This window comes from Enterobacter cloacae complex sp. P42RS (assembly GCF_014930595.1).
Classification (GTDB): domain Bacteria; phylum Pseudomonadota; class Gammaproteobacteria; order Enterobacterales; family Enterobacteriaceae; genus Enterobacter; species Enterobacter bugandensis.
Genome location: NZ_JADBRK010000001.1, coordinates 573,192 through 688,534 on the forward strand (window position 1 = coordinate 573,192; position 115,343 = coordinate 688,534).

Sequence of the window (115,343 nt, forward strand, 5' to 3'; positions counted from 1 at the left end):
TATCCTCCAACAATGTTGATAACGAATCACTAAATCATTTGCTTATTTCGCCCGTTCTCTGACGGGCTTTTTTTATTTCCGGCTATTAAGCAAAATCAGGGTTTTCGTCCGTCAGTCACCATGTTGGTGTAGCACCGCTCTGCTCCAGTCATAAAAGGCGCGTACCGAAGGCGGGAGATAGCGGTTTTGTGGATAGACAAGCGAAAGCGGTAAATCGAAAGAGACGTCCTCCATACAGCGAACCAACGCCCCGCTCTTCAGATACGGCTCAGCCAGATAGCTGGCCACGCGAATTAATCCGAGCCCTTGAATTCCGGCCTGGATATAGGCGTCGGTGTCATCAACGATCAGCGTCTCTTTCATGCGGATTGCACAATCGCCGTCATCACGCGTAAAAAACCAGTCAATGGTACGCCCGGTGCGGTGGTTCAGGTAGCCGACTGCGTAATGCTTTTCCAGTTGGTCGAGATTTTCCGGCTTACCACAGGCGGCTATATAGCCCGGAGAAGCCAGAACAACCCATCTGAAGTTCGCCAGAGGGCGCGCGACCAGCGTCGTTGAATCTTCTATCCTCCCGGTGCGGATCACGCAGTCATACCCTTCCTGAATAATGTCCTCCACGTTATCGCTGGAACAGAGTATCAGCTCCAGCTCGGGATACTGGCGGAGAAATTCAGGGAGACTGGGAAGAATGCAATGTCGGGCGAGAGACTGCGGCATCCCGACTTTAAAACGGCCTCTTGGCTGCGCGGATCTGCCGGGAAAGGAAGACTCCATTGTCGCAATATCCGTCAGCAGCCGTTTGCTCTCGTCATAGTAGCGTCGGCCTTCTGCGGTCACGCTGAGTTTCCGGGTGGTGCGCTGTAAAAGCTGAATGCCCAGGTATGTCTCCAGCTCCTTAACGACCCGCGATACGGTTGAGCGCGGTAGCCCCAGCACTTCTGCCGCCCTGGCGAAGCTGTGGGTCTCGACCACACAAACGTATACCCGCATTGATTCCAGTTTATCCATATTCCCACCGCGCCTGAAAAGATCGATTATCCCATTTTTACGAACAGTTTAACTTATGCTTGTCGTCTTATCGAATGCAGCCATCTGACATAACCTTGCTTAAGTTGAAGTAATCAAGCGATTTAACAAAGAGAGGCTCAGTATGAAAGAACGTGATATCAAGACAGGCGAAAAAGCATTAGTGCTTGGTGCAGGACAATTGGGCGCTGCCGTGCTGGAGTATCTGGTTCCGGCAGTCACGCAGCGCGACGGCGCTGTCTCCGTTATCGTATCGCCCGGCTCCTGGGACAGCCGGGGTAAGCTTCAGTCCGAAACGCATCAAAAACTGGCTGATGCAGGGGCCAAATTTATCTCTGTCGATGTCGCTGCCAGCACTATTGACGCGTTAAAAAACCACTTCGCGGATTTTGATACTGTTATCAACTGCATGGGGTTTGTCGCTGGCGCGGGAACACAGATAAAGATTACTCGCGCGGTACTGGAGGCTCGCGTTAAACGCTATTTTCCCTGGCAGTTTGGCGTGAATTACGATGTGGTAGGCAAAGGGAGCGGTCAGCCCGTCTGGGACGAGCAGTATGATGTCAGGACGCTTTTGCGGGAACAGAACGCGACGGAATGGGTGATTGTTTCAACCGGTATGTTTACCAGTTTTCTCTTCGAACCGGCATTTGATGTGGTGAATTTATCCGAAAAAACCATTAATGCGCTCGGAGGATGGGACACACAGGTCACCGTGACATCACCTGCGGATATTGGCCGACTCACCACCGAAATTTATTTGCATCAGCCGCGGATCGTAAATGAAGTGATATTTGTCGCAGGTGAAACAACCTCATACGGAAAACTGGCAGAAACCGTTGAACGTGTGACCGGCCAAACGTTCACTAAAGACGTATTACCCCTCTCTGCGCTACTGGATGAGCTGCGTTTGAAACCGGATGATACGATGACAGGCTATCGCACGGCCTTCGCCAGGGGAGACGGTGTATGGTGGCCGATGAAAGATACCTGGAATGTACAGAATAACCTGCCGACCCAGGATATAGCGTCATGGCTAAAGACCGTCATTTGAGGACATATCCTTTCAGGACGCTAATGAAAACTGGCGCTGTCAGCTGCGCCAGCTTTTGGTTTAGCCGTGGTTACCTTGCGTTAACAGGCAACCGGTACTGATTAGTGCTTTTCAATATACATCGTCCGGCTATATGCCACGTCTTCCGGGTTATTGATGGGGTAGCCCTTCACCCAGGGCTTAATCAGGCGACCGTTAGTGTACTGATAAATTGGCGCGATGGGCGCCTTCTCCATAAGGATTTTCTCCGCCATGTTGTAGTCCGCATTGCGCGCCTTCGCGGTGGTTTCCCGCGTCGCCTGCTGGACGATCTTATCGTAGGCAGGGTCATTAAAGCGGGAGATATTGCCGCTGTGAGTGGAGGTCAACAATGACAGGAACGTTGATGGCTCGTTGTAGTCGCCCACCCATGAAGCGCGGATCACATCAAAGTTGCCGGTGTTACGGCTATCAATGTAGGTTTTCCACTCCTGGTTTTGCAGTTTGACATCCACACCGAGATTTTTCTTCCACATGGAGGCCACCGCAATCGCGATTTTCTGGTGGTTTTCCGAAGTGTTATACAGCAGGTTCAGCTTTAGCGGGCGCTGAGGACCGTATCCTGCAGCCTGCAGCAAGGTTTTGGCCTGGGCGTTCAGCTCCTGCTGCGACATCTGCTCAAACGGCGAGGCGTCCGGGGTAAACCCTGCCGTCACGTCAGGCGTAAAGTGCCAGGCGGGTTTCTCTCCCGTGCCTAACACCTTTTCCGCCATAATGCGACGGTCGATAGTCATGCTCAGCGCAAGACGGACGCGGGCATCGGCAGTTGGGCCCTTTTGCGTGTTAAACGCATAGTAATACGTTCCCAACTGAGGCGGCGTATAAACCTGCCCCGGAATGTCCTTCATGAGCTTCTGATACATGTTTTTTGGGAACGATTCGGTAATATCAATATCCCCTGCCAGGTAGCGTTTGGTCGCCGACGATTCCTGATTAATCGGCACGAAGGTCACCTTCTGCAGTACCGTTTTGGCATTGTCCCAGTAGTGCGTATTGGGCACCACAACCAGTTTTTCATTCACCACGCGATCCTTCAGAACGTAAGCCCCGTTCCCCACCAGCGCGCCCGGCCGCGTCCACTCTTTACCGCTTTCGACGTTAGCTTTTTGTACTGGATAAAAAGCAAAGTTCGCCGTCAGGTTGCTGAACCACGGCAGCGGTTTGTCCAGCTGAACGCGTAACGTTCTGGCGTCCACCGCCGTCACACCCAGCGTATCGGGCGCGGCTTTACCGTCAATAATGGCCTGAGCGTTATTAATTCCCGCCAGCGCGGCAAACCAGGCAAACGGAGAGGTGGTTTTCGGGTCAACCAGACGCTGCCAGCTGTAGACAAAATCCTGGGCGGTGACAGGGGAGCCGTCGGACCATTTCGCGTCATCGCGTAAGGTAAACATCCAGACACGGTTATCGTTGCTCTGCCAGCGTGTCGCCACGCCCGGCGTCAGCTCCCCTTTCTCATTCTGATTAACCAGGCCTTCAAAGAGATCGCGAATCACCTGAATCTCTGGCAACCCCACGGCTTTCGCCGGGTCCAGCGAAGCCGGCTCGTCTTTAATATGCCTGACCAGCTCTTGTTTTTGCGCCAGCGCAGTGCCCTGCGGCACGTCAGCTGCGAAAGAAAGTGAAGAGAGCCCGCACAGGCACAGTGCGGCAAAAAGACGCGAAACAGGATGCTTCATAAGATCCCCTTTAATGAATTCAGGTATTAAGCAGATGCGTAATTATTTGTTTCGACAAAGAGAAATGCAAATAACTTACGCCTGAATAGTGATTTAAGGCAATTCTTTGCCATTACGGAAACTATTTGATTAACAGCGGGTTTTGCACAACACTGCCAGTAGTGACTTCTTTATCAGGATTTCGTATGGCAACCACCCGACCGAGAGCGGAACGCGGCGCCTTTCCGCCGGGCGCTGAGCAATATGGCCGCTCCTTTTTAGGCGCATCGCTGATCTGGTTCCCCGCCCCCGACGCAGACCGCGAAAGCGGCTTGATTCTTGCCGGCACGCACGGGGATGAAAACTCCTCCATCGTGACGCTTTCCTGCGCGTTGCGGACGCTGACGGCTTCATTGCGACGTCATCACGTGATTCTGGCGGTTAACCCGGACGGCTGCCAGCTGGGTCTTCGCGCCAATGCGCGAGGCGTTGACTTAAACCGTAATTTTCCGGCAGCAAACTGGCGCGCAGGGGAAACGGTGTATCGCTGGAACAGCTCCGCCGAGGAGCGTGATGTGGTTCTGCTAACGGGAGATAAGCCGGGCTCAGAGCCGGAAACCCAGGCGCTGTGCCAGCTAATCCATAAGATCCATCCCGCGTGGGTGGTCTCCTTCCACGATCCGCTGGCCTGTATTGAAGATCCGCGTCACTCCGAGCTTGGCGCGTGGCTGGCAGACGCTTTCGCCCTGCCGCTCGTGACCAGCGTGGGCTATGAAACGCCAGGCTCCTTCGGTAGCTGGTGCGCCGATTTGAGCCTGCCCTGCATAACCGCTGAATTCCCGCCGATCTCCTCCGACGAGGCCAGCGAAAAATACTTAAAAGCCATGGTGGATCTTTTACGCTGGCAGCCTCAGAGATGAAGCACGCCGCTGGTAAAATGGAGCGCGGGAGAGACGTCAACCGCCAGCCACGTCGGGCCGTCCAGATCGGCGAAACGGACCTGATTGACCAGCGGTAGCGCCGCGCCGATTGCCCGGGACGTACAGAGCATACAGCCCAGCATCAGTGAAAAACCTTGCGCCCGGGCTTCTGCCGCCAGGGACAGCGCCTCTGTCAGCCCGCCGGTCTTGTCGAGCTTAATATTAATCATCTCGTAGCGGCCCTGCAGCTCGCTCAAGCTCGCGCGGGTATGACAGCTTTCATCCGCACAAACGGGCAACGGATGGATAAAGTTCTTCAGCGCCGCGTCATCTTTTGCTGGCAGAGGCTGCTCCAGCATGGCCACCCCCAGGTCGGCCAGCAGCTGACAGCGGGCGGCCAGCCCTTCTGGATGCCATGATTCATTTGCATCAACAATCAGCGTGGCTGAGGGTACCGCCGCGCGAATGGCGACCATCCGCTCGCTAATCAGACGATCGTCGAGCTTCACCTTCAGCAGCCGGGCCCCGGCGTCAAAAAGCGCTTTGGCGCTGGCGGCCATCTGTTCCGGCTCGCCAATCACTACCGTTTGCGCGGTAGCGACCGATTCCGGCAGCGCCACGCCCAGCAATGCTGTCAGGGGTTGCTGCTGTTTCGCCGCCTCCAGACTCCAGAGCGCACTATCAATGGCGTTACGTGCGGCCCCGGCGGGCAAACGATGCTGTAATGCCTCGCGCGTGAGCCCGGTTTGCAGGTCTGGCACCAGCGTCATGATATGCGCCATCACTGACGCGAGGCTTTCACCATAGCGCGGGTAAGGCGTACACTCCCCTACGCCTTTAAAACCGTCCTCTTCGATTTCAACGACCACCACGCTGGCTTCGCTTCGGCTGCCGCGGGAGATCACAAACGGGGTATGCAATGGCCAGGCTTCTTCATAGACCTTAACGCTTCTCATCACTGACTCCTTGCAGCCCGGAAAGGCGAAAAAATTTGGTTTGCCGTGTTATCCGCGGATGGCATACACTAGCCCCGACGTTAACTATATGTAAACAGGAAGATATCTATGTCACAACTCGTTCATTTCCAGGGCAACCCGGTTGCTGTTGCAGGTTCCATTCCGCAGGCTGGCAGCAAAGCGCAGGCTTTTACTCTGGTGGCTAAAGATCTGTCTGACGTCACACTGGCTCAGTTTGCGGGCAAACGCAAAGTGCTGAACATTTTCCCGAGCATTGATACCGGTGTTTGCGCCGCATCCGTGCGTAAGTTCAACCAGCTGGCAACTGAAATGGACAACACCGTTGTGCTGTGCATTTCTGCTGACCTGCCGTTCGCCCAGTCTCGCTTCTGCGGTGCTGAAGGCCTGAGCAACGTTATCACCCTCTCCACCCTGCGCAGCCCGGATTTCCTCGAAAACTACGGCGTCAGCATCGCTGAAGGCCCTCTGAAAGGCCTGGCAGCACGCGCGGTACTGGTTCTTGATGAAAACGACACTGTCATCTTCAGCGAACTGGTTAATGAAATCACTACCGAGCCGGATTACACCGCCGCGCTGGAAAAGCTGAAAGCATAATCATTACTTAGCATTCTATACCGCTTTTTCAAAACCTCGCTATGGCGGGGTTTTTTATTAATTCCTAGCTGAATCGTTAAATCAATAATGAGCTTGCGTCGCAAAATTAACGCAATTCAGTTTCAAGAATTCAGCAAAATAGCGATCAGACCCGCATATTGATCGTTAAACAACCCTGAATTTACCCTCAGTGAAGCGCATCACATTTCCCTTATCGCCAAAACATTAGATTTGCTTACGAAGTTAAATAATCGTTTCAGCAAAAAGGGATAAATATGAAAATAAAACTGGCTTTAACGCTCCTTTCGGTACTGGTTTCGGGCCATGCCGCAGCAAAAACCTGGGTGCTGACAAGCGCTGAAAGCAGCGTGGAAAAAGGAAACTGGAAGATTTCCAGCGATGAGCTGAAAATTAACGATCGAACGTTCAGCATTGAGCAAAAAGTGTTGCACGGCGGCAAGCAGGAAGGCAGTAAAATGATCGTTATTAGCAGTAAAAACGGCCTGACCATCACCTTAAGCCCGACGCGCGGGATGAACCTTCTGCATGTAGAGGGCTTTGGCACCAGGCTGGGCTGGAACTCCCCCGTTAAAGAGGTCGTTAACCCGGCGTATATTAATCTGGAAAGCCGAAACGGACTTGGCTGGCTGGAAGGTTTCAACGAGATGATGGTCCGCTGTGGCTACGAATGGACGGGGCACCCGGTCACCGCTGACGGCCAGATTTACACCCTGCATGGCAAGGCGGGGAATACACCGGCATCCCAGGTGGAGGTTGAAATTGCGGATGCTGCCCCGCATGAAATTCGTATTCGCGGTCTCATCAAAGAAAGCACCTTTAAAAAAGCGGATCTGCAAACCATGACCGAACTGCGTTACGTTCCAGGAACCAACCAGTTCAGCCTGCATGACGTTCTGACGAACCATGCCGATTACCCTCATGACTATCAGATCATCTACCACAGCAACTTCGGGGCGCCTGTCCTCGAAGAAGGCGCGCGCTTCCTTGCCCCGGCGGCAAGCGTGAGCCCGTTCAATGATTACGCGAAAGCGGGCGTTAACGACTGGCAAACCTACGCCGGGCCGACAAAAGGCTTTGATGAGATGGTCTTTAACATCAAACCGCTTGCGGACAGCAACCATGAAACCCTCGCGGCGGTGGTGAATAAAGCCGGTGACAAAGGCGCGTCAATTCAGTTTGATACCCGCCAGCTGCCCGTGCTGACCCTGTGGAAAAATACCGATACGCCAAAACAGGGCTATGTCACGGGGATTGAGCCAGGCACCAGCTACGCCTACCCCGTCACCATTGAACGCAAGCAGAAGCGGGTTAAGCAGCTGCAACCAGGCGCCAGCGCTCAATTTGACCTGACCTATACCCTGCTACACAGCGCGCAGCAGGTGAAGGACGTCGAAAGCAGGATTGCGTCGATTCAGGGCGAGACAAAAACAGAGATCGTGACCACGCCGCTGGCGAAGGAATAAGCATAAAAAAGCCTCTTTACAGAGGCTTTTTGTTATTCGTCACCTTTCTTATGATTCAATCCATACTCACGTAACTTATTCGCAATCGCGGTATGCGAGACGCCAAGCCGTTTTGCAAGTTTGCGGGTGCTGGGGTAGCTGCGGTACAGCTGCGTCAGCACGGAGCGCTCGAAGCGGCTGGTGATATCATCCAGCGACCCTTCCATCGCCTCTTCGCCTACCGATACCGTTCCGGCGTCGTAATCCGGCAATAGAATGTCCTGAGGGCGCAGTTCATACCCTTCCAGCTGGGTCAGCGCGCGATAAACAGCGTTTTTGAGCTGACGAATATTGCCCGGCCAGCCGTAGCGCATTAACACCGTGCCGAGATCTGCCGACAGTTTCGGACGTGGAACGCCCTGCTCGTCGGCAAAGCGGGCCACAAACAGCTCCGTGAGCGGCATGATGTCCTGCGGACAATCGCGCAGCGGTGGAATGTTCAGCGTCAGGACGTTGAGGCGGTAATAGAGATCTTCGCGGAAAATCCCCTTTTGCACCAGCTCCACCAGGTTCTTCTGGGTGGCGCAAATGACGCGCACGTCCACATGCACTTCGTGATCCTCACCGACGCGGCGGAAGGTACCGTCGTTCAGGAAACGCAGCAGTTTAGCCTGCATACGCGGCGACATTTCGCCGATCTCGTCCAGCAGCACGGAGCCGCCGTTGGCCTGCTCGAAGAACCCTTTCTTGCCTTCCGGCGCGTGTCCAAACAGCTCGCTTTCGACGGCATCTTCTGGAATAGAGGCACAGTTAAGCGCCAGATATGGTTTAGCCGCACGCGGGCTTGCCAGGTGCACGGCGTGCGCCAGCAGATCTTTCCCGGTACCGGTATCGCCGGTAATCAGCAGCGGCGCGGTAAGGCTGGCAAGCTTGCGCGCCTGGTCAACCACGTGGCGCATTTTCGGGCTGACGGCAATAATCTGGCTGAATGCGCCAACGTCCTGGCTGGAGAGGTTTTGCAGCTGGCGCCCCATGCGTAGCGTCGAGCGCAGCATGATCACCGCCCCGGTCAATACGCGACTATTTCCTTCTCCTTTCAGATAGACCGGTGTGATCTCCATCAGGAAATTCTGCCCGTTAATCACCACATGCTCGCTGTGTGTATTCTGCGGGTTGCTGTCCAGCCAGCGCTGGAAGTTAAAACCGGGGATCAGCTGCGCGGCGTGGTGGCTGCTGAGCTTCTCCTGGCTCTGCGCGAAAAGCTGGCAGCTCGCGTGGTTAACGCGCTCGACTTTACTTTTCAGATCCAAAGAGAGGAACGGCTCGGGCATCGCTTCAAGCAGCGCGCTCAGGGCGAGGTGCTCACGTTCGGAGGGCATCCAGGGGATGGTGCGTACATCCGTAACGCCAGCGATACGGCGGATTTCCGCCATCAGGCTGCTGAAGGTGTTAAATTCAATTTCGGCAAAATTGAGGTAAATTCGCCCGACAGGATCGATCTCAATGCCACGTAAATCAATGCTACGTAAAACAAGAAGATCGAGTAATTCGCGGGTAAGACCGAGACGGTCTTCACAGAAGACTTCAAGACGCATGGGAAATTCACCGTTTTAAGCCAATAACGTTAAAATGATATGTCAGAACTCGGTGAACCGGAAGATGGCTGTCAACAAATATTGACAGCCAGCACGATTAGTGAACAAAGCCTTAAGGAGACGGTTTTTTATTGAGCGTTTCTTTCAGCTGACCGATCAGTTCACGCCTGAAATCCCCCAGCCGCGGCTTATCGCCATCAATCCACGGCAGCGGACGGCACACCTCCATCGCTTTGATACCCAAACGCGCCGTCAGCAAGCCCGCGCCAATGCCCTGGGCTGCACGGGCTGAAAGACGCGCCGCCAGATCCTGCGACATCCAGTCCATTCCCACTTCGCGCACCAGCTCGCTCGCGCCCGCAAAGGCGATATTGAGCAGGACCAGTTTGAACAGCCTGAGCCGGCTGTAGTAACCCAGCTCTATGCCGTAAAGGTTCGCGATACGGTTGATGAGGCGCAGGTTACGCCAGGCGATAAAGGCCATATCCACCAGCGCCAGCGGGCTGACGGCAATCATCAGCGTGGATTCCGCCGCCGAGCGGCTAATCTCACGCCGCGCCTGGGCATCCAGCACCGGCTGAACCATATGGGAATAGAGCGTGACCACCTCCCGGTCGTTCTGGGTTTCATGGATGGCGGCGTACCAGCGCTGGAGCGCCGGATGCGACTGATCGATACCGGCCTGGCTGGCCAGTTTTTCACAGAAGGCGCGGCCTTTGCCAGTGCCGTGGCTGTGGAGGAGATCCCGCGCTTCATCGCGCTCGTGCGCACGCTGTCGCAAACGCCAGAGGCGGCGCCACTCGGTGGCAACCGACCCGACGCCCGCCCCCACGATGAGCGCGCCCGCGGCACATCCTCCCAGCGCAACCCAGTCCTGGGTTTGCCAGGCGTTCATCGCCCACTGCACGCCCTGCCCGACCACGCTGACGCCAAACAGCGCCAGACCGGCGGTGACCATCTTGCGCCACAGGCTGCGTTTAGGACGCAGAGCGGCTTCCACGGCCGCCTCCGCCGGACCGTCTTCGACGGCGGGATCGTCCGGCAGCGCCGGGGCAAAGTTCTCCGCCTGCGCGCCGCTGAACGTCTGCGCCGTTTTAAAGGCGTCCTGACGCTCGGGCTCAAGCGTTCCGGTAAAGTCTATGCGCGGTTTTAACGGTTCCGTCATCGCAATTTATCTCCAATCAAAAACTCCAGCGCCGCATCCAGACGGATGTGCGGTAACGGCCGATCGACGCTCATGTTCTGAGGGCGGAAGGCTTCAAACTGGAAGCCCTGGCTCTGCCAGAAGGCCTGGCCCGGCAGCCGCGCGGGCACTTCGCCGGGATAGACGGTAAGCGGCTCGCCATCACTGAGTCGATTCCCGCGTAATGCTGGTATTTTCTCTCCGTTAAGGTCAATCAGGCCGCTTTGGGTCGCCTGCACCGATGCGAGCCCAAGACAATCCATACTGATGCCTTCAAACGCGGCGTTTTGCCAGGCGTCCTGCACCAGCTGCTGCAGCAGAGAAACCATGTTGGCGTGCTGATCGACCGTAACGTGATCGGCTTTTGTGGCCGCAAACAGTAGCTTGTCGATCACCGGTGAGAACAGACGACGAAACAGCGTCCGCTGCCCGTAGTGGAAACTCTGCATCAGCTGCGTCAGCGCGAGGCGCATATCGTTAAATGCCTGCGGCCCGCTGTTGAGCGGCTGCAGGCAATCCACCAGCACAATCTGGCGGTCGAAACGTAAAAAGTGGTTTTTATAAAAACCTTTGACCACCTTTTCGCAGTAGTAATTGTAACGCTCGCGCAGCATGCCGGCATTCGTGTGTTTGTCGGCCTGTGCCAGCTTCGACTCGCCTGCGCCGTCCACATCCGGCCACGGGAAGAACTGCAGCGCGGGCGCGCCTGCTAAATCACCCGGCAAGACAAAACGGCCCGGCTGGATGAAGTGCAGCCCTTCCTGTTTGCACTGATGCAGATAGTCCGTCCAGGCTTCAGCAATGGTCGCCAGACGGTTATCATCCGCAGGCGCCAGCGGATCAAGGCCCTCGCACAGCTGTCGCCATTTCGTTGACCACTCTGCGCGTTGCCCTTGCAACAAGCCCGTCATCTGGCGGGACCAGCTGAGGTAGTCCTGCGCCAGCATCGGCAGGTCGAGCAGCCATTCGCCGGGATAATCGACGATTTCCAGATACAGGGTTGAGGTATCCTTAAAGTGACGTATCAGCGATTCATTAGAACGAAAGCGCAGCGCAAGGCGAATTTCACTGACGCCTCGCGTTGGCGTCGGCCACGCGGGCGGATCGCCGTAAAGCTGCGTCAGCCCTTCGTCGTAGGTAAAACGCGGTATGCCAAAATCACGCTGAGGGACGCGCTTAACGCCCAGCAGACGCTCTTCGCGCACGGCGCTGAGCAACGGCAGCCGCGCGCCGGCGTGCAGGTTCAGCAACTGGTTTACCATCGCGGTGATGAACGCCGTCTTACCGCTGCGGCTCAGGCCGGTAACGGCCAGACGCAGATGTCGATCAACGCCGCGGTTCACCAGTGAATTGAGTTCGTTCTTAAATCGCTTCATCGCCATCCTTCATTGCCCGGAAGCCAGGAATGTATGGCTTCAGAATACAATAAATGGGGGCAGATCGTTGATTATCAATTCTTATTTATTGCTATTGCCGTTTTCTCTCCAGTAAGATGAACGACATTGCTGTCAGTCCGGAGTGAGTAAGGTGTATGTCACCCACCATCTATGATATCGCACGGGTTGCGGGCGTATCGAAATCAACCGTTTCCCGCGTTCTGAATAAACAAACGAATATTTCCCCTGAAGCGCGAGACAAAGTGCTTAAGGCGATAGACGAATTAAATTATCAGCCCAACAAACTGGCCCGCGCCCTGACCTCTTCTGGCTTTGATGCCATTATGGTTATTTCGACCCGCTCGACCAAAACTACTGCCGGTAACCCTTTTTTCTCCGATGTTCTTCACGCCATTACGGCAAAAGCGGAAGACGAAGGGTTTGACGTTATTTTACAAACCTCGAAAAGCAGTGAGGACGATCTGCAGAAGTGCGTGGGAAAAATAAAGCAGAAGATGATCAAAGGGATCATCATGCTCAGTTCACCCGCAAACGAATCTTTTTTCACCACGCTGGACGAATACGGTGTGCCCGTGGTGGTTATTGGAAAAGTAGAAGGAAAGTTCCAGAATATTTATTCTGTTGATACGGACAATTTTCACGACAGCGCTATTCTGGTCGATTCGTTTATTAAACATGGGCGAACAAAAATTGCCTGTCTGCATGCCCCGCTCGATTATCACGTTTCTATCGATCGCCTTGCGGGTTATAAATCCAGCCTTGAGAAGCAGGGTATCGCCATTAACCCGGACTGGGTTATTGATGGCGGATATACCCATGAAAGCGCGCTCCAGGCAGCCTGCAAATTACTCTCGTCTGACAACCCGCCCAATGCCGTTTTTGCTACTGACAGTATGAAATTGTTGGGTCTATATCGTGCAGCGGATGAGTTAAATCTGATGGTTCCCGAGCAGGTTGTTATGGCAGGCTACAGCGATCCGATGCTGTCTCTCGTTTTAACCCCTGCGCCAGGCGGGTTTGATATTCCGACAAGAAAGCTCGGCGAAGAGAGCTGCAACGTGTTGTTCAAGCGTATTGCGGGTAAACCTGCGCCGCATAAGATTTTGGTTGATACGCATTTTTCGGATGCGGCGTCCTTGCGCTAAAAACCAGGGGCAATCGCCCCTGGTAAATCATGATCAGAACGCGTAGTTCACGCCGACACCCGCGTAGTGGAAGCGATCGCTCTCACCTTCGTCATGGTTTTCCCATTCGTAGGCATATTCCAGCGTCATGGATAAACCGTTGTTAAAATCATAGGCGTACAGCATACCCAGACGGTTGAAATCATGTCCTTCACGCTCAGGATCGTCCTGCCAGTCCCAGTTTGACCAGCGATCGAGTCCCAGACGGGTATAAGGCGTTAACGTCGTCTGGCCTAACGAAATCGGCAGGTAGGCACGAATTTCCTGGGTAGAAAACTCGCCGTTATTACGTGAGCTGTCCATATTGAAGCCGCGCTCTAAATAATAATTTACTTTCGCAGAGAACGTTTCGTTGATGGTCCAGGTAAAGCCCGTTTCGGTCTCGACGCGGCTGTCAGAATAACCGGTTTTATCGAGATCGTTGGCAAACTGATACATGGCAAACCAGCCGCCAAAGCGCCAGTCGTCGGTTAATTTAATATCCCAGTCAGGCTGAATTTTGTAGCGCTGCATGTTAGCGCTACCGTCTTTGGCGCCGTGTTCATCTTTAAAGTGATAACCATAATTGCGGAAGCCACCGGTCAGACCGAACGTAAAATCATCGGTGCCGATAAAGCGATAGCGCAATTCAAATTCAGGGCGATCGAAATAGGTGCCACGCGTCATACTGCTATAATCAACCGGTCCTTCCTGATACATTGCCAGAGAGATTGTCCAGGCATCCCATGTTGCATTAAACCATACGGAGGGTTCATATAATCCATCTTTATCGTCGCCCTGACCTTCGACGTTTTCAATTTCATACATTGCCCCGATATTAAACGCCCACTGCTTTGCGGGTTCTGTTGCTTGCGCGCAGCTAACCCCTGCGCACAGAACGAGCGCAGCACTTCTTAGTAGAGTACTCATTAAATATTCCCTTTATAATTAACAAACAAAAAAACCGGAAATTTGCATTTCCGGCAAACACCTTTCTTATCTAATAGCCGCTTCGGTATCGGCGTCGAAGAAATGGCACTTATTCATATCGAACTGAATGCCGATAGTATCTCCGGCTACGTAGTCATTGGCCGCGCCTGCGCGGACAACCAGTTCATGTCCGCCCACGGTGACATAAAGCATAAATTCGGCACCGGTAAGCTCAGCGACGCTGACTTTCGCCGCGATATCTTCTCCGCTGCTCTGCAGGGTAAGAATGTCTTCCGGACGGATCCCGAAGACGACCGCTTTACGCTGGTAACCTTGCGCATTCAACTCGGCCAGCTTGTCCTCAGGGACCTCCAGACGCAGCGTTTCCGTTACGAAATAGCGATCGTCGATAGCGCCACGAATGAAGTTCATTGCCGGAGAGCCAATGAACCCTGCGACAAAGATATTGGCCGGCTCGTTGTAGACCTGCTTCGGCGCACCCACCTGCTGAATGATGCCGTCTTTCAGGATCACGATGCGGGTCGCCATCGTCATGGCTTCCGTCTGGTCGTGCGTAACATAGATCATGGTGGTGTTAAGCTTCTGGTGCAGCTTGCTGATTTCAGCACGCATCTGCACGCGAAGCTTGGCATCGAGGTTGGATAACGGCTCATCCATCAGGAAGACGCCCGCTTCGCGCACGATCGCCCTGCCCAGCGCCACGCGCTGGCGCTGACCACCCGATAAAGCGCCAGGTTTACGCTTCAGGTATTCGCGTAACCCTAAAATCTGCGCCGCCCAGTTCACGCGTTCTTCAATCACCGCGGGCGCTATTTTTTGCATTTTCAGGCCAAACGCCATGTTGTCGTAGACCGTCATATGCGGATAAAGCGCATAGTTCTGGAATACCATCGCGATATCACGCGACTTGGCAGGCACGTCATTCATGCACACGCCGTCGATAATCAGTTCACCCGCGCTGATCTCCTCAAGACCGGCAATCATTCGCAGCGTCGTGGATTTACCGCAGCCCGACGGACCGACGAAAACAATAAACTCTTTATCTTCAATTTCGAGGTTGAAATCCTTAACCACGTGGACCTGGTTATCATAGATTTTCTGAATATGTTTCAGAGAAAGTTGAGCCATAATTTATTCCTTATCAATACGCCCGGGACGCCCAGAATTCTGTCAGGCATTTCCAGGTCAGTTCCCGCGTTGAATGAAGTTGTAATCCCGCATGGTTAAGGCCAGGCCCAATCCCGACCGACAGCATTCCTGCGGCGTTGATTGCTTCAACACCCGCAGCGGCATCTTCAATGCCAATCGCCTCTGCAGGACGCACGTTCAGCCCCGCACAGGCCGCAAGGAAGATCTCCGGGTCCGGCTTTGAACGGCAAATGCGGGAAGCATCAGCGCAAAAATCGAAGGCCTGATGAATGCCCAGCGCGTGCAAAATCCCTGGGGCATTGAGCGATACGGATGCCAGCCCAATCTTGACCTTCGCGGCACGGATCTCCGCCAGCACGTCGCGGATCCCCGGCAGCAGAGAATCCTGCGTCAGTGATGCCAGCGACTGGACGTAAAGCGCATTTTTTTTCGTCGCAAGCGCCAGGCATTGCTCCTCGCTAAATATCCCCTCTTTTCCGCCGTGCTTCAGAATGCGCTGGAGGGAATCCATGCGGCTTATCCCCTTCAGCTGTTCGTTAAAAACTTCATCAAAGGTGATGCCAATCTCTTCCGCCACGGCACGCCAGGCCAGAAAGTGGAGATGCGCGGTATCGGTGATCACACCGTCCAGATCGAATACAACAGCCTTAAGCGTCATGGCGCCCCTCCGTGGTAGCGGTCCCAGATGCGGATGCAGAAAAGTCCTTCCAGAAGCAAACTTTTCGCTCCGATACATGCAGCGTTTTGCCCCACAGCGTCAGCGTGGCAGGCGCCGTGGTTTCAATGGTTAACACTTCGTTTTCATACGTGAAGTGCATTGCTGCGTTCCGCCACCGCAGCGGAAAAGCGAGTTTCTGCCAGTGAGCAGGCAGTTTTGGCGCGAGATGCAGTTCCCCTTCAATGATTTGCAGGCCAGCAAATCCCTGAATTGCGCCAGACCAGATCGCACCGGTTGCCGCGGCATGAATGCCCTCATCGCTGCTGTGCGGATCCTCGCCCAAATCAATGGCGATGCCATCGCGCCAGAAGGCATAGGCCCCCTGCGTGTCACCGCAGCGCGCGAGCACAATCCCGTGAATGGCCTTGCTCAGGGACGAATCATGGATCGTGCGTGGCTCATAGAACGCCAGATTGGCGGCGCATTGCCGTGGCGTAAACCGTTCTGGCAGCAGGTAGTTAAGCATCACCACATCGGCCTGCTTAAGGATCTGCATCTCGTTCACTTCCGCGCGGGAATAATCGAGCAGAATCGTCTGTTTACCCGCTTTGGCTTTGTAGCGGCTCAGATCGATGGCAGGTTTTGACATGAAGGAATCATCCTGCGGGATCACACCGTCTGCATCGGCCTCCGGTAGCCATAAGCGCGCCAGGAACTGCGCGGCATTCTCCGTAAAACGCTCATCCTCACGCCCGAACATCGCCATAAACTGGCGCGCACAGGCAACGTTGTGCCAGGCCAGATAATTGGTGTAAGCGTTGTTGTTCACGTGCTCGGTGTATTCGTCCGGTCCGATCACATCATGGATTTCCAGACGACCATTGACATCCGTTGCGCGTCCCATCCAGAACAAAGCCGTTTCCATCAGCAGCGTCAGGCCTTCGTTACGCATAAAGGCGTCATCATGCGTCGCCTGCCAGTACGCAACGACGGCCCAGGCAATATCAGCCACGATGTGATGCTCAGCAAGTGCGGAAGCCACCTTCTGGCGTACCCCGGTGCGGATGTTGATTGCCGCGAACTCCGGCGTCTCTTCCTCACCGCTTGCGGCGCTTTCCCATGGGAACAACGCGCCAGGCCAGCCGTTACGACGGGCTTTTTCCCGTGCGCCAGCCAGATTAAGCCAGCGATAGCGCAGCAGGCTGCGGGCAACCTGCGGGCGGGTAAACAGATGGAAAGGCAGCAGGAAAATTTCGGTATCCCAGAAGACGTGGCCTTTATACCCCTCTCCCGTCAGCCCCTTCGCAGCGATACTGCTTCGCTCATCATGGGCAGGCGTCATCGTGGTCAGATGCCAGACCGCATAATCCAGCGCCATCTGATCCTGTTGCTCTGCGGAAGTCACTTCCACCCGGGCATCACGCCAGACCTCTTTCCAGGCATACGCTGAGCTTTCAAGCAATGCGTCGTAACCTCTTGCGGCAGAAACTTTGAGATCGGCCAGCGCGTTGCGCGCAAAAGACTCCTGTGACAGCGCTTTATCGCTGCGATGTGTCACCCAGACGATCTTTTCAAGCGTGACAGTGTCACCCTGAGCAATGGTCAGTGAATGATGTACGCTGAGACGCCGATTTTTGGCGGTGAAACAGCTGTCGCTCTTCGCGGAGAGCTGACAAAACGCCGAAACAACAACCTCCGACGCCCGATCCTGCGTTTCATACACCCCCTGCATATAGTGCTGATCAAAGACCCTGACCGAGATTTCATCCAGATGCTGTCTGCCGCTGTTCGTTTGCGTTGCGTCGATGCCGGTTTTAAGCATTGCCTGCGTGGCGCCATCAAGGGGCGTGATCGCGAGCTGCATAGCCACTAATGGCAACTGGTCCAGCGACACAAAACGACGACTCTCCAGCCGATAGCGTTTCCCGTCGGGCGAACGCCAGACAACGTTACGATGCAGTTCGCCGTTAGCGAAGGCCAGCTCGCGCTGCCACTCAAGAATTTCCCCAGCCAGGAGGGTGAAATTGACGCCGTCCAGCTCTACATCAATACCGGTGATATCCGGCAGATTGACCAGCTCGGTGGTCTCGTTGCGCCCCGCGCGATGATACAGCCCAGCGAGATACATGCCTCTGGTCTGCTGGGTGTACTCTTCTTCATGCGCAGCGCGAATGCCCATGTAGCCATTGCCGCATGCCATGATGGAGGCGTATTTATTCAGGCTGTGTGGACAAAAGCCCGGATCGGTTAATACAGAGACGTTCAGCATAGTGTTACGCTTTCCCCTGTTTCTGCGGATTCATAAAGCGCGCCAACAAGCTGCTGAATTACCAGTCCCTGTTCTGCATCGGCAATCATCACGGGCTCTCCCAGCACGTGACGTACGAAGGCATCCATGCTGCGCAGATGGCGCTGATCGTCCGCCTCTTCGCGCTGGGTAAGGCTTTCTAAAACACCGGCTTCGTCGTTGTAGATGTGCGCCGGGAACAGCGTTGCACCCGCCTTTTCACCGCAGAAAGAGACGTTCATGATCGACTGCTCGCGAATGTTAAGCGCAAAGGAGGTGTCCAGACGCAAAATGCCGCCGTTGCAGAATTCAATCGTGCCAAACAGCGCATCTTCCACGGTAAATTGCGCAGGATCCCACTCGCCAAACTGACCGGTGCTTTTACGGTTTGCCAGCCTCTGGAAGCTGTGCGCAGTCACCCGTTTTACCGCCGGGAAACCCAGGACATACATTGCGGCGTCGAGCATATGAATGCCGATATCAATCAGCGGTCCACCGCCCTGTAGCGATTTGTTGGTAAAAACGCCCCACCCCGGTACACCGCAGCGACGCAGCGCCTGCGCTGAGGTAAAGTAAACTTCACCGAGCGTTCCGTTCATTACCGCATCGCGCAGCAGTTGGGTATCCAGGGCAAAGCGATGGTGAAAATCATAGGCCAGAACTTTTCCTGCCTTGCGCGCCGCGATGCGCATCTCATCAGCCTGCTGCGGCGTCATCGCCGGGGGCTTTTCACACATCACATGGCAACCCGCCTCGAGCGCCGCCATCACATGTTCAAAATGGAACCGGTTGGGCGAACAGACGCTCACCACATCCGGTTTTACTGCCTGCAACATCTCGTGAGCGTCCTGCCATGCCGATGGAATAGCATAACGTTCCGCGAACGCCTGTGCCTGCTCAAGGCGGCTGTCCATGACAGCCACCATTTGAACATCACTGCGCGTGGCGTAATACGAGGCATGCACTTTGTCCGCGACCTGCCCGGCGCCAATAATGGCGACGCGCAGAGGCGAAGGTGTAGAAGCACTCATCACGCTCGTCATCCTTAGCATTCACGCAAATAAGTGAGAGAGTCCTGATAAGCCTTAGCCGGATCCTCGGCGCGAACACGGCATTCATACACCACGTATCCCTGATAGTTATCGGCACGCAGCTGATCGAACAGGCTGGCGAAATCGAGGCTGCCGCTGCCCGGCTGATAGCGGTGGTTATCTGCAATGTGAACATGACCCAGCAGATCGCGGTTCTGATGCAGCGCGTCCGTTAGCGAGTCTTCTTCAATGTTCATGTGATAGAAATCACCGATGATCTGCACGTGCTTCAGGCCGTTCTCTTCGATATAACGACGCGCGTCTGCCAGGGTGTTGAGCATATGATCCTGGTAGCGGTTCAGCGGCTCCAGGTAGACGGTGGTGCCGGTGCGCGCGGCCACCTCATCCAGCCAGCGCAGCGAGGCGCTTACGGCTTTGCGGTCACCGTCCAGGCTGCGTGGAGAGGTCATTGGCGGCAGACGGAAGGTAAACATGCCCCAGGCAGCAGGCACGATAATGCCCTTTCCGCCGACTTCCGCCAGCGCTTCCAGAATGCGTTCGATCTGCTGTAATCCGTTCAGACGGCGTTCTTCGATGAAATCACCGATCCAGCCATCGTACCCGCCACATGCTGTCGTCACCGGCAGGCCCGTGGCTTTGATAGCGGCTTTCACTTCGTCGAGATTTTCCACCAGCAGACGTCCGTCAATTTCGTAGCCATCAAAACCCATCGCTTTGATGTACTCGAATTTTTCCATGATGTTGGTCGGGAAAAAGGCCTGGTTTTGTGTTGCGATCTTCATGATTTGCTGTCCTTAGCTTAAAAAGTGACGCCCATTTTGATACTGAGTTCCGGATGCTGATCGACATACTTCATATAGCTTTCCGGGCTGGTGGTGAAGGTCACGACCGGGTCGATCAGATCTTCACAGTTCAGATAACCGTTCATCAGCAATTCCCAGCAGGTCTCTTCGATACGCTTGCGGCTCCAGCGCGGATAGTCCGGGTTCGGTTCACTGCAGGCGCGGGAGAAGACAATCTTCGCGTTGTTGAAGTGCGCTTCGCGCCCCAGGTTGAAGCCTGCCGCAAACGGTTTGGCGAAGGCCACGTAGGAGATGGTGCCGCCGTAGGCGAGACCGCGCAGCGCGGACTGCAGCGCATCCGCAAAGCCGCTGGTTTCGATGATCACGTCCGCGCCCTGCTTCCCGGTCAGCTTTTTGATTTCCAGACCGACATCGGTACCGATTGGATTCAGGCAGTGGTCCGCGCCGTGACGGCGAGCGATCTCACAGCGGTGTTCAATCGGATCAACGCCGATAACCACTGACGCACCGGCTTTTTTCGCCAGCTGAATCGCAATCTGTCCGATGGCTCCCAGACCGACCACGACAACAAAGTCACCCACACGGACATTGGCATCACGCACGCCGCTCATGGCGAACTGCGCCGGATCGTAGCAAACGGCATTCTTCCAGGACGCGCCCTGCGGCATTTTACGCAGCTTATAGTTGTTCACCGCGTTAACGATGACCGTTTCCTGCAGCGGGCCGTAGCAGCAGACGCTGTCGCCGATCTGGTATTCCGTTACGTCTGCACCGCATTCAATAATGTCGCCAACGATCATGTTGCCCAGCTGGAACTTACCGAATTCGATACCGCGCGCAGCGCCCTCTTCACGCGGCGTGAACATCTGCCACTCTGCGTTGAACTCTTCATCAATAAACGGGCTTGCCGCGCGGAAATCCACGACTTCCGTTCCGTGCTTCGGGGCGCCAAAGCGGGCGCGAATTTTCACTTCATGTGCTTCCACAGCACGGTCTTCATACTCCACCAGCGCCGCCACGCGTGGCGCTGTCGCAACTAACTTTTTCATGACTGACTCCTGATAAAAAATTGGCCGCCTCAGCCCTTCACGCCACCGGCGGTCAAACCACTTTTAATAAAACGTTCAGACAGCGCGTACATGATGACCACAGGCAGTGCCGTGACCAGCGATGCCGCCATCATGCGACCCCAGATGTAATCTGGCGTGCTAAACAGGGTGTTGAGTCCTACCGGCAGGGTGAAATTGCTGGCGCTGGACAGGAAAATGGAAGCAAACAAATAGTCGTTCCACGCCACCATGAAGCAGTAGACAAACACCGACACCAGACCAGAAATCGCCAGCGGCACGGTGATGCGAAAGATGATTTGCAGACGGTTAAGGCCGTCCATCATCGCGGCTTCTTCTATTTCGTCCGGAATGGTGTCGAAGTAACTGCGCAGCATGAATACCGCCGTCGGCAACGTCTGGGTCACCATGGTGATAATCAGCGCCAGTTCGGTATCGTAGATCCCGAGTGCGGTGATGATTTTGAACAGCGGCACCACCAATAAAATCCCGGAGAACATGTAGACGGTGTAAAAACTCGCATTGATCGTCGTGCGTCCTTTGAACCGCAGTTTGGACAAGGCGTAGGCACCTAATGTACCGAGAAACACCGCAATCACTGATGAGGTCAGCGACACCACCATGCTGTTGCGGAAGTAATCCACAAACGGGAAAATCAGTGGGTTAAAAATGTCGATGTAATGCTGTAACGTCCACTCCTGCGGCAGAATCGTCGGATGCAGCGAGATCGCCTCTTTTGCGCTTTTAAACGACGTCATCAGCATCACGAAGAACGGGAACAGCGTGATGATGAGAAACACCGCCAGCCCCAGATAAAAACCAATACGGCCCAGCACGCGTTTATTTGTTGCCATTGAGGTTTACCCTTTTTCTGGTCAGCAGAATGACGGCGAAGATGATCACGAACAGCACCACGGAGATAGCGGCGGCTTTACCCAGATCGTTGAAAGCAAAGGCCGTTTTATAGAGATAGACGCCCAAAATATCGACCTTCGTAGTCAGCAGATAGACATCTGCAAACATGTAGAACATCCAGATGGTTCGTAGCGTCACCACCGTTGCCAGTACAGGCATGATGGCGGGCAACGTGACGATACGGAAACGCTGCCAGGCGTTGGCTCCGTCCATCTCTGCCGCTTCATACAGCGATTTATCAATGGTCTGCAAAATCGCCAGGAATGAGATAAAGGCATACGGGAAGTAGCGCCAGATGGCGAATAGCACCACCAGCACGAAGCTGCTGCCAGGGTTATCGAACCAGAGCGGCGCCTGGTCATACAGATGCAGCAGATCGACGCCCAGATAGTTCACAATGCCGTAGCCGTTGTTGAACATGTATTTCCAGGCAAATACCAGGGAAATAGAGGGCGTCACGTAGGATAAAATCACCAGCGAACGCGCCGTCTTCCGAAGACGAAACTCACGGTTAAAGAAGATGGCGACGGCAAGCCCCAGCCCGGTGCTGCCGAGCACGACCAGCGCCGTATACCAGAACGTCGTCCACAGCGAGTGCCAGAACGCAGCATCCCCCAGAATGCGGATGTAGTTATCCAGGCCAACAAACACCGCATCAATACGCGGGTTAAGCGGCAGGCGTAAGAAACTGATTTCAATATTGGAAATCATTGGCCAGGCCACCAGGCCCCCCAGCAAAATCAGGCTGGGGGCCAACAGCAGCATGGCGAAAGGCATATCTGAACGACCAGAAAACAACGTCTTCATAATTTCCTTCCGCAGAGCGCTCCTATCGTTGTAAAATCAGGTCAGTCAGTCGCGTCTGGCTCTTGCTAAGCGTTGCGCTGAGATCTTGTTTACCCACGGTGACGTTATGCACCATGGAGCTGATAATGCCGGACCCTGTCACATCGCCCATGCGCGTGAAGTTTTTGTCGCCAACAGCGCCAAACACCTGTACGTTCGGGAATTGGGCGATCAGTTCATAAGGCAGTTGCCCAAACGCTTTAATCACCTCGTTGTTTTTCCAGGTATCCGTTCCTACGACCAGCGTGTTCACCGGCAGCGCCGCGCCCGGCGACATCATGACCCAGTCGGTTGCGTTTTGAGCCTGCTCCATCCACGTCACAAACTTTTCAGCCGCTTGCGTTTCTTCTTCGGTTTGTCCGCTGGTGATCGTCAACGAGGTGACCATGCCATAAACGGCTGAGGACTTTTCTGTCGGGACAACGAAGCCAAGATTGGCAGGGTTACCATCCTGGAATACCGCCGGCAGGATGTAGGTGGAATAGACGGCCATCGGTGCAGAACCGTTCATGAAGGCATCTTTGATCTCCATGACGTCGTTCGAGCCCGGCATGGTGGTTGCGGCCAGCGCTTTATAGAACGCCAGCGCTTTTGCCATTTCAGGGGTGTCAATTTCAACGTTTCCGTTGGCATCAAAAACCTTCGCGCCGCCGGAAAGCGCAAACTGGGAGAACGCCTGCTCGGTCATGACGCTTTCCGCGGTGGGCAGCGCAATACCGTAATGTTTGTTGGCCGGGTCGTTAAGCTTCTGGCTGGCTTTCAGCAGCTGTTCCCAGTTATGCGGTTCCTGAATACCCGCAGCGGCAAGCACATCTTTGTGATACCAGATGCCGGACAGCCAGGCGCTCATCGGCACCCCCGTCCAGGCTGTGCCGTCTTCAGTACGCACAACACGCAGGATCCCGTCATAGAAGGTCTTTTCGCCTACCGCTTCAATGGCTTCACCGATAGCCTTGCGATCCAGCAGTTGTTCCTTATCCATGACTTTCGCGTAATCATGGCTGACTTCAATCACTTCAGGCAGCGCGCCCGTTCTGGCGAGCGTAATCACTTTGGTGTTGTAGGCATCTTCTTCCACCGGCACCTGCTTCACCGTAATGCCGGGGTTTTCTTTCTCGAATTTTTCGATCAGTTTCGTAATAACCGCCTGGCGCTCCTGCTCTACTGACGAGTGCATGAACTCAATGGTCACAGCAGACGCTTTATCATCTTTACAGCCTGATAACAGGGCGCACGAAACCAGTGCTGATAACAGCACAATTTTGGGCATTTTCATTTTAGGGTCCTTTTTAGTTTTCTTTAATCCACATAACCTGCCATGGATTGAGGGTCAGCTCTTTACCGCTAACAGCTTGTCCTGATAGTAATTCCATACCAGTAAGCGTGTCCCCATAAACGGTATGAACGTTATTACTAAAATTAAACAGGGCTGTAATTCTCTCACCGTTTTTAGCCACGCGAACGATTTTAAGAATTTGTTCATCCAGTGATTCAAAAAATGCCTGGGCATCAGGGTGAAACGCACTTTCCCCACGACGAATCGCAATAAACTCGCTTAAACGGGAATAAATTTTATGACGAATGCTATTTTTATTGTTAAGTTCGAGATCAACCTGACCTGCAGTATATTTCTTGCGGTTTATCGCGCGGTTATAGCCGAGGCGCTCGACCCCTTCATAATCGTTACGGGAGCCAAGAATACTTTGAATATACACGGCAGGTACACCAGGGAAACTTAACAGCACCGCATGCGCCAGAATAAAGCGCGCAATGCGCTCATCATCTGAAGTGTTTTGCGCGCTTAACGCGTCAAGATAGGTCACATTAATTTCGTAAGGACTGCGCGTACCGTCAGGATTATTTTTCCAGTTGACCAGTGCCCCTTCCTGCTGAAGTTTCTCAACCAGTGCGAGGATTTCTGATTCCGGCAGAATGCCGCGCAGTGGGTTCAGACCGATACCGTCATGAGACGCCAGGAAATTGAACCAGGTCGTTGTTGTTGAAGGCAGCGCCAGCGATCCCGCCCACTGACAGAGAGCGTTAACATCCTGACGGTGCACAGCATGCAGCACCAGCGGCGGCAAGGAGAACTGGTAGACCATCTGCGCTTCATTTTCACCGTCACCGAAATAAGAGATATTGTCCTTATGCGGAACGTTCGTCTCAGTAATGATCACGGTACCCGGCGCCACGGCCTCGGTAATAGCACGGAAAAGCTGGATAAGGCAGTGAGTCTGTTCCAGATGGATACAGCTTGTTCCAGGGATCTTCCACATAAATCCGACGGCGTCCAGACGGATATAACGCGCCCCTTCCGCCAGGTAATGGAGCAGCACGTCAACCATCGCAATCAGCACCTGAGGCGAGGCGAAGTTGAGATCGATCTGGTCATCGCTGAAGGTGGTCCAAAGATGACGCACGCTGCCATCATGCAGCGTAAATGGCGTCAGCAACGGTAATGCGCGAGGACGCGTCACCGCAGATAAATCAGTTTCAGGATCGACAGCAATAAAGAAATCTTCGTAGCCAGGTTTCTGCGCAAGATAATTAGCAAACCATTCACTTTTTGCTGACATATGGTTGCAGACGAAATCAAACATTAAGCTGGCAGACTGTTTTAAATCAGCAACGTCTTGCCAGGTCCCGGTTTCAGGCGCAACGTTGTGGTAATCAATAACGGAAAATCCGTCATCAGAGGACCACGGATAAAAAGGTAAAAGGTGGACATGGGAAAACGTGCGAGCAAGCCACTCATTATAAAAGCGGGTAAATACCGGCAACGCTTTCTCCCCTTTCGCGGAGAACTGATCGGCGTAGGTGATCAGAACGACATCTTTTTCATCCCAGCCTGATTTACGCTTTTCTGTAATATCAACAGCAGCTTGTTCAAGCTTTGTTAATAACACTTTAAAATGTGCTTCAGAAAATGATTCACCGTAAATATGATTGATAAGTTTTTTAATTTTTGCGTTCACATTATTTTCCATGGTAGCGGTCCCACGAAGGGCAATCTACTCCCCTGAAAAATATCTGTCAACGAACCGGGAGGCTGAAAAACGCAATTACAAAGCAGCTCTGTGCAGTAATGTGAGCTGCCGCAAAGAAAGTGAGGGAAAGGGATGAAATGTCGTTAGCCCTTCCGGGGAGAGAAAGGGCTAACGCGAGCGTGAATTATCGGGATAAGTAACGGCGTGACAGCCGCTTTGCCGCTTTTTGCAACAGAGGTTCAAGCGCTACGGCCAGCAACATTCTGACCGGCTTGCGGGCAACAGATTTGATCGCCCAGCCCGCCACACCTGCCGGGCCGTAACGTAACGCCGTCATCAGAACCAGTTTACCTGCGATTTTCAGGCCGGGTTTTACCTTCTGACCGGCCTGTTGCCAGTTTTTCTTCATGTATATTCTCTCTTAAAGCTGACGAAAACGACTTCTCAGCGTAAAGGTATCGGATGTGACATAGCGTTCCATTTCACGTAACCGCTTCTCCCCTTCAGCCAGCCGATCGTCAACCGCATTGAGAAGATCGTTACTGGTAGGCGCGCCTTCCGCAGCCAGTTCGCCTTCCGGCATCGGGTCAAGTACAAACGACAGCACGATGTAGGCCACGAAAGTGATAAACGCCAGGCCGAAAAATATCGACAGCACCGTGACCACACGAACCAGCTTTACCGGAACGTCGAGATAATGGGCCAGCCCGGCGCAAACGCCGCGCACCATGCCCTGCTGTGGAATTCGCCACAATTTTTTGTTCAGATTCAGTCCTGACATTAACGGTCCCTCCAGTTAGGATGTTCTGCATCCAGGATTGCTTCCAGCGCCTGAATGCGATCGCGCATCTTGTTAGCCTGGTCGGTAAGCTGCGCAAGACGTTGTTGTTCGCTCTGGGATAAATCGTTCCCTGAAGAACGGTTGCTGTAGTGCAGCCATAGCCAAATCGGCAAAACAAACAGCACGAAAATCGTCAGGGGAATGGCCAGGAAAAGCGCGCTCATGTGTACTCCTTGTCGTCGGATGCTTAGCGGCACGCTCAGGTGCCGCAACATTATTATTGGTTATCTTGCTTCATTTTGGCTTTCAATGCCGCCAGCTGCTCGCTGATTTCATCGTCCGCTTTCAGGTCGGCAAACTGTTGATCCAGCGACTTTTGCTTACCGATGCCGTGGCTCTCTGCTTCCGCTTCCATCTGGTCGATACGACGCTCGAATGACTCAAAACGCGCCATGGCCTCATCCAGCTTGCCGCTGTCCAGCTGACGACGCACGTCGCGGGAAGAGCTTGCCGCCTGATGACGCAGGGTCAGCGCCTGCTGACGCGCGCGGGTTTCGCTCAGTTTATTTTCGAGCTCACCAATCTCTTTTTTCATGCGGGTGAGCGTGTCTTCAACCAGGGTGACTTCATGCTCCAGCGTAGCGATCATGTCCGCCAGCTTCTGCTTTTCAATTAACGCCGCGCGAGCAAGATCTTCTTTATCTTTGCGCAGGGCGAGTTCCGCCTTTTCCTGCCATTCATTGAGCTGAGCGGTGGCCAGCTCAATACGGCGCGTTAACTGCTTTTTCTCAGCCAGCGCACGGGCGGAGGTAGAACGCACTTCAACCAGCGTGTCTTCCATCTCCTGAATCATCAGGCGCACCAGCTTCTGCGGATCTTCTGCTTTCTCCAGCAGTGAGTTGATGTTGGCGTTCACGATGTCGGCAAAACGAGAAAAAATACCCATAATCAAATCCTCATAGTTCTGTTATCGGGCTATGCCCTGCTGTACTGATAATACAATTCCCGTGCCAGTTTTTTATCTTATTGATTTTACACGGTGTGATTGATTTTTATTCACCACAGAACTATGCTGACCTGGTGAATATCGCTAAGGAGTGGTTAATTTCATCATGGCTCAATACAAAGATAACTTACTCGGCGAAGCCAACAGCTTTCTTGAGGTGCTGGAACAGGTCTCTCGCCTTGCGCCGCTCAACAAACCGGTGCTCATTATCGGCGAGCGCGGCACGGGTAAGGAACTGATTGCTAACCGTCTGCACTATTTATCCGGACGCTGGGACGGCCCCTTCATTTCTCTAAACTGTGCGGCGCTGAATGAAAACCTGCTCGACACCGAGCTGTTCGGCCACGAGGCGGGCGCGTTTACCGGCGCTCAGAAGCGCCATCCGGGACGTTTTGAGCGCGCCGACGGCGGCACCCTGTTCCTTGATGAACTCGCCACCGCGCCGATGCTGGTGCAGGAAAAGCTGCTGCGCGTGATTGAGTATGGTGAACTGGAGCGCGTCGGCGGCAGCCAGCCGCTGCAGGTTAACGTGCGCCTGGTCTGCGCCACCAACGCCAATCTGCCGGAGATGGTCGCGGAGGAGAAATTCCGTGCCGATCTGCTTGACCGCCTGGCCTTTGACGTCGTTCAGCTTCCGCCCCTGCGCGACAGGAGAAGCGACATCATGCTGCTTGCTCAACAATTTGCGATTCAGATGTGCCGCGAGCTCGGTCTCCCTCTTTTCCCCGGCTTCAGCGATCATGCGCGGGAGACACTTCTGGCCTACCGCTGGCCGGGAAATATCCGCGAACTGAAGAACGTTGTGGAACGTTCTGTTTACCGCCACGGCAGCAGCGAGACGGAGCTGGACAATATCATTATCGATCCTTTTCAGCGCAATGCGCCGCCGGTTTCCTCCCCGTCATCGTCAGGCGATACTCTCGCGCTGCCCCTTGATTTGCGCCAGTTCCAGCACGAGCAGGAGCAACAGCTGCTGGAGCAAAGCCTGAAGGCGGCGAAATATAACCAGAAACGAGCGGCCGAACTCCTGGGCCTGACCTACCATCAGTTACGGGCATTGCTTAAAAAGCATCAAATGCGCTGACAATATCGGCACTTACCCGCAGACATTTTTACGAAGCAGGCGTAAGTGCGATACACTTTGCAGATCGAACCTAAAAACCTTAAAAATTATGCGTCTGGTTTTATCGTCCTTTTTTGCACTCGGTCTGTTCAGCGGCCTGGCGTTTGCTGCGCCCGGGCAGTCTACGCAGCCTGACATTCGTGACAGCGGCTTCGTCTATTGCGTAAGTGGCCAGGTGGACACCTTCAACCCGCAAAAAGCGGGCAGCGGGCTGATTGTGGATACGCTCGCCGCGCAGCTTTACGACCGTCTGCTTGATGTCGACCCGTACACCTATCGCCTGGTGCCTGAACTTGCGGAAAGCTGGGAAGTCCTGGATAACGGTGCAACCTACCGTTTTCACCTGCGCGATGATGTCGCGTTTCAGCGTACGCCGTGGTTTACCCCTACGCGCAAGCTGAACGCGGATGACGTGGTCTTCACCTTCCAGCGTATCTTTAACCGTAACCACCCGTGGCATAACGTTAATGGGGATAATTTCCCCTATTTCGACAGCCTGCAGTTTGCCGACACCGTTAAAAGCGTGCGCAAGCTGGACAGCCGGACGGTTGAATTTACGCTGACGCGCCCGGATGCCTCCTTCCTCTGGCACCTTGCGACCCACTATGCGTCCGTTATGTCCGCCGAATACGCGGCGAAGCTGACGAAAAAAGATCGTCAGGAGCTGCTCGACCGCCAGCCGGTCGGTACCGGCCCGTTCCAGCTGGCCGAATACCGCGCGGGGCAATATATTCGCCTGCAGCGCCACGAACATTTCTGGCGCGGTACGCCGCTGATGCCGCAGGTGGTGGTCGATCTCGGGTCTGGCGGAACGGGACGGCTCTCCAAACTGCTCACCGGGGAATGCGACGTGCTCGCCTGGCCCGCTGCCAGCCAGCTCACCATTTTGCGCGACGATCCGCGTCTGCGCCTGACGTTACGCCCGGGGATGAACATCGCTTATCTGGCCTTTAACACCGATAAGCCGCCGCTGAACAACCCTGCCGTACGTCACGCTCTGGCGCTGGCGATCAACAACCAGCGTCTGATGCAGTCGATCTACTACGGCACGGCGGAAACCGCCGCCTCAATTTTACCGCGCGCCTCGTGGGCCTACGACGGTGAGGCTAAAATTACGGAATACAATCCGGCAAAAGCGCGTGAACAACTGAAAGCACTGGGCGCGGAAAACCTGACGCTCCAGCTTTGGGTGCCCACCAGCTCCCAGGCGTGGAACCCGAGCCCGCTGAAAACCGCTGAACTGCTGCAGGCGGATATGGCGCAGGTGGGCGTCAAGGTGATCATCGTACCGGTTGAGGGCCGTTTCCAGGAGGCGCGCCTGATGGATATGAATCACGACCTCACCCTGACAGGCTGGGCTACCGACAGTAACGATCCGGACAGCTTCTTCCGGCCGCTGCTGAGCTGTGCTGCGATAAATTCGCAGACCAACTACGCCCACTGGTGTAACCGGGAGTTCGACGCCGTGCTGCAAAAAGCGCTCTCTTCCCAACAGCTGGCCTCGCGCATTGACGCTTACGATGAAGCGCAAAAGATACTCGCTCAGGAACTGCCGGTGCTGCCGCTGGCCTCTTCCCTGCGCCTTCAGGCCTACCGTTACGATATTAAAGGCCTGGTGCTGAGCCCGTTCGGCAACGCCTCGTTCGCTGGCGTATCGCGTGAAAAAGAACAAGAGGTGAAAAAACCATGATTATTTTTACCTTGCGTCGGCTCCTTTTACTGCTGGTGACGCTCTTTTTCCTGAACTTTGTCGGCTTCAGCCTGAGCTATTTCACGCCCCACGCCCCGCTACAGGGCTCATCGCTGTGGGATGCCTGGCTGTTCTGGTTTAACGGTCTGCTGCACTGGGATTTCGGCGTGTCGAGCATCAACGGGCAGCTTATCTCCGAGCAGCTGAAGGAGGTGTTCCCGGCCACGATGGAGCTGTGCATTCTGGCCTTCGGCTTTGCCCTGATGGTAGGTATTCCCGTGGGCATGCTGGCCGGGATCTACCGCAACAAATGGCAGGATAAGTTTATCAGCGCCCTTGCCCTGCTCGGCTTCTCTATCCCGGTATTCTGGCTGGCGCTGCTGCTGACGCTGTTCTTCTCGCTGACGATGGGTTGGCTACCGGTCTCTGGCCGTTTTGACCTGCTCTATACGGTTAAAACGGTAACGGGTTTTGCCATCATTGACGCCTGGCTGTCCGATTCCGTCTGGCGCCATGAGATGATCGTCAGCGCCCTGCGTCATATGGTACTGCCGGTGCTGACGCTGGCGGTTGCGCCGACAACCGAGGTGATCCGTCTGATGCGCCTGAGCACCATCGAGGTGTTTGAGCAGAACTATGTCAAAGCTGCCGCCACGCGCGGATTGTCGCGCCTGACCATATTGCGCCGCAACGTCCTGCACAACGCTCTGCCGCCGGTAATTCCGCGCCTGGGGCTGCAGTTTTCCACCATGCTTACGCTGGCCATGATCACCGAGATGGTCTTTAGCTGGCCCGGGCTGGGACGCTGGCTGATTAACGCCATCCGTCAGCAGGATTATGCTGCTATCTCAGCGGGTGTGATGGTGATTGGTTCGCTGGTCATTATTGTTAACGTGTTGTCCGATATTTTGGGTGCGATGGCTAACCCATTGAAGCATAAGGAATGGTATGCCTTACGATAACGTTTACAGTGAAAAGCGCACGCCCGGTGCGCTGCGTACCGTGTGGCGTAAGTTCTATGGTGACACCACGGCAATGATCGGCCTTTATGGCTGCGCCGGTCTGGTATTGCTTTGCCTCTTTGGTTCGTGGTTTGCGCCTTATGGCATTGATCAGCAGTTCCTTGGCTATCAGCTGCTACCGCCTTCCTGGTCACGCTACGGCGAAGTCTCATTCTTCCTCGGCACTGACGATCTCGGACGCGACGTATTGAGCCGTCTGTTAAGCGGGGCTGCCCCGACGGTGGGCGGCGCGTTTGTCGTGACGCTCGCGGCGACGCTCTGTGGACTGGCGCTCGGTATTTTCGCGGGCTCCACGCATGGCCTGCGCTCGGCGGTGCTGAACCACATTCTGGACACGCTGCTGTCGATTCCGTCCCTGCTGCTGGCAATCATTGTGGTTGCCTTTGCCGGTCCGCATCTGTCGCATGCCATGTTCGCCGTCTGGCTGGCTATCCTCCCCCGCATCGTGCGCTCGGTTTACAGCATGGTGCATGACGAGCTGGAAAAAGAGTATGTCGTTGCGGCCCGTCTGGACGGCGCGACGACCTTCAATATTCTGTGGTTTGCCGTTCTGCCAAACATCGCCGCCGGGCTGGTCACCGAGATCACCCGTGCGCTGTCGATGGCGATCCTGGACATTGCTGCGCTCGGGTTCCTCGACCTCGGCGCGCAGCTGCCATCCCCTGAATGGGGTGCGATGCTCGGTGACGCGCTGGAGTTGATCTACGTGGCGCCGTGGACGGTTATGCTGCCGGGGGCGGCGATTATGGTAAGCGTGTTGCTGATCAACCTGCTGGGCGACGGTATTCGCCGTGCAATTAACGCGGGGGTGCAATAATGCCGCTTCTTGATATTCGCAACCTCACCATTGAATTCAAAACCGGTGAAGGCTGGGTTAAAGCCGTCGATCGCATCAGCATTACTCTCGCCGAGGGCGAGATTCGCGGGCTGGTGGGTGAATCTGGTTCGGGAAAAAGCCTGATCGCCAAAGCGATCTGCGGCGTGGCGAAAGACAACTGGCGCGTGACCGCCGACCGCATGCGGTTCGACGATATAGACCTGCTGCGCCTCTCCCCGCGCGAGCGTCGCAAGCTGGTCGGCCATAACGTCTCAATGATTTTCCAGGAGCCACAGTCCTGCCTCGATCCGTCCGAGCGCGTAGGCAAACAGCTGATGCAGAACATTCCCGGCTGGACCTATAAAGGCCGCTGGTGGCAGCGTTTCGGCTGGCGCAAGCGCCGCGCCATTGAGCTATTACACCGCGTCGGGATCAAAGACCATAAAGACGCGATGCGCAGCTTCCCGTATGAGCTGACCGACGGTGAATGCCAGAAGGTGATGATTGCCATCGCCCTGGCTAATCAGCCGCGTTTGCTGATTGCGGATGAACCCACCAACGCGATGGAGCCGACCACCCAGGCACAAATTTTCCGCCTGCTGTCGCGCCTGAACCAGAACAATAACACCACCATTTTGCTGATCAGCCATGACCTGCAAATGCTCAGCAAATGGGCGGATAAAATTGACGTGATGTACTGCGGGCAAACGGTCGAAACTGCCCCGAGTGAGGAGCTGATCGCCGCGCCGCACCATCCATATACGCAGGCGCTTATCCGCGCCATTCCTGATTTTGGCAGCGCCATGCCGCACAAGAGCCGTCTGAATACCCTGCCCGGAGCGATTCCGCTGCTGGAATCGTTGCCGATAGGCTGTCGTCTGGGGCCGCGTTGTCCGTATGCTCAGCGTAAATGTATCGAAACGCCGCGCCTGACCGGCGCCAAAAATCATCTTTACGCCTGTCATTTCCCGCTGAACATGGAGAGAGAGTGAAATGGTCGAAACCTTGCTGGAAGTCCGCAATCTGACTAAGACCTTTCGCTATCGCACGGGGCTGTTTCATCGTCAGACTGTCGAAGCGGTTAAACCGCTGAGTTTTACCCTGCGTGAAAAACAGACGCTGGCGATCATCGGCGAAAACGGCTCCGGTAAATCCACGCTGGCGAAAATGCTTGCCGGCATGGTCGAGCCCACTGCTGGAGAAGTGTTGATTGACGATCATCCTCTGCAGTTTGGCGATTACTCTTTCCGCAGCCAGCGCATCCGCATGATCTTCCAGGATCCGTCTACCTCGCTTAATCCACGCCAGCGCATTTCGCAGATCCTTGATTTCCCTCTGCGTCTGAATACCGAACTGGAGCCAGAGGCGCGCCGCAAGCGTATCTTCGAAACGCTGCGTATGGTTGGGCTGTTACCGGATCACGAAAGCTACTACCCGCATATGCTGGCCCCCGGTCAGAAACAGCGTCTGGGTCTGGCCCGCGCGTTGATTCTGCGCCCGAAAGTGATCGTTGCAGACGAAGCGCTTGCCTCGCTGGATATGTCTATGCGCTCGCAGCTGATTAACCTGATGCTCGAATTACAGGAAAAGCAGGGTATCTCCTACATCTACGTTACCCAGCACTTGGGGATGATGAAGCACATCAGCGATCAGGTAATGGTCATGCACCAGGGGGAAGTCGTCGAGCGCGGCAGCACGGCGGATGTGATGGCCTCCCCGCTTCATGAGCTGACGAAAAGGCTGATTGCCGGGCATTTCGGTGAAGCATTGACCGCCGATGCGTGGAGAAAAGACCGTTAAGCGCGGCGGTAAACACGGATTGCTCCGCTCAAATAAGGATTAAATAGCCTGCATGCGCTATTTAATCCTTTTTTTTGTCTCCATCCCTGCTCCATATTTTAAGCAATATCCATCAATAGTTCTTCTCCAGAATACCGGAACATTACGGAGGAGAAGAAATGAACACCACCACATATGTTCTAAAATATTCGGAGTATCTCATCAGAAAATGCCGTTCATATTTCATGACGGACCTCAATTTTCATACTGCAAAACTCAAAAAGACATCAGGCATAACCCCTGACATTAAATCACCCACTACGTTGAGTGAAAAAATATGTCATCGCCTGGTCTATGACCATAATAATCTCTACACAATGCTTGCCGATAAACTCGCCGTCCGCGAATACGTTGCGTCCAGAACAACGCGAGTAAAAGCGGTGCCTTTGATTGGGGTATACCGCAGGTTTTCGCATATCGATTTTTCAACACTGCCCGATCAATTCGTCCTTAAGTGCAATCATGACAGTGGAAGCACAATAATCTGTACAAACAAAAACCAGTTCAATTACCGGCAGGCCCGTAAAAAGCTCACTCTCGCATTAAAGAAGAATTTGTATTACACCACGCGCGAGTGGCAGTACAAAAATATTACACCCGTTATACTGTGTGAGCCCTATGTCGATCTTTTCAATAATGCGGACAGGAACAGCACGCCGGAAATGCTGAGAATTCACTGTTTTCACGGGGTCGCACACTATGTTGAGGCCGATTTTACGGATGACCTCGGCAGAGAGTTTATCAACGTTTACGACCGACACTGGAATTTACAGCCCTTCCAGATGGAATATCCTAATACGCCGGTTGCGCCCGGCGAGCCGAAATTGTTCCGTGAGGCTCTGCTGGCCGCTCAGGAGCTGGCGAAGGGTCTTGACTACTGCCGCGTTGACCTCATGTTGAAAAGCGATGAAATTTACTTCAGTGAAATAACCTTAAGCCCAAAACGGGGCAAACTGCGAATTACCCCTCTGGAATGGGATACAAAGTTAGGCGATATATGGCAGTTGCCGCTATCGGCGGGCAGGCCAGGCTGACCTGCCGCCAGGACTCAGGCATCGGGCCAGGTCAGTTTGAACAGGGAGTGGTTTTGCTTCGATAAGGTATACGTTACATCGCCACCATGAGCCAGCATGATGGCTTTTACCACCGATAACCCTAAACCACATCCTTCAGGATTCACATCTCTGGCACCATTATCCCGCTGGAAGGGTTGAAATAAGAAATCATGAAATTCCCTGGGGATGCCCGGCCCGCCATCCTCAATAAGGATATAATTGCCTTTATCAGAGACGCCATTTTTTACGATGAGTTTCCGCGAAGTTGAATAATGTAATGCGTTGTCAAACAGAACGGCCAGACACTGATTGATGCGCAACGGATCGAACACGCATCGCTGTTCCCTCAACGCTGTTTTAATCGCAAACTGGTTGCGCTTGAACTCGGGCATGAAAGTATCAAGCGCATCCTGGATTGTGCCTTTGAGGTCCGTTCTGGATTTATACAGCGTATAACCCGCCCCGCCGTCAGAGCTGATCACCCGAAGATCTTCAATCAAACGGGTTAACCCCTCAGTCTGCTTGAGAAGATTATTAAAAAGCAGCGGATCCGGCTCAAAAACGCCGTCTACCAGCCCCTGAAGCCGCCCGCGTAAAATCGTGACCGGGGTTCTCAGCTCATGGGCAATGGCGGCGTTCCAGGATTTCCTCTGAATATCCAGCGTCTGGAGTTTTTCCGCCATTTCATTGAAATCCGTGACCAGATGATTGACCTCTCCCAGACGGGAGCTGGTGCAATAAGCACGGGCATCCAGCTGGCCCTGAGAAATTTTTCTCAGGCTGGACGCTACCGCGTTTAACGGGGTGAGTATTCGTGAAGAAAGTTTTATCGTTAAAAATATCGCGATTATCAGACTGATTGTTGTCGCGGTCCCGATCCACACCCAGTCCCACATCGTCATTTGCTCGTCATCGCCCTCAACGGCACCGCCGGGGAGGTGATCGAGAATAAAAGAGTAAAAAAACCAGGAGCCCAGTACCGCAATGGCAATGATCATAAACGTCAGCAGCAGCATATACGTTAAGATCTGCCGACTCAGGACAGAATCTCTGTTCATTTTTTCTCCCCGAGTCGATAGCCCATCCCCCTGATGCTCTCAGGAACGCCATAAAGGCCTGCAAGCTCCAGCTTTTTACGCAGCTTGCTCATATGGCTGTCTACCGTTCTGTCGAGCGTATCGCCTTCCGGTAGACACGCGTTAAGTAACTCTTCCCGGGAACAGACCTTTCGCGGGTATCTCACCAGGTAAGTAAGAAGTTTAAATTCCGTCGTCGTTAATACCGGGGAGACTACCTCTTCGCCCACGGTGACCTCAACGTAGAAATCGTCCGGGTAGACCGTAATAAAAGGCGTCCTGAGAGGCACGGCACCCGCCTGCTGGAGAGCGGGTCTGGTTCTGCGCAGCACGGCTTCAACTCGCGCGACCACTTCAGAAGGATTGAATGGTTTGATGACGTAATCGTCCGCGCCAAGCCTGAGCCCCATCAGCTTATCCACGTCCTGATCGAGTGCGGACACCATAATGACGGGCACAGAACTTTCCTGACGGAGCGTCGTGAGTACGCTCCAGCCATCGCATACGGGCAGATGGATATCCAGCAAGATAAGATCGGGTTTATGGAGCCGATTAAGCGCTATCGCCTGCTCGCCCTGCCGGGCTCTCAGCGTTTTCATCCCAGAACGCTCTAAGTATCTCATCAGTATATCGGCAATTTCGTTTTCATCTTCAACAACAAGGATTAGAGTATTTTTGTTCATTTTATCTCCGCGGGTGAAATCCCTTTGAGCACGCTATCAGATATCTTTAGCACAATAAGACACAGGCTCCGGGAAAAAGTGCCGTGGCCGCGAAAATTTCCTGGATTAATTTAAGTGCCCGGCAATTTCTCCATACAGCCTACACATTCAGTCAATAAAGACTCGACAATGTCAGCCCACAATAGTTATTCGGAGTTAAACCGTCTTTCGTTTAACGTGGTAAATACCCCTGTCGCTTAATGGCTTTCTGAATTTGGCTGAGATAATGAACATGGAACTTTCGAAATACTTCTCTCCTAAAAAAATCGGCATATTTTCTCTCTTCCTGCTGCTATCGTGGGGATTACTTTATACCTGGCTGGTATTGATGCATAAAATGGATGAGAAAGTCGCCGCAACGCTACTCTCTTCCCCCATGATCTATGGCTGCATTGCCTTGTCGGTTGTCTCTCTGATAATACAAAACAAAGCAGGCGCGTTCACTGAATTACTTCTCATCGCCTTCTGGCTAATGGTGATTTTTGTTTATCTCATTATTACGTTCACTGTGCTGCTGAACGCTACGCCAGATTTTAACGATTTGGTGTTTTACTATGAGTGTTATTTAATTCTCTTTTTTGGTGGTTCACCGTTGTACCTCATCGTGAGAATGATTTAAACAACCGTGTTGTTTCGCTCCACACTCTCTCCATAAACCGCCCATGTCCGCTAAACAGGCGAGTTGTAGACTCTCCATCACACCATCTTGAACAAAATAACTCACTGAAATAGTCACGTATCTGGAAGTTAAATTAATGCCTCATTTCTTTATTGAACGTCCCATTTTCGCCTGGGTCGTGGCGCTTTTTATCGTCCTGGCGGGCGCATTGTCTATCCCCCGGCTGCCGGTTGCGCAGTATCCGGCGGTGGCACCGCCTGGGATTATTATTTCTGTCACCTACCCGGGCGCCAGCCCCGATATTATGAATACGTCGGTGGTGTCGTTACTTGAGCGCGAAATATCTGGCGTCGATAATTTGCTTTACTTCGAATCATCCAGTGACACAACCGGTTCTGCGTCTATTACCGTGACGTTTAAGCCCGGCACGGACATCAAGCTGGCGCAGATGGACCTTCAGAACCAGATTAAAATTGTGGAGCCGCGTTTGCCACAGGCGGTCAGGCAAAATGGCATCAACGTCGAGGCGGCCAATTCCGGTTTTTTAATGATGGTGGGGCTCAAGTCCACAACCGGTAAATTTGAGGAAGCCGATTTAAGCGATTACTTTGCCCGGCATGTCAGCGACGAGCTTCGCCGCGTACCTGGAGTAGGGAAAATTCAGCTGTTTGGTGGCGAAAAAGCGCTGCGCATCTGGCTGGACCCGATGAAGCTTCATAGCTACGGACTTTCGGTGAGCGATGTGCTTACCGCCGTTGGCCAGCAAAATGCCCTGGTTTCGCCCGGCAAAACGGGAGATGAACCGGCATCTGAAGGGCAAGGCGTAACCTATCCGATCACCGTGAAGGGGCAACTCACTTCCGTAGAGGCTTTCAGGAATATTACTCTGAAATCAGAGGCGTCCGGCGCAAGGCTGAAGCTGTCCGACGTCGCGCGCATTGAGTCCGGCCTGCAAAGCTACGCTTTCGGTATCCGCGAAAATGGAGTTCCCGCAACGGCTGCGGCGGTCCAGCTATCGCCTGGCGCCAATGCGATGAGCACGGCTGCAGGCGTACGCGCACGCATCGACGAACTTTCTCAGGTGTTGCCGGAAGGAATGACGTTTACGGTTCCCTTCGATACCGCGCCTTTTGTGAAGCTCTCCATCATGAAGGTGGTGCAGACATTTGTGGAAGCGATGGTTCTGGTCTTCCTCGTAATGCTGCTGTTTCTGCATAAGATACGCTGTACGCTTATCCCGGCGATTGTTGCCCCCGTCGCACTGCTTGGCACCTTCACGGTGATGCTATTGAGTGGATACTCCATCAATATTCTGACCATGTTCGGCATGGTTCTGGCGATAGGGATTATCGTAGATGACGCCATTGTGGTCGTGGAGAACGTCGAGCGCCTGATGGAAGAAAAACAACTCTCTCCGCGCGACGCGACCCGGGAGGCCATGAATGAAATCACGCCGGCAATTATCGGGATCACGCTGGTGCTTACCGCCGTCTTTATTCCCATGGGTTTCGCCGAAGGATCCGTCGGGATTATTTATCGACAATTTTGTATTTCCATGGCGGTATCCATACTGTTGTCGGCATTTCTTGCCCTCACGCTTACTCCCGCGCTATGCGCGACGCTACTTAAGCCTCACAGCGCAGCAAAGCACGTTGGTGGCAGGTTCGCAGCAGGGTTTAACGCCCGCTTTCGTACCCTCACGACGTGGTACGAATCCGGGCTGGGCGCGGCGCTGAGACGTACCGGGCGTATGCTGCTGCTGTACGTTGCGCTATGTGCTGCCCTATGTTTGGGGCTTTCTTCGCTGCCCTCGTCCTTTCTTCCGGATGAAGATCAGGGCTATTTTATGTCCTCAATTCAGCTGCCTTCCGATGCCACAATGCAGCGCACCCTGAGAGTGGTTAAAAAATTTGAAGAGGAAATTGCGGCCCGGCCGGATATTGAAAGCAACATTATGATTCTGGGATTTGGGTTTTCAGGCTCGGGACCGAATTCGGCCATGGCCTTCACCACGCTGAAGGACTGGAAAGATCGGCAGGGTACGACTGCACAGAATGAAGCCGACCATATACAGGCCAGCATGGCTAACGTCTCTGATGCCGTCACGATGAGCCTTCTCCCGCCGGCCATTTCGGATATGGGCACCTCCTCGGGCTTCACCTGGTACGTGCAGGACAGGGCGGGACTGGGCTACGAGGCGTTAAAGAGAGCGGCCGATGCGCTGGTTATGAAAGCTAATCAACGTCCTGAACTGAGTGACGTGTATATAGACGGTCTGCCGGAAGGAACAAGCCTGGCCCTTCAGATTGACCGGGAAAAAGCGGAAGCGCTGGGCGTTTCATTTGATGAAATCAACCAGACGCTCTCGGTCACCATGGGGTCGAACTACGTTAATGACTACACGAACAAGGGCCGTGTTCAGCAGGTCATTATTCAGGCCGACGCCCCTTACCGCATGCAGCCTGAGCAGATCCTGAAATTATCGGTAAAAAACCGTATGGGGCAGATGGTGCCAGTATCTACGTTTGCGACGCTTTCCTGGAACGTTGCGCCGCAACAGTTGACGCGTTATCAGGGATATTCTGCTATCCGCATTACCGGCAGTGCGGCCCCGGGCAAATCCAGCGGCACTGCAATGAAGGCCATGGAGACGTTGTCACGGGATTTACCGCAGGGGATGGCCGGCGAGTGGGCCGGGAGCTCATTGCAGGAGAGAAAATCCGAATCTCAGCTCCCGGGTCTGATCGTTCTGTCGATACTGGTCGTGTTCATGGTGCTCGCCGCCCTGTATGAGAGCTGGTCAATTCCCTTTGCGGTCATGCTGGTCGTTCCCCTGGGGCTTATCGGTGCGGTGGTTGCCGTCTCCGTTGCGGGCATGACGAATGATGTTTTCTTTAAGGTCGGTCTTATCACCCTGATAGGCCTGTCCGCCAAGAACGCCATTCTGATTGTCGAGTTTGCAAGGCAGCTCCACCGGGAAGGACAACCCCTGCTGGCGGCAACAATACAGGCCGCAAGCCAGCGTCTGCGCCCTATTTTGATGACATCGTTAGCCTTTACGTTAGGCGTGGTGCCACTGATGCTGGCGCGTGGCGCGAGTGACAGCACGCAGCACGCTATCGGCACCGGGGTGTTTGGCGGCATGATCAGCGGCACGCTTCTCGCGATCTTTTTCGTCCCGGTATTCTTTATTGTCGTTGCGCGTTTCGTTGAAAACGCCAGAAAGTGTTAATACCGCTGATGGATCGCGGAACCTTGCTGGTTGGATGAGGCGAAGCTGCTGTCGGGTGATATACTGGACGAATGCTGAAATTTTGAGCCCCCGCCAGCCCGCGCCTCACCTTTTGGGGCATTCCTCTTCGGAGATCGACGAGAAATATCGTGACACAAGGGGCCGTGAGTGGGCTATAATTTCGAGCTAATTTCGAATGATTTTGAAATACTGCCTGTAACGCTATGAATTACAAGGCAAAATAAGCAATGAATATAAGGATTAAAGCTATGGGTTTTCTTTCCGGTAAGCGCATTCTGGTGACTGGCGTTGCCAGCAAACTGTCCATCGCATACGGCATCGCACAGGCAATGCATCGCGAAGGCGCTGAGCTGGCGTTCACCTACCAGAACGACAAGCTGAAAGGCCGTGTTGAAGAGTTTGCCGCGCAGCTGGGTTCCAGCATTGTTCTGGAATGTGACGTTGCACAAGACGAAAGCATCGACGGCATGTTTGCTGAACTGGCAAAAGCATGGCCGAAATTCGACGGTTTCGTTCACTCCATCGGCTTCGCTCCTGGCGACCAGCTGGACGGCGACTACGTGAACGCGGTAACCCGTGATGGCTTTAAAATCGCGCACGACATCAGCTCCTACAGCTTCGTTGCAATGGCGAAATCTTGCCGCGCAATGCTGAACCCGGGCGCAGCGCTGCTGACCCTGTCCTACCTGGGCGCAGAGCGTGCTATCCCTAACTACAACGTTATGGGCCTGGCGAAAGCATCTCTGGAAGCCAACGTCCGCTACATGGCGAACGCAATGGGTCCAGAAGGCGTGCGCGTTAACGCCATCTCTGCTGGCCCTATCCGCACCCTGGCGGCGTCCGGCATCAAAGATTTCCGTAAAATGCTGGCACACTGCGAAGCGGTTACCCCGATTCGTCGTACCGTTACCATTGAAGATGTGGGTAACTCTGCTGCATTCCTGTGCTCTGACCTTTCCGCAGGTATCTCCGGCGAAGTGGTTCACGTTGACGGCGGCTTCAACATCGCTGCAATGAACGAGCTGGAAATTAAATAAGCTGTGGCTCTCTTCCCGCACGGGAAGAGAGCTTTCCCCCTCCGCACTCCCCTTCGTTATTCCGTTCTGCTATTTGTTATCACCTAACAATATTTTTCCCTTTATCTGCCTTACGCCAGGATATTGATCGCCATTTTGAGATCAAGGAACGCCCATGGAACAACGCCGTTTTTCCGGCAAAGGCCACTGGTATCACGAAACCCAGTCTAACCACGCGCAGCCGGATGTGCTGCCCCTGGTGCCCGAAGCCGCTAACGTCGACGATCGTTTTTTGCTCGATTTAGCCCTGCCAGATGAGATTGTCGCCGCCTGTACCGGCTGGCTCGCTCCTGCCAGATCCTTATGTCACCAGCTGTTCCCGCTCTCACTTCCCGTAAACCGCCTGCGAACGCTTAGCGCCTACGATCGGTTAAGTACCGCGCTGACGGTGGCGCAGACCTGCGGCGTTCAGCGGCTGTGCAACCACTACGCCGCCCTCCTCGCCCCGCTGCCGGGCCCTGACTCCTCCCGCGAAAGTAACCGACGGCTGGCACAAATCACGCAGTATGCCCGCCAGCTCGCCAGCTCACCTGACATCATTGATGATAAGGCGCGAAACCAGCTTGATGAGGTAGGTCTGTCTATCTATGACGTTGTGGTAATTAACCAGATAATCGGCTTTATCGGTTTTCAGGCGCGCGTGGTCGCCGTCTTTCAGGCACTGCTAGGCCATCCCGTCCGCTGGCTGCCGGGCCATCATATTCAGCCGCACACCCTGCCAACGTCCTCCGACGCGTGGATCTCGCTTCTGCCCGTGGTCGAGCTTCGCTATGCCAGTGCGCATCAGCTTGAGTCCCTCTCCCGCTGGCAGGCAGAGCCCGCGCTTGAGGCGCTGACGCCGGTCCTGTGCCATGAACCGACCTTGCTCGACCTGATGGGGGAGATCCTGATAAACAGCCGGGAAACGATTTCGCTGCCTCCTCCGGCGCTTTCGGCAGCAGCCGAACTGCTGACACGCTCGCCGGACCGCTTCAGCGCCGCACAATTTACCCCGCTCACGGAAGAAGGACTTACTGCCGTTCAGGCGATCAACCTGCTCAGCCAATGCGCGCTGGAGGGCTGGATCAATCGACTAAAAGTCGCGTCCGGCAAAGCGGAATAACCACACTCTTTCCCCAAAGAGCGCTTGCTGTAGCAGTGAGAATCGCGTAAAACTGTCAGCCGCTCAATGGCTACGAAAATAGAACATTATGTTTCAGGACAACCCGCTGCTAGCGCAGCTTAAACAGCAACTGCATTCCCAGACGCCGCGTGCAGAAGGGATCGTGAAAGCCACGGAAAAGGGCTTTGGCTTCCTTGAAGTTGACGCGCAGAAAAGCTACTTCATTCCGCCACCGCAGATGAAGAAAGTGATGCATGGCGATCGCGTCATGGCCGTCATCCATACCGAGAAGGAACGTGAGTCCGCCGAGCCGGAAGAACTGATCGAGCCGTTCCTGACCCGCTTTGTGGGCAAAGTGCAGAGAAAGGACGATCGTCTTTCTGTCGTGCCGGATCACCCCCTGCTGAAAGATGCCATTCCCTGCCGCGCCGCCCGCGGCGTTGAGCATGATTTTAAAGAAGGTGACTGGGCCGTGGCAGAAATGCGCCGTCATCCTCTGAAAGGCGACCGCGGTTTCTATGCTGAACTGACCCAGTTCATCACCTTTGGCGACGACCATTTCGTCCCGTGGTGGGTCACGCTGGCGCGCCATAATCTTGAAAAAGAAGCGCCGAACGGCGTGGCAACTGAGATGCAGGATGAAGGCCTGGCGCGCCGCGATCTTACCGCGCTGGAGTTTGTCACCATCGACAGCGCCAGCACAGAAGATATGGACGATGCGCTCTACGCTGAAGAGAGCGCCGATGGCAAACTGCATTTGACCGTCGCCATTGCCGATCCAACCGCCTGGATTGTGGAAGGCAGCAAGCTGGACGAAACGGCGAAAATCCGCGCGTTCACCAACTACCTGCCGGGCTTTAACATCCCGATGCTGCCGCGCGAACTGTCTGACGACCTCTGCTCGCTGCGCCCAAATGAGGTGCGCCCGGTTCTCGCCTGCCGCATGACCATTGCCGCAGATGGCACGATTGAAGACGATATCGAATTCTTTGCCGCCACCATCGAATCCAAAGCCAAGCTGGCCTATGACAATGTCTCCGACTGGCTGGAAAACACCGGCAGCTGGAAACCTGAATCCGATGCTATCGCAGCACAGATTCGTCTGCTGCACCGCATCTGCCTGAACCGCGGCGAGTGGCGTAAGACTCACGCCCTGGTCTTCAAGGATCGTCCGGATTATCGTTTTGTTCTCGGTGAAAAAGGCGAAGTGCTGGATATCGTGGCCGAGCCGCGACGCATTGCTAACCGCATCGTCGAAGAAGCGATGATTTCCGCCAACATCTGTGCCGCGCGCGTGCTGCGCGACAGGCTGGGCTTCGGTATTTACAACGTTCATACCGGATTCGATCCGGCCAATACCGAAGCGCTCGCGGCCCTGCTGAAGAATCACGATGTGCATGTTGATCCGGAAGAAGTGCTGACACTGCCGGGCTTCTGCAAGCTTCGCCGCGAGCTGGACGCTCAGCCGTCTGGTTTCCTGGATAGCCGTATTCGCCGCTTCCAGTCCTTCGCGGAAATCAGCACCGAGCCAGGCCCGCACTTTGGCCTCGGTCTGGAAGCCTACGCCACCTGGACCTCCCCGATCCGTAAGTATGGCGATATGGTTAACCACCGCCTGCTGAAAGCGATTATTAAGGGCGAAACCATTGCCCGTCCTCAGGACGACACGACCCTACAGATGGCCGAGCGTCGCCGTCTGAACCGCATGGCGGAACGTGACGTTGGAGACTGGCTATACGCGCGCTTCCTGCAGGATAAAGCCGGTACCGATACCCGCTTCGCGGCAGAAATTATTGATATCAGCCGCGGGGGAATGCGCGTACGTCTGGTGGATAACGGTGCGGTCGCCTTTATCCCTGCCCCGTTCCTGCACGCCGTTCGTGACGAACTGGTCTGCAGTCAGGAAAGCGGCACCGTGCAAATTAAAGGCGAGACGGTTTACAAAGTCACTGACGTGATTGATGTAACTATCGCTGAAGTTCGCATGGAAACCCGCAGTATTATTGCGCGCCCTGTCGCCTGATAACCTGCTCAATTGTCGGTCATTTCCGTTCAGAAAGGCCGACAATTTTCTCTCTATCTTTCCCCCCGCAAAAGCATCATTTTTCTTACTTTTTCCGCCCCAGCCCGCCCAAAATAGCCATAATTATCTACAGTTAAAGAGTGCTGCACTGTTCGGGCATGTGGGTTTTATACGCTCAGCATTTTTATCTGCCTGATGCGTTTTATTATAAAAAAGCTGCGAAAAACAATGCCTTCACTGCGGCTTTGCCGCTATTTTCAACGGAAAAGTCGACGACTAATGAATAATTTGTTCGCTAATGCGTCGCGGCGGGAGAAATCATGATCGACGAACTTGAGCAAAATTTGCTGTTTCGTTACATGGGTACTCACAGCCCGTGGTGGCGATTGTCGGCTGACAGCAACGCTCTGCACCTTGCCGCCAGCGAAAATGCTGACGTGACTCAGGAGATCGTACTGGATGATGAACAGGCCGCACAGATCCGCCAGCTAACGGTAATGACCACCAGCATTTCCCTTAACCTCTCTCTTTACGGCGAGCAAGTTCCCGTCCATCTTGTCGGACGCAAAATCACCCGAAACGAGTGGGCCGGAACGGCTTCCGCCTGGAACGATACGCCCTCCGTGGCACGCGATCTGGCTCAGGGACTCTCCTTTGCGGAACAGGTTGTTTCTGAAGCGAATTCCGTCATTGTCATTCTCGATCAAAACGGCAATATCCAGCGCTTTAACCGCCTGAGCGAAGAGTATACCGGTCTGAAAGAACATGAAGTCATTGGTCAGAACGTGTTTGAACTGTTCATGAGCCGCAGCGAAGCGGCAGCCTCGAAGCGCAACATTGCGGGTTTCTTTCGCAACGGCAGCTCCTACGAAGTCGAACGCTGGATTAAAACGCGAAAAGGGCAACGCTTGTTTCTGTTCAGAAATAAATTCGTTCACAGCGGCAGCGGTAAAAATGAAATTTTTCTTATCTGCTCCGGGACCGACATTACCGAAGAACGGCGGGCACAGGAGCGCCTGCGCGTGCTGGCCAATACCGATACCATCACCGGCCTGCCCAACCGCAATGCGATCCATGAGCTGATTTCAGACGCCATCAATAGCCGCGGCGACACGCAGGTAGGCGTGGTGTACCTCGACCTCGATAACTTCAAAAAGGTTAACGATGCCTACGGGCATATGTTCGGCGATCAGCTCCTGCAGGCGGTTGCACTTGCCCTTCTGAGTTGTCTGGATGAGGGGCAGGTTTTAGCGCGGCTCGGCGGCGATGAGTTTATCGTTATGGCCACCAATACCTCTCAGGGCTCGCTGGAAGCGATGGCGTCGCGTATTCTGACCCGCCTGCGCCAGCCGTTCAGAATCGGTCTCATTGAGGTTTACACCGGTTGCTCCCTGGGCATCGCCCTCGCGCCGCAGCACGGGAACGATCGGGAAAGCGTGATTCGCAATGCCGACATCGCCATGTACACCGCCAAGGAGAATGGCCGTGGCAAATTCTGTGTCTTCTCCCCCGAGATGAACCAGCGCGTGTTTGAGTACCTGTGGCTGGACACCAACCTGCGTAAAGCGCTGGATAACGATCAGCTCCTGATCCACTACCAACCGAAAATGACCTGGCGCGGCGAAGTCCGAAGCCTTGAAGCGCTGGTCCGCTGGCAGTCGCCCGAGCGCGGGCTGATCCCCCCTCTGGAATTTATCTCTTATGCCGAGGAGTCCGGTTTGATTGTGCCGCTGGGTCGCTGGGTGATGCTTGATGTCGTTCGCCAGGTGGCAAAATGGCGTGACAAGGGAATTAACCTGCGCGTGGCCGTGAACGTCTCTGCACGTCAGCTGGCCGACCAGACGATTTTCAGTGAGCTAAAGCAGGCGCTTAAGGATCTGCATTTTGAGTACTGCCCTATCGACGTTGAGTTAACCGAAAGCTGTCTTATCGAAAACGAAGAGCTGGCGCTCTCGGTGATCCAGCAATTCAGTCGGCTCGGGGCACAAATTCATCTGGACGATTTCGGTACCGGCTACTCCTCCCTTTCCCAGCTGGCGCGTTTTCCTATTGATGCCATTAAACTCGATCAGGCTTTTGTCAGAGATATTCATAAGCACTCTGTCTCCCAGTCTCTGGTACGCGCCATTGTCGCAGTGGCGCAGGCGTTAAACCTGCAGGTGATTGCCGAAGGGGTGGAGAACGCAAAAGAAGATGCCTTTCTGACCAAAAACGGCGTCAACGAACGGCAGGGTTTTCTTTTCGCTAAGCCGATGCCCGCTGCCGCATTCGAGCGCTGGCTAAAACGATATCAAGCACGACAACAACGTTAACGTCATACAGAGGTTCACTTTCGTATAGGTAATTTCGTTATGGCGTTTTTTCCCTTCTCTTTTGAACCTATTTTCTGCATCATTGAAATTATTAACTTTTCGCTCCTGGGGAGAGATGATGTCTACTATTGATCCACAAGCTGTAGCACAACGTATTGATACCGTGCTGGATATCCTGGTGGCGGGTGATTATCACTCTGCGATCCGTAATCTCGAGATCCTGAAGTCTGAACTTCTCGCTCAGGATGGCGCTGACAATGCCCCCGAAAACCGACAGCCTAAAGCGCCGTGGGAAGTCTAAACCCACTGTCTCAGACCTCGTTTCGCTTTATTAATTGGATGCTATGAATTCCCGACAACAACTCATTTTGCAGATGGTCATCGATCAGGGGCGCGTAAGCGTCGTTGAGCTGGCTAAAACCACCGGCGTTTCAGAAGTCACCATCCGTCAGGATCTTAATCTGCTGGAAAAACAGAGCTACCTGCGCCGTGCGCATGGCTATGCCGTGCCGCTGGACAGCGACGACGTTGAGACGCGCATGATGAATAACTACGCGCTTAAACGAGAACTGGCAGAATTTGCCGCATCGCTGGTAAACCCTGGCGAGACGGTCTTTATTGAAAACGGCAGCAGCAACGCTCTTCTGGCACGTACACTCGCCGAACAAAAAGATGTTACCATCATCACCGTCAGCAGCTATATCGCCCATTTGCTCAAAGAGACGCGCTGTGAGGTGATTTTGCTGGGCGGCATTTACCAGAAAAAAAGTGAGAGCATGGTAGGCCCGCTAACCCGGCAGTATGTCCAGCAGGTTCATTTCAGTAAGGCGTTTATCGGTATTGACGGCTGGCAGCCGGAGACAGGCTTCACCGGCCGGGATATGATGCGATCTGACGTTGTGAATGCCGTTCTGGAAAAAGAGTGTGAAGCCATTGTGCTGACCGACAGCTCTAAATTTGGTGCCGTCCATCCTTACACCATGGGGCCAGCCTCACGCTTTAGCCGCGTAATTACCGACGAAAGGTTAAGCGATGAACATCGTAATAAACTGGAAGATGACGGTCTGATTGTCGATATTATTAAAACGCCCGCCTGAGTCCATTTGCGCCCGTATTCCGGGCGCATATGCCCCCTTCGTCTGAGAGGATTCCTATCCATCCTTTAAGAGTTTTTACCTGTTTAACCTGCCGTAAAGTCGTAAAATTAATGTTAGCGATATAACAGGAAGTGACTATCACCTGCGTGATTACGTAACGCCTGCGCGACCAGCTTTCACGGAAAAAAGAATTGAGTATTCATTTTGACTATACTTAATGTGTACATCTTTCCGTGAATCGATAATTCAGGAGAAAGTATTATGACCTTAACCAGCAAAAAATTAGCCGCCGCTGTTCTGGCAATCACTGTAGCAATGTCCCTGAGCGCGTGCTCTAACTGGTCTAAACGTGACCGTAACACCGCAATTGGCGCCGGTGCTGGTGCGCTCGGTGGTGCAGTATTAACGGATGGTAGTACGCTGGGTACATTAGGCGGCGCTGCTGTCGGTGGTATTATCGGTCACCAGGTTGGCAAATAATTATTCTATCAGCCTTCCCGTTAAGGCGATTTAGCATCGCATTTCAGGTCTGACTAACGCACGTATATAACACGAGCCACGGCATTTGCCGTGGCTTATTTATTTTAGCCGCCTGCCAGTTTAACTTTCATGCCTTTGGCTTCAAGGAGCGATTTAATTAAATCGCGTTTATCACCCTGAATTTCGATAATGCCGTCCTTCACGGCGCCGCCGCAGCCACATTTTTTCTTCAACTCTGCTGCCAGCTTGTTCAGCTCCGCATCATCCAGATCAATCCCGGAGATCAGGCAGACCCCCTTTCCTTTTCGCCCGCTGGTCTGACGCTGGATACGAACAATACCGTCACCTTTCGGACGTTCTGCTTTCGTTTTCGGTTCGTCTATGCGCCCGCTTTCCGTCGAGTAGACTAGCCGACTGTTGGAATCAGTCATTGCGCCCCCTTTTTCAGTGATGCGTTGATAGCCTTAAGCGTCTCTGCCGGGTTCGCAGACTGCGTCACCGGCCGGCCGATAACCATGTAGTCAACGCCTGCTGCCAACGCTTGGTCAGGCGTCATAATGCGTCGCTGATCGCCCACGTCGCTGCCAGCAGGACGAATGCCTGGCGTGACCAGTTTAAAATCTTTGCCCAACTCTGACTTAAAGCGTACCGCTTCCTGCGCGGAGCAAACGACGCCATCGAGACCACAGCTCTGCGTCAGACGCGCGAGACGTTCGGCGTGCCCGGCAGGTGACAACGTCACGCCAAGTTCGCGCAAGTCGCTGTCATCCATGCTGGTCAGCACGGTAACCGCAATCAATAATGGCGCATCGTTGCCGAACGGTAGGAGTGCTTCGCGAGCGGCTGTCATCATTCTCGCCCCGCCCGACGCGTGGACGTTGACCATCCATACACCCAGTTCCGCAGCGGCGGCAACCGCGTGCGCCGTGGTGTTCGGGATATCATGGAATTTGAGATCGAGGAAAACGTCAAAGCCGCGCTGTTGCAGATCGCGAACGATTTGCGGTCCAAACAGCGTGAACATCTCTTTGCCGACCTTCAGGCGGCAATCGCGAGGGTCAATGCCGTCGACAAAGGCCAGCGCTGCGTCACGCTTATTGTAATCAAGCGCAACAACAACAGGAGAATCCGTAATAACGCGGGAAGTGGAGGAAGTAACAGACGTCATGACCAGCCCTTTTCGTCTATGGGCGCGCAGCGGCGCGGAACAGATAAACGGCCTGCATTCTACCTGCCGTCGCCGCAAATTGACAGAATCCATTTATGCCCCTGCCAGGCCAGCAAGCCGCACGGTGTTGAGAAAGCGGTAAAAGCCATCAGTATGTTGTAACTAAAATGAAGGCTTTTAAAAAATTACTGCCCATCCAGGCCGCGAATTGGCTTGATAGTGGACCAGGCCCGGCAGGATGGGCAGTGCCAGTAGAGCGTATACGCGGTAAAACCACACTTCTGACAACGGTAGCGCGGTTTGCTGCGCACCTGCTCGCCAACCATGTCGCGCAGCACCATCAGACTCTCTTTCGCGCGCCCTTCTTCCGCATCGTTCAGATGGTAGTCCATCAGCTTGTGGAATACGCGCATCGTGGGATGACGCTGCAGCTGACGGGTAATATAAACTTGTGCGGTGTCGCTCCCCTCATACTGCTCAACCACGTCAGAGAGCATCAGCTCAGCGGTCGCGCCGGTATTCTCTTCCACGCAACGGCGCAGAAATGCCACCCACTCTTCCTGCTTGTCCAGCTGCTGATAGCAGGTTTGCAGCATTTCAAGCGTTTCGCTGACCAGCTCTTTGTCCTGGTCAATCACCCGCATCAGGCTTTCAACGGCTTTAGCGTAGTCGCCGCTGGCCATAAAAACGCGCCCCATCATGATAGAGATACGCGCGCTATTGCGGTCTGCGGCGGTGCCTTTCTTGAGCAACGCCATGGCTTTATCCATGTCGTCGTTGCCCATCTGCTGAAGGGCAAGCTCGCAGTAGAAATGCGCAATTTCAACGCGCTGCTTGTCTTTGCCCAGCTTCACCAGACGCTCGGCCGTATCAATGGCTTTCTGCCAGTCGCTGGTGGCCTGGTAAATCTGCAGTAACTGCTGCAACGCGCCGATACGGAAATCCGTTTCATCCACCAGCTGTGTGAACATATCTTCAGCGCGATCGTACAGCCCCGCGGCCATATAGTCTCGGCCCAGTTGTTGTACCGCCAGGAGACGTTGTTCGTAGGTCAGGGAGGCGCTTTCCATCAAGGTCTGGTGGATACGGATAGCGCGGTCAACCTCGCCGCGCGAGCGGAACAGGTTACCGAGAGTGAGGTGGGCTTCGACGGTCCCCGTATCCTCTTTCAGCATATCGAGGAACAGGTCTACCGCTTTGTCCTGCTGATTGCTCAGGAGGAAGTTCACCCCCGCAACGTAGTCGCGGGAGAGTCGGTTAGCCTCATCCTGTTTCGTTTGTTGCGCACTTCTGCGGCCCATATACCAGCCATAGGCTGCGGCTACAGGCAAAAGCAGAAACAACAACTCCAGCATAGTCGATTATTCCTTCACGACCGGCACACCTGAACTTTCCGGCATGTCGGACGCAGGCGCAATGTGCTGTTCAAGTCGTTTAATTTTACGTTCAGCGCGCGCAAGAGAAACACGAACTTTCAACCAGAAAAGACCGCAAACCAGCCAGCCGATGGCAAAGCCTGCAGCAAATAAGACCGCCAGCAGGCTGGAGACCCGATACTCACCCTGCGCCAGCAGATAGTTAAACGTCACCTGTTGATCGTTTTGTGCACCCAATGTGACTGAAATGACAAAAATCGCCAATACCAGTAAGAAAATGAGTAAATATTTCACATTACTTCCCGTTATGTGGTTCAAGCGAATAAAGTGTGTTCAACTCACCGCAATCAGCCTTATAAACTACCATTTTAGCGACGGGCGCGAAACGGAAAAAGTAACGCGCACGTCATGGATTTATGGGCAAAATGCACAATATCAATCGTCAGGCGTCGCTTTGCTCCCTTTCGGCGATCTCTTCTTTCTCTTCAGGTGGCGGCGTGAGCGGGCCGCAGAACCGTTCTGCAAGCCAGGTTGCCAGCGTCACCAGCATCCAGGAGATCAGCGTAGCGACCACCAGATCCCGCGGCCAGTGCATTCCCAGCAGCAAGCGGCTGCCCATCACCCCTGTCGCCCAAACCAGTAAAATCGCGATGGTCATAGTGCGACGTCGAGGCCAAAGCAGCCCAACGCCCAGCAACGCCCAGCTGGCTGCAAACATCGTATGACCGGAAGGAAACGCGAATCCCGTCTCTTTTTGCCAGTGCTTACGCAGGAACTTTGGAATATCTTCCTGTTCTGAAAGCTGTTCTTTCACCAGCGCGCCGCGATCTTTACGCTTTAAATTGTAGAACTCTTCCACCGGAACATGGTGCGCTTTTTCCAGCCAGACGACAAAAGGTCTTGGCTCCTGAACGTGATCCTTCACCCAGGACTTCACGCCCTGTCCAATAACGATCGCGCCACCGAGGATAGCAAAGAGCATCAACGCCGCGCGCAGTCGAAAGCGCAGGCACCACAAGAACCAGCCGCAGAGGAAAACGTGGGTAATAATTCCCCACGGCTGCGTGACCGTCTCCGTTACCCAGTATAACGTTTTCAGCCACGTGGCATTCTGCCCCGGCTGCCACATCCAGCCGGAGACCCACACGGCCAAAGGCATAATCAGTAAAATGGCCGCGCCTGCTGCCGTACGTCTGGCGATTGAAAGCATGTCTTCTCCTTTTTCGCTAAGCCTCACAATCATAACTGAAATTCATTCGATGGGTGGATATGTCGGATCGTGCGTTTAACGTTCATATAGCATGGCGCCCATTAGGCGAACGTGCTGAGCTTGTGGCAAAATGGACAAATACAGAAAGCAAAACAGGCGCAAGGCACGAAACGTGTCAGCCTACTCTGGAGAATCACATGCAGCTTAAACGTGTGGCAGAAGCCAAACTGCCAACCCCATGGGGCGATTTCCTGATGGTGGGGTTTGAAGAACTGGCAACCGGACAGGATCATGTCGCGCTGGTCTACGGCGACATTTCAGGGCAGACGCCGGTGCTGTCCCGCGTCCATTCGGAGTGTCTGACCGGCGACGCGTTGTTCAGCCTGCGCTGTGATTGCGGTTTCCAGCTCGAAGCTGCCCTTACCCATATTGCCGAAGAAGGCCGCGGCGTGCTGCTCTATCACCGTCAGGAAGGTCGTAACATTGGTCTGCTGAATAAAATCCGCGCTTACGCGCTGCAGGACCAGGGCTACGATACGGTGGAAGCCAACCACCAGCTCGGTTTTGCCGCCGATGAACGTGATTTCACCCTCTGCGCCGATATGTTCAAGCTCCTGGGCGTGGACGAGGTTCGCCTGCTGACCAATAATCCCAAAAAGGTGGAAATCCTCACCGAAGCCGGGATCAACATCGTCGAGCGCGTACCGCTGATTGTCGGCCGCAACCCGAAAAATGCCCACTATCTCGATACCAAGGCGGCTAAAATGGGCCATCTTCTGAAAGAGTGAAAGTAAAAAGCCCGGCACAGATGCCGGGCTTTTTTTATCAATCCAGCATTTTACGAATCACATAATGTAAAATGCCGTCGTTCTGGTAGTAGGTCAGTTCGGTTGCCGTATCAATACGACACCGGCATTCCAGTACCTCACTTTTCCCGTCTGCTCGCGTAAGCTTCACCGGCACCGTTTTGCCCGGCTGCAGGTTTTGCAGGCCGCTAATATCAATCTGCTCTTCCCCCGTCAGGCCCAGCGTTTTGCGCGTGACGCCCTGAGGGAACTCAAGCGGCAGGATCCCCATGCCAATCAGGTTCGAGCGGTGAATACGTTCAAACGACTCGGCGATGACCACGCGAACGCCAAGCAGTCGCGGACCTTTCGCCGCCCAGTCACGACTGGAGCCGGAACCGTACTCTTTCCCGGCGATCACCGCCAGCGGCGTACCTTCCTGCTGATATTTGACGGCTGCGTCATAAATCGACACGACTTCCGTCCCCGGAAGATGGCGCGTCATTCCCCCTTCCACGCCCGGAACCATTTCGTTACGAATGCGGATGTTGGCAAACGTCCCGCGCATCATTACTTCATGGTTACCGCGGCGCGATCCGTAGGAGTTAAAATCGCGGCGCTCCACGCCCCGGCTTTGCAGATAACGGCCCGCCGGGCTGTCGGCTTTGATGCTCCCCGCTGGAGAGATATGGTCAGTGGTGACGGAATCCCCCAGCATCGCCAGTATGCGCGCCCCGTGAATATCCTGAAGCGGTGCAGGCTCGGCCAGCATTTCATCAAAGAATGGCGACAGGCGGATATAGGTGGAATCGTCCTGCCAGTCATAGGTGTCCGAGCCCACAACGTTGATGGCTTTCCATTCCGGCGTGCCTTCAAACACTTCCGCATACTCTTTGCGGAACATCTCAGTGGAGACCTTTTCAACGGCCATCGCAATTTCACGTGAGGACGGCCAGATATCTTTCAGATAGACCGGCTCATTCTTGCGGTCGTGACCAATAGGATCGGTAGCCAGGTTGATATTCATGTTCCCGGCGAGCGCGTAGGCCACCACCAGCGGCGGCGAAGCGAGCCAGTTGGTTTTCACCAGCGGATGAATACGTCCTTCAAAGTTACGGTTACCGGAAAGGACTGCGCCAACCGTCAGATCGCCCTGCTTGATTGCCGTTTCAATAGGTTCAGGCAGCGGGCCGGAGTTACCGATGCAGGTGGTACAGCCATAGCCCACGAGGTTAAAGCCCAGCTCATCAAGATACGGCGTTAGCCTGGCCTGCGCCAGGTAATCCGAGACCACTTTGGAGCCCGGTGCCAGAGAGGCTTTGACCCAGGGCTGTGGTTTCAGCCCCAGCTCAACCGCTTTTTTAGCCAGCAGGCCGGCCGCCATTAATACGCTGGGGTTTGAGGTGTTGGTGCAGGAGGTAATGGCGGCTATGACAACCGCGCCGTCCGGGAGCTGATACTGATGTCCGTTCAGAACATAGTCGATTGGGCGATGGTCCTTCTTCGCCACGTTAACTTCCAGCTCATTGCTTGCGGCAAACGCTTTTGGCACGTCGCTTAACGCTACGCGATCCTGCGGACGTTTCGGACCGGCGAGGCTCGCCTCAACGCTTCCCATGTCAAGCGCAAGCGTGCTGGTAAATACCGGCTCATCCCCCGGATTGCGCCACATGCCCTGCGCTTTGGTGTACGCCTCCACCAGCGCCACCTGCTCTTCGCTGCGTCCGCTCAGGCGCATGTACTCCAGCGTGACGTCATCAATGGGGAAAAATCCGCAGGTTGCTCCATATTCTGGCGCCATGTTGGCGATGGTCGCGCGATCAGCCAGCGGCAGCGAATCCAGCCCGTCACCGTAAAATTCAACAAATTTTCCCACCACACCATGCTTACGCAGCATCTGGGTAACGGTGAGCACCAGATCGGTGGCGGTAATGCCTTCAGACAGTTTCCCGGTGAGCTTAAAGCCCACGACATCAGGGATAAGCATGGAGACCGGCTGACCGAGCATGGCGGCTTCCGCTTCGATACCGCCGACACCCCAGCCCAGCACGCCGAGGCCGTTAATCATGGTGGTGTGGGAATCTGTACCCACCAGCGTGTCCGGATAAGCCACCCACTCTTTGTCCTGCAATTCACTCCAGACGGCTTTACCGAGATATTCAAGGTTAACCTGGTGACAAATACCGGTGCCGGGTGGAACCACGCTAAAGCGGCTGAACGCCTGCTGACCCCACTTCAGGAAGACGTAACGCTCGTGATTTCGCTCCATCTCGAGACGCACGTTCTCGCCAAAGGCATCGTCATCACCGAAGTGGTCAACGGTTACGGAGTGGTCAATTACGAGGTCGACGGGTGAAAGCGGGTTCACTTTAGCCGTATCGCCGCCGAGGCGTTTAACCGCCTCACGCATGGCGGCGAGATCCACCACGGCAGGAACGCCGGTGAAGTCCTGCATCAGGACCCTTGCCGGGCGGTAGGCAATTTCTCTGTCGGCATGGGCATTCTTAAGCCACCCTGCCAGCGCCTGAATATCGTCGAGGGTCACGGAGTCACCGTCCTGCCAGCGCAAGAGATTTTCCAGCAAAACTTTCAAGGACTTGGGTAAACGCGAAATGTCCCCAAGTGTTCTGGCAGCCAGCGGCAGGCTATAGTAGTGCCAGGTTTTATTTTCTGCCTGTAACGTGTCCTTACTGGCTTCGCGTAGGGTTAACGACATAAGCTCCTCCTTAATTACAGAGATGTCCTGACAATCATCAGGGCCGTAATTAAAGATAACACAAAGATGTCGTAACGTTTTGATAACAACCCAAATTGATAAATTTAGGAATGGTCCAGAGGAGGGTAAAACAAAAAACCCCGCCGCAGCGAGGTTTTATGATTTAGTGGACGGCCAGCCAGATGAGCTGACTCCAGAACAGAATCGACAGGGTAAAAACGCCGATCCATGACCAGTATTTTTGAGACATCATGTTATTCATCATAGGGACACCAGGCATTATTTATTAAACATTCCGAGGCAGGTCCTCGTGCTATATTGCTGATGTGTATTTATTAAAGAGTACAAAGGCGCATAGTCATTATTCAGACTAACTGCATCATTACGCAATAAACTAAATTATTGTTTTTTGGGTTCGTCTTCCGCGAACACATCAATAAAAGCCTGCTGCTGCGGCGTCAGTTTCCAGGATGCTGGCACTGCTGTTGCAGGCGCTTTGCGTCCCTTGTGAACAGTGTCATGATGCTGACACATCCGCTTTGCCGTTTCTGTACGTACCGTCACTGCCATATTCAACCCCAATATTTCCAGGCCAGGAGAGCAACCATCACCCAGAACAGGGCGGAAACGAGAAAGACCGCCAGCCAGGCTTTACGCTTGAGCGCAGGATCCCTTTGCGGTTCTTCACTTCCTGAAGGCATTGCTAACCTCATACAATCGATATCGCTTATCATTTAGGACCAAACAATTGGTACAATTAATCATCTGTTGAGATAAATCCTAAAGAAACTTTAGCCGAAAAGCCAGTGAATTTACGCATCAAGAGGCATGAAATATTCAATCTTTTGACCAGAAATAAATATTTGAAAAGAAAAATTTGCGTAGCCGTTAATTAGTTTCTATTTTTGTCGCCAATTCACGACATTAAAGCCACACAAATTAAAAGGATAATGACAATATATGGCAGGGGAAGTGCAGATGATGATAATTCTAATTTAGCTTTAAGCCGATATTTCGGTATCTTTCCCTCAGGGAAAGATACCGGGTGTGATTATTTTTCGGGGAGTTTGATATCTTTAAACATCTCTTCGATATCTTCATTTGATCGTAATGCCACGGCGGTATCCACCACGTCACGCGTTAAATGCGGTGCAAAGCGCTGAATAAAATCATACATATAGCTTCGCAGGAAGGTACTGCGGCGGAAGCCAATTTTTGTCGTGCTGTGGCTGAAAATATCATGCGCATCAAGACGCACCAGGTCAGGGTCTGACACCGGGTCGACCGCCATGCTGGCGATCACCCCTACCCCCAGGCCAAGCCGTACATAGGTCTTTATGACGTCGGCATCGGTGGCGGTAAAGACAATCCGCGGCGTTAACCCGGCCCGGTTGAAGGCGGTATCAAGCTCAGATCGTCCGGTGAAGCCAAACGTGTAGGTGACCAGAGGATATTGCGCCAGCTCTTCGATTGACACCGACCCTTTGCCCGCCAGCGGATGATCCGGGGTCACCACAATGGAGCGGTTCCAGTGATAGCACGGCAGCATGACCAGATCGTCATAGAGATGGAGCGCTTCCGTCGCGATGGCAAAATCTGCATTGCCCTTCGACACCGCCTCCGCAATTTGCGTCGGCGACCCCTGGTGCATATGCAGGGAGACGCGCGGATAACGCTCGATAAAGCCCTTGATAACGCCCGGTAGCGCATAGCGCGCCTGGGTGTGCGTCGTGGCAATATACAGCGAGCCTTTATCCGGCCAGGTATGTTCCCCCGCCACAGACTTAATCGCATCGACTTTGGAAAGGACTTCCCGCGCAATACGGATGATTTCCTGCCCCGCTGGCGTTACCTGGGTAAGGTGCTTACCACTGCGGGCGAAAATCTGAATACCTAATTCATCCTCGAGCATGCGAACCTGCTTGCTGATGCCCGGTTGCGAGGTATATAGCCCCTCGGCGGTGGAAGAGACATTAAGGTTGTGATTCACCACCTCAACGATATAACGAAGCTGCTGTAATTTCATGCCAGACCATCCGATTTAGCGCACACGGTCAATCGCTTAAGACGATTTGATAATAAAAAAAGGGTTAACTATAACCACTATATCACTTATAGCCTGACTGTATAGTACGGAACAAAAAATAATAATAAGGTAATAAAAAAGGGCCGGAAGTCCGGCCCTTTCACGGGTAAGCTACGGTTAAGAAATATTATTTCTTGCCTTCAACCCATTTGCCATCGACAAAGAAGGCGGACCATCCGGTCGCTTTACCCTCTTTCTCTGCCGCAACGTACTGCTGCTTCGTTTTACGGCTAAAACGGACCACCGTCTTATTGCCTTCAGGATCCTGCTGTGGCGCATCGGCCAGATAACGCAGCTTCTCAGGCAGACGATCGCGGAAGCGATGCAGCTCTTCCACCAGCGGGGCGCGCGTTTCACGCGATTTCGGGAAGGTGTTGGCGGCCAGGAAGACACCTGCGGCACCATCACGCAGCACGAAGTACGCGTCGGATTTTTCACACGGCAATTCTGGCAGCGGAACCGGATCTTCCTTCGGCGGAGCAACCTCACCATTGCGCAGAATCTTGCGCGTGTTCTTACACTCGTCGTTGGTGCAGGCCATGTACTTACCGAAACGCCCCATTTTCAGGTGCATCTCAGAACCACACTTCTCGCACTCCACAATCGGACCGTCATAGCCTTTAATGCGGAACTCACCCTCTTCGATCTCATACCCGTCGCACGTTGGGTTGTTACCACACACGTGCAGCTTACGTTTAGGATCGATCAGATAGCTGTCCATCGCCGTGCCGCATTTTTTGCAGCGGCGTTTCGCGCGCAGGGCGTTGGTTTCCGCATCATCACCTTCCAGCACGTTGAGAACTTCGTTCTCCGGCACCAGGTTGATGGTTGTTTTGCAGCGCTCTTTTGGTGGCAGCGCATAGCCTGAACAGCCAAGGAACACGCCCGTTGTCGCAGTACGGATCCCCATCTTGCGGCCGCAGGTCGGGCAGTCGATGCTGGTCAGAACCATCTGGTTAGGCAGCATGCCGCCCTCTTCAGGATCTTTCTCCGCTTTCTCAAGCTGGTTGGTAAAGTCGCTGAAGAAGCTATCGAGAACCTTCTTCCACTCCGCCTTGTGACTGGCCACTTCGTCGAGGCTGTCTTCCATCTGCGCGGTGAAGTCGTAGTTCATCAATTCGCGGAAGTTAGCTTCCAGACGGTCAGTGACAATCTCACCCATTTTTTCGGCATAGAAACGGCGGTTCTCTACGCGAACGTAACCGCGGTCCTGAATGGTCGAGATGATTGACGCGTAGGTTGACGGACGACCAATCCCGCGTTTTTCCAGCTCTTTAACCAACGACGCTTCACTAAAGCGAGCAGGCGGCTTGGTGAAGTGCTGGGCCGGAACCAGGTCGACAAGCGACAACTCGTCGCCTTTGTTTACCGCAGGCAGCGTACGGTCTTCATCACCTTTACGCAGCGCAGGCATCACTTTCGTCCAGCCGTCGAAACGCAGAATACGACCGCGTGCCTTGAGGCGGAAGTCGCCCGCGCCAACGGTCAGCGTAGTGGAATCATATTTCGCTGGCGTCATCTGACACGCGACAAACTGACGCCAGATCAGCTGATACAGCTTCTGGGCGTCGGCTTCCATATCCTTCAGCGACTCGGCTAAAACAGAGACATCAGAAGGACGAATCGCTTCGTGCGCTTCCTGAGAATTCTCTTTGCTGGCGAACTGGTTGGCGCTTTCCGGCAGGTATTTTTTACCGAAGTTGTCGCTGATGTAGCCGCGCACCATGTTCACCGCGTCCTGGCTCAGGTTGGTGGAGTCAGTACGCATGTAGGTGATGTAACCCGCTTCATACAAGCGCTGGGCCATCATCATGGTTTTCTTCACGCCGTAACCCAGACGGGTGCTCGCCGCCTGTTGCAGTGTGGACGTGATAAACGGCGCGCCAGGCTTGCTGCTGGTCGGCTTATCTTCGCGTTCCAGTACCTGGTAGCGCGCTTTTTCCAGCAGCGCCACGGCGGCCATGGTCTGATCGCGGTTTTCAGGACGGAAAGGCTTATCGTTGTGATGGCTTACCTGCAGCGGCAGCGCATCACCGCCCGGGGTGGTGACATTGGCGTCAACTTCCCAGAACTCTTCCGGCACGAAGGCTTTAATTTCGCGTTCACGCTCAACGACAAGACGCACGGCTACAGACTGCACGCGTCCTGCAGACAGGCCGCGGGCAATCTTTTTCCACAGCAGGGGAGAAACCATGTAGCCCACAACGCGGTCCATAAAGCGACGCGCCTGCTGGGCGTTCACACGGTCGATATTCAGCTCGCCCGGCTTCTCAAACGCCTGACGAATCGCATTCTTTGTAATTTCGTTAAACACTACGCGGCTGTAGCGTTTGTCATCCCCGCCGATCACTTCCCGCAGGTGCCACGCAATGGCTTCCCCTTCGCGGTCAAGGTCGGTTGCGAGATAGATGTGGTCTGCTTTTTCAGCCAGCTGCTTCAGCTCGTTAACGACTTTTTCTTTCCCGGGCAGCACTTCATATTGTGCATCCCAGTTGTGCCATGGGTTAACACCCATGCGGTTGACAAGCGCGCTACGTTCATCCTTTTTAGGCTTTTTAGCCCCTTTGGTGGAGGTAGAGTCTGCGCTCTTTTTGCTGGCTGAGCCACTGGTCGGCAAATCGCGGATGTGACCAACGCTGGACTTAACCACGTAGTCATTACCCAGATACTTATTGATCGTTTTGGCTTTTGCCGGGGACTCAACGATGACGAGAGCTTTACCCATATTCACCTTTACCTAATTTAATTCTTCCAGGAATACGCCGCACGTTGATTTCCCTTCCGCTGACGACGAGCCAATGATATTGCGACTGCGTCAGGGGATATCAACCCCTATGTCTTACCGAACGTCAGAATGGCGACATCCAGGTCATTGAGTTTTCGGGTATTTTTCTCACATCTCGTATAATTCGTGACGAATTCCCGGTCGAATGTCAAGCAATTCTGTTGCCAGAATGACGAAAGCGCACACTCTACCTGATAAAATTCGTTACGCAACTTTATTAGCATGCAAAAGCAAATCCCGCCAACCTGCCCTCTGCATCTTATCCCCTCACATTACAGGGAAAATTTGCCCCCAAAGCGCCCCCGGCGTAGACTATTATCACTGTTTAAGGAGTGGATTATGCAGAATACGACCCAACCCATTGACCGAGCCTCTCTGCTTATCGAAGCAAACAAGCTTATTCGTGACCATGAAGATACGCTGGCAGGCATTGAAGCCACCGGCGTTGAGCAACGTAATGGCGTGCTGGTTTTCAGCGGCGAATACTTCCTTGACGAGCAGGGGTTACCGACCCCGAAAAGCACTGCCGTGTTTAATATGTTTAAATACCTGGCGCATACGCTTTCAGAGAAATATCACCTGGTCGATTAATGCAAAACGCGAGGCATATGCCTCGCGTTTTTGTTTACAGCAGCGGTTTTTGTCCGCGCTGTAGCCAGCGAAGCAGCAGGCGGTCCGCGCTTTCCGCCGCACTGTTGGTAAAGCGGTCCATCAGCCGTTTGCGCTGTGTAAAGCGCACGCCTACCAGTTCCCGGCCTTCCATCAGGTTGAGCAGCAGGTCATCACTGGTACCTACTTCATCCACCAGCCCTTTTTCCTGCGCCTGGATGCCGTACCAGTGCTCACCGGTCGCCACCTGTTCAATATCCAGCGTTGGGCGCATGCGATGTACGAAGTCTTTAAAGAGATGGTGAGTTTCATTCAGATCTTCACGGAATTTTTGGCGCCCCTCTTCCGTGTTTTCCCCCAGCAGCGTCAGGGTGCGTTTGTACTGACCCGCCGTGTGAAGTTCGATATCAATCTCTTTATTTTTCAGGAAGCGGTTAAAGTTAGGGATCTGTGCGACCACGCCAATGGAACCTATGATGGAAAACGGCGCCGCAACGATTTTGTCCGCCACGCAGGCCATCATATAGCCGCCGCTCGCCGCGACTTTATCTACCGCCACGGTAAGTGGGATCTGCTTCTCGCGCAGACGCTGCAGCTGTGAAGCGGCCAGCCCGTAACCGTGTACCACCCCGCCCGGGCTCTCAAGACGCACCACCACCTGATCCTGCGGCGTTGCCACGGCCAGAACCGCAGTCACCTCTTCGCGCAGCGAAGCGACTTCATGCGCATCCATGCTGCCTTTAAAATCGAGCACATAGACGCGGTGTTTTGCGTCGCCCTGCGGCGTCGCGAGCTTTGCCTTCGCCTTCGCGGCTTTGGCTTCCTGCTTGTGTTTTTTCTTCTGGGCTTTCAGCCACAGCTTCTGCTGATGGCTATCGAGCAGCGAGAGGGCCATCTCTTCCTGCATCTCTTTATACTGCTCGCTCAGGCGGGTGATGCGTAACTCCCCACGCTGACGCTTGCGCTGCGTCAGGTTGACAATCAGAACGGCAACCACGGCAATGGCAATCACCACCGTCGCGATTTTGGCCAAAAACAACCCATATTGAGAAAGTAATTCCACGCGTTCCACCTTGATTTAACCACGAATCTTTCACGGCAGTGTACAACAGCCCTGCCCCTGCGTCTCGCCCGTGACATTACCTCTGCGAGCCGTCTTCAGGAATCCCCGCGCTGCGGTTTAAATATTTGCAAATTGTTAATTTTGCAGCAATGCGTCCTGTAGACTGATTGAATTCTCACGCTAATTCGGGCATAAAGCCGAAAAGTCATTATGAAGGCGTGATTGAGACACCGTGCGCCTGAGGAGTCACCGTGCATTATCAACCGCAAAAAAACCTGCTGCAGAACCGAATCATTCTTGTCACCGGCGCCAGCGATGGTATTGGTCGCGAAGCGGCCCTGACGTACGCTGAATATGGCGCAAGCGTAATTCTGATTGGGCGTAACGAAGAAAAGCTCAAAGGGGTCGCTCAGGAAATTGAGGCCGCAGGCGGGACACCTGCCCCCTGGTACACGCTCGATTTGCTGACCTGCACCCCAGCGCTCTGCCAGGAGCTTGCTCACCGTATCAGTACCCACTACCCACGTCTTGACGGCGTACTGCACAACGCCGGTTTGTTAGGTGAAGTGCGTCCGATGGATGAACAGGATCCTGAAATCTGGCAGCAGGTGATGCAGGTTAACGTTAACGGTACTTTTTTCCTCACGCAGGCCTTGCTTCCTTTATTACTCAAATCCGAGTCTGGATCTCTGGTCTTCACCTCTTCCAGCGTAGGCCGCGAGGGACGCGCAAACTGGGGGGCTTATGCTGTCTCAAAATTCGCGACCGAGGGCATGATGCAGGTGCTGGCGGATGAGTATCAGAGCCGCCATCTGCGCGTAAACTGCATTAATCCGGGGGGGACGCGCACCAGCATGCGCGCCAGCGCGTTCCCGACGGAAGATCCGCTGAAGCTGAAAACCCCGGCAGACATTATGCCGCTCTATCTCTGGCTGATGGGCGACGACAGCCGCCGCAAAACCGGAATGACCTTTGATGCCCAGCCGGGCCGCAAACCGGGAATTTCGCAATGAGTGAAGAACGTCATCAGCAGCGACAGCAGCGTCTGAAGGAACAGGTTGACGCGCGCGTCGCGGCAGCCCAGGACGAGCGAGGGATCGTCATTGTTTTTACCGGCAATGGTAAAGGCAAAACTACTGCCGCGTTTGGCACCGCTACGCGCGCCGTCGGCCACGGGCAAAAAGTGGGGGTCATCCAGTTTATCAAAGGGGAATGGCCCAACGGTGAGCGTAATTTGCTTGAACCTCACGGCGTTGAGTTTCAGGTAATGGCGACCGGGTTTACGTGGGATACGCAGAACCGGGAAACCGATACCGCAGCCTGCCTTGCCGTCTGGAAGCACGCAAAAAGGATGCTGGCTGACCCGACGTTAAATATGGTGCTGCTGGATGAGATCACCTATATGGTCGCCTACGACTACCTGCCGCTGGAGGAGGTGCTGGATGCACTGAAGAGCCGCCCTGCGCACCAGACGGTTATCGTTACAGGTCGTGGGTGTCATCGTGAGATTATGGAGCTGGCAGATACCGTCAGCGAGCTGCGTCCGGTCAAGCATGCGTTTGATGCAGGCATCAAAGCACAAATTGGCATTGATTACTAAAGAAAAAGCCCGGTGAGTTCACCGGGCTTTTTCAATTAACCGTTGTTATTCCGGCTGCCAGAGCGACGATTGCTGTTCACCTGGCTGTGGCGTTTCACCGCACGACGGATCTGATTCGCCTTCATACGACGACGATCTTTCTCCACCGCCACTTTAGAGGTGGTTTCCGGCGTCAGGCCAACCAGCTCGCGCAGGTAGTTAGTCTGGGTAAGATCCAGCTCGGTATAACCACCGCGCGGCAGACCTTTCGGCAGCAGAATGTCGCCGTAGCGAACGCGGATCAGGCGGCTAACCTGCACGCCTACCGCTTCCCACAGACGACGCACCTCGCGATTACGGCCTTCGGTCAGGGTCACGTTGTACCACTGGTTAATCCCTTCACCACCGGTAAATTTGATGGTTTTGAACGCCGCAGGGCCGTCTTCCAGCTGCACGCCACGCGACAGATCGCGCAGTTTATTTTCATCGACCTGGCCGAAGACGCGAACGGCGTATTCACGCTCAACTTCACGGCTTGGGTGCATCAGACGGTTTGCCAGTTCACCATCGGTGGTGAACAGCAGCAGACCGCAGGTGTTCACGTCCAGACGCCCCACCGCAATCCAGCGGGCGCCGCGCAGTTTTGGCAGACGGTCAAACACCGTTGGACGACCTTCCGGGTCGTTGCGCGTACACAGCTCGCCTTCCGGCTTGTAATACGCCAGCACGCGGCAGATCTGTTCCGCGGACTCTTTCACGGAGATAAGATGACCGTCAATGCGAATCTTGAGCCCCGGTACGATTTCTACGCGGTCACCCAGCGTGGCGATTTTACCGTCCACACTCACGCGGCCCGCTTCTATAATGGCTTCGATTTCACGGCGTGAGCCGTGGCCGGCACGCGCCAGCACTTTCTGTAACTTCTCGCTCATTGAGCTTCCTCAGGTGTCGCCTTCACAGGCGTCGAATCAGGTCAAAAGCAGAGCCGAGCCCTGCTTTGATGGCCGCGTAGTATATCTGCTTACACCTTTACAAGAAAGGCTTAACATCACCCACGCCTTCACGAATCACTTCAGGCGCGTCTTCGGTCAGATCCACAACGGTAGTCGGCTGCTGGCCGAGATAACCTCCGTGAATAATCAGCTCCACCACCTTCTCCAGACGATCTTTTATCTCCTCCGGATCGGACTCGGTAAACTCGCTTCCCGGCAGCATCAGCGAGGTGGAGAGCATCGGCTCGCCGAGGGTTTCCAGCAGCGCCTGGGCAATCGGGTTCGACGGCACGCGCATGCCGATAGTCTTACGCTTTTCCTGCAGCAGGCGACGCGGCACCTCCTTCGTCCCTTTCAGAATGAAGGTGTAGTTACCCGGCGTGTTGTTCTTGATCAGGCGAAACGCCACGTTGTCGACATACGCATAGGTCGACAGCTCAGAGAGATCGCGGCACATCAGGGTAAAGTTATGGCCGTCCGGCAGCTGACGAATACGGCAAATGCGTTCCATCGCTCCTTTATCTTCAATTTTACAGCCCAGCGCGTAGCCGGAATCGGTCGGGTAGACTATCACGCCGCCTTTGCGGACGATCTCCACGGCCTGGTTAATCAGACGTGGCTGCGGATTGTCCGGATGGATATAGAAAAACTGACTCATACTTCCCTCTCTTCAATTTGCTGCGGCTGCTCCCAGAGCTGCCAGACCGGCTCAACGCCAGCGGGTAGCCAGAGCTTGCGTCCCAGCTCGATCCACGCGCAGGGCTGGTGGAAATCAGAGCCCTGTGACCCTAGCAGGCCAAACTGGCGGGCGTAAGTCGCGAGCTGCGCGCGCTCGTTGGGCGCCTGCTGACACTGGGCGACTTCCATCGCCTCGCCACCGCATTCGGCAAAGTGCGCCAGCAGCCGTTTCAGCCATTTAGCAGAAAGATTATACCGCCCCGGATGGGCCAGCACGGCCTTACCGCCAGAATGATGAATGACATCAATAGCTTGTTTTATTGTACACCACTGTGGCGGAACGTATCCGGTTTTCCCGCGCGCCAGATACTTTTTAAAGACATCCGCCATGGTCGTCGCTTTGCCCGCTTCAACCAGAAAGCGGGCGAAATGACCGCGGGTGACCGCCCCGCCGTTCGCCAGCTTTTGCGCACCTTCCAGCGCGCCCGGAATATGCGCCTTCTCCAGACGCTCGCCGATCATCTCCGCGCGCTGGTTGCGGCGCGTTTTTTGTTCTTGCAAAAAGGCAAGAAGTGCCGGATGTTCTATATCAATGTTCAGGCCAACGATATGAATCTCATGGTTTTCCCAGACGGTCGAGATCTCGACGCCGGGCACCAGATTCAGCGCCAGCCCGCTGCGGGCGATCTCGGCGCGCGCCGCCGGAATGGCGTCGGTGGTATCGTGATCGGTTATCGCCAGCGTGCCGACACGCATTTCAACCGCGCGATGAACCAGGGCTTCGGGTGTCAGCAGGCCATCAGAGGCCTGAGTATGGCTGTGTAAATCATAAATAATCGCGTAGGTGGTATCGCTCAAAGCACTTCCCATAACAGGTTGGAGACATCCGAAAACACCATGATACCGACTTAACGTGAAATTCTGAAATCAAGGGTTGACAATACGCCATCGAACTAGTTAACTAGTACGCAAGTTCACACGAGAAAGGTATCTGAAAATGACAGCACATTTCACTCTGCACGGTTGGTGGCGCACTTCCTGATCTTCGGGCAGTGTCACGCATCTGCGAAATGCAAACAGATACCCGCCCGCTACCCAGCGGGCTTTTTTTTGAACAGAATAAATGAGAACCACAACATGCAAACAGCCAAACCTCATCTCGAACTGTTGACCTGCGAGGCGGTCTATCGCCACAACCCGACCGCGCTGTTTCATCAGGTGTGCGGCGCGCGTCCGGCGACGCTGCTGCTGGAGTCTGCGGATATCGATAGTAAGGACGATCTGAAAAGCCTGCTGCTGGTCGACAGCGCGCTGCGCATTACCGCGTTAGGTGACACCGTCACCATTAAGGCGCTCTCTGATAATGGCGCATCGCTGCTGCCGCTGCTGGATGCGGCTCTGCCCGCGGGCATCGATAATGAACGTCACCCGGACCTGCGAATTCTGCATTTCCCACCGGTAAGCCAGCTGCTGGACGAAGACGCGCGCCTCTGCTCGCTGTCCGTGTTCGATGCCTTCCGCCTGCTGCAAAATCTTGTCACCGTGCCGGAAGATGAGCGCGAAGCAATGTTCTTCGGCGGGCTGTTTGCTTACGACCTGGTCGCCGGTTTTGAAGATTTGCCGGAAACCGAGCAGGGCAACCGCTGCCCGGACTACTGTTTCTACCTGGCCGAAACCCTGCTGGTGATCGACCATCAGAAAAAATATACCCGCATCCAGGCAAGCCTGTTCACGCCGTCTGCGTCTGAGAAAAACCGCCTTGAGCATCGCATCGCTCAGCTCCAGCAGCAGATGACGGAAGCGCCGCCTGCACTGCCGGTACAGCACGTGGAAAAAATGACATGCGACGTTAACCAGACCGACGATCAATACGGGGCCGTGGTTCGCCAGATGCAAAAGGCTATTCGCGCCGGGGAGATTTTCCAGGTTGTGCCGTCCCGCCGTTTCTCGCTGCCCTGCCCGTCACCGCTGGCGGCTTACGACGTGCTGAAGAAGAGCAACCCGAGCCCATATATGTTTTTTATGCAGGACAATGATTTCACGCTGTTCGGCGCCTCGCCGGAAAGCTCGCTGAAGTACGACGCCACCAGCCGCCAGATTGAGATCTACCCGATTGCGGGCACCCGTCCGCGTGGCCGTCGTGCCGATGGCTCGCTGGACCGCGATCTGGACAGCCGCATCGAACTTGAAATGCGAACCGACCACAAGGAGCTCTCCGAACACCTGATGCTGGTTGACCTGGCGCGTAACGACCTGGCGCGCATTTGCACCCCGGGCAGCCGCTACGTGGCAGACCTGACCAAAGTTGACCGTTACTCCTTCGTGATGCACCTGGTCTCCCGCGTGGTGGGTGAACTGCGCAGCGACCTCGACGTGCTGCACGCCTACCGCGCCTGCATGAATATGGGCACCCTGAGCGGCGCGCCGAAGGTGCGCGCCATGCAGCTTATCGCCGAAGCGGAAGGACGTCGTCGCGGGAGCTACGGCGGCGCGGTGGGTTACTTCACCGCCCACGGCGACCTCGATACCTGCATCGTGATCCGCTCCGCCTACGTCGAAGACGGTATTGCTACCGTTCAGGCCGGCGCCGGGATTGTTCTTGACTCTGTTCCGCAGTCTGAAGCTGACGAAACCCGCAGTAAAGCACGCGCGGTATTGCGCGCCATCGCTACCGCACACCACGCACAGGAGATTTTCTGATGGCTGACATTCTGCTGCTCGATAATATCGACTCCTTTACCTATAACCTGGCAGATCAGCTGCGTGCGAATGGTCACAACGTCGTTATCTACCGCAACCACGTTCCGGCTCAGACCCTGATTGACCGTCTGGCGACCATGCAAAACCCGGTACTGATGCTCTCTCCGGGGCCGGGCGCGCCGAGCGAAGCGGGCTGTATGCCCGAACTGCTGACCCGTATGCGCGGCAAGCTGCCGATTATCGGTATCTGCCTTGGTCACCAGGCAATCGTGGAAGCCTACGGCGGTTACGTCGGCCAGGCGGGCGAGATCCTGCACGGAAAAGCCTCCAGCATTGAACATGACGGCCAGGCAATGTTTGCCGGGCTGCCGAATCCGCTCCCGGTCGCGCGCTATCATTCGCTGGTCGGCAGCAACATTCCGGCCGGGCTGACCATTAACGCCTCGTTTGAAGGGATGGTGATGGCGGTACGCCACGATGCGGATCGCGTCTGCGGGATGCAGTTCCACCCGGAATCTATTTTGACCTCCAATGGCGCCCGCCTGCTGGAGCAGACCCTTGACTGGGCGTTGCAGAAGCTGGAGCAGACCAACACCCTGCAGCCGATTCTGGAAAAACTGTATCAGGCCCAGACCCTGAGCCAACAGGAGAGCCACCAGCTTTTTTCCGCCGTGGTGCGCGGCGAGCTGAAGCCTGAGCAGTTGGCCGCTGCGCTGGTGAGCATGAAAGTGCGCGGCGAAAGCCCGCAGGAGATCGCTGGTGCGGCCACCGCGCTGCTGGAAAATGCCGCTCCGTTCCCGCGCCCGGACTATCAGTTTGCCGATATCGTGGGGACCGGCGGTGACGGCAGCAACAGTATCAATATTTCTACCGCCAGTGCCTTTGTCGCCGCAGCGTGTGGACTGAAAGTGGCCAAGCACGGTAACCGCAGCGTCTCCAGCCGTTCAGGCTCGTCCGATCTGCTGGCCGCGTTTGGCATCAATCTGGAGATGAATGCCGAGCGTTCGCGTGAAGCGCTGGACGATTTGGGCGTTTGCTTCCTGTTTGCGCCGAAATATCACACCGGTTTCCGCCACGCGATGCCGGTTCGCCAGCAGCTTAAAACCCGCACGCTGTTTAACGTGCTCGGCCCGCTGATCAACCCGGCCCATCCGCCGCTGGCATTAATTGGTGTTTACAGCCCTGAGCTGGTCCTGCCGATTGCCGAGACGCTGCGCGTGCTGGGTTACAAACGCGCCGCCGTGGTGCACAGCGGCGGAATGGATGAAGTTTCGCTGCATGCGCCGACGCTGGTGGCCGAGCTTAACGATGGTGAAGTACTCAGCTATCAGCTTGAGGCGTCTGATTTCGGCTTAACGCCGTACCATCAGGATGCGCTGGCAGGCGGTACGCCGGAAGAAAACCGTGACATTCTGACGCGCTTACTACAAGGTAAAGGTGAGGCCGCTCATGAGGCCGCCGTGGCTGCCAACGTCGCCATGCTGATGCGTTTGCACGGTGAGGAAGACCTGAAGGCCAATGCTCAAAAAGTTCTGGATGTACTGCGCTCCGGTGCAGCTTACGATCGCGTTACCGCACTTGCGGCAAGAGGGTAAAGAATGCAGACCGTTTTAGCGAAAATCGTTGCCGATAAGGCCATCTGGGTGGAAGCACGCAAAGCAGAGCAGCCGCTTGCCAGTTTCCAGAATGACGTCGTCCCAAGCAGCCGTCGTTTCTATGACGCCCTGCAGGGTGCACGTACCGCCTTTATTCTGGAGTGCAAAAAGGCCTCTCCCTCAAAAGGCGTTATTCGTAACGATTTCGACCCGGCGCGTATCGCCGGTATTTATAAGCATCATGCGTCGGCAATCTCCGTGCTGACGGATGAGAAATATTTCCAGGGCAGCTTCGATTTTCTGCCGATCGTCAGCGGCATCGCACCGCAGCCGATCCTGTGCAAAGACTTTATTATCGACCCGTATCAGATCTGGCTGGCGCGTTTCTACCAGGCCGATGCCTGCCTGCTCATGCTCTCGGTACTTGATGACGAACAGTATCGCCAGCTTGCTGCGGTGGCGCACAGCCTGAACATGGGCGTGCTGACCGAAGTGAGTAACGAAGAAGAGCTTGAGCGCGCCATCGCGCTGGAAGCCAAAGTGGTCGGCATCAACAACCGCGATCTTCGCGACTTGTCGATTGACCTGAACCGCACCCGCCAGCTGGCGCCGCGTCTGGGTGCGGGCGTCACGGTGATCAGCGAGTCCGGCATTAACAGCTACGCCCAGGTGCGCGAGCTGAGCCACTTCGCCAACGGTTTCCTGATTGGCTCCGCCATGATGGAACATGACGACCTCAATGCGGCTGTGCGTCGCGTGCTGCTGGGTGAAAACAAAGTCTGCGGCCTAACCCGCGAACAGGATGCGCTGGCCGCGTATGAGGCTGGAGCAATCTATGGCGGTTTAATCTTCGTCGACACCTCTCCTCGTGCAGTCAATGAGGAACAGGCCCGCAAGGTAATCGCGGCGGCCCCGCTGAGCTATGTTGGCGTGTTCCGCAATGCGGATGTCGCGGACGTTGTGGCAAAAGCCGACGCGTTATCCCTGAGTGCCGTTCAGCTCCATGGCGATGAAGATCAGGCGTATATCAATGCCCTGCGAGACGCGCTGGCACCGCAGGTTCAAATCTGGAAAGCACAAAGCGTGGGCACCACCCTGCCCGCACGTAATCTTCACCACGTTGACAAATACGTGCTCGACAACGGCCAGGGCGGCACCGGACAACGTTTTGACTGGTCGCTGCTGAACGGCGAAAAGCTGGACAACGTCCTGCTGGCGGGTGGACTAAGCCCGGATAACTGTGTGGAAGCCGCGAAAACCGGCTGCGCAGGCCTCGATTTCAATTCAGGCGTAGAGTCGCAACCGGGTATCAAAGATGCCAGCAAGCTGGCCTCGGTGTTTAAAACTCTGCGTGCATATTAAGGAAGAGAAGATGACGACATTACTTAACCCGTATTTTGGTGAATTCGGCGGGATGTACGTTCCGCAAATCCTGATGCCCGCGCTGCGCCAGCTGGAAGAAGCGTTCGTGAGCGCGCAGAAAGATCCGGCGTTTCAGGCGGAGTTTACCGACCTGCTGAAAAACTACGCCGGGCGTCCAACGGCGCTGACCAAATGCCGCAACCTGACCGAAGGCACCAAAACCACGCTGTATCTTAAGCGTGAAGACCTGCTGCACGGCGGCGCGCATAAAACTAACCAGGTGCTGGGCCAGGCGCTGCTCGCGAAGCGTATGGGTAAATCCGAAATCATCGCCGAAACTGGCGCGGGCCAGCACGGCGTGGCTTCTGCGCTCGCCAGCGCCCTGCTCGGCCTGAAGTGCCGCATCTATATGGGTGCTAAAGACGTTGAGCGTCAGTCGCCGAACGTATTCCGTATGCGCCTGATGGGTGCGGAAGTGATCCCGGTGCACAGCGGTTCTGCGACGCTGAAAGATGCCTGTAACGAAGCGCTGCGCGACTGGTCCGGCAGGTACGAAACCGCGCACTATATGCTCGGCACCGCGGCAGGTCCTCACCCGTTCCCGACCATCGTGCGCGAATTCCAGCGCATGATCGGTGAAGAGACTAAAGCGCAGATCCTTGAAAAAGAGGGTCGCCTGCCGGATGCAGTCATTGCCTGCGTCGGCGGCGGGTCTAACGCCATCGGCATGTTTGCCGATTTTATCGATGAAACCCGCGTGGGGCTGATTGGCGTAGAGCCTGCCGGTCATGGGATTGAAACCGGCGAGCACGGCGCGCCGCTGAAGCATGGCCGCGTGGGGATCTACTTCGGCATGAAAGCCCCGATGATGCAGACCGATGAAGGGCAGATTGAAGAGTCTTACTCAATTTCTGCCGGACTGGACTTCCCGTCCGTTGGGCCACAGCACGCGTTCCTGAACAGCACGGGACGAGCGGACTATGTCTCCATTACCGATGACGAAGCGCTGGAAGCCTTCAAAACGCTGTGCCGCAGCGAAGGGATCATCCCGGCGCTGGAGTCTTCTCACGCGCTGGCGCATGCGCTGAAAATGATGAAAGAGAACCCGGAAAAAGAACAACTGCTGGTGGTGAACCTTTCCGGTCGCGGTGACAAAGATATCTTCACCGTTCACGATATTTTGAAAGCACGAGGGGAAATCTGATGGAACGCTACGATAACGTATTTGCTGAACTGAAATCCCGCCAGGAAGGCGCTTTCGTCCCCTTCGTTACCCTGGGCGACCCTGGCCCTGAGCAGTCTCTGAAGATTATCGACGCCCTGATTGAAGCCGGTGCCGACGCGCTGGAGCTGGGTATTCCGTTCTCCGATCCGCTGGCGGATGGCCCCACCATCCAGAACGCCACCCTGCGCGCCTTTGCGGCAGGCGTGACCCCAACCCAGTGCTTTGAAATGCTGGCGGCGATCCGCCAGAAGCACCCGACCATTCCGATTGGCCTGCTGATGTACGCCAACCTGGTGTTCAACCGTGGTGTTGACGAGTTCTATGCAGAATGCGCGCGCGTGGGTGTCGACTCGGTCCTGGTAGCAGACGTGCCCGTGGAAGAGTCCGCGCCGTTCCGCCAGGCTGCGATGCGTCACAATGTCGCCCCTATTTTCATCTGCCCGCCTAACGCCGATGATGAACTGCTGCGCCAGATAGCCTCTTACGGGCGCGGGTATACCTATCTGCTTTCGCGCGCGGGCGTGACTGGCGCCGAGAATAAAGCTGCACTGCCGCTGCATCATCTGGTGGAAAAGCTGGCCGAGTACCATGCCGCGCCGCCGCTGCAGGGCTTTGGGATTTCATCTCCCGACCAGGTCACGGCGGCGATTGAGGCTAACGCAGCCGGTGCAATCTCAGGCTCCGCTATCGTTAAAATCATTGAGAAGAACGTGGACAAGCCAGAGCAAATGCTGGCTGAGCTGAAAACGTTTGTCAGCGCAATGAAAGCGGCAACGCGCAAAGCGTAACCTCTCCACCGTCTGGCTTCGCCGCCAGACGGTGTTTCTTTAGCGCCGTCATTCTGGGCACTGCCACGCACATTCGCCTGCTTTTATCGCCTGGAACGAATTTGAAAATAAAGTTACTGACCGCAACAAAATAGCTCGGTGCGGCTTAGGATTCAGGTCGTGGACTTGCCTGTACCGGATATGCCATTATATGATTTGGTTAAATCTTTGTATTTATCTCCTGAATGAGGTTAATACATAATGGCATACGATTCAGGCGATAAGCGATGGTGTACTTGGATTATTTATTAACATTCATAGAAAGCAATCCGGCTCTGGCCATTGGATTTAATCTTATTCTGCTGGTCATCTCCGGTTTCTTTGCGCACCTGATGTGCAAATTTCTGCTCATAAAAATCGTTCGTAAGGTCTTCTTTGCCAGCCATAAACAGGATGTCCCGCTGGAAAAAGATCGTCGTATTGCCGAGAAGCTGTCGAATTTCATTCCGGTTATTATCGTTTATTATGTCCTGCAGTTTATGCCCAATATGCCGACATCGTTGGTGACGGCAATAAATACCATCTGTGGGATTTTATTCTTTATTTTTCTGTCGGTTTTCTTCAATGAGATGCTGGATATTGTCAACAGCTCTTATTTACGCAAGACGAAGCGTAAAAATCACTCTATCAAAGGCTACATCCAGATAGGGAAAATATTTATCCACATCATCGCTGCGATCATGATACTTGCCGTCATGTCGAATAAATCCCCTGCGATCATTATTTCCAGCCTCGGGGCCGTGGCGGCCGTACTGATGTTAGTCTTTCAGCACACCCTGCTTTCGCTCGTGGCCAATATCCAGCTTTCGTCAAATGATGTCCTGCAGTTGGGGGACTGGATTGAAATGCCCGATAAGAACCTGAGTGGCGAAGTGACCGACATAGCGCTGCACACCATTACCATCCGTAACTGGGATAACACGATCTCGCGTATACCGACCAAAAACTTCCTGACCGAAACGTATACCAACTGGCAGGCCATGTTTTCGTCAGGCGCGCGCCGGATTATGCGCAGCACCACTATCGATCAGCACTCCGTTAAATTTCTCACTCAGGAAACCCTGGCCCCGATGCTGGCCCTGCGCGGCACGAATGAACCGCTGGCAAAGCTCATCGACGGGCGTGATCCCATGGGCGTACCGGACAGTTGGTTTATGGATAATGGCCTGACAAATTTAACGCTTTTTCGGCACTACCTGATGGCATGGCTCGCCGATCGGCCTGATATTATCAAAGATATGTATATTGTCGTGAGAACGCTAAAGCCTACGCCGTCGGGTATTCCCCTGGAAATTTATTGCTTTACCTCTTCCGTACTGTGGATGGAGTATGAAAATACCCAGTCAGCGATATTTGAATACATCACCGCTGTCGCCGGTCAATTCTCGCTCCGCTTATATCAGCATCCGGCTGGTCATGATTTCTGGCGTTTATCACAGGAATACAGCCTTCGGGACCGTATCCCGCCTCCGGGTGAAGGATAATTGTCTCTGAAAACAGGTCGACAAGACAGAATAACAATTCTCCTGAAGTCTTAAAAAAACCCGCACTCGGCGGGTTTTTTGTTATCAGTGAAACTTAACTGCTCAGACTCGCATCTTCATCGCTATCGTAAGGGTCATTGATAACAGGCGCGACTTACAGCGGAGAAACATTACCCGCTGCCGGGCCTTTAGCGCCATTTTCAATGGTGAAGGACACTTTCTGGCCTTCATCAAGCGATTTGAAGCTGTCGCTCTGAATAGCAGAGAAATGTACGAATACATCTTTGCTGCCGTCGTCAGGCGTGATAAAACCAAAACCATTATCAACATTAAACCATTTTACTAAACCAGTCATTTTATTAAACATAGATAATTCCTTATTTTTTGAGCCACTAAGCGCGGCGATGATGGCCTGTATTTAGAGAGTAACTTATTTGGCACTTAGGAGGAGGCTCACGAAGAAGAGTATCTATTGATAACACCTGAACTGAGGACTGCTTTACTAAACTGCTTTTATAAGGTCTATATTCCAAACCGATGACGCTATCCAGGCACAGAAAAATTTTTTTAAGTAAAGTTTTTATTTTTTATTATAACCACTTAAACACCCGGACGGCTTAATGGTTATGAAAACTAAAGCCGCTGGAGCCATGTATTCGCATCCTGTGATAGCCAAAGCATATCGCCCCTTTTAGTGACGGAGAGTTCCGTGAAAGTGGTGGAGCTTATCGGCACAGAGTGAACACCCCCTCACTATGTAGCTCAATATGCTTAAAATTCATGCCTATAGCGCACAAAGTGAAATAGATTTTCGTTCGAAGCCACTTATCATAGGTGTTTTGAATGAAAGTGGTGGTGTTAATGTCTGTACTCAAAAGCTTTTTCTTCTTTCTTTTCGCGTCAGCAGCCTGCTCCTTGCCCGTACTTTGTCTGTGGGCGGATATCTCTTTATTTAATCTGGATATACCGGAGATATCGCTGACCGAAATTGTGCAGGAATCGGTTTTAGGGGGCATCGTATTTATTCACTTCCTGCTGGCGAAGAAATGGGAATTCATGCGCTATTGCAACATCCTGATCGGCGGTTTTTTCCTCTCCATGCTGATTCGCGAACTGGATGCATTTTTTGATCTTCTGGCTCATGGAAGTTGGGTGTGGTTTGCACTACTTTCCGCCATTTGCGCTTTGCTTTATCCCGTTGTCCATTTCCGACTTACTCTTACGCAACTGACCCACTATACCCGTACCCCCTGGTACGGCATGATGCTCAGTGGTCTGCTGGCAGTCCTGGTTTTCTCCCGGCTGTTTGGAATGCAAGAATTATGGTACGCGATACTCGATCAAAGCTACGTCAGGGTGGTCAAGAATGTCGTGGAGGAAGGCAGCGAATCATTCGGGTATATGCTCTGCCTTACCGCATCTGTAGGGTACTACTGCTCTTTCCGATCCCTCTCCCGCCAGAAATGATTCGGGCATTCGAACAGGTGATAAACGAAGCTCCGGTGTGTAAAACCGGAAGCCTCGTTTTGGCTACGCAAGCTTTGCCAGCGCCTCGCCGATGCTTTTTGCTCCGCCGTAGAGATCATGGCCGCTGATAATGTGCTCAGTACTGTCAACCGTAACCAACAGCAGCGGAACCCCGCTGAAACCTTTTTGATTCATAAGACGCTTTACGTCAGCGATCCTGTCGTCCGTCAGGCTACGAAGCGCGTTATCGGCATCAAGCCGGCCGGCAAAGTTATTGGGGTTGAGGTCAACGTTATTTTCCCGAGCCCAGGCGATGCCGATCTCTTCCACCACATCACTTTGCGAGGTATCACGCCCCAGTACATAGCGAGCATGTTGCAGTGCACGAAGCAGCCCTGCCTCTGCCACCGGGCTGATTTCATGAAAAGCCGTAAGTGCCCGGTTCATAAACGTCGAATCAAAGCGCGCACCTGTGTTCAGGAACTGGTGATAGCTCTCACTGAATGGCTGACCGGTCAGCGAAGCGATACGCCGATCGTTTGTCCACGCATATTCTGCCCATTGGGCGGTGATGTGCCGGGCACCCTCATCACAAAAAAGACCGCAGGGCATTAACGTGAGTTTTTCAATGTAATGTTGTGCCAGATAATTCAGGGCGGGCGAGCTGGCATAACACCAGCCGCAAAGTGGGTCAAAAAAATACTGTAGATTGTCAATGCGCATGTGGTATCCCCTGGGAATCATTAGCCCTCATCATAATGAGATTCCTCAATGCGAAAAACAGCCCTCCAGTAAATTCAGTGTTTCATAGAGCGTACGAATGGACAGTATGTCTCTGCCCGAATGACCCCATCAGGCCAGGTCATTGGCGTCCGGTTTCTGCGCACGGTGGATCTTGTCACGGATCTTATCGACTGATGCTTTGATGTCAGCAATGATGTCAGCATCCATCCCCAGGGTATCCACAATACAGCGCGTGATAGTGCTGGTCTCGCTTTTCAGCGCCTCCCCCTTCACCGTCAGGTGGATAAGCACTTCGCGCTCATCCTTCGGATTACGTGTCCGGGTGATCAACCCCGCAGTCTCCAGCCGCTTCAGTAAAGGGGTCAACGTGCTGGACTCAAGAAAAAGAATTCCACTCAGTTCCTTCACTGTTCGCCCATCCTGATTCCACAAGGTAACCATCACCAGATACTGGGGATAGGTCAGGCCAAGCTTATCAAGCATGGGACGATAGAGCTGAGTAAAAGCATGTCCTGCAGAGTAAAGAGAGAAACAGAGCATACCGTGCACATCTGGCAGGGAATCCTCGAAATTAGTGTGTTTAGTCATATGTCCTCCAGTCCCCTTAAAATAGTTTGCATACGATTTAATTGCAAGCGATTGACAAAGACAAAAAGGGCTGCCATATTCATTTGCACACAAACAAATCGCACACAAACAAATAACGCAACACATAACAGGAGTACAAAATGACAACTTTCATCACCAAAGACGGAACAGGCATTTTTTACAAAGACTGGGGTTCAGGTCAGCCTATCCTCTTCGCTCACGGATGGCCGTTATCGTCTGATGCCTGGGATCAGCAAATGCTGTTTTTCAGCCAGAATGGTTTCCGGGTTATCGCGCATGACCGTCGCAGCCATGGGCACTCAGACCAGACTTTCCACGGCAACAATATGGATCAGTATGCGGACGATCTCGCTGAACTGATTGAGTCGCTGGATCTGAAGGATCTCATTTTAGTGGGTCACTCCACAGGGGGCGGCGAAGTTGCACATTATATCGGCCGTCATGGTACCTCACGCGTGGCTAAAGTCGTTCTGGTCGGCGCAGTCCCTCCTCTTATGCTCCGGACGGATGGCAATCCAGACGGTACTTCGATTGAGGTGTTTGATGCTATCCGCGAAGGCACGGCCAAAAACCGCTCACAGTTTTACTTTGACCTGACAATTCCGTTCTATGGCTTTAACCGTGACCATGTCCCCACCAATGACGGGTTACGGGAAAACTTCCGCAGAATTGGCCTGCAGGGCGGCATTAAAGGGCAATATGACTGCATCCATGAGTTCTCTGAAGTCGATTACACACGCGACCTGCAGCAGATTGATCGCCCTACGCTGATTATTCATGGCGACGATGACCAGATTGTCCCCATTAAGGCATCCGCACACCGCGCCGCTGAGATCGTTGCGAATGCGACGCTGACAATATATGCCGGTGGTTCACATGGACTGGCTGAGACAGAGGCCGATCGCTTTAACGCTGACGTACTGGCCTTTATTCGCGGCTAACCAGGTGGCCTGTTCCAGACAGGCCCCCCTACGCATACCCTTTAAACTGTATTGAAAAGAGGAATGATCATGTCCAAATTTGCTGCCTCCCTTGCCGTTGCCGCCGTTCTGCTGTCTGCCAGCGCAATCGCCGAAACCGCTAAGCCGACCGTTGTCCTGGTTCATGGTGCCTTTGCCGACTCTTCTAGCTGGAATGGCGTTACCCGGATCCTGCAAAAGGATGGATATAATGTCGTTGCTGCGGCGAATCCGCTGCGCAGTGTTTCGGGTGATGCGGCTTACGTCTCTTCTGTGGTGAACAACATTAAGGGGTCGGTCGTCCTTGTCGGGCATTCCTATGGTGGCCAGGTTATTACGAACACGGCCCGTGATACAAACAATGTCAAATCGCTGGTTTATGTCGCCGCATTTGCTCCCGACGCGGGTGAAGCCGCGGCCGACCTGGCAGGAAAATTCCCTGGCGGCACGCTTGGCCAGGCGTTCGCCGCACCGGTGAAGCTGGCTGATGGTAGCGTCGATCTCTCCATCGATCAGGCGAAGTTCCACCAGCAATTCGCGCATGACGTTTCAGCTGAAGAAGCGGCGCTGATGGCCGCAGGGCAAAGACCGATTACCGAAGCGGCTTTAACTGAAAAATCGGGTGCGCCAGCCTGGAAAAAACTGCCCTCTTACTTCATTTACGGTGACGGCGACAAGAATATCCCCGCCCAGGGTTTGCGATTCATGGCTGAACGCGCGGGATCAAAACACACCGTTGTGATTAAAGGCGCATCCCATGTCGTGATGGTTTCAAATCCGCAGGATGTCGCCACACTTATCGAGGAAGCGGCGAAGTAAACATCATTCTCCCGCCCCGAAAGCCCCCCCTCGCCTGAGGGGGGGCCATATCCGTAATGCCCTGGTTTTAATCCCGCGCAGAGTACAACGTATCGCAAGATTTAATGACTGAAGTCATAAAAAATGACGCTATCCCGGAGAGTAGGTTTGGAGAGGTTTTAGAGTAACCCAAAAAGTTATATATTCCAGCCCGTTAAATCCAAATACACCTTCTGAGTTCAGAGGCTTACTCATGTCATGGCAATACTTCAAACAGACTTACCTGGTTAAGTTCTGGTCACCTGTTCCGGCCGTCATCGCGGCAGGCATTCTCTCTACTTATTATTTCGGCATTACCGGCACCTTCTGGGCCGTCACCGGTGAATTCACCCGCTGGGGTGGGCAACTGCTGCAGCTCGCAGGCGTACATACCGAAGAGTGGGGATACTTCAAACTTATTCACCTGGACGGCACCCCGCTTACCCGCATCGACGGAATGATGATTATCGGCATGTTCGGCGGCTGTTTCGCTGCGGCGCTGTGGGCAAACAACGTTAAGCTGCGCATGCCCAAAAGCCGCGTTCGCATCATGCAGGCGGTAGTCGGGGGTTTGATTGCCGGGTTTGGCGCCCGCCTGGCGATGGGCTGTAATTTGGCCGCGTTCTTTACGGGGATTCCGCAGTTCTCCCTTCATGCCTGGTTTTTTGCCGTGGCCACGGCGATTGGCTCTTACTTCGGAGCAAAATTCACCCTTCTGCCGCTGTTCCGCATTCCGGTGAAAATGACAAAAGTCAGCGCGGCGTCCCCGCTAACCCAAAAACCGGAGCAGGCAAAGCGCCGTTTCCGCCTGGGTATGCTGGTCTTTTTTGCTGTGATCGCATGGGCCATTTGCACGGCGATGAATCAGCCGAAGCTTGGCCTGGCGATGTTGTTCGGCGTCGGCTTTGGCCTGCTGATCGAACGCGCGCAGATCTGCTTTACCTCTGCGTTTCGCGATATGTGGATCACCGGAAGGACGATGATGGCGAAGGCAATCATTGCCGGCATGGCGGTGAGCGCTATCGGCATTTTCAGCTATGTTCAGCTCGGTGTTGAACCGAAGATCATGTGGGCTGGCCCGAACGCGGTGATTGGCGGTCTGCTGTTTGGCTTCGGGATTGTGCTGGCGGGCGGGTGTGAAACCGGCTGGATGTACCGCGCGGTTGAAGGACAGGTGCACTACTGGTGGGTCGGGCTTGGGAATGTCCTTGGATCCACACTCCTCGCATACTTCTGGGACGACGTGTCCCCGGTGCTTGCCACAAACTGGGACAAGGTTAACCTGCTGAGCGCTTTCGGCCCTCTCGGCGGCCTGCTGGTGACTTATGCCCTGCTGCTGGTCGCTTTTTTACTGGTTGTCGCGCAGGAGAAACGCTTCTTCCGCCGTGCCGTCGTCAAAACTGAAACGCAGGAGAACGCTGCATGAAAGAGATCGTCCCCGACTATCGTCTGGATATGGTCGGTGAACCCTGCCCGTATCCGGCGGTTGCCACGCTTGAGGCACTGCCGCAGCTGGAAAAAGGTGAAATTCTGGAGGTGGTGAGCGATTGTCCGCAATCCATCAACAACATTCCGCTGGATGCAAAAAACCACGGTTATACGGTGCTGGATATCCAGCAGGACGGGCCAACCATTCGCTATTTGATTCAGAAGTAATAGACGAAATGCGCCCCTCGGGGGCGCATTAAACATACAGAATTAGAAACGATAACCCGCAGAGAACATGAACACCCACGGATCCAGACGCGTATTGATGCTTTGCTGCTCGCCGCCCGCCTTGAAGCGTACGTCCGTATCAATATCCATATACCAGACCGAGGCGTTGATCAGCCAGTCGCGGTTAATCAGATAGTCCAGACCAACCTGCCCAGCCATACCCCACGAGTCTTTCAGGCTGAGATCGGAGAGTCCTGCTTCTTTGCCGGTATCGTTGAATTTCTCATCGAAGAAGGTGGTGTAGTTCACACCCGCGCCAATATATGGACGCACCTTGCTGCTGGCATCGCCAAAGTACCATTGCGCCATCAGCGTTGGCGGTAAATGGTGAACCGTGGCGATATCACCGGTCGCACCAAGACCGACACGGTGACGGAAAGGCGTTGCCGCCAAAAGCTCAACCCCAACGTTATCCGTCGCCATCCAGGTGAATGTTAAACCTAACTGGGTGTTGTTACTGACGTTAAAACCGCCCATCCCCAGCACGTTATCCGATCCTTCAGTTGGGCGAACCGTAGCCGAACCGGCACGAATAAAGAATTCGCCTGCTTCATGCGCATACGCGCCGCCAGAGAGACTGCTTAATACAAGGGCTGCCACCGCTAATTTTTTCATATCCGCTCCATCGTTGTGGTTTTAATCGCGGATGAGAATATACTCACAAAAGAGTAATAAGTGATCTGCCACAGATCACATTAAAACCAGTAAGTTAACATTCATTGATCTGGGTTAATTTTTTGTGGCGATTTGAAAAGCAATAAGTTGTTTCTATGTCAATTTTTGGCATTTCACAGTTACAAAATTTTCTGTTTTCTCCCTCTTGCTCTTCCTCTGTCGGCTGGATAATTTATCGCTCTCACAAGTTGATTTGATGCGTTCTTTTTTTGCAGGTGTGCCATGAGTGAAGTTAACCCGTGCATGACGTGCGGAGCCTGTTGTGCGTATTTTCGAGTCTCTTTCTACTGGGCTGAAGCCAGCGATGGCGGCGGTACCGTTCCGGTTCATCTTACTGAGCCGTTAACCCCCTTTCTGCGCTGCATGAGCGGCACCAATCAAAAGCAGGCCCGCTGTGTCGCGCTGCAGGGTGAGCCCGGGGTTTCGACCCGGTGCGCAATCTATGAGGATCGCCCCAGCCCATGCCGGGAATTTGCCATGTCGGGGAAAGATGGGCAGGTCAACGAAGCCTGTAATCGCGCCCGCGCGCGCTTTGGATTACCGCCGCTTTACAAAGATATGCTTTTCCATACAAGCCTTGATGCTGCCACAGCCGGTTCATCCGGTGTACAATTGCCGGCTAATTAACACCTGCAATACGCAAGGAGAGTGCATGTCTATCACGGCGAAGTCTGTCTACCGTGACACGGGAAATTTTTTCCGCAATCAGTTCATTACCTTTTTACTGATCGCGTTGCTTTGCGCCTTTATCACTGTGGTGCTGGGTCATGCGTTCTCACCGAGTGAAGAACAGATTGCCAGCCTGAGCCAGGGCGACCATCTTGCAGGAAGCGTGGGGCTATTTGAACTGGTGCAAAACATGACGCCAGAGCAGCAACAAATTCTGCTCCGGGCGTCTGCCGCATCCACGTTTTCTGGCCTGATTGGTAACGCCATTCTGGCGGGCGGCGTTTTGCTGATGATCCAACTGGTGTCGGCGGGCCACCGGGTCAGCGCCTTGCGGGCGATTGGTGCCAGCGCGCCGGTCTTACCTAAGCTGTTTATCCTGATCTTTTTAACCACCATGCTGGTGCAGATGGGAATTATGCTGGTTGTGGTGCCGGGCGTGTTACTGGCTATTGTGCTCGCTTTTGCCCCAGTAATGGTCGTGCAGGATAAAATGGGAATTTTTACCGCGATGCGCAGCAGCATCCGACTCGCATGGGCTAATATGCGTCTGGTGGCTCCTGCAGTCATTGCCTGGCTGCTGGCAAAAACGCTCCTGCTCCTGTTTGCTCCGAATTTTGCGGTATTAACCCCGAACGTCGGCGCGGTGGTCGCGAATACACTGAGCAACCTGATTTCAGCGGTGCTGCTTGTCTATCTGTTCCGCCTGTATATGTTAATTCGTCAGTAACCCTGATGCCGGGTGCATGCCAGGGCCCGGCTCAACAAAGAAGATGGAATCACAGAATGAAGCAGTTTCTTGATTTTTTACCGCTGGTGGTCTTTTTCGCGTTTTACAAACTGTATGACATTTATGCTGCCACCACAGCGCTGATTATTGCGACAGCGGTCGTGCTGATCTACAGCTGGGTGCGCTACCGTAAAGTTGAAAAAATGGCGCTGGTAACGTTCGTCCTGGTCGCCGTATTCGGTGGGCTAACCCTCTTCTTCCACAATGATGAATTTATCAAGTGGAAAGTGACGGTGATCTACGCGCTGTTTGCGGGTGCGCTGCTCATCAGCCAGTGGGTGATGAAAAAGCCGCTGATCCAGCGCATGCTCGGCAAAGAGCTGACGCTGCCTCAGGAGGTCTGGTCGCGCCTGAATATCGCCTGGGCGGTGTTCTTTATCCTTTGCGGTCTTGCCAATATCTATATCGCTTTCTGGCTGCCACAGAATATCTGGGTCAACTTTAAGGTCTTCGGCCTGACGGCCCTGACGCTGATATTCACCCTGCTAAGCGGCATTTATATCTATCGCCACATGCCGCAGGACGACAAGCACTGATTGCTGACTGACCAGAACGTGTTCGACAGGCGTTCTGGTCTATTCTCTCCGCTGTGAAATCATAGTAGCATCCCGCCTGAAGTCTTCCGTTATGAGTTAAAACAATGACAACAAATAACGCCCCTCAGGGCGAACTGGTTTTACGCACACTGGCAATGCCCGCTGACACCAATGCCAATGGCGATATTTTTGGCGGCTGGCTGATGTCGCAGATGGATATGGGCGGCGCAATTCTGGCAAAAGAGATTGCTCACGGACGCGTGGTGACCGTGCGGGTGGATGGAATGACCTTCCTGCGTCCGGTTGCGGTAGGTGATGTGGTTTGCTGTTACGCCCGCTGCGTAAAGCGCGGCAATACATCCATCTCCATCAATATTGAAGTCTGGGTGAAGAAAGTCTCTTCTGAACCGATTGGACAGCGCTATAAAGCAACTGAAGCGCTGTTTATTTATGTCGCTGTCGATAGCGACGGTAAACCTCGTCAGCTTCCGCCAGCCTGAGTGGCAGGCAAAGAAAAGCCTCCTTTCGGAGGCTTTTCTTATTCCATCTGCGCCCCGCCATTCAGGCGGAAAACAATGTTCACGATCAGTCCGCTTCCCGGTTTACCGGGTTCGTAGCGCCATCTGCGCATCGCCGACTTCACTTCACGCTCAAACATATTTGAAGGTTGCGCAGACAAGATTTCCACGTTATCCACGCGGCCATCCGCAGTGACGTCAAATTTCACCCGTACGCGACCTTCAATACGCAAGGCCTGAGCTCGCGCCGGATACTGAGGCTGATTACGGCTCAACGCACGTGGGCCCGCTGGTGCGGCAACCGTCGGCTTCGCCGCCGGTGCGCTGTTATTCATGACCGGACGCGAAGGCGCTGCATTCTCGACCGGCTGGGACGCGCGCGGTTCAACCGGGCGTTCTTCACGTTTCGGACGCTCCTCGACCTTCTTCACCGGCTTTGGTTTCGGCTTAGGTTTTGGCTTCGGTTCAGGTTTGTGGATCACCACCGGTGCCTCCTTCGGTGGCTCCGGTACAGGCTCGGGTTCCGGTTCAGGCTCAGCAACCGGCTGTGGCGGTGGTGGCGCAACCTGCGGCGGTTCGAGATCCGCTGGCGAGACCATGGTTACCGAGATCGGCTGGGCGGGTGCGGGCATTTCAATAACCTGATGAACCGAGGTGTAGAGCAAACCCGCCACGACGGCACCGTGAATCACCACGGACAACAGCGTCGGCCAGGGAAAGCGGCGAGGTAAATCAAGGGTCATCGAAGTCATAATCATCAACGTTAAAAAACCGGACCCTGATTTTAAATGCAAATAGCAATCATATTCAATAAGACACTTTGTTCTGGCGCAATTTAAGCGCAGGAGTGGTCAAAAAAAGGGCATCCAGATCGGGGTATTAACGTTGTTTTTATCTTTACATTGCAGTCAATTGCCCTTTCACATAACGTAACTGACACTTTATAACGCTTAAGGAGCTTCACCGTGCTTTACGTGATTTACTCTGAAGATGTCGCTGATTCCCTCGAAAAACGTCTCTCTGTTCGCCCTGCCCATCTGGCTCGCCTGCAGCTGCTCCAGGACGAAGGCCGTTTGCTGACCGCGGGTCCAATGCCTGCTGTTGACAGCAATGACCCGGGAGCCGCCGGTTTTTCTGGCTCCACGGTTATTGCTGAGTTTGAGTCTCTTGAAGCGGCGCAGGCCTGGGCTGACGCAGACCCATACGTTGCGGCGGGTGTGTATGCAAAAGTGACGGTGCGACCGTATAAGAAAGTGTTCTGAGGTAAAAAGGCTCCCGCAGGAGCCTTTCTTCACATCAATGCAGTGACGCTAACCGCGCCGCAAACCCGACAAACAGCAGCCCTATCAGCCCGTTCCCCAGCTTTGCCAGTTTCTTTTTGGTTTTCAGATAACGCGTAACAAACGCCCCAGAGAAAATCAGGAAGCTCATGTACATAAAGCTAATCAGCTCAAGCGTGGTAGCGAGGATCAGGAAAGAGGTCCCGGTATTTTGCGCATTCACGTCGATAAACTGCACAAAGAACGAAACGTAGAACAGAATCGCTTTTGGATTCGTCAGGCTCAGGACGAGGGAGCGTTTCATGATCGTGCTGGCAGGCTCGGTTCCACTCTCTTGAGCGTTATTCTGACGTGTGATCACCGACCAGAGCATTTTTCCGCCCAACCACAGCAGATAGAAAGCCCCGAGATAGCGCACGATATTAAAGAGTACGGGGGTCGTCTGGATCAATGCCGCAACACCCGCCCAGGCCAGGAACATCAATACCGCATCACCGATAAACACGCCGGTCGCGGCAAGATACCCTTTTTTCACACCGTGACCGATCCCCGTTTTCAGCACAAACAGGGTGTTTGGCCCGGGAACCAGCACGATAAAAAATGCGCCAACAACATACGTCCAGAAATTCAGTACACCAAACTCCGCAAACACCTCTCCCTCCTTTTGCTAAAAATAACCGGAATATCGCCGCAATAACGATAGTCGCAAAATAAGACACAATATAATCAGCGGGCACCTTGCGGTGCCCTCATGGGTTTCAGATATCCTGGACTGCGAACAGCAACGCATTGCGGTGCCGGGTCAATCCACATTTTCTGATGGCGTGGATACGCATATTGCGGCGGGATTGTGCTTCCAGCCAACGAGCCTTGCGACGACTCACCTGTCGCAACATACGCCAGCGCCCTACTTCTGTTCTACTGCGCTTCATGTCTACAACTCTTTCTCAAACAGAGCCGCCATTATAAACCCAACCCGACAGCAAACCAGCGCTTTTACCTGGCGTTTTTATTTGCCAGATGAATCCTGATGCGTACACTCATAACAATACGCTTTCAAAAGGATTTTTTTATCTATGACAACCTTCTACACCGTGGTGAGTTGGCTGGTCATTCTGGGATACTGGCTGTTAATCGCGGGTGTGACGTTACGCATCCTGATGAAGCGCAGAGCCGTACCCTCTGCCATGGCCTGGCTTCTGATCATTTATATCCTCCCACTGGTGGGAATTATTGCCTATCTCTCTTTCGGTGAGCTTCATCTGGGTAAACGCCGTGCCGAGCGGGCGCGCGCAATGTGGCCTTCCACCGCGAAGTGGCTTAACGATCTCAAAGCCTGTAAGCATATCTTTGCCGAGGAGAACAGCAGCGTCGCCTCCTCGCTGTTTAAGCTCTGCGAGCGCCGCCAGGGGATTGGCGGCGTTAAGGGCAATCAGCTCCAGCTTCTGACGTCGTCCGATGATGTCATGCAGGCGTTAATCCGCGATATTCAGCTGGCTCGCCATAATATTGAGATGGTGTTTTATATCTGGCAGCCCGGCGGCATGGCTGACCAGGTCGCTGAATCCTTGATGGCGGCCGCACGCAGGGGGATCCACTGCCGTCTGATGCTGGACTCCGCGGGCAGCGTGGCATTTTTCCGTAGCCCCTGGGCGGGCATGATGCGTAACGCCGGTATCGAGGTGGTTGAGGCACTGAAGGTGAATCTCCTGCGCGTGTTTCTGCGCCGGATGGACCTTCGCCAGCACCGTAAAATGGTCATGATCGATAACTATATTGCCTACACCGGCAGTATGAACATGGTTGACCCGCGCTTCTTTAAACAGGACTCCGGCGTCGGGCAATGGGTGGATCTGATGGCGCGAATGGAGGGGCCGATTGCCACCTCGATGGGCATCGTTTACTCCTGCGACTGGGAGATAGAGACCGGCAAGCGTATCCTGCCGCCACCGCCGGATGGCAATATTATGCCGTTTGAAGAGGCCAGCGGTCATACAATTCATACTATCGCCTCCGGACCAGGCTTCCCGGAGGACTTGATTCACCAGGCGCTGCTGACGGCAACCTACTCCGCGCGTGAATATCTGATCATGACGACGCCCTACTTTGTCCCCAGCGATGATCTGCTGCACGCGATTTGTACCGCAGCGCAGCGCGGCGTCGATGTCAGTATCATTCTGCCACGCAAAAATGACTCTCTTCTGGTGGGCTGGGCCAGCCGTGCCTTCTTTAGCGAACTGCTTGCCGCCGGGGTGAAAATTTACCAGTTTGAAGGCGGTCTCCTGCACACCAAGAGCGTGCTGGTCGACGGCGAATTAAGCCTGGTGGGCACGGTTAACCTTGATATGCGCAGCCTGTGGCTAAACTTTGAAATCACCCTGGTGATTGATGACGCCGGCTTTGGCGGTGACCTGGCGGCGGTTCAGGATGACTATATCTCCCGCTCGCGGCTGCTGGATGCCAGGCTGTGGGTAAAACGTCCGTTATGGCAGCGAATAGCTGAACGACTGTTTTACTTCTTTAGTCCGTTGCTGTAAAACGTGCCCAACGATGTTAAACAGGTAGTCATCATGGAAATGGATCTGAACAATCGCCTGACCGAAGACGAAACGCTCGAGCAGGCCTATGACATTTTTCTCGAACTGGCGGTTGATAACCTCGATCCCGCAGACGTGATCCTCTTTAATCTGCAGTTCGAAGAGCGCGGCGGTGCCGAATTGTTCGACCCTTCAGAGGACTGGGCCGAACATGTAGATTTCGACCTGAACCCTGACTTCTTTGCCGAAGTGGTTATTGGGCTGGCTGATGAAGACGGCGGTGAAATTAACGACATTTTTGCGCGCGTCCTGCTGTGTCGTGAGAAAGACCACAAGCTGTGCCACATACTCTGGCGCGAATAATAAAAAAGGCTGCGATAGCAGCCTTTTTTATTTAATCCGGTAACGCGCTTCCGCAGCGGTTGCAAAACCGCGCGCTGTGTTCATGATCGACCTGGTGGCAGTTCGGACATTTGCGCCGCTGTTTATGGTTCTGAAACGCGCTGCTCATGTGCGTGGTAATAAGCCCCGTCGGAATGGCAATTACCGAATACCCAATCAGAATCAGCACGGATGCCACAATCCGCCCCAGCGGCGTATGGGGCGTGATATCGCCATACCCCACGGTCGTAACGGTCACTATCGCCCAGTAGACGGACGCGTTGAGCGTCGTGAAGCCATATTTCGGCCCTTCAATCAAATACATCAGCGCGCCAAAAACAATCATCACGATGGCAATAAACGAATAGAACAGAATAAGCTGATGGCGTGCGCTGACGATCGCGCTCCAGAATAAGCGCAGCGACGGCATAAAGCGCAGTAACTTCAGAATACGCAAGACCCGAATAACGCGCATCGCTCGCCAGGCGAAAACATAGTTGAGGCTGATCTCCGGCCACAGCCACATCACATAGAGCGGCAGGATCGTCGCTAAATCAATAAAGCCCCAGAAGCTAAAGACGTACTTTGCCGGGTTGGGCCAGCAAACAACACGCAGAATATACTCAGCGGTAAAGACCAGGGTAATAATAAGTTCCAGCCAGACAAACGCATGCCATTCCTCAAATGTCAGGTGATATTGCGTCCCCACACCCGATTCAATAAAGATGACCACTACGCTCAATAGCGCAAACAGCGCACACAGACCTTCAAAACGGCGTCCCGATACCGTTTCAGGATCGAATAAAAGATGATAGAGCCGCCGACGGGCTGAAGTGAATAAACGCGACACGGTAACCTCGCAAAAAAATAAGGGCTGACATCATGTCAGCCCTTGCGATTATAGCGGGTCTACTTTCAGGCAGGAAACCGCATGTCGGAAACTGCCCTCCAGCACCGGTCGCGTTTTCGCGCATTCCGGCCCGGCCATCGGGCATCGCGTGCGGAACACGCAGCCCGACGGCGGATTGATTGGCGACGGCAATTCCCCTTCCAGAAGCTGAATCGTTTTATTCTTTTCCAGATCCGGATCGGGGATCGGCACCGCCGACATCAGCGCTTTGGTATAAGGGTGCAGCGGGTTATGGTACACCTCGTCATAGGTTCCCAGTTCCACGGCATGGCCCAGATACATCACCAGCACGCGGTCGGAGATGTGTTTTACCACCGCCAGGTCGTGCGCAATGAAGATCAGCGACAGCCCCATTTCGCGCTGCAATTTCTGAAGCAGGTTAACCACCTGCGCCTGAATCGACACGTCCAGCGCGGAGACCGGTTCATCACAAATAATCAGTTTCGGCTCAAGGATAAGCGCACGCGCAATGCCAATACGCTGACACTGGCCGCCTGAAAATTCATGCGGGTAACGGTTAATGAGGTTAGGCAACAGCCCGACTTTCAGCATCATCGCCTTCACGCGGTCGCGGACTTCCTGACGCGGCATCTTTGGATGATAGGTGCGCAGCGGTTCGGCGATAATCTCACCGATGGTCATACGCGGGTTTAATGACGCCAGCGGATCCTGGAAAATCATCTGGATATCGCTGCGCACGTCGCGCCACTCGTCAGGCTTCATGCCCAGCAGATCTTTACCCAGCCAGGCCACTTTGCCGCCGGTGGCTTTCACCAGACCGATAATTGCACGCGCAAAGGTGGATTTACCGCAGCCGGATTCGCCCACCACGCCCAGGGTTTCCCCCTCATACAGACGCAAGGTGACGCCATCTACCGCTTTCAGGGTCTTCGGCGGCTGCCAGAACCACTGCTTGCCATCTTTGATGTCGAAATGCACCTTGAGGTCGGCGATTTCGAGCAGCACGTTGCGTTTTTCATCTACTGCGTTCATACCAGCTCCTCCTGCGGCTTAAAGCAGGCGCGCAGACGGCCTGGGGCAAATTCTTCCAGCGGCGGCGCGCTGTTACAGATTTCCATCGCGTGCGGGCAGCGCGGCTGGAACGGACAACCTTTCGGCAGCCGCAGCAGGTTTGGCGGGTTGCCCGGAATGGTGAGCAGGGATTCCCCTTCCGCATCAAGACGCGGCACCGCGTTCAGCAGGCCAATCGAGTACGGATGGGCTGGCTGATAGAACACGTCGCGCGCTTTGCCGTATTCCATGGTGCGCCCGGCGTACATCACCAGCACTTTGTCACAGATACCGGCAACCACGCCCAGATCGTGGGTGATCATGATAATCGCCGTGTTGAACTCACGCTTAAGCTCGTTCAGCAGGGTCATGATTTGCGCCTGCACGGTGACGTCCAGCGCGGTAGTCGGTTCATCGGCAATCAGCAGTTTTGGCCGGCACAGCAGCGCCATGGCAATCATCACGCGCTGACGCATACCGCCAGAGAACTCGTGCGGGAACATGCGCATGCGCTTGCGCGCTTCCGGCATTTTTACCGCATCCAGCATTTTAACGGATTCCTCAAAAGCTTCCGCTTTGCCCAGACCTTTGTGCAGCATCAGGACTTCCATCAGCTGCTCACCGACGCGCATATACGGGTTCAGGGAGGTCATCGGATCCTGGAAAATCATTGAGATCTGTTCGGCGCGAAGCTTGTTCAGCTCGAGCTCCGGCAGGTTAAGAATTTCGCGACCGTTGAATTTCGCCGAACCGCCAATCACGCCGTTAGCGGCCAGCAGGCCCATTAACGCAAATGCCGTCTGGGATTTTCCGGAGCCGGATTCACCCACGATCCCCAGCGTTTCCCCTTTGCTCAGGTTAAAGTTGAGATCGTTGACCGCAGTAACATCGCCGTCCGGGGTTTTAAAGGTCACGCGGAGGTCTTTAACATCCAGCAGAAGATTGCTCTGCTGCTGCGCCTGTGGCGCGGTGGCCGTTTCAATAATTGTCATGACGGCGCTCCTTAACGGTCTTTCGGGTCGAGGGCATCACGCAGGCCATCGCCGATAAAGTTAAAACAAAACAGGGTAACGACCAGGAAACCCGCCGGATAAAGCAGCAGCCACGGTGAAACTTCCATCGAGTTTGCGCCGTCGCTCAGCAGCGCGCCCCAGCTGCTCAGTGGCTCCTGCGTGCCCAGCCCCAGGAAGCTGAGGAAGGATTCAAACAGAATCATGCTTGGCACCAGCAGTGAGGCATAGACCACCACCACGCCCAGCACGTTAGGCACGATATGGCGAACCACGATATTACTGGTTGATACCCCCCCGACCTGCGCCGCTTCGATAAACTCTTTGCGTTTGAGGCTCAGCGTCTGGCCGCGCACGATACGCGCCATATCCAGCCAGGAAACCATCCCGATGGCCACGAAGATCAACAGGATGTTCTGGCCGAAGAAGGTCACCAGCAAAATCACGAAGAACATAAACGGGAAGGAGTTCAGGATTTCCAGTAGACGCATCATCACCGAGTCTACTTTGCCGCCAAGGTAGCCGGAAAGCGCGCCGTAAAGCGTCCCCACGATCACCGCCACCAGCGCGGCGGCGATACCGACCATCAGAGAAATACGGCCACCAATCGCCACGCGCACCAGCAAATCACGGCCGGATGAATCGGTACCGAAATAGTGGCCGGACTCCATATCAGGCGCGCTGGACATCATGCCCCAGTCCGTATCGAAATAGGTAAATTGCGACAGCATCGGCGCCAGGGTGACAAACAGCGCGATGATCACCAGCACAACCAGGCTGGCGACCGCCGCACGGTTATGCATAAAGCGACGGCGCGCGTCCTGCCAGAGGCTACGACCTTCTACTTCCAGTTTTTCACTGAAGTTTTCCAGCGCCTCGCTGTTTTTCTTACTCAACATCATGGCGTGCTCCAGCGTTAGTAACGAATTTTCGGGTCGATAACGGCATAAAGCACATCGACAACGGCGTTAAAGAGAATGGTCAGTGCGCCCACGAGGATCGTGAGGCTCAGAACGAGCGAGTAGTCACGGTTAAGCGCCCCGTTTACGAACAGTTGACCAATACCCGGCAGGCCGTAAATTGTTTCGATAACCATTGAACCCGTAATGATCCCGACGAATGCCGGTCCCATATAGGAGAGCACAGGCAGCAGCGCCGGCTTGAGCGCGTGGCGGAAGATGATCCGGCGCATCGGCAGCCCTTTCGCGCGCGCGGTGCGGATGAAGTTTGAGTGCAGCACTTCGATCATTGAACCACGGGTAATACGCGCGATACTGGCGATGTACGCCAGCGATAATGCCACCATCGGCAAAATCATGAACTTCAATGCCCCGCCGTTCCAGCCGCCCCCGGGCAGCCATTTCAGCGTGATGGCAAATATCATCACCAGCAATGGCGCGACAACGAAGCTGGGTATGACTACCCCGGTCATTGCCACCCCCATTACGGCATAATCCCATTTGGTATTTTGTCTGAGCGCGGCGATAACGCCTGCGGTGACCCCGAGAACGACGGCCAGAATGAATGCTGCAGCACCCAGTTTTGCCGAGACCGGGAAGCTGGAGGCCACCAGATCGTTAACGGAATAGTCTTTATATTTAAATGACGGTCCAAAATCACCGTGCGCCAGCTGCTTCAGATAGTTGAAGTATTGGGTGGTGATGGGATCGTTTAAGTGATACTTCGCCTCGATGTTGGCCATGACTTCTGGCGGCAACGTACGTTCACCGGTAAATGGACTTCCCGGCGCGAGACGCATCATAAAGAAGGAAATCGTAATTAGAATAAATAACGTTGGTATCGCTTCTAAACAGCGACGCAGGATAAATTTCAACATTGCCCGTACCTTCTGGCGTGTGCCTGATGAATGTTACAAAGTAGACACAGTGGGGCAAGCCAGGCTCGCCCCACGTATTGCCATTAATGCTTGATAATATAAAGATTCTTAACGGAAATATTATCCAACGGGTCTTTACCGGTATAACCCCCTACCCATGGTTTCACCAGACGGGCGTTAACGTAGTAGTAAACCGGTACAATTGCAGAGTCTTTATCGAGCTGTTCTTCTGATTTCGCGTACAGCTCTGCGCGCTGCGCATCGTCAGACACTTTCAGGGTTTCAGCGATGATCTTGTCAAACGCCGGGCTCTTATAGTGCGCCGTGTTGTTTGAACTGTCGCTGAGCATAGTGTTCAGGAATGATGTCGGTTCGTTATAGTCCGCACACCAGCCCGCACGCGCCACGTCGAAGGTCCCCTGATGACGCGTATCAAGGAAGGTTTTCCACTCCTGGTTTTCCAGCTTAACGTTCACGCCCAGGTTTTTCTTCCAGATAGACGCGACGGCAATCGCCAGTTTTTTATGCAGATCTGAGGTGTTATACAGCAGGTTGAACGTCAGCGGCTTGTCTGCGGTGTATCCTGCTTCAGCCAGCAGTTTTTTCGCTTCTTCGTTACGTTTTTCCTGCGACCATTTGAACCACTCAGGCTCAACCAGTTTCATCCCATCTGTATACGGAGGCGTGTAGCTGTACGCCGGCAGATCGCCCTGGTTTTTCACTTTGTTCACGATGATATCGCGATCCAGTGCCAGCTTCAGCGCAGTACGAACGCGCACGTCGGTGAACGGTGCTTTCTGGTTGTTGATTTCGTAATAATAGGTGCACAGATATGGATCGACGTGAACTTCTTTCGGGATCTCTTTCTTCAGCTTCTGGAACAGTTCAATCGGCATGTTGTTATAGGTCATGTCGATTTCACCGCTGCGGTAGCGGTTAACGTCGGTCACTTCGGAAGAGATTGGCAGGTAGGTGACCTGATTAATCACGGTCTTCGCGTTATCCCAGTACTGCGGGTTACGCTCCAGCACCATACGTTCGTTGACCACCCAGTCTTTCAGCTTATAGGCGCCGTTGGTCACGATATTGGCAGGCTGCGTCCATTTTTCACCAAATTTTTCCACGGCGGATTTTGGTACCGGCGAGACGGATGGGTGAACCAGCAGCTTATAGAAGTACGGAACTGGTTCGCTCAACGTCACTTCAAAGGTATTAGCATCGATCGCCTTCACGCCCAGGTCGGTGACCGGCTTTTTACCGGCGATAATGTCATCGATATTGGCGATGTGGCCATACTGCAGATAGCTCGCATACGGAGAGGCGGTATTTGGATTCGCCAGGCGCTGCCAGCTATATACGAAATCTTCGGCGGTAACCGGTGTACCGTCGGACCATTTGGCATCTTTACGCAGATGGAAGGTCCAGACTTTGAAATCTTTATTTTCCCACTTTTCTGCCACACCCGGTGCCGGGTGGCCGTCTACGTCAGTCACCAGCAGACCTTCGAACAGGTCGCGGTTAACGTTTGACTCAGGAACGCCTTCAATTTTATGCGGATCGAGAGACTGAACTTCCGCACCGTTGTTACGCACCAGCGTCTGTTTTTCCGCCAGTTGAACACCTGCAGGAACGTCCGCAGCCATTGCAGCGTTTCCCGCGATTAGCGCAGTTAAAATCCCCGCCGCTACCAGATTTTTTTTTGTGATGATGGACATTGTGTTGGTACTCCACTCATTATAATTACTGGCTTTCGCCAGCTGTCTAATCCCCTGTTGGGGCCTGTACAGCGCAGGAGTTTTTTTTTGCTGCTGTCAGGTTCTTTTTTTACTGCTTGCTATCACCGACTTTTTTATTACTGACCGCTCGTATGGCCGTCTTGCGTCGATTCTTGCCAGGCCTCCCCTGTTTGAGACCTGTGCTGGATATCTGAGAAGAGGATTATATGAAAATAATTCTCATCTACTTGTTTTAGGCTGCAAAATAGTAGGCCGGAAAGTATCAAATGGCGTAAACACGCGCCAATACATTTTGCAAATTTGTTAAGCAATTCTCTTTTACGGCCCAGGCCGTATCGTCCTGCCCAGCCCTTCCATACGTTGAGCACCCTAAAAAATACTTAAAATTCAAACCAATATGGAAGATTTTCCCTTCTGGCGCGTCGCTGCATTATCATCGCGTAGTTTTGTACGAAAATTTAACAATTGATTATTATTTAGCACATTCATCTAACGAAATGTTGAAATTACTAATATCATTTCGGTTATCCCGCAGCAAGCCCAAGACTATCGTGTGAGTAAAATAACAGTGCGTTCGAAGATTTTCTGTGCAGGCAGGCTTGAGATGAATTCATAACCCTATGAAATATATGAGATGAACATTATTAGTAGAATTTATTATGACAGGTAAGCTTTTCAACTTTATTTATATGATTTGCTGATATTGATACAAAAAAAACGGCGCCGAAGCGCCGTTCTTTCGTATGAAATATCAATGTAACAAGCCGGGGAAAATGCTTTTAATACCCGTGACAATGAATTCGATCCCGAGTGCCATTAACAGCAGCCCCATGATACGCGTAATAACGTTGATGCCGGTCTGCCCCAGCAGGCGTACCAGCAACGGCGCCATGCGGAAGACGCCCCAGCAACAGAGCGCGAAAACGGCAATCGCGACAGAAAAACCAATTAAATGCATGAGGCTATGGTAACGCGTGCCCCAAACAATGGTTGAACTGATGGCACCCGGCCCGGCCATGAGGGGCAATGCCAACGGAACCACGCCGATACTTTCGCGGATGGCGGTTTCTGACTTTTCCTGCTTGTTCTGCTTATCCTCACCCAGCTTACCGCTGATCATGGACATGGCAATGGTCACCACCAGGATCCCACCCGCAATGCGGAAGGAGTCAATCGAGATGCCAAAGAGCTGGAGAATGGCATCACCCAGGAAAAGCGAGGTGAGCAAAATGATTGCCACAGACAGGTTAGCGGTAAGATTGGTTTTGTTCCGGGCCGCCGCCGTCTGGTAACTGGTCATACTAATGAAGACAGGAATGATCCCCACCGGGTTGACCAGGGCAAACAGACCAATAAAAAATTTGAAATACGTTGGAAAATCAAAGAGCGTTTGGATCACGTTTTGCTCCGCTTTTGCACATGCCCGGGACAGTTACATTGTTAGGAAAAATCGCGCTGAAGATACGCTTTTTATTAGCATACTTCACCAGAAATCTGTGCCAAAACGTTAGCATTTCAGAATGTTAAACATATGTTGAGACAATGATAGCGTCACTTCCAATAGTTACTTAATTAATTAACAGTGGAAATATATCCATTAAATAACCCTGCTGAAAGGTATCAGCTTGGTGGAAAATTGACGCAGATCATGATTTCCGTACTCAGAAGTGAGTAATCTTGATTACGCCCCCAGGGAGGTCACCTGACAAAAAGGGATGATGCTAAGGTAAGGCTCTTTTAGTAAATTAGTGTACTGGAGCATAAAGTAACCCTTTGTTTTACTTTATGTAACGCAAGTCGTATTGGCACTGTCTATACTGTCTGACGTATCGAGCGCTGGTTTACTAAAAGAGTTTAAACATTATCAGGAGAGCATTATGGCTGTTACTAATATCGCTGAACTGAACGCCCTCGTCGAGCGCGTAAAAAAAGCCCAGCGTGAATATGCCAATTTCACCCAAGAACAGGTTGATAAAATCTTCCGCGCGGCCGCTCTGGCTGCTGCAGATGCTCGAATCCCTCTCGCTAAAATGGCCGTTGCCGAATCTGGCATGGGTATCGTTGAAGATAAAGTGATCAAAAACCACTTTGCTTCTGAGTATATCTACAACGCCTATAAAGATGAGAAAACCTGTGGCGTTCTGTCTGAAGACGACACCTTCGGGACGATCACCATCGCCGAACCTATCGGCATCATTTGCGGTATTGTTCCAACGACTAACCCTACTTCAACAGCTATCTTCAAATCGCTGATCAGCCTGAAGACCCGTAACGCAATCATCTTCTCTCCACATCCACGTGCGAAAGACGCAACAAATAAAGCAGCAGACATTGTTCTGCAGGCAGCAATTGCTGCGGGCGCACCAAAAGATCTGATTGGCTGGATCGACCAACCTTCTGTTGAACTGTCTAACGCGCTGATGCATCACCCGGACATTAACCTGATTCTGGCGACCGGTGGTCCTGGTATGGTTAAAGCAGCATACAGCTCCGGTAAACCAGCAATCGGTGTAGGCGCAGGTAACACCCCCGTTGTTATCGATGAAACCGCTGACATCAAACGTGCTGTTGCGTCTGTGCTGATGTCTAAAACCTTCGATAACGGCGTTATCTGTGCATCTGAACAGTCTGTAGTTGTTGTTGATTCCGTGTACGACGCAGTACGCGAGCGTTTCGCCAGCCACGGCGGCTACCTGCTGCAGGGCAAAGAGCTGAAAGCAGTTCAGGACATCATTCTCAAAAATGGCGCGCTGAACGCTGCTATCGTAGGTCAGCCAGCCTATAAAATCGCTGAACTCGCAGGCTTTACCGTTCCGGCGACCACCAAGATCCTGATCGGTGAAGTTAAAGTTGTTGACGAAAGCGAGCCGTTTGCTCACGAAAAACTGTCTCCTACGCTTGCTATGTACCGTGCGAAAGATTTCGAAGATGCGGTAGAAAAAGCCGAGAAGCTGGTTGCCATGGGCGGTATCGGTCATACCTCATGTCTGTACACCGACCAGGATAACCAGCCAGAGCGTGTTGCCCACTTCGGTCAGATGATGAAAACTGCCCGTATCCTGATTAACACCCCTGCTTCTCAGGGTGGTATCGGTGACCTGTATAACTTCAAACTCGCACCTTCCCTGACTCTGGGTTGTGGTTCCTGGGGTGGTAACTCCATCTCTGAAAACGTTGGTCCAAAACACCTGATCAACAAGAAAACCGTTGCTAAGCGAGCTGAAAACATGTTGTGGCACAAACTTCCGAAATCTATCTACTTCCGCCGTGGCTCTCTGCCAATCGCGCTGGATGAAGTGATTACTGATGGCCACAAACGTGCGCTCATCGTGACTGACCGTTTCCTGTTCAACAACGGCTACGCTGACCAGATCACCTCTGTGCTGAAAGCGGCTGGCGTCGAAACTGAAGTGTTCTTCGAAGTTGAAGCTGACCCAACACTGAGCGTTGTACGCAAAGGTGCTGAACTGGCGAACTCCTTCAAACCAGATGTGATTATCGCACTGGGTGGTGGCTCCCCAATGGACGCCGCGAAAATCATGTGGGTTATGTACGAACATCCGGAAACCCACTTCGAAGAGCTGGCGCTGCGCTTTATGGACATCCGTAAACGTATCTACAAGTTCCCGAAAATGGGCGTGAAAGCGAAAATGATCGCCGTCACCACTACTTCCGGTACCGGCTCAGAAGTGACGCCATTCGCGGTAGTAACAGATGACGCAACAGGTCAGAAATACCCGCTGGCTGACTACGCGCTGACGCCAGATATGGCTATCGTTGATGCCAACCTGGTAATGGAAATGCCGAAGTCTCTGTGTGCGTTCGGTGGTCTGGATGCCGTGACTCACGCGCTGGAAGCCTACGTTTCTGTACTGGCGTCTGAGTTCTCTGACGGTCAGGCTCTGCAGGCTCTGAAACTGCTGAAAGAAAACCTGCCAGCGTCCTACAACGAAGGTTCTAAAAACCCTGTAGCACGTGAACGTGTCCACAGTGCAGCAACCATCGCCGGTATCGCGTTTGCGAACGCCTTCCTGGGTGTTTGCCACTCTATGGCGCACAAGCTGGGTTCACAGTTCCACATTCCTCACGGTCTGGCGAACGCCCTGTTGATCAGCAACGTTATCCGCTATAACGCCAACGACAACCCAACCAAGCAGACTGCGTTCAGCCAGTATGACCGTCCGCAAGCGCGCCGTCGTTATGCTGAAATCGCTGACCACCTTGGTCTGAGCGCACCGGGCGACCGTACTGCTGCGAAGATTGAGAAACTGCTGGCATGGCTGGAAAGCCTGAAAGCTGAACTGGGTATTCCTAAATCTATCCGTGAAGCAGGCGTTCAGGAAGCTGACTTCCTCGCTCACGTAGACAAGCTGTCTGAAGATGCCTTCGATGACCAGTGTACTGGTGCTAACCCGCGCTACCCACTGATCTCCGAGCTGAAACAGATTCTGCTGGATACCTACTACGGTCGTGAGTTCAAAGAAGGTGACGTTGCTGCTGTGAAAACAGAAGCTCCGGTCATTAAAGCTGACAAGAAAGCGAAGAAAAGCGCTTAACTGACAGTCTGATGAAAAAAACCCGCCTGTATGGCGGGTTTTTTTATGTCTGAATAGCGGCGGATATTATTTTCTGTTGTCGTGCTGGATCGCCGTCAGCGAGCCTACGGACAACGCTTCCTTATAATGCTTACGACAGACCGACACATAGCGTTCATTGCCACCAATCACCACCTGCTCACCATCCGCATAAGGTTTTCCAGCCTGGTCGAGACGAAGCACCATGCTGGCCTTGCGTCCGCAGAAACAAATAGTTTTCAGTTCAACCAGCTTATCTGACCAGGCAAGCAAATACTGGCTTCCGGCAAACAGCTCCCCGCGGAAGTCCGTACGCAGCCCGTAGCACAGAACGGGGATATCGAGCTCATCAACCACTTCAGAGAGCGCGTGCACCTGTTCACGTGTCAGGAACTGGCTCTCATCAACCAGCACGCAGTGAATGGGCTCTGACGCATGCGCAGCGCGGATATCCTCCAGCAGGTCAGTTTGCGGGTTAAACAGCCTGGCTGGCGAAGAGAGGCCGATTCTGGAACTCACCTTCCCTGCACCGAAGCGATCGTCGATTTCAGCGGTATAAACAACGGTACGCATTCCTCGTTCCTGGTAATTGTATGAGGATTGCAGCAGTGCGGTGGATTTCCCGGCATTCATTGCCGAATAGTAGAAATAAAGTTGTGCCATTGGCCGTAAAACCCTAATCAATGTGTAATATTACCGATGATTCATTGTACCATATTTTGTCTGGTCATCAGCGACACGCCGCACAAACGATGCCGTGCTGAAAGGTGTAAAACGCCCTCTTTTCGCAAAAATAATCCGCTAAAACAGAGAGTAATGGCGGTCATGCTGGTGAATAGGTTATATGATTAGCCAAACATAACACTTCTTTTTATAGTGGAATCTGCGTTCATTAAAATTCACTATTTATTAACTATTCCTGCCTTAACACCGTCGCCTGGAACTAATACAAAAGGCTGATATTTATCCGCCGCAACTATAATTCCTGCGGCAAATGTAACAAAAAAAAGATGCAAGCGGCGGGGTTAAGCAGGTTATCGTGATAACAAGCGAGACTGCCAAAGAGGAAATTTAAGTTAGCGTAATTAATAATAGCGGCTTTATTTAGTATTTTTTGAATTCCTTACATTCCTGGCTATTGCACATCTGAATTTATGGCTCTATTATTAGGTCAACAAACCACCCCCCATTATAAGTTTGAGATTACTACAATGAGCGAAGCACTTAAAATTCTGAACAACATCCGTACTCTTCGTGCGCAGGCAAGAGAATGTACCCTTGAAACGCTCGAAGAAATGCTGGAAAAATTAGAAGTTGTAGTTAATGAACGTCGCGAAGAAGAAAGCGCTGCTGCTGCTGAAATCGAAGAGCGTACGCGTAAACTGCAACAATATCGTGAAATGCTGATTGCTGATGGTATCGATCCAAATGAATTGCTGAACAGCATTGCTGCTGCAAAAACCGGTACCAAAGCAAAACGCGCTGCCCGTCCTGCTAAATATAGCTATGTTGATGAGAACGGCGAAACTAAAACCTGGACCGGCCAGGGCCGTACTCCTGCTGTAATCAAGAAAGCTATGGATGAGCAAGGTAAACAGCTGGATGACTTCCTGATCAAGGATTAATCAAGCCGAATTCAGAAAAATCCCGCCTCTGGTGGGATTTTTTTGCCCGCAATTTATCACTAACATCCTCTTACACTCCGTCATAAAGCGTTATTTGGCTATTTAGTTTCGCTTACAAACAGGCTGGTCATGGCGTTTTATGGGCATAAAAAAACCGGTGGGCAGCGCCACACCGGTTTCATAGATTTACGCCTGGATTATTTCTTAATACCCATACTCTCTTTGAGCCAGCCTTTAAATTCTTCACCCAGCGTATTATGGCGAATGCCGTATTCAACGAACGCCTGCATATAACCGAGCTTATTACCGCAGTCATGGCTCTTACCTTTCATGTGGTAAGCCTCAACGGTCTCTTTCTCGATCAGCATATCAATGGCATCCGTCAGCTGGATTTCATCCCCTGCTCCTGGAGGCGTTTTCGCCAGCAGTGGCCAGATTTCAGCACTCAGGACATAGCGACCCACCACTGCCAGATTAGACGGCGCTACGTCGGCTTTAGGCTTCTCTACGACACCAACCATTGGCACGCTTTCGCCTGGCTCAAGGTTCACGCCCTTGCAGTCAACCACACCGTAAGCGGTCACGTCTTCAACTGGCTCAACCATAATCTGGCTGCAGCCCGTTTCGTCGAAGCGGTGGATCATCTCAGCCAGGTTGTCCTGGGAAAGATCGGATTCGTATTCATCCAGAATCACGTCAGGCAGAATAACCGCGACGGGCTCATCACCCACAACCGGGTGTGCACACATAACCGCGTGGCCCAGACCTTTAGCCAGCCCCTGACGAACCTGCATAATGGTGACGTGCGGAGGGCAAATAGACTGAACTTCTTCTAACAGCTGACGCTTAACGCGTTTTTCCAGCATGGCTTCGAGTTCAAAACTTGTATCGAAGTGGTTTTCGATAGAGTTTTTAGATGAATGCGTAACCAGCACAATTTCAGTAATGCCGGCCGCGATACACTCATTAACGACATACTGGATTAATGGCTTATCAACCAGAGGCAGCATCTCTTTAGGAATCGCCTTAGTTGCTGGTAACATCCTGGTCCCCAATCCCGCTACCGGGATGACGGCCTTTCTGACTTTCGAATTTAGGGCAGCCATTCAAATTCTCCTGAGCTGTTCAAGTTTTGAACTTTTATGCAATAAATAACGCGTTGAGTATATCAGCCTCGCCCCGCAGTCCGGGTCTGAAAAGAACGCGTTGCCGATGAATTAGGACAAATACGCATGAATCTGGGCAGCGATAGTAGCACTCCCGAGAAAACACAGGTAAAGCAATCTTAAAATTAAGATCCAATTGCTTATTCCGTGGACAACATTAAGCGAAGCCTTCCCCCGGCACCCCAAATTTGGCACTGCCAGGAAGAACAGCGATGGCTAATTTGATTTAGATACGCCGTTCCCAGTGTTCCAAGCGGCACCCCGTTGCTCACCTGAATATGGTGTTCCCCGGTATTCAGTGAAGCGTTGAGACCTGCAGAAACGAGGATAAGATTCTTTAAACCGCTATGGTAATAACCAACCAGCAGCGGGAACTGTCCGGGTAAATTGGCCTGACGAAAAAGCTGATTTACCTGTTTGAGTAAACTGCCTAACTCAGGGAGCCGTTGTCCCTGATGTGATAACTGTTCTTGCAATAATCCATTAAAGAGCGCGCGAAGTAACAATGCAGCTAATACGCCATTATCCCCTGCACGGGTTACGTCCAGAGAATAAAATGCGAGGTCGGAATCAGACAGAGGTGCAATATCCAGCACCAGCCCAGGCTGATCGGCCGCCACCAGCTGGCGATAGTTTACGCGGCAGTGGGAAATAGTTTGCTGAACGGGAGGCTGAAGTTCTTGCAACAATTTCGCCGCCGCTGGCGGATTACTCACCAGCGCGTCCCAGTCCTGAAAAAGGCGTTCCTCTTCCTCAACGCGGGAATTAAACATATTTGGATAAAGGCACGCTAATACCGTCTCACGTAACCGGTTCAGATCTTTGACGGGTTTCAGCAAAATATCCTGAACGCCAAGACGTAATGCTTTGGCAATATCCGCCATATTTTCTGTCGCGGAGATCACCAGAATGGGCATCTGGTCACCCTCGTTGCGCAGATGTTCAACCAGTTTCAGCCCATTCATTCGCGGCATCGCGATGTCGCAAATCATCAGATCGGGCGTAATACCGGTCATTTTTTCCAGCGCGTCGACACCATCTTCAGCCAGTAAAGTGTTTGCTCCCAGCGAGGATAACCACGAATCCAGTAGCGATCGGAAAACGGGCTCGTCTTCAACAATCAAAATGTGTTTTCCGGCCAATGGCTGCGTCATGGTTCCTCCCCTGGCTGACAGTTACTAAATAGTGGCATGCTATCGGCACTATCGCCTGTCAGATTTTGCTGAAGTAGTCAAAAAAGGTGCTTAACGTGCTGTTCGCACAAACGGCAGCAACTCGTCTATTTTCTTTTCGACGGCTAGCGAGCCCGCTGCGATGGCGGCCTCAGCCCGATGGAAATCAAGGGTAGAGATTTGCGGACAGTAAGGCTGAATAAGAATATCCGGAGGATCGCCAGCCATACGGTTACGTTTAAGGCGATTCTCAAGAACCTGAATTGAGGTGGTCATGATCTCCATGGCCGTCGGTGCGGCAACCGAGCGTCGTGCGGCCAGGCGACCAATTCTTCCGCGCAGGCGTTCATGCCAGGCAAGCTTTTCAACGTCGGCATCTTCGCTCTGCAGATTGACCGGCATAAGGTCTTGCTGCATCAGATGAGCGTCGTGCTGCAAATCAACGGCGATGACGATGTCCGCCCCCATGGCGCGCGTCAGAGAGATGGGAACCGGGTTCACGACGCCACCATCGACAAGCCAGTAACCGTTATGGGGCACGGGCGCCATAAGCCCAGGAATACTGCATGAAGCACGCACCGCAAGGTGAATATCCCCTTCGGTCAGCCAGAGTTCACGGCCTGTGCTGAGATTGGTTGCGACGGCGCCGAAAGGCATCCGGCAGTCAGTAAAGTCTTCGAGAGGCATCACCCGGCGGAACTGGTTAAAGACGCGTTCGCCGCGCAACAGCCCACCGCGCTGCCAGGAGAGATCCATCAGACGCAGCACGTCCCAATAGCTGAAGGAGCGCACCCAGGTTTCGAGATCCGGAAGCTTGCCGCACGCGTAGGCGGAGCCGACAAGCGATCCGATTGAACATCCTGCTACGATATCAACGTCAACGCCCATCTTGTTTAAGGCATTAATCACGCCGATATGAGACCATCCCCGGGCTGCACCTGATCCCAGCGCCAGTCCAATTTTAACCTTTCTCATTAGCCCTGTTTGACTTCCCCTGGATTCCTGACATAGCGTCAACGCAACTGCTCAGTTAACATAGTGCTACCCGAGGCGTTTTACGCCCTTATTTTTTGTTCCAGGAAGAGAATCGTGTCTCAACTCTGCCCCTGTGGTAGCGCTCTGGAGTATAGCCTATGTTGCCAGCGATATCTTTCTGGCAATCAGGTTGCACCGGATCCGTCACACCTCATGCGTTCACGGTATACTGCTTTTGTGATCAAAGACGCAGACTACCTGATAAAAACCTGGCACCCGTCCTGCCACGCCGCCGATTTCCGACAGGAGATCGAAGCCGGGTTCGCCAACACCCACTGGCTTGGGCTTACCGTGTTTGAATCTTCACCCGGTAGCCACCACGACGAAGGCTTTGTCAGCTTTGTTGCCCGTTTTACCGAGAACGCCAGGCCTGGCGCCATTATCGAGCGTTCCCGGTTCTTAAAGGAGAGCGGGCAATGGTATTATATTGACGGTACGCGTCCACAGTTTGGTCGTAACGATACCTGCCCTTGTGGTTCAGGAAAAAAATTCAAAAAGTGTTGCGGGCAGTAACGCCTGACAACCCAGACTTCGCAAATACAAACAGGATTTCCCGGCGATGCAATCATTACAACGTAAAGTTCTGCGCACTATCTGTCCCGATCAAAAAGGGCTGATCGCACGAATTACCAATATTTGCTACAAGCATGAACTGAATATCGTGCAGAACAACGAGTTCGTTGACCACCGTACCGGCCGCTTCTTCATGCGTACCGAACTGGAAGGCATTTTCAACGACACCACCCTGCTGGCCGATCTGGACAGCGCGCTGCCGGACGGTTCCGTGCGTGAGCTGAATCCTGCGGGCCGTCGTCGCATTGTGATTCTGGTGACGAAAGAAGCTCACTGCCTGGGCGATCTGTTGATGAAGGCCAATTACGGTGGCCTGGACGTAGAAATTGCCGCTGTTATTGGCAACCACGAAACTCTGCGCACGCTGGTTGAGCGTTTTGATATTCCGTTTGAGCTGGTGAGCCATGAAGGCCATACCCGTGAAGAGCACGACAACCTAATGGCTGCTGCCATTGAAGTGCATAACCCGGACTACGTGGTGCTGGCGAAATATATGCGCGTGCTGACGCCTTCCTTCGTCGCCCGCTTCCCGAACAAGATTATCAACATTCACCACTCGTTCCTGCCGGCCTTTATTGGCGCGCGGCCTTATCACCAGGCGTACGAGCGCGGCGTGAAGATCATCGGCGCAACCGCGCACTACGTGAATGACAATCTGGACGAAGGTCCAATCATCATGCAGGACGTGATTCACGTGGATCACACCTACACCGCAGAAGATATGATGCGCGCCGGACGTGACGTTGAGAAGAACGTGTTGAGTCGTGCCCTGTATCAGGTGCTGGCGCAGCGTGTCTTTGTCTACGGTAACAGAACCATCATTCTTTAATCTTTCGGAAAATGAATTGATTAGCTTTGCGCCTTTACGGATAAAAAGCAGGCAAACAGCTTCTTTTCCCTAAAGGAATGCTTTACAGGGGCGTCTCATTTGATATGATGCGCCCCGCTTCCAGCAGGAAGCAGGCCAGTAAAAAAGCATTACCCCGTGGTGGGGTTCCCGAGCGGCCAAAGGGAGCAGACTGTAAATCTGCCGTCATCGACTTCGAAGGTTCGAATCCTTCCCCCACCACCATCACTTTCAAACGACACTTAACAATCTGCTCGCACCGTGCATCATGTATTTCCGCAAGGGGAAGGATGAGAAGCTTCGACTAAGGTTCGATTCGAGCGCAGCGAGAAAGCGTTGCCGCAGGCAACGACCCGAAGGGCGAGGCGCAACGCGCCGAGTAATCCTTCCCCCACCACCATCACTTCAAAAAACCCGAACAAAATCGAACCGAGTCCGCCTTCGTAGGCCGGGTAAGGCGCAGCCGCCACCCGGCGACAGACGACTACATTGGCGGCAAACGACGCTTCACCGGCGAACTTTTCACAATCGACGTATTACATTGGGCATGCTCCGCCAGCCCGTCCAGCAGCGCATCCAGTTGTTCTATCGATCGCACCACCAGCCTAATCACAAAGCAGTCTTCCCCGGTCACCTTGTCGCTCTCAATACACTCCGGCATCGCCTGTATGTATTTATCCACCTTATGCAACAGCCCCGGCAAAGGCCGCACCCGTACCAGCGCCTGCAGCGTATACCCCAGCGCCGCGAGATTCACACGTGCGCCATACCCCTGAATCACACCGCGCTCTTCCAGCCGCTTCAGACGCTCTGCCGTGCTGGGTGAGGTCAGGCCAATGCGGCCGCTGAGCACCTTCAACGACATGCGCGCATCCTCAACCAGGCAGGCTAAAATTTGCCGATCGATATCATCAATAAGGTATTCCACTCGTTTCACCTAATTTAAAAATGCAGTTAACACCTTCAACCTTATCTCATCCCTGTAAAACCCAACAGCGATTTCCGACAATAGCGTTATTAATCAGGAGGTGAATAATGCGTGATTTACATAAAGGCGTCTGGCAGATGAGTCTGGCGATGTTAATTTCCGGCTCTATCGGCGCGTTTGTTTTGCTCAGCGGTCTGCCGGTGACGGAAGTGGTGTTCTGGCGCTGCCTTATTGGGGCAATAGCTCTTTTCATTTTTATCCGGGTAAGTCAAAAGCCCTTTAGCCCCCTCACCCGCACCACGCTGCTGCTGGCGATTCTCGGCGGTGTGGCATTAGTGGTGAACTGGCTGCTGCTCTTCGCAGCCTATGAGCGGATCTCTATTGGTCTTTCGACCGTGGTCTATAACACTCAGCCGTTTATGCTGGTCCTGATGGGGATGTTTTTAGGCGAGCGCGTCAGCGTGGTGAAATGGGGCTGGCTGTTCCTCGCCTTCGGCGGCGTGGTGATACTGCTCTCCAGCGAGCTGACCGGCACCCACGACACTAAATGGCTGGCGGGTATTGGTCTGGCAATGGCCGCGGCCTTCTTCTACGCGCTGACGGCAATCATTGCGCGCAAACTGAAAACAATCGCACCGCAGCATATTGCCTTTATTCAGGTGCTGACGGGCGTCGTGATGCTTCTGCCGTTTGCCAGCCGGCCGTCATTTTCCGGTGATTTTCCCTGGCCGATCCTGCTGACGCTCGGCATCGTCCATACCGGCATTATGTATCAGCTGCTCTACAGCGCGATTCAGAAGCTACCTACCCCCATTACCGGCTCCCTGTCGTTTATCTATCCGGTGGTGGCGATCGTTGTCGATAACCTGGTGTTCGGACACTCGCTGAACCTGACGCAGCTGGCGGGCGGCGCGTTGATCCTGTTTGCTGCAGCGGGCAACAACCTGGGCTGGGGCGAAAAAAAACCCCGCGAATGCGGGGTTGGTTTCAAGACGCTGAATTAGCGACGGGCACGCACAAACTGGTATTTGCGCGTCAGGTACTCCACCGGCGCGCTCCAGATGTGCACCAGACGGGAGAACGGGAACAGCACAAACAGCGTCATCCCCAGCACAAGGTGAACGCGGAAGATAAACGCCACGCCGTCCAGGTGCTCAGACGCTCCGCCGTGGAAGGTCACGACGGACTGCGCCCACCCCACCAGCTTCATCATTTCACTGCCGTCCATATGCTGCGCAGAGAATGGAATAGTCAGCAGACCCAGCGCGCATTGTACCATCAGCAGGGTGAGGATCAGGATGTCCGCTGCAGTGGTGGTTGCACGCACGCGCGGGCTGAACAGACGACGTTTCAGCAGCAGCAGCCCCCCCACCAGGGTCATCACACCGCAGGCACCGCCGGCGATCATCGCCATCTTCTGCTTCACTTCAATCGGCAGCCACGCTTCGTACATCCAGTGCGGCGTCAGCATCCCAAGGAAGTGACCTGCAAAAATCCCCAAAATACCGATGTGGAACAGGTTAGACGCGACGTGCATCCCTTTGCGATCCAGCATCTGGCTGGAGGCAGCACGCCAGGTGTACTGACCATAGTCATAGCGTAGCCAGCTTCCCACCAGGAACACGGTGCCCGCGATATACGGGTAAATGTCAAAGAAGAACATATTCAGGAAGTGCATTAGTGCCGTCCTCCGTTAGAGATATTCAAATATTGCGGGGCAACCGCGCCGGCAAAACGACGCTGGTGAGCGGAGATTTCAGACTCGCCGCAGTTCTGGTCAGCAAAGAATTTCACCTGCTCTTCTTCCCAGACCGCATCCAGCGCTTGCGGGGTATCGTCCCGGGCTTCATCCGCGATTTTCTCCGCCACTTTTTCACTGTCTACAGAGGCGTTCGCCAGCTTCACCAGCAGATCGAACAGTACGGCATAGCGGCTCTCACGCTGCTGTAGACGCGCGCCGAGCAGCGCAAGAATCGGGGCGATATCCTGCAGACCGCCCAGCGCCTCTTCTTTCGGCAGCTGCGCCAGATACTCCAGGTACAGCGGCAGGTGGTCCGGCAGCTCGCGGCTGTCGAGCTGCAGGCCGTGCTGCTCGTACTGAGCCATCAGGTCCACCATCGCCTGACCGCGGTCGCGGGATTCCCCGTGAACGTGTTCAAACAGCAGCAGCGACGTCGCGCGCCCGCGGTCAAACAGCTGGCTGTAGTCCGCCTGCGCGTCGAGCAGATCGCGTGCCAGCAGATCGCGGAGGAAAACGCCAAGCCGCTGGGCATCCTCTTTATCCAGGTTTTCAGATGACGCGAGTGCATCAAAGAGTTCCTGTTGATGCTGCGCAAGCGCAGCATCCGGGTACTCGAGCAGACGCGAAACAATGATGAGTTCAATCATTGGTGCGGCTCCGTTTTGCTGGTCACATCCATGGCGTCGATGCGGCGGCTGTTGAACAGGTTGAATTTACTGTCTGACCCGTGGCAACCGTCGCCAAAGGTAAAGCCACACCCGCTTTTCTCCGGGAAGGCCTCGCGGGCCAGCTCGCGGTGGCTGCTTGGCACCACGAAACGATCTTCGTAGTTAGCGATTGCCAGATAGCGGTACATCTCCTGCGCCTGCGCTTCGGTCAGGCCGACCTCTTCCAGCGCGCGGGTATCGTTCACGCCGTCAACGGTTTCCGCACGTTTGAAGTGGCGCATCGCCAGCATACGTTTCAGCGCCAGCAGTACCGGCTGGGTATCACCGGCGGTCAGCAGGTTGGCCAGGTACTGAACCGGGATACGCAGGCTTTCCACGTCAGGCAGAATGCCGTTGCTGCCCAGCTCGCCCGCGTCAGCCGCAGACTGAATCGGAGACAGCGGCGGCACGTACCAGACCATCGGCAGGGTGCGGTATTCCGGGTGCAGCGGCAGGGCCAGCTTCCAGTCCATAGCCATTTTGTACACCGGAGACTGCTGCGCGGCGTCGATGACGCTCTGCGGAATGCCGTCTTTCAGCGCCTGCTCAATCACCTTCGGATCGTTCGGGTCGAGGAATACGTCCAGTTGACGCTGATAGAGATCTTTCTCATTCTCGGTGCTTGCGGCATTCTCAATCGCGTCCGCGTCGTACAGCAGCACGCCGAGGTAACGAATACGACCTACGCAGCTCTCGGAGCAGACGGTCGGCATACCGGCTTCAATACGCGGGTAGCAGAAGATGCACTTCTCTGACTTACCGCTCTTCCAGTTGAAGTAGATTTTTTTGTACGGGCAGCCGGTGATGCACATGCGCCAGCCGCGGCACTTGTCCTGGTCGATCAGCACGATGCCGTCTTCTTCACGCTTGTAGATGGCACCGCTCGGGCAGGTCGCGACGCACGCCGGGTTCAGGCAGTGTTCGCACAGGCGCGGCAGATACATCATGAAGGTGTTTTCGAACTGGCCGTACATCGCCTTCTGCATGTTCTCGAAGTTCTGGTCTTTGGCGCGCTTTTCGAACTCGCCGCCCAGAATTTCTTCCCAGTTTGGACCGCTGGTAATTTTGTCCATGCGCTGACCAGTGATCAGCGAGCGAGGGCGGGCGATCGGCTGGTGTTTGCTTTCCGGCGCGTTGTGCAGGTTCTGGTAGTCGTAATCAAACGGCTCGTAATAATCCTCAATGCCCGGCAGGTGCGGGTTAGCGAAGATTTTACCCAGCAACATTGCGCGGTTACCCATGCGCGGCTGCAGCTTGCCGTTGATTTTGCGGATCCAGCCGCCCTTCCACTTCTCCTGGTTTTCCCAGTCGGTCGGGAAGCCGGTGCCCGGCTTACTTTCCACGTTGTTGAACCAGGCGTACTCCATACCTTCGCGGCTGGTCCAGACGTTTTTACAGGTCACTGAACAGGTGTGGCAGCCGATGCACTTATCCAGATTCAGCACCATGCCGACTTGTGAACGAATTTTCATTTTACGCTCTCCTGTACCTGGTCATTACCTTCGCCGTCTAACCAGTTAATATTCTTCATCTTACGTACCACCACGAACTCATCGCGGTTCGATCCTACGGTGCCGTAGTAGTTAAAGCCGTAGGCCAGCTGCGCATAGCCACCGATCATGTGGGTCGGCTTCGGCGTAATACGGGTCACGGAGTTGTGAATACCGCCGCGCTGCTCGGTGATCTCTGAACCCGGCAGGTTCACGATACGTTCCTGCGCGTGGTACATCATGGTCATCCCGGCCGGTACGCGCTGGCTCACCACCGCACGCGCCGTCAGGGCGCCGTTGCTGTTGAACACTTCAATCCAGTCGTTATCTTCGATACCTAAGTCTTTGGCGTCCGCTTCGCTCATCCAGACAATCGGACCACCGCGCGACAGGGTCAGCATCAGCAGGTTGTCGCTGTAGGTGGAGTGGATACCCCACTTCTGGTGCGGCGTCAGGAAGTTCAGCGCCTTCTCAGGGTTACCGTTCGATTTCGCGCCCATAACTGCGGTTACGGAGCGGGTGTCGATTGGCGGACGGTACACCAGCAGGCTTTCACCGAAGTCGCGCATCCACTGGTGGTCCTGATACAGTGACTGACGACCGGAAAGCGTGCGCCATGGGATCAGCTCGTGAACGTTGGTATAACCAGCGTTATAGGACACATGCTCATCTTCCAGACCAGACCAGGTCGGGCTGGAGATAATCTTGCGCGGCTGGGCCTGGATATCGCGGAAGCGGATTTTCTCTTCCTCTTTATTCTTCGCCAGATGCGTGTGGTCGCGACCGGTAAATTCACTCAGGGCCGCCCACGCTTTCACCGCCACGTGGCCGTTGGTTTCCGGTGCCAGGGTCAGGATCATCTCCGCCGCATCAATTGCCGTGTTGAGCATTGGCTGGCCTTTGGCCGGGCCGTCTGCTTTGGTGTAATTGAGCTTGCGCAGCAGGTCCATTTCGCTCTGGGTGTTCCAGGCGATGCCTTTGCCGCCGTTACCGATTTTCTCCATCAGCGGGCCGATGGAGGTAAAGCGCTCGTAGGTTGCCGGGTAATCACGTTCAACCGGAATGATGTGCGGCGCGGTCACGCCCGGGATCAGGTCGCATTCGCCTTTTTTCCAGTCCTTCACGTCAAGCGGCTGCGCCAGTTCGGCAGCGGAGTCGTGCTGGATTGGCAGCGTCACCACGTCGGTCTCTTTGCCCAGGTGACCTACGCAGACTTCGGAGAATTTCTTCGCGATGTCTTTGTAGATATCCCAGTCGCTTTTCGATTCCCACGCCGGGTCAACGGCGGCAGACAGCGGATGAATAAACGGATGCATGTCCGAGGTATTCATGTCGTCTTTTTCGTACCAGGTGGCGGTTGGCAGCACGATATCGGAGTACAGGCAGGTGCTGGACAGACGGAAGTCCAGCGTCACCACCAGATCCAGCTTGCCGTCCAGACCGTTGTCTTTCCACTCCACTTCTTCTGGCTTCACGCCGCCCTGCTTGCCGAGGTCTTTACCCTGAATACCGTTCTCGGTGCCCAGCAGGTATTTCAGCATGTACTCGTGACCTTTACCGGACGAGCCCAGCAGGTTGGAGCGCCAGATGAACAGGTTGCGCGGATGGTTTTTGCCGTTCTCAGGCTGTTCTGCCGCGAAGCGGATGGAGCCTTCCTTCAGGGATTTGACGGTGTAATCCACCGGTGACATGCCCGCTTGCTTCGCCTCTTGTGCAATGCGCAGCGGGTTAGTGCCCAGCTGCGGCGCAGACGGCAGCCAGCCCATGCGTTCAGCGCGCACGTTGAAATCAATCAGGTGGCCGCTGTAGCGGGATTTATCCGCCATCGGCGACAGCAGTTCCTGCGCAGTAACCGTCTCGTAGCGCCACTGGCTGGAGTGGTTATAGAAGTAGGAGGTGCTGTTCATGTGACGTGCCGGACGCTGCCAGTCGAGGGCAAACGCCAGCGGCTGCCAGCCGGTCTGCGGACGCAGTTTTTCCTGGCCCACGTAGTGCGCCCAGCCGCCGCCGCTCTGACCGACGCAGCCGCAGAAGATCAGCATGTTGATCAGGCCGCGATAGTTCATATCGAGGTGATACCAGTGGTTCAGACCGGCACCCACGATGATCATCGAGCGACCGTGGGTCTTGTCGGCGTTTTCAGCAAACTCGCGGGCGATACGAACGATCTGCGCGCGCGGTACGCCGGTGATCTGCTCCGCCCAGGCCGGGGTGTAGGCCTTCACGTCGTCATAGCTGGTTGCGCAGTTTTCGTCGTTCAGACCGCGCTCCAGGCCGTAGTTCGCCATGGTCAGGTCATAGACGGTGGTGACCAGCGCGGTAGAACCGTCGGCCAGCTGCAGGCGCTTAACCGGCAGCTTGTGCATCAGCACGTTTTTCAGTTCAACCTTGTTGAAGTGCTCGGAACCTTCACCGCCAAAGTACGGGAAGCCAACCTCGGCGATCTCGTCCTGGCTGCCCAGCATGCTGAGGCGCAGCTCCGTCTCTTCACCGGTGGTGCTGTTGCGCTGCTCAAGGTTCCACTTGCCCTTCTCGCCCCAGCGGAAGCCGATAGAGCCGTTTGGCGCCACCAGCTCGCCGTTGCTGTTATAGGCAACGGTTTTCCACTCTGGGTTGTTTTCCTGGCCCAGCGCGTCCACCAGATCGGCGGCGCGCAGCGTGCGGCCCGCGGCATAGTAGCCCTCACGCTCTTCCAGCATCACCAGCATCGGCATGTCGGTGTAGCGACGCACGTAGTCGGTGAAATACTGGCTCGGTTTGTCGAGGTGGAATTCGCGCAGCATGACGTGGCCCATCGCCATCGCCATCGCGGCATCGGTACCCTGTTTAGGTGCCAGCCACAGGTCGCACAGCTTGGCGATTTCCGCGTAGTCCGGGGTGACCGCAACGGTTTTGGTCCCTTTGTAGCGGACTTCGGTAAAGAAGTGCGCGTCCGGGGTACGGGTCTGCGGAACGTTAGAGCCCCAGGCGATGATGTAGCTGGAGTTGTACCAGTCGGCGGATTCCGGCACGTCGGTCTGCTCACCCCAGGTCTGCGGTGACGCTGGCGGCAGGTCACAGTACCAGTCGTAGAAGCTCAGGCAGGTCCCGCCGATAAGCGACAGGTAGCGCGCGCCGGAAGCGTAAGAGACCATCGACATCGCCGGGATTGGCGAGAAGCCCGCCACGCGGTCAGGACCGTAGGTTTTTACGGTATAGACGTTGGAGGCGGCAATCAGCTCGTTCACCTCTTTCCAGGAAGAACGAACGAAACCGCCGCGACCGCGCGCCTGCTTGAAGCTTTTCGCTTTGTCGGCATCTTCAATGATAGAGGCCCACGCATCTACCGGGTCGCTGTGCTGCACTTTCGCTTCACGCCACATTTTCATCAGGCGTTTGCGCATCAGCGGATATTTCAGACGGTTGGCGCTGTAGAGATACCAGGAGTAGCTGGCCCCGCGCGGGCAGCCGCGCGGTTCATGGTTCGGCATATCCGGACGGGTGCGCGGATAGTCGGTCTGCTGCATTTCCCAGGTCACCAGACCGTTTTTAACGAAAATCTTCCAGCTACATGAGCCAGTGCAGTTTACGCCGTGGGTAGAACGGACGACTTTGTCATGCTGCCAGCGCTGGCGGTAACCGTCTTCCCAGTCCCGGTTGGTATCCAGAACCTGGCCGTGCCCATCGGCAAAAGTTTCACCCTTCTGTTTGAAGTAGCGAAACCGGTCCAAAAATTTGCTCATCGGGTATCTCCTGTATGGAGCCTGTGGCTCTCTAAATCGACATTGCTGATTTGCAGCGAAGGTAACGCCCTGAAAGAGGAGGAGAATTGATAACGATCAAGACGAAGAGGGTCTGTAAAAGGAGGGGTTAGACCAAATACCACCAAAGCGGTATATTTTTAAAACGAATAAATAAATGATTTATAAAGATATTTATTATTCATCGTACAATAACCCCGGCAAAATTTAACATCTCAGGTATTAAGGGGTAGACATACCTGCAAAGCGATGGCGATCACAGTGTTACCCGCAGATGACTGCGGTAAAAGCTTTCAGTATGTTGTAACTATTATTCAGTCGAAAAAAAACGCGGCCCGAAGGCCGCGTTAACGGATAATCACACTTACTTATTTTTCTTGGTATTACGGCCATATACCAGCCACGT

111 protein-coding genes, 1 tRNA gene, 1 other RNA gene, 1 pseudogene and 1 other annotated feature (1 of these 115 only partly in view) are annotated in these 115,343 nt (G+C 54.0%); of the genes and pseudogenes, 52 read left to right on the forward strand and 62 right to left on the reverse strand.

All coding sequences use genetic code 11. The features are described 5' to 3' along the window. Positions 1-111: 111 nt before the first annotated feature. Entirely contained in the window at positions 112-1,011 is a 900-nt protein-coding gene (locus IM314_RS02645; protein WP_041909711.1) for a LysR family transcriptional regulator, read from the reverse strand. A 142-nt stretch (positions 1,012-1,153) separates the two neighbouring features. On the opposite strand from IM314_RS02645, the gene IM314_RS02650 reads away from it, so the two are divergent. Beyond that, positions 1,154-2,083: an aromatic alcohol reductase gene (locus IM314_RS02650; RefSeq protein ID WP_193358181.1), complete on the forward strand. Its 930-nt coding sequence runs from the start codon at positions 1,154-1,156 to the stop codon at positions 2,081-2,083. Positions 2,084-2,184: 101 nt separating this feature from the next. On the opposite strand, the gene IM314_RS02655 is transcribed toward IM314_RS02650, so the two are convergent. Then, positions 2,185-3,801: an ABC transporter substrate-binding protein gene (locus tag IM314_RS02655; protein WP_041909706.1), complete on the reverse strand. Its 1,617-nt coding sequence runs from the start codon at positions 3,799-3,801 to the stop codon at positions 2,185-2,187. A 185-nt stretch (positions 3,802-3,986) separates the two neighbouring features. Between IM314_RS02655 and mpaA the strand changes: the two genes are divergently transcribed. After that, positions 3,987-4,700, forward strand: a complete 714-nt coding sequence (gene mpaA, locus IM314_RS02660) for a murein tripeptide amidase MpaA (RefSeq protein ID WP_193358180.1) — start codon at positions 3,987-3,989, stop codon at positions 4,698-4,700. On the opposite strand, the gene ycjG is transcribed toward mpaA, so the two are convergent. Then, positions 4,691-5,656, reverse strand: coding sequence for an L-Ala-D/L-Glu epimerase (gene ycjG / locus IM314_RS02665; protein WP_193358179.1), 966 nt, complete (start codon positions 5,654-5,656; stop codon positions 4,691-4,693). The genes mpaA and ycjG overlap by 10 nt on opposite strands. Positions 5,657-5,764: 108 nt before the next feature. Between ycjG and tpx the strand changes: the two genes are divergently transcribed. Next, positions 5,765-6,271, forward strand: coding sequence for a thiol peroxidase (tpx, locus tag IM314_RS02670; RefSeq protein ID WP_028013359.1), 507 nt, complete (start codon positions 5,765-5,767; stop codon positions 6,269-6,271). Positions 6,272-6,546: 275 nt separating this feature from the next. After that, entirely contained in the window at positions 6,547-7,755 is a 1,209-nt protein-coding gene (locus IM314_RS02675) for an aldose 1-epimerase family protein (RefSeq protein WP_193358178.1), read from the forward strand. 32 nt (positions 7,756-7,787) lie between these two features. On the opposite strand, the gene tyrR is transcribed toward IM314_RS02675, so the two are convergent. From tyrR to IM314_RS02690, 3 genes are all read right to left on the reverse strand, one after another. Next, the gene (gene tyrR / locus IM314_RS02680) at positions 7,788-9,329 is read right to left on the reverse strand and encodes a transcriptional regulator TyrR (RefSeq protein ID WP_028013361.1); all 1,542 of its coding nucleotides are present in this window, start codon (positions 9,327-9,329) and stop codon (positions 7,788-7,790) included. A 112-nt stretch (positions 9,330-9,441) separates the two neighbouring features. Next, on the reverse strand, positions 9,442-10,494 hold the full coding sequence (locus IM314_RS02685) for a YcjF family protein (RefSeq protein WP_193358177.1): 1,053 nt from the start codon (positions 10,492-10,494) through the stop codon (positions 9,442-9,444). Further along, on the reverse strand, positions 10,491-11,888 hold the full coding sequence (locus IM314_RS02690) for a YcjX family protein (RefSeq protein ID WP_193358176.1): 1,398 nt from the start codon (positions 11,886-11,888) through the stop codon (positions 10,491-10,493). The genes IM314_RS02685 and IM314_RS02690 overlap by 4 nt, the downstream gene beginning before the upstream one ends. Positions 11,889-12,043: 155 nt before the next feature. Between IM314_RS02690 and IM314_RS02695 the strand changes: the two genes are divergently transcribed. Then, entirely contained in the window at positions 12,044-13,054 is a 1,011-nt protein-coding gene (locus IM314_RS02695) for a LacI family DNA-binding transcriptional regulator (RefSeq protein ID WP_048956150.1), read from the forward strand. Positions 13,055-13,087: 33 nt separating this feature from the next. Here the strand turns inward: IM314_RS02695 and IM314_RS02700 are convergent, their stop codons facing one another. The 15 genes from IM314_RS02700 to pspA all read right to left on the reverse strand — a co-directional run bounded on the left by IM314_RS02700 (position 13,088) and on the right by pspA (position 27,514). Continuing rightward, on the reverse strand, positions 13,088-14,002 hold the full coding sequence (locus IM314_RS02700; RefSeq protein WP_193358175.1) for an OmpG family monomeric porin: 915 nt from the start codon (positions 14,000-14,002) through the stop codon (positions 13,088-13,090). Between the two features lie 66 nt (positions 14,003-14,068). After that, the gene (locus IM314_RS02705; RefSeq protein ID WP_193358174.1) at positions 14,069-15,151 is read right to left on the reverse strand and encodes an ABC transporter ATP-binding protein; all 1,083 of its coding nucleotides are present in this window, start codon (positions 15,149-15,151) and stop codon (positions 14,069-14,071) included. A 13-nt stretch (positions 15,152-15,164) separates the two neighbouring features. Then, a complete protein-coding gene (gene pgmB, locus IM314_RS02710) occupies positions 15,165-15,830 on the reverse strand; it encodes a beta-phosphoglucomutase (protein ID WP_150144014.1) in 666 nt (221 codons plus the stop codon). Then, positions 15,820-18,099 carry a glycoside hydrolase family 65 protein gene (locus IM314_RS02715; protein ID WP_193358173.1) on the reverse strand — a complete coding sequence of 760 codons (2,280 nt, stop codon included), beginning with the start codon at positions 18,097-18,099 and terminating at the stop codon, positions 15,820-15,822. The genes pgmB and IM314_RS02715 overlap by 11 nt, the downstream gene beginning before the upstream one ends. Further along, complete coding sequence (locus IM314_RS02720) at positions 18,093-19,151, reverse strand: Gfo/Idh/MocA family protein (protein WP_193358172.1); 1,059 nt, start codon at positions 19,149-19,151, stop codon at positions 18,093-18,095. Before IM314_RS02720 ends, IM314_RS02715 begins: the two co-directional genes overlap by 7 nt. An 11-nt stretch (positions 19,152-19,162) precedes the next feature. Beyond that, positions 19,163-19,951, reverse strand: coding sequence for a sugar phosphate isomerase/epimerase (locus IM314_RS02725; protein ID WP_193358171.1), 789 nt, complete (start codon positions 19,949-19,951; stop codon positions 19,163-19,165). Between the two features lie 17 nt (positions 19,952-19,968). Continuing rightward, positions 19,969-21,021, reverse strand: coding sequence for a zinc-binding alcohol dehydrogenase (locus tag IM314_RS02730; protein ID WP_041909681.1), 1,053 nt, complete (start codon positions 21,019-21,021; stop codon positions 19,969-19,971). A gap of 29 nt (positions 21,022-21,050) precedes the next feature. Beyond that, positions 21,051-21,893, reverse strand: a complete 843-nt coding sequence (locus IM314_RS02735) for a carbohydrate ABC transporter permease (protein ID WP_003856865.1) — start codon at positions 21,891-21,893, stop codon at positions 21,051-21,053. Beyond that, the gene (locus tag IM314_RS02740; RefSeq protein WP_193358170.1) at positions 21,880-22,761 is read right to left on the reverse strand and encodes a carbohydrate ABC transporter permease; all 882 of its coding nucleotides are present in this window, start codon (positions 22,759-22,761) and stop codon (positions 21,880-21,882) included. Before IM314_RS02740 ends, IM314_RS02735 begins: the two co-directional genes overlap by 14 nt. 22 nt (positions 22,762-22,783) lie before the next feature. Next, on the reverse strand, positions 22,784-24,076 hold the full coding sequence (locus IM314_RS02745; RefSeq protein WP_193358169.1) for an ABC transporter substrate-binding protein: 1,293 nt from the start codon (positions 24,074-24,076) through the stop codon (positions 22,784-22,786). A 13-nt stretch (positions 24,077-24,089) separates the two neighbouring features. Beyond that, entirely contained in the window at positions 24,090-25,787 is a 1,698-nt protein-coding gene (locus IM314_RS02750; protein WP_193358168.1) for a sugar phosphorylase, read from the reverse strand. Positions 25,788-25,971: 184 nt separating this feature from the next. Beyond that, positions 25,972-26,196, reverse strand: coding sequence for a phage shock protein PspD (gene pspD / locus IM314_RS02755; RefSeq protein WP_028013376.1), 225 nt, complete (start codon positions 26,194-26,196; stop codon positions 25,972-25,974). A gap of 12 nt (positions 26,197-26,208) precedes the next feature. Next, entirely contained in the window at positions 26,209-26,568 is a 360-nt protein-coding gene (gene pspC / locus IM314_RS02760; protein WP_028013377.1) for an envelope stress response membrane protein PspC, read from the reverse strand. Further along, positions 26,568-26,792, reverse strand: coding sequence for an envelope stress response membrane protein PspB (gene pspB, locus IM314_RS02765; RefSeq protein ID WP_028013378.1), 225 nt, complete (start codon positions 26,790-26,792; stop codon positions 26,568-26,570). The genes pspC and pspB overlap by 1 nt, the downstream gene beginning before the upstream one ends. A gap of 53 nt (positions 26,793-26,845) precedes the next feature. After that, a complete protein-coding gene (pspA, locus tag IM314_RS02770) occupies positions 26,846-27,514 on the reverse strand; it encodes a phage shock protein PspA (RefSeq protein ID WP_193358167.1) in 669 nt (222 codons plus the stop codon). A gap of 151 nt (positions 27,515-27,665) precedes the next feature. Here pspA and pspF point away from each other — a divergent pair, with 151 nt between their 5' ends. From pspF to IM314_RS02805, 7 genes are all read left to right on the forward strand, one after another. Continuing rightward, the gene (gene pspF / locus IM314_RS02775; RefSeq protein ID WP_192829015.1) at positions 27,666-28,658 is read left to right on the forward strand and encodes a phage shock protein operon transcriptional activator; all 993 of its coding nucleotides are present in this window, start codon (positions 27,666-27,668) and stop codon (positions 28,656-28,658) included. Positions 28,659-28,746: 88 nt separating this feature from the next. Continuing rightward, complete coding sequence (gene sapA, locus IM314_RS02780; protein WP_193358166.1) at positions 28,747-30,387, forward strand: ABC transporter substrate-binding protein SapA; 1,641 nt, start codon at positions 28,747-28,749, stop codon at positions 30,385-30,387. Beyond that, positions 30,384-31,349 (forward strand): putrescine export ABC transporter permease SapB, encoded by a 966-nt coding sequence (gene sapB, locus IM314_RS02785; protein WP_041909670.1) that lies wholly within the window; start codon positions 30,384-30,386, stop codon positions 31,347-31,349. Before sapA ends, sapB begins: the two co-directional genes overlap by 4 nt. Continuing rightward, the gene (sapC, locus tag IM314_RS02790) at positions 31,336-32,226 is read left to right on the forward strand and encodes a putrescine export ABC transporter permease SapC (protein ID WP_028013383.1); all 891 of its coding nucleotides are present in this window, start codon (positions 31,336-31,338) and stop codon (positions 32,224-32,226) included. Before sapB ends, sapC begins: the two co-directional genes overlap by 14 nt. Continuing rightward, a complete protein-coding gene (gene sapD / locus IM314_RS02795) occupies positions 32,226-33,218 on the forward strand; it encodes a putrescine export ABC transporter ATP-binding protein SapD (RefSeq protein WP_028013384.1) in 993 nt (330 codons plus the stop codon). The genes sapC and sapD overlap by 1 nt, the downstream gene beginning before the upstream one ends. Before the next feature lies 1 nt (position 33,219). Then, positions 33,220-34,026, forward strand: a complete 807-nt coding sequence (gene sapF, locus IM314_RS02800; RefSeq protein WP_041909668.1) for a putrescine export ABC transporter ATP-binding protein SapF — start codon at positions 33,220-33,222, stop codon at positions 34,024-34,026. A 158-nt stretch (positions 34,027-34,184) separates the two neighbouring features. Continuing rightward, entirely contained in the window at positions 34,185-35,099 is a 915-nt protein-coding gene (locus IM314_RS02805) for an ATP-grasp fold amidoligase family protein (RefSeq protein WP_193358165.1), read from the forward strand. Positions 35,100-35,113: 14 nt separating this feature from the next. Here IM314_RS02805 and IM314_RS02810 read toward each other — a convergent pair whose 3' ends face one another. Further along, positions 35,114-36,178 carry an ATP-binding protein gene (locus IM314_RS02810; protein WP_193356803.1) on the reverse strand — a complete coding sequence of 355 codons (1,065 nt, stop codon included), beginning with the start codon at positions 36,176-36,178 and terminating at the stop codon, positions 35,114-35,116. Further along, the gene (locus IM314_RS02815) at positions 36,175-36,879 is read right to left on the reverse strand and encodes a response regulator (RefSeq protein WP_041909662.1); all 705 of its coding nucleotides are present in this window, start codon (positions 36,877-36,879) and stop codon (positions 36,175-36,177) included. Before IM314_RS02815 ends, IM314_RS02810 begins: the two co-directional genes overlap by 4 nt. A gap of 271 nt (positions 36,880-37,150) precedes the next feature. Between IM314_RS02815 and IM314_RS02820 the strand changes: the two genes are divergently transcribed. From IM314_RS02820 to osmB, 9 genes are all read left to right on the forward strand, one after another. Then, positions 37,151-37,537 carry a hypothetical protein gene (locus IM314_RS02820; RefSeq protein ID WP_041909660.1) on the forward strand — a complete coding sequence of 129 codons (387 nt, stop codon included), beginning with the start codon at positions 37,151-37,153 and terminating at the stop codon, positions 37,535-37,537. Between the two features lie 136 nt (positions 37,538-37,673). Further along, positions 37,674-40,769 carry a multidrug efflux RND transporter permease subunit gene (locus IM314_RS02825; protein ID WP_193358164.1) on the forward strand — a complete coding sequence of 1,032 codons (3,096 nt, stop codon included), beginning with the start codon at positions 37,674-37,676 and terminating at the stop codon, positions 40,767-40,769. Positions 40,770-41,038: 269 nt separating this feature from the next. Beyond that, positions 41,039-41,827, forward strand: a complete 789-nt coding sequence (gene fabI, locus IM314_RS02830; protein WP_003856831.1) for an enoyl-ACP reductase FabI — start codon at positions 41,039-41,041, stop codon at positions 41,825-41,827. Between the two features lie 154 nt (positions 41,828-41,981). Continuing rightward, entirely contained in the window at positions 41,982-42,968 is a 987-nt protein-coding gene (locus IM314_RS02835; RefSeq protein WP_193358163.1) for a CMD domain-containing protein, read from the forward strand. Positions 42,969-43,056: 88 nt separating this feature from the next. Further along, positions 43,057-44,991, forward strand: a complete 1,935-nt coding sequence (locus tag IM314_RS02840; RefSeq protein ID WP_193358162.1) for an exoribonuclease II — start codon at positions 43,057-43,059, stop codon at positions 44,989-44,991. Between the two features lie 320 nt (positions 44,992-45,311). Then, positions 45,312-47,303, forward strand: a complete 1,992-nt coding sequence (gene pdeR / locus IM314_RS02845; protein ID WP_028013393.1) for a cyclic di-GMP phosphodiesterase — start codon at positions 45,312-45,314, stop codon at positions 47,301-47,303. Positions 47,304-47,421: 118 nt separating this feature from the next. Next, positions 47,422-47,604, forward strand: coding sequence for a hypothetical protein (locus IM314_RS02850; protein WP_041909652.1), 183 nt, complete (start codon positions 47,422-47,424; stop codon positions 47,602-47,604). Positions 47,605-47,647: 43 nt separating this feature from the next. Then, positions 47,648-48,400, forward strand: coding sequence for a DNA-binding transcriptional regulator YciT (locus IM314_RS02855; protein ID WP_041909650.1), 753 nt, complete (start codon positions 47,648-47,650; stop codon positions 48,398-48,400). A 261-nt stretch (positions 48,401-48,661) separates the two neighbouring features. Then, entirely contained in the window at positions 48,662-48,880 is a 219-nt protein-coding gene (osmB, locus tag IM314_RS02860) for an osmotically-inducible lipoprotein OsmB (RefSeq protein WP_008501216.1), read from the forward strand. A 104-nt stretch (positions 48,881-48,984) separates the two neighbouring features. Here osmB and yciH read toward each other — a convergent pair whose 3' ends face one another. The 5 genes from yciH to pgpB all read right to left on the reverse strand — a co-directional run bounded on the left by yciH (position 48,985) and on the right by pgpB (position 52,634). Then, complete coding sequence (gene yciH, locus IM314_RS02865) at positions 48,985-49,311, reverse strand: stress response translation initiation inhibitor YciH (protein ID WP_045630534.1); 327 nt, start codon at positions 49,309-49,311, stop codon at positions 48,985-48,987. Further along, positions 49,308-50,048 (reverse strand): orotidine-5'-phosphate decarboxylase, encoded by a 741-nt coding sequence (gene pyrF, locus IM314_RS02870; RefSeq protein ID WP_193358161.1) that lies wholly within the window; start codon positions 50,046-50,048, stop codon positions 49,308-49,310. Before pyrF ends, yciH begins: the two co-directional genes overlap by 4 nt. 185 nt (positions 50,049-50,233) lie before the next feature. Beyond that, positions 50,234-51,403 (reverse strand): lipopolysaccharide assembly protein LapB, encoded by a 1,170-nt coding sequence (gene lapB / locus IM314_RS02875; RefSeq protein WP_193358160.1) that lies wholly within the window; start codon positions 51,401-51,403, stop codon positions 50,234-50,236. A gap of 6 nt (positions 51,404-51,409) precedes the next feature. Next, positions 51,410-51,718, reverse strand: coding sequence for a LapA family protein (locus IM314_RS02880; RefSeq protein WP_028013399.1), 309 nt, complete (start codon positions 51,716-51,718; stop codon positions 51,410-51,412). 148 nt (positions 51,719-51,866) lie between these two features. Then, positions 51,867-52,634 (reverse strand): phosphatidylglycerophosphatase B, encoded by a 768-nt coding sequence (pgpB, locus tag IM314_RS02885; protein ID WP_041909644.1) that lies wholly within the window; start codon positions 52,632-52,634, stop codon positions 51,867-51,869. A gap of 197 nt (positions 52,635-52,831) precedes the next feature. Between pgpB and ribA the strand changes: the two genes are divergently transcribed. Further along, positions 52,832-53,422, forward strand: coding sequence for a GTP cyclohydrolase II (ribA, locus tag IM314_RS02890; RefSeq protein WP_028013401.1), 591 nt, complete (start codon positions 52,832-52,834; stop codon positions 53,420-53,422). 37 nt (positions 53,423-53,459) lie between these two features. Here the strand turns inward: ribA and acnA are convergent, their stop codons facing one another. The 6 genes from acnA to topA all read right to left on the reverse strand — a co-directional run bounded on the left by acnA (position 53,460) and on the right by topA (position 60,946). Further along, positions 53,460-56,135 carry an aconitate hydratase AcnA gene (acnA, locus tag IM314_RS02895; RefSeq protein WP_028013402.1) on the reverse strand — a complete coding sequence of 892 codons (2,676 nt, stop codon included), beginning with the start codon at positions 56,133-56,135 and terminating at the stop codon, positions 53,460-53,462. 163 nt (positions 56,136-56,298) lie between these two features. Next, the gene (gene ymiC, locus IM314_RS21925; protein WP_032644994.1) at positions 56,299-56,397 is read right to left on the reverse strand and encodes a small membrane protein YmiC; all 99 of its coding nucleotides are present in this window, start codon (positions 56,395-56,397) and stop codon (positions 56,299-56,301) included. Between the two features lie 137 nt (positions 56,398-56,534). After that, positions 56,535-56,705, reverse strand: a complete 171-nt coding sequence (locus IM314_RS02900; RefSeq protein WP_032644881.1) for a hypothetical protein — start codon at positions 56,703-56,705, stop codon at positions 56,535-56,537. A gap of 2 nt (positions 56,706-56,707) precedes the next feature. After that, positions 56,708-56,848, reverse strand: coding sequence for a YmiA family putative membrane protein (locus IM314_RS02905; RefSeq protein WP_213743510.1), 141 nt, complete (start codon positions 56,846-56,848; stop codon positions 56,708-56,710). 338 nt (positions 56,849-57,186) lie between these two features. After that, positions 57,187-58,161 (reverse strand): HTH-type transcriptional regulator CysB, encoded by a 975-nt coding sequence (gene cysB / locus IM314_RS02910; RefSeq protein WP_028013403.1) that lies wholly within the window; start codon positions 58,159-58,161, stop codon positions 57,187-57,189. Positions 58,162-58,348: 187 nt separating this feature from the next. Next, complete coding sequence (topA, locus tag IM314_RS02915; RefSeq protein WP_041909639.1) at positions 58,349-60,946, reverse strand: type I DNA topoisomerase; 2,598 nt, start codon at positions 60,944-60,946, stop codon at positions 58,349-58,351. 399 nt (positions 60,947-61,345) lie between these two features. Between topA and IM314_RS02920 the strand changes: the two genes are divergently transcribed. Further along, positions 61,346-61,597, forward strand: a complete 252-nt coding sequence (locus IM314_RS02920; RefSeq protein WP_003856804.1) for a YciN family protein — start codon at positions 61,346-61,348, stop codon at positions 61,595-61,597. A 34-nt stretch (positions 61,598-61,631) separates the two neighbouring features. Here the strand turns inward: IM314_RS02920 and sohB are convergent, their stop codons facing one another. After that, entirely contained in the window at positions 61,632-62,678 is a 1,047-nt protein-coding gene (sohB, locus tag IM314_RS02925; RefSeq protein ID WP_193358159.1) for a protease SohB, read from the reverse strand. A 251-nt stretch (positions 62,679-62,929) separates the two neighbouring features. Between sohB and IM314_RS02930 the strand changes: the two genes are divergently transcribed. Together IM314_RS02930 and cobO are read left to right on the forward strand one after the other, a co-directional pair. Then, positions 62,930-63,691, forward strand: a complete 762-nt coding sequence (locus IM314_RS02930; protein ID WP_028013406.1) for a YciK family oxidoreductase — start codon at positions 62,930-62,932, stop codon at positions 63,689-63,691. Continuing rightward, complete coding sequence (gene cobO / locus IM314_RS02935) at positions 63,688-64,278, forward strand: cob(I)yrinic acid a,c-diamide adenosyltransferase (protein WP_045630540.1); 591 nt, start codon at positions 63,688-63,690, stop codon at positions 64,276-64,278. Before IM314_RS02930 ends, cobO begins: the two co-directional genes overlap by 4 nt. 35 nt (positions 64,279-64,313) lie before the next feature. Here cobO and rluB read toward each other — a convergent pair whose 3' ends face one another. The 3 genes from rluB to rnm form a co-directional block, all read right to left on the reverse strand. Next, positions 64,314-65,189 (reverse strand): 23S rRNA pseudouridine(2605) synthase RluB, encoded by an 876-nt coding sequence (gene rluB, locus IM314_RS02940; RefSeq protein ID WP_028013408.1) that lies wholly within the window; start codon positions 65,187-65,189, stop codon positions 64,314-64,316. Positions 65,190-65,286: 97 nt separating this feature from the next. Further along, positions 65,287-65,907, reverse strand: a complete 621-nt coding sequence (locus IM314_RS02945) for an L-threonylcarbamoyladenylate synthase (protein ID WP_003856793.1) — start codon at positions 65,905-65,907, stop codon at positions 65,287-65,289. After that, on the reverse strand, positions 65,904-66,785 hold the full coding sequence (gene rnm, locus IM314_RS02950; RefSeq protein ID WP_028013409.1) for an RNase AM: 882 nt from the start codon (positions 66,783-66,785) through the stop codon (positions 65,904-65,906). The genes IM314_RS02945 and rnm overlap by 4 nt, the downstream gene beginning before the upstream one ends. 139 nt (positions 66,786-66,924) lie before the next feature. On the opposite strand from rnm, the gene trpL reads away from it, so the two are divergent. From trpL to IM314_RS02985, 8 genes and pseudogenes are all read left to right on the forward strand, one after another. Further along, positions 66,925-66,969 carry a trp operon leader peptide gene (gene trpL / locus IM314_RS22105; RefSeq protein ID WP_106993556.1) on the forward strand — a complete coding sequence of 15 codons (45 nt, stop codon included), beginning with the start codon at positions 66,925-66,927 and terminating at the stop codon, positions 66,967-66,969. Beyond that, positions 66,946-67,039 (forward strand) — a sequence feature (Trp leader region). Its footprint overlaps the gene before it by 24 nt. A gap of 25 nt (positions 67,040-67,064) precedes the next feature. Continuing rightward, positions 67,065-68,627, forward strand: coding sequence for an anthranilate synthase component 1 (locus tag IM314_RS02960; RefSeq protein WP_049138277.1), 1,563 nt, complete (start codon positions 67,065-67,067; stop codon positions 68,625-68,627). After that, positions 68,627-70,222 (forward strand): bifunctional anthranilate synthase glutamate amidotransferase component TrpG/anthranilate phosphoribosyltransferase TrpD, encoded by a 1,596-nt coding sequence (trpD, locus tag IM314_RS02965; RefSeq protein ID WP_193358158.1) that lies wholly within the window; start codon positions 68,627-68,629, stop codon positions 70,220-70,222. Before IM314_RS02960 ends, trpD begins: the two co-directional genes overlap by 1 nt. Positions 70,223-70,225: 3 nt before the next feature. Further along, positions 70,226-71,584: a bifunctional indole-3-glycerol-phosphate synthase TrpC/phosphoribosylanthranilate isomerase TrpF gene (gene trpCF / locus IM314_RS02970; RefSeq protein WP_193358157.1), complete on the forward strand. Its 1,359-nt coding sequence runs from the start codon at positions 70,226-70,228 to the stop codon at positions 71,582-71,584. Between the two features lie 10 nt (positions 71,585-71,594). Beyond that, on the forward strand, positions 71,595-72,788 hold the full coding sequence (trpB, locus tag IM314_RS02975; RefSeq protein ID WP_193358156.1) for a tryptophan synthase subunit beta: 1,194 nt from the start codon (positions 71,595-71,597) through the stop codon (positions 72,786-72,788). Then, the gene (gene trpA, locus IM314_RS02980) at positions 72,788-73,597 is read left to right on the forward strand and encodes a tryptophan synthase subunit alpha (RefSeq protein ID WP_048956178.1); all 810 of its coding nucleotides are present in this window, start codon (positions 72,788-72,790) and stop codon (positions 73,595-73,597) included. The genes trpB and trpA overlap by 1 nt, the downstream gene beginning before the upstream one ends. Before the next feature lie 266 nt (positions 73,598-73,863). Then, positions 73,864-74,284: pseudogene (locus IM314_RS21930) on the forward strand (hypothetical protein). A gap of 107 nt (positions 74,285-74,391) precedes the next feature. After that, positions 74,392-75,120, forward strand: coding sequence for a mechanosensitive ion channel domain-containing protein (locus tag IM314_RS02985; RefSeq protein ID WP_323189860.1), 729 nt, complete (start codon positions 74,392-74,394; stop codon positions 75,118-75,120). 154 nt (positions 75,121-75,274) lie between these two features. Here the strand turns inward: IM314_RS02985 and cspA are convergent, their stop codons facing one another. Next, positions 75,275-75,487: an RNA chaperone/antiterminator CspA gene (cspA, locus tag IM314_RS02990; RefSeq protein ID WP_193358155.1), complete on the reverse strand. Its 213-nt coding sequence runs from the start codon at positions 75,485-75,487 to the stop codon at positions 75,275-75,277. A gap of 494 nt (positions 75,488-75,981) precedes the next feature. Between cspA and IM314_RS02995 the strand changes: the two genes are divergently transcribed. Beyond that, positions 75,982-76,587 (forward strand): transporter, encoded by a 606-nt coding sequence (locus IM314_RS02995; protein ID WP_193358154.1) that lies wholly within the window; start codon positions 75,982-75,984, stop codon positions 76,585-76,587. A 63-nt stretch (positions 76,588-76,650) separates the two neighbouring features. Here the strand turns inward: IM314_RS02995 and IM314_RS03000 are convergent, their stop codons facing one another. Then, positions 76,651-77,310, reverse strand: a complete 660-nt coding sequence (locus IM314_RS03000; protein ID WP_193358153.1) for a DsbA family protein — start codon at positions 77,308-77,310, stop codon at positions 76,651-76,653. 129 nt (positions 77,311-77,439) lie between these two features. After that, the gene (locus IM314_RS03005) at positions 77,440-77,919 is read right to left on the reverse strand and encodes a MarR family winged helix-turn-helix transcriptional regulator (protein WP_193358152.1); all 480 of its coding nucleotides are present in this window, start codon (positions 77,917-77,919) and stop codon (positions 77,440-77,442) included. A 140-nt stretch (positions 77,920-78,059) separates the two neighbouring features. On the opposite strand from IM314_RS03005, the gene IM314_RS03010 reads away from it, so the two are divergent. The 4 genes from IM314_RS03010 (at position 78,060) to yedF (ending at position 81,392) form a co-directional block, all read left to right on the forward strand. Next, positions 78,060-78,881, forward strand: coding sequence for an alpha/beta fold hydrolase (locus IM314_RS03010; RefSeq protein ID WP_047364946.1), 822 nt, complete (start codon positions 78,060-78,062; stop codon positions 78,879-78,881). 69 nt (positions 78,882-78,950) lie between these two features. Then, positions 78,951-79,718, forward strand: coding sequence for an alpha/beta fold hydrolase (locus tag IM314_RS03015; RefSeq protein ID WP_193358151.1), 768 nt, complete (start codon positions 78,951-78,953; stop codon positions 79,716-79,718). A 232-nt stretch (positions 79,719-79,950) separates the two neighbouring features. Continuing rightward, entirely contained in the window at positions 79,951-81,162 is a 1,212-nt protein-coding gene (gene yedE / locus IM314_RS03020; protein WP_193358150.1) for a selenium metabolism membrane protein YedE/FdhT, read from the forward strand. Further along, complete coding sequence (yedF, locus tag IM314_RS03025) at positions 81,159-81,392, forward strand: sulfurtransferase-like selenium metabolism protein YedF (RefSeq protein ID WP_045260667.1); 234 nt, start codon at positions 81,159-81,161, stop codon at positions 81,390-81,392. The genes yedE and yedF overlap by 4 nt, the downstream gene beginning before the upstream one ends. Positions 81,393-81,434: 42 nt before the next feature. On the opposite strand, the gene ompW is transcribed toward yedF, so the two are convergent. Continuing rightward, the gene (gene ompW, locus IM314_RS03030; RefSeq protein ID WP_045260668.1) at positions 81,435-82,067 is read right to left on the reverse strand and encodes an outer membrane protein OmpW; all 633 of its coding nucleotides are present in this window, start codon (positions 82,065-82,067) and stop codon (positions 81,435-81,437) included. Positions 82,068-82,349: 282 nt separating this feature from the next. Here ompW and IM314_RS03035 point away from each other — a divergent pair, with 282 nt between their 5' ends. From IM314_RS03035 to yciA, 4 genes are all read left to right on the forward strand, one after another. Then, positions 82,350-82,754 (forward strand): YkgJ family cysteine cluster protein, encoded by a 405-nt coding sequence (locus IM314_RS03035; protein WP_193358149.1) that lies wholly within the window; start codon positions 82,350-82,352, stop codon positions 82,752-82,754. A 25-nt stretch (positions 82,755-82,779) separates the two neighbouring features. After that, positions 82,780-83,523 carry a YciC family protein gene (locus tag IM314_RS03040; RefSeq protein ID WP_045630546.1) on the forward strand — a complete coding sequence of 248 codons (744 nt, stop codon included), beginning with the start codon at positions 82,780-82,782 and terminating at the stop codon, positions 83,521-83,523. 56 nt (positions 83,524-83,579) lie between these two features. Next, a complete protein-coding gene (locus tag IM314_RS03045) occupies positions 83,580-84,119 on the forward strand; it encodes a septation protein A (protein WP_028013419.1) in 540 nt (179 codons plus the stop codon). Between the two features lie 104 nt (positions 84,120-84,223). Further along, positions 84,224-84,619 (forward strand): acyl-CoA thioester hydrolase YciA, encoded by a 396-nt coding sequence (yciA, locus tag IM314_RS03050; RefSeq protein WP_041909616.1) that lies wholly within the window; start codon positions 84,224-84,226, stop codon positions 84,617-84,619. 38 nt (positions 84,620-84,657) lie between these two features. Here the strand turns inward: yciA and tonB are convergent, their stop codons facing one another. Further along, positions 84,658-85,380: a TonB system transport protein TonB gene (gene tonB / locus IM314_RS03055; protein WP_041912000.1), complete on the reverse strand. Its 723-nt coding sequence runs from the start codon at positions 85,378-85,380 to the stop codon at positions 84,658-84,660. Positions 85,381-85,602: 222 nt separating this feature from the next. On the opposite strand from tonB, the gene IM314_RS03060 reads away from it, so the two are divergent. Continuing rightward, positions 85,603-85,899: a YciI family protein gene (locus tag IM314_RS03060; protein WP_045260670.1), complete on the forward strand. Its 297-nt coding sequence runs from the start codon at positions 85,603-85,605 to the stop codon at positions 85,897-85,899. Between the two features lie 34 nt (positions 85,900-85,933). On the opposite strand, the gene leuE is transcribed toward IM314_RS03060, so the two are convergent. After that, on the reverse strand, positions 85,934-86,569 hold the full coding sequence (gene leuE / locus IM314_RS03065; protein ID WP_028013423.1) for a leucine efflux protein LeuE: 636 nt from the start codon (positions 86,567-86,569) through the stop codon (positions 85,934-85,936). Between the two features lie 106 nt (positions 86,570-86,675). After that, a complete protein-coding gene (locus tag IM314_RS03070; protein WP_086379783.1) occupies positions 86,676-86,849 on the reverse strand; it encodes a YciY family protein in 174 nt (57 codons plus the stop codon). A gap of 144 nt (positions 86,850-86,993) precedes the next feature. Here IM314_RS03070 and cls point away from each other — a divergent pair, with 144 nt between their 5' ends. Both cls and IM314_RS03080 read left to right on the forward strand, forming a co-directional pair. Beyond that, positions 86,994-88,454, forward strand: a complete 1,461-nt coding sequence (gene cls, locus IM314_RS03075) for a cardiolipin synthase (protein WP_028013424.1) — start codon at positions 86,994-86,996, stop codon at positions 88,452-88,454. 33 nt (positions 88,455-88,487) lie between these two features. Then, positions 88,488-88,817: an HI1450 family dsDNA-mimic protein gene (locus IM314_RS03080; protein ID WP_006810881.1), complete on the forward strand. Its 330-nt coding sequence runs from the start codon at positions 88,488-88,490 to the stop codon at positions 88,815-88,817. A 31-nt stretch (positions 88,818-88,848) separates the two neighbouring features. Here IM314_RS03080 and IM314_RS03085 read toward each other — a convergent pair whose 3' ends face one another. The 7 genes from IM314_RS03085 to IM314_RS03115 all read right to left on the reverse strand — a co-directional run bounded on the left by IM314_RS03085 (position 88,849) and on the right by IM314_RS03115 (position 96,738). After that, positions 88,849-89,685: an ion transporter gene (locus tag IM314_RS03085; RefSeq protein WP_193358148.1), complete on the reverse strand. Its 837-nt coding sequence runs from the start codon at positions 89,683-89,685 to the stop codon at positions 88,849-88,851. Positions 89,686-89,733: 48 nt separating this feature from the next. Continuing rightward, positions 89,734-90,738: a murein tripeptide/oligopeptide ABC transporter ATP-binding protein OppF gene (gene oppF / locus IM314_RS03090; RefSeq protein WP_041909608.1), complete on the reverse strand. Its 1,005-nt coding sequence runs from the start codon at positions 90,736-90,738 to the stop codon at positions 89,734-89,736. Next, the gene (locus IM314_RS03095) at positions 90,735-91,748 is read right to left on the reverse strand and encodes an ABC transporter ATP-binding protein (protein WP_028013427.1); all 1,014 of its coding nucleotides are present in this window, start codon (positions 91,746-91,748) and stop codon (positions 90,735-90,737) included. The genes oppF and IM314_RS03095 overlap by 4 nt, the downstream gene beginning before the upstream one ends. Before the next feature lie 11 nt (positions 91,749-91,759). After that, positions 91,760-92,668 carry an oligopeptide ABC transporter permease OppC gene (gene oppC, locus IM314_RS03100; protein ID WP_028013428.1) on the reverse strand — a complete coding sequence of 303 codons (909 nt, stop codon included), beginning with the start codon at positions 92,666-92,668 and terminating at the stop codon, positions 91,760-91,762. A gap of 14 nt (positions 92,669-92,682) precedes the next feature. Next, positions 92,683-93,603, reverse strand: coding sequence for an oligopeptide ABC transporter permease OppB (gene oppB / locus IM314_RS03105; protein WP_028013429.1), 921 nt, complete (start codon positions 93,601-93,603; stop codon positions 92,683-92,685). Positions 93,604-93,686: 83 nt separating this feature from the next. After that, positions 93,687-95,318, reverse strand: a complete 1,632-nt coding sequence (gene oppA / locus IM314_RS03110; RefSeq protein ID WP_028013430.1) for an oligopeptide ABC transporter substrate-binding protein OppA — start codon at positions 95,316-95,318, stop codon at positions 93,687-93,689. Between the two features lie 772 nt (positions 95,319-96,090). Beyond that, positions 96,091-96,738 (reverse strand): YchE family NAAT transporter, encoded by a 648-nt coding sequence (locus IM314_RS03115; RefSeq protein WP_041909604.1) that lies wholly within the window; start codon positions 96,736-96,738, stop codon positions 96,091-96,093. 478 nt (positions 96,739-97,216) lie between these two features. Here IM314_RS03115 and adhE point away from each other — a divergent pair, with 478 nt between their 5' ends. Further along, the gene (gene adhE / locus IM314_RS03120; protein ID WP_028013432.1) at positions 97,217-99,895 is read left to right on the forward strand and encodes a bifunctional acetaldehyde-CoA/alcohol dehydrogenase; all 2,679 of its coding nucleotides are present in this window, start codon (positions 97,217-97,219) and stop codon (positions 99,893-99,895) included. 66 nt (positions 99,896-99,961) lie between these two features. On the opposite strand, the gene tdk is transcribed toward adhE, so the two are convergent. Further along, on the reverse strand, positions 99,962-100,576 hold the full coding sequence (gene tdk, locus IM314_RS03125) for a thymidine kinase (protein ID WP_028013433.1): 615 nt from the start codon (positions 100,574-100,576) through the stop codon (positions 99,962-99,964). Positions 100,577-101,124: 548 nt separating this feature from the next. On the opposite strand from tdk, the gene hns reads away from it, so the two are divergent. Next, complete coding sequence (gene hns / locus IM314_RS03130; protein WP_028013434.1) at positions 101,125-101,538, forward strand: histone-like nucleoid-structuring protein H-NS; 414 nt, start codon at positions 101,125-101,127, stop codon at positions 101,536-101,538. 197 nt (positions 101,539-101,735) lie between these two features. Here the strand turns inward: hns and galU are convergent, their stop codons facing one another. From galU to rssA, 3 genes are all read right to left on the reverse strand, one after another. Then, positions 101,736-102,644 carry a UTP--glucose-1-phosphate uridylyltransferase GalU gene (galU, locus tag IM314_RS03135; RefSeq protein ID WP_028013435.1) on the reverse strand — a complete coding sequence of 303 codons (909 nt, stop codon included), beginning with the start codon at positions 102,642-102,644 and terminating at the stop codon, positions 101,736-101,738. Positions 102,645-102,844: 200 nt separating this feature from the next. Further along, on the reverse strand, positions 102,845-103,858 hold the full coding sequence (gene rssB / locus IM314_RS03140; protein ID WP_028013436.1) for a two-component system response regulator RssB: 1,014 nt from the start codon (positions 103,856-103,858) through the stop codon (positions 102,845-102,847). A gap of 90 nt (positions 103,859-103,948) precedes the next feature. After that, a complete protein-coding gene (rssA, locus tag IM314_RS03145; protein ID WP_028013437.1) occupies positions 103,949-104,851 on the reverse strand; it encodes a patatin-like phospholipase RssA in 903 nt (300 codons plus the stop codon). A gap of 114 nt (positions 104,852-104,965) precedes the next feature. On the opposite strand from rssA, the gene IM314_RS03150 reads away from it, so the two are divergent. The 4 genes from IM314_RS03150 to IM314_RS03165 all read left to right on the forward strand — a co-directional run bounded on the left by IM314_RS03150 (position 104,966) and on the right by IM314_RS03165 (position 106,731). Next, entirely contained in the window at positions 104,966-105,424 is a 459-nt protein-coding gene (locus IM314_RS03150; RefSeq protein WP_041909602.1) for a YchJ family protein, read from the forward strand. A gap of 46 nt (positions 105,425-105,470) precedes the next feature. Beyond that, positions 105,471-106,313, forward strand: a complete 843-nt coding sequence (gene purU / locus IM314_RS03155) for a formyltetrahydrofolate deformylase (RefSeq protein ID WP_041909600.1) — start codon at positions 105,471-105,473, stop codon at positions 106,311-106,313. A 158-nt stretch (positions 106,314-106,471) separates the two neighbouring features. Then, a tRNA-Tyr gene (locus tag IM314_RS03160) sits at positions 106,472-106,556 on the forward strand. Between the two features lie 44 nt (positions 106,557-106,600). Beyond that, positions 106,601-106,731: non-coding RNA, RtT sRNA (locus IM314_RS03165), on the forward strand. An 84-nt stretch (positions 106,732-106,815) separates the two neighbouring features. Here IM314_RS03165 and IM314_RS03170 read toward each other — a convergent pair. Next, entirely contained in the window at positions 106,816-107,259 is a 444-nt protein-coding gene (locus IM314_RS03170; protein WP_041909598.1) for an Lrp/AsnC family transcriptional regulator, read from the reverse strand. A 107-nt stretch (positions 107,260-107,366) separates the two neighbouring features. On the opposite strand from IM314_RS03170, the gene IM314_RS03175 reads away from it, so the two are divergent. After that, the gene (locus tag IM314_RS03175; RefSeq protein ID WP_041909596.1) at positions 107,367-108,263 is read left to right on the forward strand and encodes a DMT family transporter; all 897 of its coding nucleotides are present in this window, start codon (positions 107,367-107,369) and stop codon (positions 108,261-108,263) included. Here the strand turns inward: IM314_RS03175 and narI are convergent. The 5 genes from narI to IM314_RS03200 form a co-directional block, all read right to left on the reverse strand. Continuing rightward, positions 108,260-108,937 carry a respiratory nitrate reductase subunit gamma gene (narI, locus tag IM314_RS03180; protein ID WP_193358147.1) on the reverse strand — a complete coding sequence of 226 codons (678 nt, stop codon included), beginning with the start codon at positions 108,935-108,937 and terminating at the stop codon, positions 108,260-108,262. The two genes, IM314_RS03175 and narI, sit on opposite strands and share 4 nt — an antisense overlap. Beyond that, positions 108,937-109,647 carry a nitrate reductase molybdenum cofactor assembly chaperone gene (narJ, locus tag IM314_RS03185; protein WP_045630577.1) on the reverse strand — a complete coding sequence of 237 codons (711 nt, stop codon included), beginning with the start codon at positions 109,645-109,647 and terminating at the stop codon, positions 108,937-108,939. Before narJ ends, narI begins: the two co-directional genes overlap by 1 nt. Next, entirely contained in the window at positions 109,644-111,179 is a 1,536-nt protein-coding gene (gene narH / locus IM314_RS03190) for a nitrate reductase subunit beta (protein ID WP_028013444.1), read from the reverse strand. The genes narJ and narH overlap by 4 nt, the downstream gene beginning before the upstream one ends. Next, a complete protein-coding gene (locus IM314_RS03195) occupies positions 111,176-114,919 on the reverse strand; it encodes a nitrate reductase subunit alpha (RefSeq protein WP_041909592.1) in 3,744 nt (1,247 codons plus the stop codon). The genes narH and IM314_RS03195 overlap by 4 nt, the downstream gene beginning before the upstream one ends. 382 nt (positions 114,920-115,301) lie before the next feature. Beyond that, positions 115,302-115,343 carry the final stretch of a NarK family nitrate/nitrite MFS transporter gene (locus IM314_RS03200; RefSeq protein WP_193358146.1) on the reverse strand. The gene runs 1,356 nt beyond the window's last position, so the window shows 42 of its 1,398 coding nt (coding positions 1,357-1,398); its start codon lies off the right edge, out of view; the stop codon is at positions 115,302-115,304.

Coding starts and splice junctions, on each gene's coding strand:
- IM314_RS02645 (WP_041909711.1), bottom strand. CDS start 1,011: ATGGATAAACTGGAATCAATGCGGGTATACGTTTGTGTGGTCGAGACC.
- IM314_RS02650 (WP_193358181.1), top strand. CDS start 1,154: ATGAAAGAACGTGATATCAAGACAGGCGAAAAAGCATTAGTGCTTGGT.
- IM314_RS02655 (WP_041909706.1), bottom strand. CDS start 3,801: ATGAAGCATCCTGTTTCGCGTCTTTTTGCCGCACTGTGCCTGTGCGGG.
- mpaA (WP_193358180.1), top strand. CDS start 3,987: ATGGCAACCACCCGACCGAGAGCGGAACGCGGCGCCTTTCCGCCGGGC.
- ycjG (WP_193358179.1), bottom strand. CDS start 5,656: ATGAGAAGCGTTAAGGTCTATGAAGAAGCCTGGCCATTGCATACCCCG.
- tpx (WP_028013359.1), top strand. CDS start 5,765: ATGTCACAACTCGTTCATTTCCAGGGCAACCCGGTTGCTGTTGCAGGT.
- IM314_RS02675 (WP_193358178.1), top strand. CDS start 6,547: ATGAAAATAAAACTGGCTTTAACGCTCCTTTCGGTACTGGTTTCGGGC.
- tyrR (WP_028013361.1), bottom strand. CDS start 9,329: ATGCGTCTTGAAGTCTTCTGTGAAGACCGTCTCGGTCTTACCCGCGAA.
- IM314_RS02685 (WP_193358177.1), bottom strand. CDS start 10,494: ATGACGGAACCGTTAAAACCGCGCATAGACTTTACCGGAACGCTTGAG.
- IM314_RS02690 (WP_193358176.1), bottom strand. CDS start 11,888: ATGAAGCGATTTAAGAACGAACTCAATTCACTGGTGAACCGCGGCGTT.
- IM314_RS02695 (WP_048956150.1), top strand. CDS start 12,044: ATGTCACCCACCATCTATGATATCGCACGGGTTGCGGGCGTATCGAAA.
- IM314_RS02700 (WP_193358175.1), bottom strand. CDS start 14,002: ATGAGTACTCTACTAAGAAGTGCTGCGCTCGTTCTGTGCGCAGGGGTT.
- IM314_RS02705 (WP_193358174.1), bottom strand. CDS start 15,151: ATGGCTCAACTTTCTCTGAAACATATTCAGAAAATCTATGATAACCAG.
- pgmB (WP_150144014.1), bottom strand. CDS start 15,830: ATGACGCTTAAGGCTGTTGTATTCGATCTGGACGGTGTGATCACCGAT.
- IM314_RS02715 (WP_193358173.1), bottom strand. CDS start 18,099: ATGCTGAACGTCTCTGTATTAACCGATCCGGGCTTTTGTCCACACAGC.
- IM314_RS02725 (WP_193358171.1), bottom strand. CDS start 19,951: ATGAAGATCGCAACACAAAACCAGGCCTTTTTCCCGACCAACATCATG.
- IM314_RS02730 (WP_041909681.1), bottom strand. CDS start 21,021: ATGAAAAAGTTAGTTGCGACAGCGCCACGCGTGGCGGCGCTGGTGGAG.
- IM314_RS02735 (WP_003856865.1), bottom strand. CDS start 21,893: ATGGCAACAAATAAACGCGTGCTGGGCCGTATTGGTTTTTATCTGGGG.
- IM314_RS02740 (WP_193358170.1), bottom strand. CDS start 22,761: ATGAAGACGTTGTTTTCTGGTCGTTCAGATATGCCTTTCGCCATGCTG.
- IM314_RS02745 (WP_193358169.1), bottom strand. CDS start 24,076: ATGAAAATGCCCAAAATTGTGCTGTTATCAGCACTGGTTTCGTGCGCC.
- IM314_RS02750 (WP_193358168.1), bottom strand. CDS start 25,787: ATGGAAAATAATGTGAACGCAAAAATTAAAAAACTTATCAATCATATT.
- pspD (WP_028013376.1), bottom strand. CDS start 26,196: ATGAAGAAAAACTGGCAACAGGCCGGTCAGAAGGTAAAACCCGGCCTG.
- pspC (WP_028013377.1), bottom strand. CDS start 26,568: ATGTCAGGACTGAATCTGAACAAAAAATTGTGGCGAATTCCACAGCAG.
- pspB (WP_028013378.1), bottom strand. CDS start 26,792: ATGAGCGCGCTTTTCCTGGCCATTCCCCTGACGATTTTCGTGCTGTTT.
- pspA (WP_193358167.1), bottom strand. CDS start 27,514: ATGGGTATTTTTTCTCGTTTTGCCGACATCGTGAACGCCAACATCAAC.
- sapA (WP_193358166.1), top strand. CDS start 28,747: ATGCGTCTGGTTTTATCGTCCTTTTTTGCACTCGGTCTGTTCAGCGGC.
- sapB (WP_041909670.1), top strand. CDS start 30,384: ATGATTATTTTTACCTTGCGTCGGCTCCTTTTACTGCTGGTGACGCTC.
- sapC (WP_028013383.1), top strand. CDS start 31,336: ATGCCTTACGATAACGTTTACAGTGAAAAGCGCACGCCCGGTGCGCTG.
- sapD (WP_028013384.1), top strand. CDS start 32,226: ATGCCGCTTCTTGATATTCGCAACCTCACCATTGAATTCAAAACCGGT.
- sapF (WP_041909668.1), top strand. CDS start 33,220: ATGGTCGAAACCTTGCTGGAAGTCCGCAATCTGACTAAGACCTTTCGC.
- IM314_RS02805 (WP_193358165.1), top strand. CDS start 34,185: ATGAACACCACCACATATGTTCTAAAATATTCGGAGTATCTCATCAGA.
- IM314_RS02810 (WP_193356803.1), bottom strand. CDS start 36,178: ATGAACAGAGATTCTGTCCTGAGTCGGCAGATCTTAACGTATATGCTG.
- IM314_RS02815 (WP_041909662.1), bottom strand. CDS start 36,879: ATGAACAAAAATACTCTAATCCTTGTTGTTGAAGATGAAAACGAAATT.
- IM314_RS02820 (WP_041909660.1), top strand. CDS start 37,151: ATGGAACTTTCGAAATACTTCTCTCCTAAAAAAATCGGCATATTTTCT.
- IM314_RS02825 (WP_193358164.1), top strand. CDS start 37,674: ATGCCTCATTTCTTTATTGAACGTCCCATTTTCGCCTGGGTCGTGGCG.
- fabI (WP_003856831.1), top strand. CDS start 41,039: ATGGGTTTTCTTTCCGGTAAGCGCATTCTGGTGACTGGCGTTGCCAGC.
- IM314_RS02835 (WP_193358163.1), top strand. CDS start 41,982: ATGGAACAACGCCGTTTTTCCGGCAAAGGCCACTGGTATCACGAAACC.
- IM314_RS02840 (WP_193358162.1), top strand. CDS start 43,057: ATGTTTCAGGACAACCCGCTGCTAGCGCAGCTTAAACAGCAACTGCAT.
- pdeR (WP_028013393.1), top strand. CDS start 45,312: ATGATCGACGAACTTGAGCAAAATTTGCTGTTTCGTTACATGGGTACT.
- IM314_RS02850 (WP_041909652.1), top strand. CDS start 47,422: ATGTCTACTATTGATCCACAAGCTGTAGCACAACGTATTGATACCGTG.
- IM314_RS02855 (WP_041909650.1), top strand. CDS start 47,648: ATGAATTCCCGACAACAACTCATTTTGCAGATGGTCATCGATCAGGGG.
- osmB (WP_008501216.1), top strand. CDS start 48,662: ATGACCTTAACCAGCAAAAAATTAGCCGCCGCTGTTCTGGCAATCACT.
- yciH (WP_045630534.1), bottom strand. CDS start 49,311: ATGACTGATTCCAACAGTCGGCTAGTCTACTCGACGGAAAGCGGGCGC.
- pyrF (WP_193358161.1), bottom strand. CDS start 50,048: ATGACGTCTGTTACTTCCTCCACTTCCCGCGTTATTACGGATTCTCCT.
- lapB (WP_193358160.1), bottom strand. CDS start 51,403: ATGCTGGAGTTGTTGTTTCTGCTTTTGCCTGTAGCCGCAGCCTATGGC.
- pgpB (WP_041909644.1), bottom strand. CDS start 52,634: ATGCTTTCAATCGCCAGACGTACGGCAGCAGGCGCGGCCATTTTACTG.
- ribA (WP_028013401.1), top strand. CDS start 52,832: ATGCAGCTTAAACGTGTGGCAGAAGCCAAACTGCCAACCCCATGGGGC.
- acnA (WP_028013402.1), bottom strand. CDS start 56,135: ATGTCGTTAACCCTACGCGAAGCCAGTAAGGACACGTTACAGGCAGAA.
- ymiC (WP_032644994.1), bottom strand. CDS start 56,397: ATGAATAACATGATGTCTCAAAAATACTGGTCATGGATCGGCGTTTTT.
- IM314_RS02900 (WP_032644881.1), bottom strand. CDS start 56,705: ATGGCAGTGACGGTACGTACAGAAACGGCAAAGCGGATGTGTCAGCAT.
- IM314_RS02905 (WP_213743510.1), bottom strand. CDS start 56,848: ATGAGGTTAGCAATGCCTTCAGGAAGTGAAGAACCGCAAAGGGATCCT.
- cysB (WP_028013403.1), bottom strand. CDS start 58,161: ATGAAATTACAGCAGCTTCGTTATATCGTTGAGGTGGTGAATCACAAC.
- topA (WP_041909639.1), bottom strand. CDS start 60,946: ATGGGTAAAGCTCTCGTCATCGTTGAGTCCCCGGCAAAAGCCAAAACG.
- IM314_RS02920 (WP_003856804.1), top strand. CDS start 61,346: ATGCAGAATACGACCCAACCCATTGACCGAGCCTCTCTGCTTATCGAA.
- cobO (WP_045630540.1), top strand. CDS start 63,688: ATGAGTGAAGAACGTCATCAGCAGCGACAGCAGCGTCTGAAGGAACAG.
- rluB (WP_028013408.1), bottom strand. CDS start 65,189: ATGAGCGAGAAGTTACAGAAAGTGCTGGCGCGTGCCGGCCACGGCTCA.
- IM314_RS02945 (WP_003856793.1), bottom strand. CDS start 65,907: ATGAGTCAGTTTTTCTATATCCATCCGGACAATCCGCAGCCACGTCTG.
- IM314_RS02960 (WP_049138277.1), top strand. CDS start 67,065: ATGCAAACAGCCAAACCTCATCTCGAACTGTTGACCTGCGAGGCGGTC.
- trpD (WP_193358158.1), top strand. CDS start 68,627: ATGGCTGACATTCTGCTGCTCGATAATATCGACTCCTTTACCTATAAC.
- trpCF (WP_193358157.1), top strand. CDS start 70,226: ATGCAGACCGTTTTAGCGAAAATCGTTGCCGATAAGGCCATCTGGGTG.
- trpB (WP_193358156.1), top strand. CDS start 71,595: ATGACGACATTACTTAACCCGTATTTTGGTGAATTCGGCGGGATGTAC.
- trpA (WP_048956178.1), top strand. CDS start 72,788: ATGGAACGCTACGATAACGTATTTGCTGAACTGAAATCCCGCCAGGAA.
- IM314_RS02985 (WP_323189860.1), top strand. CDS start 74,392: ATGTTAGTCTTTCAGCACACCCTGCTTTCGCTCGTGGCCAATATCCAG.
- cspA (WP_193358155.1), bottom strand. CDS start 75,487: ATGTTTAATAAAATGACTGGTTTAGTAAAATGGTTTAATGTTGATAAT.
- IM314_RS02995 (WP_193358154.1), top strand. CDS start 75,982: ATGTCTGTACTCAAAAGCTTTTTCTTCTTTCTTTTCGCGTCAGCAGCC.
- IM314_RS03000 (WP_193358153.1), bottom strand. CDS start 77,310: ATGCGCATTGACAATCTACAGTATTTTTTTGACCCACTTTGCGGCTGG.
- IM314_RS03005 (WP_193358152.1), bottom strand. CDS start 77,919: ATGACTAAACACACTAATTTCGAGGATTCCCTGCCAGATGTGCACGGT.
- IM314_RS03010 (WP_047364946.1), top strand. CDS start 78,060: ATGACAACTTTCATCACCAAAGACGGAACAGGCATTTTTTACAAAGAC.
- IM314_RS03015 (WP_193358151.1), top strand. CDS start 78,951: ATGTCCAAATTTGCTGCCTCCCTTGCCGTTGCCGCCGTTCTGCTGTCT.
- yedE (WP_193358150.1), top strand. CDS start 79,951: ATGTCATGGCAATACTTCAAACAGACTTACCTGGTTAAGTTCTGGTCA.
- yedF (WP_045260667.1), top strand. CDS start 81,159: ATGAAAGAGATCGTCCCCGACTATCGTCTGGATATGGTCGGTGAACCC.
- ompW (WP_045260668.1), bottom strand. CDS start 82,067: ATGAAAAAATTAGCGGTGGCAGCCCTTGTATTAAGCAGTCTCTCTGGC.
- IM314_RS03035 (WP_193358149.1), top strand. CDS start 82,350: ATGAGTGAAGTTAACCCGTGCATGACGTGCGGAGCCTGTTGTGCGTAT.
- IM314_RS03040 (WP_045630546.1), top strand. CDS start 82,780: ATGTCTATCACGGCGAAGTCTGTCTACCGTGACACGGGAAATTTTTTC.
- IM314_RS03045 (WP_028013419.1), top strand. CDS start 83,580: ATGAAGCAGTTTCTTGATTTTTTACCGCTGGTGGTCTTTTTCGCGTTT.
- yciA (WP_041909616.1), top strand. CDS start 84,224: ATGACAACAAATAACGCCCCTCAGGGCGAACTGGTTTTACGCACACTG.
- tonB (WP_041912000.1), bottom strand. CDS start 85,380: ATGACCCTTGATTTACCTCGCCGCTTTCCCTGGCCGACGCTGTTGTCC.
- IM314_RS03070 (WP_086379783.1), bottom strand. CDS start 86,849: ATGAAGCGCAGTAGAACAGAAGTAGGGCGCTGGCGTATGTTGCGACAG.
- cls (WP_028013424.1), top strand. CDS start 86,994: ATGACAACCTTCTACACCGTGGTGAGTTGGCTGGTCATTCTGGGATAC.
- IM314_RS03080 (WP_006810881.1), top strand. CDS start 88,488: ATGGAAATGGATCTGAACAATCGCCTGACCGAAGACGAAACGCTCGAG.
- oppF (WP_041909608.1), bottom strand. CDS start 90,738: ATGAACGCAGTAGATGAAAAACGCAACGTGCTGCTCGAAATCGCCGAC.
- IM314_RS03095 (WP_028013427.1), bottom strand. CDS start 91,748: ATGACAATTATTGAAACGGCCACCGCGCCACAGGCGCAGCAGCAGAGC.
- oppC (WP_028013428.1), bottom strand. CDS start 92,668: ATGATGTTGAGTAAGAAAAACAGCGAGGCGCTGGAAAACTTCAGTGAA.
- oppB (WP_028013429.1), bottom strand. CDS start 93,603: ATGTTGAAATTTATCCTGCGTCGCTGTTTAGAAGCGATACCAACGTTA.
- oppA (WP_028013430.1), bottom strand. CDS start 95,318: ATGTCCATCATCACAAAAAAAAATCTGGTAGCGGCGGGGATTTTAACT.
- adhE (WP_028013432.1), top strand. CDS start 97,217: ATGGCTGTTACTAATATCGCTGAACTGAACGCCCTCGTCGAGCGCGTA.
- tdk (WP_028013433.1), bottom strand. CDS start 100,576: ATGGCACAACTTTATTTCTACTATTCGGCAATGAATGCCGGGAAATCC.
- hns (WP_028013434.1), top strand. CDS start 101,125: ATGAGCGAAGCACTTAAAATTCTGAACAACATCCGTACTCTTCGTGCG.
- galU (WP_028013435.1), bottom strand. CDS start 102,644: ATGGCTGCCCTAAATTCGAAAGTCAGAAAGGCCGTCATCCCGGTAGCG.
- rssB (WP_028013436.1), bottom strand. CDS start 103,858: ATGACGCAGCCATTGGCCGGAAAACACATTTTGATTGTTGAAGACGAG.
- rssA (WP_028013437.1), bottom strand. CDS start 104,851: ATGAGAAAGGTTAAAATTGGACTGGCGCTGGGATCAGGTGCAGCCCGG.
- purU (WP_041909600.1), top strand. CDS start 105,471: ATGCAATCATTACAACGTAAAGTTCTGCGCACTATCTGTCCCGATCAA.
- IM314_RS03175 (WP_041909596.1), top strand. CDS start 107,367: ATGCGTGATTTACATAAAGGCGTCTGGCAGATGAGTCTGGCGATGTTA.
- narI (WP_193358147.1), bottom strand. CDS start 108,937: ATGCACTTCCTGAATATGTTCTTCTTTGACATTTACCCGTATATCGCG.
- narJ (WP_045630577.1), bottom strand. CDS start 109,647: ATGATTGAACTCATCATTGTTTCGCGTCTGCTCGAGTACCCGGATGCT.
- narH (WP_028013444.1), bottom strand. CDS start 111,179: ATGAAAATTCGTTCACAAGTCGGCATGGTGCTGAATCTGGATAAGTGC.
- IM314_RS03195 (WP_041909592.1), bottom strand. CDS start 114,919: ATGAGCAAATTTTTGGACCGGTTTCGCTACTTCAAACAGAAGGGTGAA.